The sequence below is a fragment of the Ureibacillus sinduriensis BLB-1 = JCM 15800 genome, assembly GCF_000772955.1.
In the GTDB taxonomy this organism is placed as follows: Bacteria; Bacillota; Bacilli; order Bacillales_A; family Planococcaceae; genus Ureibacillus; species Ureibacillus sinduriensis.
Genome location: NZ_JPVO01000055.1, coordinates 115,344 through 230,686 on the forward strand (window position 1 = coordinate 115,344; position 115,343 = coordinate 230,686).

Genomic DNA, 115,343 nt, shown 5'->3' on the forward strand with positions numbered 1-115,343 from the left:
CACTACCAAGTTAAGCTTTGTTAGGATAATCAACATACCCGTTGTCATCTGTGCCAACAAAATAAAGAATGCGATGATCCACCCTTTATAAATAACACGCTGGTTTTTATAATGCTTGATGGCATGGATCATAATATATGTAACCCAAATAAAAATCAATAGTACTGCAAATCTGTGCCCCATTTGAACCCATTCATACATATTATTTGGTAGGGCAAACGGACTTTCATTATTGCAAAATGGCCAATCGGTGCAAACTAAACTCGACTGTGTATGTCGGACCAAAGCACCTGTATAAACGACTATATATGAATATAAAGAAACGCCTAATGTATGCCATTTTAGTTTTTTGCCTATATAAACTTTATCGGCATCGAATTTTGTATCAACCTCGAAAACAATCATAGCTAATAACAAAACACTCGCAAATGATATGAGCGATATTCCAAAGTGCAGTGCAAGGATAAAATCCCCTTGGCCCCATAGGACCTGTGCAGCACCGATCAATGCTTGAGCAATCAAGAAGAAGATAGCCATACTACCCAAAAACTTTACTTCACGAACGGAACCAAGTTTACGCCAAGTCCAAATAACCAATGCCAGGACAAGTATTGAAACTGAACCCGTTACTAAACGATGCGAGAATTCTATTAAAACTTCTGTTGTTATTTCTTTTGGAATGAGGGACCCATTACAATCCGGCCAGTTTCGACCGCAGCCTAAACCGCTTTCGGTTTTTGTAACAAGGGCTCCTCCAAGAAGAATAAGCAACATACCGATTGTTGTAGCTAAAGCAATCCATTTCAGTAATTTGCTTTGATTCTGTTGCATTTTATGAGCCACCTACTTTTTCTAATCATGAGCTTGTTAGAAAAACATAAACAATCGCCAAATAAGGCTGAAATCCATGTTTTACCTACACCGAAGGTTAATTGTCACTTTATTTGTTGCCGGTGTGAAAAGCATCTATGCCTTTATGATGATAGCGAATAAATAGATAAAAGACAACTTCAAACGGTAGAAGGTTTCAGATAGGGAAAGGGTTTTCACAAATTGTTCATAATTTCGTGCTATTACCTTCACAAATGTTCCCATAAAATGCATTACTATAGAGATGTTCATATTACATTTGGCTAACATAACATGCATTTTGACAAACTTCATTGAAATTTAACGTAATGTCTAGAAATCCAGGACAAATTTCGATATAGTTATTGTTAGCGAAATATGCTTACAAAAATGAAAGAAATAAAATGAGCCATTTTATGCTGCAACGTGTTAGCTGTTGCTGACCTCAATCACTCGCATTCTAAAGATTTTCTGCACTTATTAAAAATAGAACTTTAATTCTTATCCAGATCAATTTATTGGGTTTGAAGAGTTAACAACTCTTAGTAGAACGGTTTGTTATCAAGGTATGAAATGAGAAAGCAAGTGAGGGTTATCTTCATTAAATTATGAGAAGCAAAAGGACGGTTGAATATTACTCTTTCAGATTTTGTGGGTGAAGTTTTGTTATGCAAGGCAATAAAAGTTGCCAATTTGTGTAACCATTTGGGTAGCTGGCGATAATCATTTTTTAGAGGTTGAATGGTGAAAGGCCAGTATCGAAGTATACAAGTTCTTTCTGATTTACTACTGTAGATTAAGGTGAAATACATTTGGTATAAAGCTAACTGGTGGTTGTTTATAGCTCCTAAAATCATTTTGCTAAGAGGCTATAATTGTACCTAGGAATATCAAACAGCATAAATACCAATGCTACCTGTAGAAATGTTAAAACAATCTAACGTGAATATGGTATTATGAAGATTGTTTTAGTGCTATGTAGAGAAATACTTTGTACAGGCCGACTCATTTTTGGCTACACTATTGAAAATGGATCACTGGCACGTATGGTTCTAGTTATGGGCACACAGAGGAAAACAGTTCATTAACCTCAATTTTGAAAATGCTCCTTGGATTGTGCTTATTTACATTTGGAATTCTTCTTAATAGGGATTCACATAGAACTAAAAAACCAATGTCATGGTTACACATGAAATACAACAAAGAAAGAGGGGTTAATTAAGCTATGATGAAAGGGCTTAAAAAATGGCGTCTTTTCTCACTGTTAGCTGTAATGACAGTATTTCTTTCTGCATGTGGTGAAGAGTATATTACAACTCTTAAACCAACAGGTGCAGTGGGGAAAGAACAATTTAATTTACTATTATTCTCAATTGCAATTATGGCATTAGTAACAATAGTAGTATCAGTTCTTTATTTATATGCTTTTATGAAGGCTCGCCGTTCTAAATTGGGTGAGGACTACATGCCGAAACAGGTAGAAGGAAGTCATACATTAGAAGTTATTTGGACAGTTATCCCAATTATCTTACTTTTAATTTTAGCGGTTCCGACTTTAATTTCTACTTACAAATTTGCGGATGTTAAAGCGATGGATGAAGTAGATGAAGAAGGTAACAAAACAGCATTGACAGTCAATGTTACTGCGAAATTATATTGGTGGGAATTCGAATATCCAGAACAAGGTATTGTAACAGCTCAAGAACTTGTTGTTCCTACGGATGAAAAAGTTTACTTTAATTTAAAAGCTGCCGATGTAAAACACTCATTCTGGATTCCGGCTGTCGGCGGTAAAATGGATACAAACGTAGAAAACGTTAACAAATTCTATTTAGAATTTGGAAAAGAGTCAGCAGACCTTAAAGATGGTGTTTTCTATGGTAAATGTGCTGAGCTTTGTGGTCCTTCACATGCTTTAATGGACTTTAAAGTGAAAGTGCTTGACCGTGATGGATTCAACGATTGGGTTGCTGCAATGCAAGCTACAGAAGGACAAACTGCTTCTGCTGAATCAACTGATTTAGGTGAACAAACATTTGCGAACAGCTGCTTAATGTGTCACGCCGTATCTGGTGTTGGTGCATCGGGAGCAATGGGACCAAACTTAACGACATTTGGTGATCGTAATCGTGTTGCAGGTGTGCTTGAACATTCAAAAGAAAGTTTAGAAAACTGGGTTAAAGATCCAGAAAGCATTAAACCAGGAAACTTGATGACTGGTAAATATGGTGAACTTTCCGATGAGGAAATTAGCGCAGTTGCAGATTACATTATGGGATTATCTATCGAAGAATAATACGAACTAGATAGTAACACTTGAAGGAGGTAAAAGTTGTGAGCTCTGCCGCAGTTACAAATAATAAGGGCTTTGGAGCAACATTATGGGACTATTTAACAACTGTCGATCATAAGAAACTTGGCGTTATGTATTTATTTGCCGGGACTTTATTCTTTGCAATCGCAGGTTTTGAAGCGTTATTAATGCGTCTTCAGTTAATGATACCAAATAATGATTTTGTTTCAGCCGGTACATTCAATGAATTATTAACAATGCATGGTACAACGATGCTATTCTTAGCAGCAACACCATTGCTATTTGGCTTTATGAACGCAGTCGTACCGTTACAAATCGGTGCGCGTGACGTTGCTTTCCCATTCCTAAACTCTTTAGGATTCTGGTTGTTCTTCTTGGGGGCAATCTTTTTACACTTATCATTCTTTTTAGGGGGAGCGCCTGATGCTGGTTGGACTAACTATGCTTCTTTAGCGTTATACTCTCCTGGACATGGTATTGACTTTTATGTATTAGGTTTACAGATCTCTGGTGCTGGTACGTTGATTTCTGGTATTAACTTCATCGTTACGATCATTACAATGCGTGCACCAGGTATGACATTTATGCGTATGCCATTGTTTACTTGGACTACTTTAATTACAAGTGCTCTAATTACATTCGCATTCCCTCCGCTAACAGTAGGTTTATTCTTAATGTTGGTTGACCGTATGTTCGATGCTAACTTCTTCGATCATACTATGGGTGGTAACACAATTATTTGGGAGCATTTATTCTGGATTTTTGGTCACCCTGAAGTATATATCCTAGTTTTACCGGCATTCGGTTTATTCTCAGAAATCATTCCGGTATTTGCTCGTAAACGTTTATTCGGATACTCTTCGATGGTATTCGCTACGATTTTAATCGGTTTCCTAGGATTCATGGTTTGGGCCCACCATATGTTCACGACTGGACTTGGTGCAACAGCTAACGCAATCTTTGCGGTTGCTACAATGGCAATCGCCGTTCCAACTGGTATGAAGGTATTTAACTGGATTATGACCATTTGGGGCGGATCGGTAAAAGTAACTGTACCAATGCTTTATGCACTTGGTTTCATTCCATCATTCGTAGCTGGTGGGGTAACAGGAGTTATGCAGGCTGCTGCACCTCTTGACTACCAACTACATGATTCTTACTTTATCGTAGCTCACTTCCACTACGTAATTGTTGGTGGTATCGTTACGGCAATCTTTGGTTCGATGCATTTCTATTGGCCAATTATGTTCAACCGTGCTTTAAGCGAGAAATTGGGAGTATGGACTTTCTGGATCTTCTTTATTGGATTCCATTGTACATTCTTCATCCAACATTTCCTAGGTTTAATGGGTATGCCACGTCGTGTATTCACATACCAAGCGGATCAAGGTTGGGATCTATTTAACTTTATTTCATCAATCGGTGCTATTTTAATGGCGATCGGTGTCGTTTTATTAGTGATCAACATCATTATCACTGCTAAATCTAAACCATTAAATTGCCGCGATTATTGGGGAGATGGACGTTCACTTGAGTGGGCTATCAAAACTCCAGTACCGTTCTATAACTTTAAACAAACACCACTTGTACGTGGATATGACCCGTATTGGTTGGAAAAACATGATGGAAACAAAGAAGGCATGATTTATGCAGAGCCGCTTGGCGACATCCACATGCCGAATAATTCGATTTTACCTTTGGTAATGTCAATCGGTATGTTTGTTGCAGCATTTGGTGCTCTATATCATCCAGACGGAAAAGCTTGGGCAATTCCGGTATTGATTCTAGGTTTAGCAATCACTGTTGGTGCTATGATCGTTCGTTCTGTTAAAGATGATCTTGGTTTCCATGTTCATGTTGAAGAAATCGTAGCAACTGAAGAACATCTTTATGGAAATGGGGGTAACAAATAATGGAAGAAACTAAATTCACCCCTCAAACTTGGCCCGATAAAGCTGAACAAGCAACTTTGGAAGGGAAAAACAAATTCGTAGGAATTTGGATTTTCATTTGTAGTGATATCACACTATTTGCCAGTGTGTTTGCTACTTACCTTTCTTTGAAAGATAAAGGCCCGGCAGGTATGGAGTTCTCTGCAGCTTCATTATTTGAATTACCTTTAGCATTTGTAATGACTATGTTACTTTTAACATCATCATTAACTTCTGTTTATGCAATGTATCACTTGAAAAACCATAATTTCAAAGGCGTACAAATTTGGATGAGCATTACTGTACTATTAGGTCTTGGATTCCTTGCGCTTGAGATTTATGAGTTCTATCACTATGTACACATTGGGTTTGGTTATACACAATCAGCCTTCTCGTCTGCATTCTTTACATTGGTAGGAACACACGGATTGCACGTAGTCATTGGTTTGGTGTGGATTGTATGTTTAATCGTTCGTAATGCAAAACGTGGATTAAACCTATATAATGCGCCGAAATACTATGCAGCATCTATCTTCTGGCACTTTATCGATGTAATTTGGGTATTCATCTTTACTGTAGTTTACTTGATGGGGGTGTTAGGATAATATGGGACACGATACACAGTTTCAAGCAAAATCTAAAAAGCAGTATGAATATGATCGCCATCACAATGCGGTTCATATGCGTAAGCAAGTAGTCAATTTTGCTATTATGATTTTCTTAACATTCTTGGCGTTTGCAGTTGTAGTAGCGGATTTTTCAGCTTATTTCATTAAGCCTGTTATTCTTCTATTAGCTGGTGTTCAAGTTGTATTACAATTATATTCATTCATGCATATGGATGACAAAAAAGCCAGCCACATGGGTGTTATTTCTACATTTGTATGGTTTGGTGCAGTAATCGCATTTACGATGTTTTTAACATTCTTAACAATCATTTGGTGGTAAGAATGTTGGATAAACAAGTCGCTCATCTTTTCGAGCGACTTGTTTTCTTTTTTAGCCAATTATAAACATTGTTTCAATATAATATTTTAGCCATGAAACTGCTTTTAATTGTCATACTTCGTTCATTGATGTTACGATGTAAGCGTTCTATAATAGAACTACCGAAGTTTAAAGGAGCTCAAGATTATGCCATTAAATATATTTGGTTTCCAAGCACTATGGAGTCCTTATTTAATAGGAGTTATTTTGTTTATCACTGTTGTCTATTTTTTAGTGACAGTTGTCTGGAGAAAAGATTTTAAAGTTAGCGAACCTCTGAAAAAAGGCGAAGCGGCTTATTTTATACTAGCAATGATTTTGTTGTATGTGATTAAGGGATCTCCAATCGATTTAATGTCTCATATTATGTTTACATATCATATGGTACAAATGGCGTTTCTTCTATTGCTGGTACCGATGCTTATTATAAAAGGTATACCATGGTGGGTGTGGAAAGTAGTTGTGGAAGCACCAGTTGTTAGGGGCATATTTGCAATCCTTACACAGCCTGTTGTTTCCGCATTTGTATTTGCCATGATGTTTTCGTTGTATCATATGCCGGGTATATTTGATACGATCAAGCTTAATGAAACATTGCATGGAATTTTCTCTTTCTTCCTATTTCTATCGGCCTTTTTCATGAACTGGCCTTTGTTTGGTCATATCCCGGGTCGTAAGCAAATGAAACCTTTGTACAAAATAGCTTATATTATTGCCAATGCGGTATTAATCACGCCAGCTTGTGCTTTAATAATTTTTAACCCTAATCCAATGTATTCAACATATACGGAAGGGGAATCTTGGTTAAAAGCGATGGAACTTTGTGTTCCAGCTGCAACATTATCTGGTTTATCACTTTCAGGTCCGGAACTTTTCAACAATATGAAACCACTTGAAGATCAACAGTTAGGTGGCGTTTTAATGAAAATCATTCAGGAGATTATCTTCGGAATTGTGCTAGCTACTGTGTTCAGAAATTGGTGGATACAAGAAAAGCAAGATGATAAGGCGATTACTGAAAATGCATTGAAAGATTTTCAAGCAAAAAAGCAGAGTCAACAATTTTAGCATAGAGCTAGAGTAAGGCATTTACTGTCTTCACTAAAAAAGTTATATTACTAAATGTCAGGAGAATGTAAAATGAGTGTACCTATTCTACCTACAATTAGTACTTCATTTATTGTTATTAGTGCTGTGTTAGTCGCAATTGGATGGGGTCTAATTTACAAGAAAAAAATCGAAGCACACAAAAAAGTAATGCTAGCTGCAGGGGTATCGGCATTAATTTTCTTTATCATTTATGCTTCAAGAACCATTTTTGTCGGGAATACATCATTTGGTGGTCCGGATGATTTGAAAATTTATTACACGTTATTTTTAATTTTCCATATTACTTTAGCAACAGTTGGAGCAGTATTCGGTATTGTCAGTATTATGACAGGGTTAAAAACGAAACTGAGCATTCACCGTAAAATCGGACCCATAACAAGCATTATCTGGTTTTTCGTAGCAATTACCGGAGTAGCCGTCTACTTGCTTTTATATGTCTTTTACCATGGTGGCCAAACAACTTCACTCATCAAAGCAATATTGGGGTTCTAGTCTATGATCAACAGCCTTTTAGCTTATCTTAAAGGGCTGTTTTTTTCTTTTCCAAAATGCTGCAAGTTTTTGTGGGGACCGAATTTATGTTGATACTGCTAATCTATTTACTAGTTTAATAGAAAAAGGACTGGGAGTATTCATCCAAGTCCTTTTAAAATGAGCTATTAAGCTACAACGCCAAAAGCGGCAAGTTCTTTTTTTACATTTTCTAAAATTTGTTCACATTGTGTTACAAGATGTTTCGGGAATACTTCATCTTCACCGTACTCAACACCATGTGGGTAGTAGTATTTTCCAAGTGCAGGCTTGGCAATTGTCAATACAGCTGAGCGATTACCTACGTCTCCGGAAATTGCTTTGCAGAATACACGTAAATAATAACGACCTTCTTTTAAATCAAAGCGTTTATCGAAAGTCATACGATCAAAATCCCAAGCACCATGACATTCAAGTCCGTTCTTTTCCATAACGCTAACAAGCAATTCCTGTTCAGCAGTTATATTTTCAAGTGTTTTGTTATCGAAATACATTAAAAAATCCTCCTTTAGCTAACTCATACATAAGTATACGCCCATTTTCTATAATAGAGGAAAATTTCTTTAGTTTCAATGGCAACATTGTGTCAACAACTATATTATTGATATAATAGTACCAATAAATATAAAGGATAGAGACCGTAATGAAAACTCTTTTTCGAATATTGATAGTCCTTTCTTTTCTTGCAATTATCTTTTTTTATTCTACAGGCACAAATAATTACGAACCTTTAGAAGGACCGAATTCTACTTCTCAAATTTTTCCCAAAACAATCAATGAACCAGAAACTTCCGAGGAGTTCTTGCCACGTCCAGAAACAGGATTGTCGACAATGATAGGCAAGAGTAGTAATGAACTATTAAAAGTTTATAGCGATCCATCACGCCTCGACAAATCAGCCTATGGTTATGAATGGTGGGTCTACAATCAAAACCCAAGCGAGTTTTTTATGTTTGCCGTAAACAATGGTGTTGTAACGCAAGCATATACGAATGCAGAAATGTCTGATATTAGTCCTTATAAAATGGGGCAATCTCTCGAAGACATTTATGGTATGTCGATTATAGATTCAGAAGTGAGCACAACAATCGAAGATAATGTTTATACGTTTTCGATGAGTGAAGATGATATGAATACGAGGATTTTAACGAAGTTCGATAGTCTTTTCGCACAGCTTTATATCGACAGTGAAACAGGTACGTTAAGCGGCGTTCGATTTATGGACAGCAGAACGTTGGTCATACACCGTCCCTATGAAATGTCTTTTGTCGGCAAGTTGTTGTCACCGCCTAATCCAACTTCCTATCTAATAGAAGAAAGTAATAGGTCGAATGCAACGCAAATTTATGACTTGTTGAATGTATTCCGAGTCAACAATGAACTACCGATCCTGGCCGCTCATGATGCTGCAACAATGGTTGCTATGGAGCATAGTGAAGAAATGTATTCCCAAAGTTATTTGTCCCATGAATCACCAACCAAGGGGTCCTTAAAGGAAAGATTGGAATCTGAAAAAATCGAGTATAAGAACGCAGAGGAAAATATCGCCACCTCCTATATTGACTCGATTGAGGCAGTACATGGATGGCTAAATTCAAATGCACATCGCAAGTATATGCTGGATGAGTCGTATACTCATGTGGGATCTGGATCATTCATGAACTATTATACTCAAATCTTTATTGAAGAAGAGATGGGTCAATTGGAAGAATAAAGTGTTAACGGACCTCCTAGTCGAGTAGATTGGCTATAGAGGTTCTTTTTTTATAATAATTTTTAAGCCACGAAAATTTAGTGTCACTATTGGAACCTAGGCATAAAATAGGGAAAAGGAGTGACAGCTTGCAACTAGCAGAACTTTTAAAAGAATGGCCATGTACAGTAAAAGGTGGTTCTATTCGAGTTGAAGTAACTGGAATTGAGGATTATGCACAAGGTGTCAAAGATGGCGATTTATTCATCGTACGTAAAGGCCGAAAATCCGATGGTTTAAAATATGTGGATATGGCCATAAAAAATGGGGCAATCGGTATCGTCATTGAAGATGAAAAGCAGTTGGATTCTCTAAAATTAACTGTTCCGGTCATCTGGGTTCCCAACGTCTTGAAATTTATGTCATATAGTGCTGCAAAACTAAATCAATTTCCGGCTGATGCAATGCAAGTTATCGCAATTACAGGTACAAATGGAAAAACAACAGTTAGTCATTTTATCGGACAGATACTACACGCACTACATAAAAACGTAATAGTCATTGGAACAAATGGAATCTACATTAACGGTGTTGAAGTAAATATAGATTACGAGCATTTAACTACACTTCAGCCGAAACATCTACACAAGATATTGAAAATAGCGGTTAGCCGTGGTGTGGAATATGTCGTCTTGGAAGCTTCCTCTATGGGGCTTGCAAAACATCGCCTGGACGATTGTTCGATCGATATTGGGGTCTTCTTAAATTTGGCGGAGGATCATATTGAAGATCATGGGTCCTATGATAAATATAAAGCTGCCAAACAACTGCTTGCCACACTTTCAGATCAACTTGTTTTAAATGGGGACGATTCCTTTTGTCGAACAGTAGGTCTCCAAGCAAAAAAGAAAAAGGCTTATTTTGGTCTTGGAAATCGAGTGGATTATCAACTCCAGCTCCTTGCTGAAGGGCTGACGACCTCAACATGTTGCCTGCAAAGCAATAAGGGTCAGAAAGTATTCGCGGTTCCTTTTGTCGGGGAGCACCATTTACAAAACACGATTGCAGCCATTACAGCTGTAAGTGAACTTGGTTTTTCCATAGAGGATATTTGTGAGGCCGTAAATAAGCTTACTTTGCCGGATGGCCGGCTAGAAGTAATTGAAAATAATTTAGACATCGATATTTATATTGATTATGCACATACAGAAGCAGCATTAAGAGCAGTTTTGCAAACTTTGAACAAAACTGTCAAACGAAATTTAGTTGTCATATTCAGCTGCGGCGGTGACCGGGATAAACACAAAAGAATCAAGATGGGTGCTGTTGCCTCAAAATATGCAGACATGATTTATTTGACGACGGATAACCCTCGCAGCGAAGATCCCGAACTCATCAACGCTCAAATTGCTGCGGGATTTTCTCCGAAACAACAGTACGAAATGATATTAGACAGGGGAGAGGCGATTGAAACGGCAATCCGTAAGGCAAAAAAAGGGGATACTATTTTAATTGCTGGAAAAGGTCACGAAACAACACAAACAATAGGTTCGGTGGAAATTAACTTCTCTGATTATGAAAGCGTGAAACTTGCACTCGATAAAGTGTCAAGAGATCTTGTGTAGAACTAAGGGTGTCCCAAAAGTTGTTTATTAAACTTTTGGGATTTTTTGCGGGTGCAAAACGTTTATTTTTCATAGATTCATAATAATGCAAAAACCGAATGCCATTCGTCTTTGTTTTGTCGAAATATGGCCCACCTCTACATTTTTGGGATTTTACAGCAACAAAAATAAATCCCCCACTAAAATTCGTAACTTCTTAATACAAATTTCTTTAGAATTCTGCTATGATTGGTGATAGTAGATTGGAGGAAATAATGATGATAATGACATCAGAATGGGCCTTCATCTTAGATGAAGCAGATGAAATAAGTGCGATGATTCTTTCATCAGAACAAGCTCAAAGGTTGCGCAATGCATATGAGGATGTTTATGGTGATGAAAATCTGGTCCACCAAATTTCTGTATTTAAACGCATGAAAGAACAATATGAGGATGTCCAACGATTTGGCAAATACCATCCTGATTATCATACAATCATGAAGCAAATTCGTCAGCTGAAAAGAAGTCTGGATATAGATGAGCGGGTTGCGAATCTGAAGGTAGCAGAAAATGACTTTCAAGACTTGCTAGATGAACTAAGCTTGATTATTGGAAAGTCTGTATCAGAAGCTGTAAAGGTTCCGGTAAGTAATCCGTTCTTTGCAACAAGCTCTTCTTCTTGTGGAACGGGCTGTGGGACTGGTGGAAGCTGTTCTTGCTCAGCTTAAAAGGACAATCTTTTTGTATAACTAATAAAGGGTGACTCAATTGTGGGTCACCCTTATATTTTATTCAGCTTCGTTTGACTCTTCCGCCATACTTTGTAGAACTGAAACAGCAATATCAGGCCGGTCCGTAATGATTCCCTTTGCACCATTTTTGACAAGGCTTACCATCGTATCCTCATCATCTATCGTCCAGTAGTGGACTGGAATGTTCAGCTTTGCTAAAAAGGCGATGAACCTTGGAGAATCCAATGAAACCATACCGTGTTTCACAGGAATTTGGAATACGTCCACTTTTGGGTGATACAGGTGTCCAAATTGACTTGTGAATGCTGTAAAGGCTTTTCTTACATCATTTTCCCCTGCCCCCAAAGCAACTTGGTTTTGGGCATATAGATTGAAACGATCCACTTGCTCACTATAAAAACTTGTGATGACAATGCGGTTTTGTGCATCGAATTCTTCGATGAGCCTCCATAGTTTGGAAGGCATCAGGCTTCCTTCATACGTGTCAGGATGATCTTTAATATCGATATTAATATACATATTGGGGAAAGCTTCGAACAGTTCGCGCAAACTAACGATTTCTACCATTTCCTCCTTATATGGGAATTCTCCATCCAAATCTTCAAAATGGTATCCGAAATTTAGTTGTTTTAATTCCTGTAAAGTATAATCTTTTACGGATCCCGTACCATCGCTGGTGCGATCCACTGTTTCATCATGGAATACGACAATTTCCTCATCTTTTGTTAAGCGTATATCAATTTCAAAACCATCCACTCCAAGAGAATGCGCTTTTTCAAAAGCAATCATTGTATGCTCTGGGGCTAAGCGGGAGCCTCCTCGATGAGCAAGTACGATTGGTCTGCCGTATTGCAGAACTTCTTTATCTTCTCTTTTTTGAGGTTTAATGATCGCTTTACTGCCTGCCCAAGCTGCCGCACTGGCCGCTGCAATCGCAATCGCTACTTTTGTTTTTTTACCCATGAAAATCCTCCTTCAATCCTGGCTGAGTGTTTAGTATTCAACATTGTTTTTCGTCAGTAATCATCATTTTTGATGTTGAGCAAGTACCTCTTGGAAAATGGTCATTTTAAGTCAACTTTCATTTGGTGAGATATTCTTTTGAAGTTAAGGAGATACTCAAGAAAGTAGTATTTTGTCACCACCGGTATGGTCCTAAGTAAATAAAATGAAAGTAAAAGAATTGTAAATTCTCTCTAGATGATTATAACGGAAATTATACACGGGTGTCACTAAACTCTGTTGCTATCAAAATTGACATTATGGTATTCTTTTATGTAAGAAATGAGGGAAATGAAATGCAAGAACGACAAGGGTTAATTGTATACATTCATCAGCTGAAACATGCAAAAAGTTTAAGGAAATATGGACATGTACATTATATTTCTCGAAAACTGAAATATGTTGTGATTTATTGTAATCGCCAAGAAATTGAAGGCACAAAATATAAAATACAACGCCTCCCTTTTGTGAAAGACGTTGTAGAATCGTATCGCCCATTTTTGAAAACAGAGTTTGAAAATGCCAAACCGGACAAAGCGAAGGAATATGATTATAAAGTTGGTTTATAAATAGTTTTTTTAAAAGAATAGAATCCTTATCTTGCCCGTTTGAAGGTGCTAGCTCCTTGCGCAGTTAGGAATCGCCTGCGAAGACAAAGAGCGTCCTTTTGTTGGATTCTTCCAATAGTTGAGGCGCACACGATGTGCGTCATGTCGGCGATGCAACAGGACGTTGCGATTTCGCCGACGCGGAGCTGATCGAGCACCTTCCGCTTTTCTATTGTTTTGGGGGGATAAAATGATTCATTCGTAAAATGCCGATTAAATGCTGGTAAAACAGTACCGGCTCAGAAAAAACCGAGGAGTGTTTAATCTCCATCGGGATGGCTTTTTTTCCTAGTTCATGCAAAGTATCTTCAAATATTTCAAGTCGTTTAGAAGGTTTATCAGGATTATATGGAATTCCTTCACGACATACATATATCGGCATAAACTTACTATCTCCAACCGGTTTTAAAGCGACGGCGATGGAAGCAACCTGTGAATCACCTTTGTTTGAGATAAAAATAAAAGCATGATGATATCTTTTTTCATTTGTTTTGATGAGTTCACACAGTTCATAAATGTCTCCATACCCTCGTCCGAGTTCAATAAATTGTTGAATCAACTTTCACACATCCTTTCCGATAACAATAGTATCACGACGAAAGGGGGGAAGGCACATGAAATATGCAATTAGTTTTTTGGGAATTTTACTGCTCGTAATTTGCGGGACGCTTTTCCTTCAGTATCAAGTGTTTTCAGATAAACTTGATACCGAAGAAGGTGATTTTACATATACTCAGGAAATTGAAATTACATATCGAAGTGGAAGTTTAGATATCCGTCAGCATATACACAATTTAACAGACCAGTCCATCGATTTATCTTGGCCGAACTTAGCCATCAGTACAGATTGTTTTTTAGAAACCGAGACGAGCTGCGAACGTTTGAGCGAGGACAAAACAAAATTAAAGGCTTCTACGAATAGAAATGTTTCTCTATCGTACATCATTCCATTAGAGGGTGGGCTTCAGTCCAACCGTTTATTAAAGGATATTTTTGTAACGCTTAAAAATGGGGATGCAGGATATTCTACTGTACATATTTCAACAGATAGTGAAGTGAAAGGGCAATGGATAACTGGTTTACCGTTAATAGGAAATCAGTCGTTATCCATGGTCAACTATTCAATGTTTGGTGGGACAGGAGATATTTCGGAAATTTATTGGCAAAGCGGAGTAATGGGTATTCATGAAGTGACAGACCATTTATCAATTTATTCGCATAAGCGTCCGGACGAAAATCTACTAAAAAAATTAAAAAATTTAACAACTTTGAGTGAAGATCATATAGTCGTTGTCCAAGGTAAGAATAATCCTGTTCAACAAGGAAACCGTATTTTCTTTACAGACGAGCTTTCAATTGCTTCGATGAAAGATAAGGTAATTCTTTCGCAAGTTAAAGCATCGTATGGTCTGGAAGGAGCTCCACAGTGGTTAAGTGAAGTGATTGCCTCATTTTTAACCGGTTCTCCAGTTGGCAGCAATAAATCGATTGAAATGGTCAAGACTTTGAATAGCGAACTGTCGGACACTCAGAAACTGAACTGGGTAGAAAAATTGAATGACCTTAAAAGGACCGATGTTACATCGGAAAAATTGGACGATTTATTAACGGAAATTTTTGGTCAACCTACGGAATACTTCGCGATGAATGAAAAGACTGATCGAATTCACCCGTTCTTGTTCAATGACGGCAGGAAAGTGTATGTTGAAAGTGAATTAAGAGAAAATGTGAAGGTGATTTTGGAAGACGGACAAGTTCTCTATCCTCTTGAACCGTTGTTGAAAAGCTTAGGTTATCAAACTAACTTGGGGGAAAATGGATATTACGTCCAGAATGAAACGCAAAAGTTTAGATTCCCTCAAGGCTACGGGTTTTATGTTTACAATAATCAACGATATAATACAATTTCCGAACCACTTACGCTTATAGCCGATACACTTTATATGGAAGAGACATGGTTGCAAAAATTATTTAGTGTAGATATACAAAAGAATGAGGATTCGATAACGATTAAACAGCAATAATAGACAAAAGATTTAATGAGTTTGGAGCTCTAGCTATTATAAAAGGCTTGGTGATAAAAATGCGAGTTGTAGCAGGCGAAAGAAAAGGGATGCCTTTAAAAGCAATTACAGGGACGACTACTAGACCGACTACGGATAAAGTCAAGGAATCTATTTTCAATATGATTGGACCTTTCTTTTCTGGCGGGATTGCACTGGATTTATTTGCAGGCAGTGGGGGACTTGGTATTGAAACGCTAAGCAGAGGTGCCAGCAAGGCAATATTCGTTGAAAAGGATGGGCGAGCTTTTCAAACGTTGCAGGAAAATATAAAAAAATGCCGTTATGAGGCGGTGGCGGAAACATTCAAGACGGATGCTGCTCGGGCGGTTAAAGGGCTTTTAAAAAGAGAGATACAATTGGATTATTTATTTTTGGATCCTCCCTACCATAAAAAGGAATACTATGATTTGCTGAACTCTTTAGTGGATCATGGGAAGCTGTCCGAGGATGCTATTATTGTCTGTGAACATTCTGTAGAAGTAAACTTGCCTTCAAGCTATGGAAAGTACACTCTGGCAAGGCAAGAAACATATGGGGGAACCATTATATCAATTTATCGAAATGAACTTTAGGAATTTTGCTGAAGGGAAATGGGGAGAAGTCGTTGTCTGAAAAAATTGCAGTTGTACCAGGAAGTTTTGATCCTATTACGAATGGACATTTAGATATTATAAAACGGGCCGCAGACGTGTTTGATATTATTTATGTAGCTGTTTTAAATAATTCTTCCAAGAAACCACTATTTACTATAGACGAAAGAATGGGGTTAATCTCGGAAGTGACGAAGGATATTTCGAATATTCGTATTGAAAGCTCTTCAGGATTATTAATAGATTATGCAAGAGCTAAAAATGCCAAGGCGATCGTTCGCGGGCTGCGTGCGATATCAGATTTTGAGTATGAAATGCAAATCACATCAATGAATAAATTTTTGGATGAATCGATTGAAACTTTCTTCATTATGACAAAAAACCAATACTCTTTTTTAAGTTCAAGCATTGTGAAGGAAGTGGCTCAGTACGGCGGTACAGTCACTGGACTTGTACCGGAAATAGTAGAGAAGGCATTGCTGGAAAAGTTTGATAAGTAGCCTAAACATTGCGGTATAAAATTAACGACAGAACCCTAAAATAGGATTCTGTCGTTTTTTATTCCGTAAGCCAAAGGACAGTGATTTGTAGAATGTTTCTCACAGGAAGAGCAGATAGAACAGGGCAGGAATCAATAAAACATAGAGCACCCTCATCAAAATATATGGTTTTAAGGATAGGTGTTCGCCTTTTGCAATAACGGCAACTTGCATATGGATACTCAGTCCCTGGCTTGTTAGAAAGGTAGCCATAAGGACCAGAAGAAGTGTATGTTGATCGGCGAACAGTTCTTGTCCGATTCGCAAACCGTTTGTCATTTCCAGCATTGCTGCAATCAGCAGCATGACATTATTATGTATGTCAGGGACCAAGCTTTTAACAGAATGCATGACAACCGTATAAATTGTTGTGAAAAAGATGATCGTCGCTCCAACAACCAGGACTGTAGGGATACTATCCTTCACACTGCTTGTAAAAGGATTGGTTTGTTTTGTTGCCGGTTCAGGGGTGGCGACAGGTTTTCCCTTGTCCTCTCTGCGAAAATAAAAAAATACCCCACATAAAATGGAAAGTGAAACGATATGATACAAAATCAAAAACTGCCAGCTGAAAGTTGTATCATTTAATAAATCATTGCCGACAAATCCCAATACGAAAAGAGGGCTTGGACTATGACAAATGCTTAAAAGAATATTTGCTTCACGCAGTGATATTTGTTTGCTTTTTTTCAAATAAGTAATCGTCGCAGCCCCTGTCGGAAATCCCCCAAGAGCGCTGATGCCATATGTTTTAAAATAGAGTTTGAACCTGGATGAGGAATTGCTTGTATTTGGCGTTAACCTGATAAACCATTGAGTTAGGATTAAATAGGGCAATAAGTAGGGAAATAGAGCCTCCATAAATAATTCGACACCTAGATCTGTACCTTCGTGTGCAATCCCTGGGAAAAATAGTAATAAACAGATTAATGTGATACAAATAAATAAATAGAGTGCAGGAATAAGCATCATCTCTTTTCAAATTTTTGTTTTCCATTTCCGCAAATGCTAAACTAATATATGCGATGTGTTAAAAATTTAGTCTTAAAAGGTTACTTTAGGAGGTGCTATACATATGAGAAAATCGTTCCTATATATGATCATCCTGTTCGTCATCGTCTTTTTCTTGAGTTTTTACAAATTGGACTACTATATTATGAAGCCCGGTAGTGCTTATAATGTGAGTGAATTTGTTACGGTGGAAGACGGGGATAAAAACCACGAAGGAACCATGAGTCTAATGACGGTGGCAATGGCTCAAGCAACACCTCTTACATATGCTGTTTCGTATTTTAGTGAGTATGAGGAAGTATTTAAGGAAGAAGAGGTTAGACAAGAGGAAGAAGACGAAAAAGAATATAGTGTCCGTCAATTAAAGTTAATGTCGGATTCACAATTCAATGCTTTATATGTCGCCTTCCAAAAAGCAAACCTACCATATACAATTGAGTATCACGGTGTGACTGTTCTAAATGTGCTGGCAGATGGTGCGGCAGATGGAGAGCTGGAACCGGGTGATGAAATAGTTGAAATCGACGGAGTCATGATCGAAAAAGCACAGGAGCTTACGGAAATTTTAAGTGCAAAAAAAGAGAATGAAGCAGTTGAACTAGTTATCGACCGAGATGACAAGCTGTTGGATCGAACAATCAAATTGAAACCGATTCCCGGCAGTGAAAAAGTAGGGATTGGTATCACATACTCTGAAAGTAAATTAATCAAAACTGATCCAAATGTTAAAGTGGACGCGGATAAAATCGGTGGACCTTCGGCTGGCCTAATGTTCACTCTCGAAATTTTAAATCAATTACTCGATGATGATCTAACAAAAGGGTACAGCATAGCTGGTACAGGTGAAATGAATGAAGATGGCACGGTTGGACGAATTGGCGGGATTGAGAAAAAAGTAGTGGCAGCCGATAGGGATGGGGTTGAAATCTTTTTCGCACCGGATGATGAAATTACCCAAGCAATGCTTCAAATCAATCCAAACCTAAAATCAAATTACGATGTTGCTGTCGAGACTGCAGAAAAAATTGATACGGATATGGAGATTGTGCCCGTGAAAACAATCGATGATGCTATTGATTATATAGAAAAGCTTCAACCAAAAAAGGATTAACTGTTTAAGGGGGAGAAAAAGTCACTGTACTTTTTCTCCCCCTGTTTTTTGGCAAGGACTATTGCATTAATGTAACAGAAAAAAATGGCTTACACAGCATAGAGACGAGGCCTATAAACGAATCGGAGGAGTTTGGTAGTCCCCGGCAATCAGCTCTCCGGAAGCCATTTCCACCCCCAAAGCATACATATCGGTTGCGCGGATATCCAATAACAGCATGGGATCGTTTGTGGATGCAACACGGCTTATTAAAGGTAACGGAAACTGTTTTTTATGTTTTGATAAGTACGCCTGCCCATTTTTCGTCATCCCCAATAATCGAATATAAGATAGTTTCGAGGAATTGTGTAGTTGCTCTTTTGTAATACCTGTGAATATATGTGTCAGCATTCGCTGGAGTCTTGTCCATGTATATCGTTTAGACTTGATTAAGGTCATGAATTGGTTAAAAGAATTACTCTTTTTCGCAGCCTTGCTGAGGGCAAATTCTATTCCCTCACTGACATCTGCGAAACGGGTCAATTGCTCCGGTGTATGCCGTAAAATGGCGAAGCGTAAATATGGCCAAAACGTTTCCCACTGTATAAAAGAAATATACTTATTTTGCCATTCTTCTAGTAGCATATATGTTTCATCCGGTACAAATTGTACGATTTCTTCGAGAGATTGCTGCTCAAAGATAGCTTTTCTTATTCCGGTTGCACTGGCGATGGTAGACTCGGTATTTATGTCATCATGAAAGCCGGCCTGAATCCGTGGAATCGTCATAGGCTCAATGTTTAGATTTAAACGTTTGGCAGCTTCTATATAGTGATAACCGAGAATGTTGTTGGGTTTTGATAAATCTATTGTATGCCCTTGTTCCTTTTGGCGGAGTTCCTCGTATGCCTTGAATAGACTTTGGGGATAACTAATGCCAGTTGAAACATACTGTTTAATGAGTGCATTATATTGCTCTTCGTGGCTTTTTAATAATGTAAAAGTGTTCAGAAAGGGGTGAATCGTGCCTTCTTCACTTCCAAAAGCAAAATTCGTACAGCCAATAGCCTCCAATAGTTGAATGGCACCTTCAGCAAAAAAAGTAGCATGCCCGGTACAGAACGCATAAGGAAGTTCAATCACAATATCTACACCGTTTTTCAAAGCCATTTTGGTGCGATGCCATTTATCTATTACTGCGGGTTCACCCCGTTGCAAGAAGTTCCCACTCATAACAGCGATAACCACATCGGCATTTGACCGATCTTTCGATTGACTTACATGATAAAAATGTCCATTATGAAATGGGTTGTACTCAACAACTACTCCTACAGCTTTCATTATATGTTACACTCCTATGTGGGAAGACTTTTAAGAAAAAGATACCAAAGATTAGTAAACAAGAAAGATGAATTGGACTATATTCTGAAATCTTTCTTATCTATCGTTTTTTATGATTTATCTAAATTATATTACTCAATTTGTATAGTGACAAGAAAATATCTTGACATCTAAAAATACACATTATATAATCAACATTGTTGTCTCGAGGTGATTAGTGAATGAAATGGTCAATTCATCAATTATCGAAGTATCGCCAAAATGGGATGCCGATTGATGCAGAAGTACAATTGGATGATGTAATGAAGCGAAACAATGATATTCGTCATATTTCACCCGTTCATGTAAAAGGACACTGTACTTTCGGTGCATCGCAAATGACATGTCAATTTACGATGACAGCGACATTAACTCTTCCATGTTCTAGGACTTGGGAGGATGTTGAATATCCGATAGAAGTTGATACAGTTGAAATATTCAGCTGGGCAGATCCTGAACATCGTGGTAATGACGATGGTGATATACATTATATTGATGGTGAAGTTATCGACTTTAATCCAGTTTTAGAAGAACTTGTGCTACTTGAAGTGCCTATGCAGATTTTTAAAGAAGACACTGAAGGAAAAGTACAGGGAGGCAAAAACTGGAGCTATTCAACAGATGAAGATGAAGCTCGTCAAAAGGAAAATGACGAACCAAAAGTGGATCCAAGACTTGCTGATTTAGCTAAGTATTTTGATCAAACAGATGAATAGATAATCTGTAAGGAGGTGCCAATAATGGCTGTACCATTTAGAAGAACTTCTAAAACTGCAAAAAGAAAGCGTCGTACGCATTTCAAATTATCTGTACCTGGTATGGTAGCATGCCCAAACTGTGGCGAAGCAACTTTAGCTCACCACGTATGTAAAGCTTGTGGACACTACAAAGGTAAAGAAGTAGTTAGTAAATAATTCAGTATTTACTAAATAAGGCTATTAGAGAGGCCATGGCTCTCTAGTAGCCTTTTTTCTTTTTATCCCAGCATGACAAAGGAAATCGGTTCTATTCTTGTAATAAGTTCATTCCTCCCGTACTATTTAATTTGTATGGTCTAGTTAATTCTTAAGTATCCATGAAGCTAAAGGGGGATGTTTTAGTATGGTTTACAAGATAGAAAAAAATGAGGGAGTCATTACTTTCACCATTGATCGAGCAGAAAAAAGGAATGCCATAAATGACGAAGTAATGGAAGGGTTTAAGAAAGTTATTACATATATCAAAGAGCATAATGATGTGCGCTTCCTCGTTATTACAGGGAGCGGGGAGCAAGCTTTTTGCTCGGGTGGAGACTTGTCGGAATTTCATTTCCTTAAAACGGAAGCGGAAGCTTTTGGAATGTTAAGCAAAATGGGGAATATCCTATACGATTTAGCGACTTTGCACGTGCCAACCATTGCGCTAATAAATGGCGCTGCTGTCGGCGGAGGCTGTGAAATAGCAACCGCTTGTGATTTTCGTTTAGTCGCAAGTCACGCAAAATGTGGCTTTATACAAGGCACGTTATCCATTACAAGTGGGTGGGGGGGCGGTACCTATTTGTTTGAAAGAGGCTTGCGGCATGATCAGGCTCTAAAGATGCTCATAGAATCGAAAAAGTATGATGCACAGCTTCTTTATGAAATGGGTTGGGCTATGGGTGTATTCGAAGGTTCGAAAGAACAAGCGCTGGAAGCATTTATAGGTGATATGAGAAATATCCACCCAGATGTCCATCGAGCTTATAAGGAAATAGAACTTCGTAAGTGGAAAGAGAAAAATATGTATGAACGTGTGATGGAAGAAATTCGTTTATGCGCAAAACTATGGGAAAGCGATGCTCACAATGAAGCGGTCGCTCGGTTTTTGAACAAGACAAAATAAAAGGTGCTCATCTCTGGAGGAGGTGAGGTGTTTGCCGACTCTTTTTGCGAAAAACAAGTGGTAGAAAGAAAGTTAATACAATTTATCCTTTTTCCATTGTTTGTTATTCTATTTAATCTATTTACCTGCATATAGTAGTAAAAAATGCGAGGTGATAGAAGTGGATGGAAAAAGACGTAAAGATCAATGGACGGCCGATGACGATGAGAAATTAGCCGAAATCGTTATTCAAGCTGTTCAAAATGGTAAAACACAACTTGAAGCTTTTGCTGAAGCTGCAAGTTTATTGAATCGTACAAAACAAGCGTGCGGCTTCCGTTGGAATAAAACACTCAGGCAGCAGTATGGCCAAATGCTTAATAGTGTACGAAAACGTCCAAAGCAATTAATGCGCAGCCATTTAAAACTAGCACTCAATAGTTTCGATGAACTTACCGAAGCATATAACGAACTAGAAACTAGGTATCGGGAATTGCAGTCAGAACACGAAAAAATTCTTAAATGGCTTCAACAAGGTTCCAGTTTTATAGAACAGCATAAATAAATCTCGACATAGCAGTTTATGTTAGAAAAAGTAACCGTTATAATGGAATAATTTTCCGATTCAGGCGTTTTCATATGAAGTTGTATTTTATAAATGGCATCAATGTATTTAGGGTCGCCTAAATGAGAAAAAAGTTAATGGAAAATCATTAATTTCAACAGATGGGCGGCACAAAAATGCATGATTACTTTGATGTATTCGTGATGCACAGTGTTATTTTTTTATCCGGCTCTATTAATAATTTCGATCTTATCCTAAAAATGTAATGGTCGGGTTCTAAAATATGCCTATATAGGAAATAAATTTCATCAGACATATCGTAAATAATTGGTGTATCCATTATAATGAATATCAACAAGACAAGGTCTGCCAATTGGTAGACCTTTAATTTTCGTTATGCGATTTTTGACAAACTTGTCATTTTAAAAAAGACTTGATAACTTTTATTTTAGAGAACGAACAATGGATAGGAGGGTGAATCATGGAAATAGTTGTAATTGGTGGCGGTTCGGTTGGTATGCTGATAGCTAGCTTTTTAGCGGAGTATAATGATAGAGTTACTCTTATCACACACACGGAAGACCAGGCAAGGACCCTTAAGCAAAATGGACTTGTACGGAAAAATATAGATGGTACGACTACTGTATGCAGGGTTGATGCATACACAGATTTATCTTATCTTTCCAAGGATGCGCTCGTCATTGTTGCAGTCAAATATGGACATCTTGTACAGGTTTATGAAACACTGCAAAATTTGGATCCTGCAATCCCACTTCTCTTCCTGCAAAACGGTTTGGCTCATTTAGAGGAAGCCGACTCTTTACCTCAACTTTCGATTGCCTTTGGTTCATGCCAATTCGGTGCTGAACGGGAAAATGACGTAATGGTCCATCATCGAGGTATAGGCGTTATGAAAATTGCAGTTGAAAAAGGGGATGTACATCCATTTAAGCTCTTATTGGAAAGTCCCAACTCGTTTTTTCAAGTTGAATTTGTCAAAAGTGCAGAAGAAATGCTTTTTGAGAAAGCGATACTAAATTGTTTTATCAATCCATTAACAGCTGTTTTAAATGTTACTAATGGGAAGTTGGTTGAAGATCCAAGCTGCTATAAGCTTCTCCAAAATATATATAAAGAGGTATTGAACGCTTTCCCGGAAGAAATGTCCCGAATTTCATTTTCTGACGTGGTGAACTTGTGTCGGAGAACTGCCTCTAATACATCTTCCATGTTAGGGGATATGTTAAAGTCCAGCCCGACGGAAATTGAAACAATTGTCGGGGCGGTTATAAAAAGAGCTGCAAAAGCTGGGCGGAACTTACCAATTTTGGAAACATTGTATTTATTAGTTTTAGCAAAGGAAGGAAGCGGTGAGAAAATGTGAAAATACTGATTCAATACATAGTGAGTATCCTTATTTTTTTCCCTATTATTATATTCTTTATCACATATTTTATAGCTCGCAAGCAGAAAAAAGGCAAGTCAAAGTCATTCGGGCTTGCAAGTGATGCTACGACAATTATCCTGTTTTTCTCTGTACCCCTTTCCATTTCAAGCTTATGGGACAAGAATTATAATGTACTTGTTTTTGTTATAGCTATTGTTATAGCCATTATTTTTACATACATAGATTGGCGTACGAAAAAAGAGATTGAAGTTTTGCGACTATTAAAGAAGACATGGAGATTATACTTTATTCTGCTGACAATTGCGTTTCTTGTTATTTGGATTGTTGGTTTGGTTCAAAGTATAATTGATTATGCTTTTAGCTGATTTAAGCATTTTCTTTTGAAGTAGAAGTTTGATACTTTACAATAAGGAATGGGATAAAACTAAGATTAGATAGAAATTAGAACAAGGTTGAAAACTGTTCGTAGAGTAGAGGAGATTTTTTATGAGGCTGGAGCATATTGAAATACCAGTTAGCAATAAATTACTCGCTGAATATTGGTCGGGTAGTGAAGAATTACTGTCGTTTTTTGAATATAAGTATAATGATGAAGCGTATAGAACTCGCTATAATTACTTAAAATCGAAGCATTATTATAGTGCGGAATTAAGCGCGATTGTTCGTCAATATATGGAACCCTTTGGTATTTCTAAAAAAGTTGAGGAAAATTTAACTGCTCTGGCGAATGGATCGGTTGCAGTAGTCGGAGGCCAACAGGCAGGGATCTTAACCGGGCCATTATATTCCGTTCACAAGGCCATTTCAGTCATTTTGCTGGCGAAAAAACAGAGCTCGGAGTTGGGAGAAAAAATAGTCCCGATATTCTGGATTGCCGGGGAAGATCATGATTTGGATGAAATCAATCATACTTTCACAATTGTAGAGGGTTCAATAAAAAAACGCGTCTACGGTAAGCGAACTAAATTGAAAACGATGGCTTCGACTACAAATGTTAATAAAGAAGAATTGAAAAGCTTATTAAGTACAATTTTCAAAGATTATGGAGAAACCGAATATACCCATTCGCTTTATGAAAATTGTATATTCCAACTCGAACAAAGCAAGACCTTCACCGACTTTTTCGCACGTTTAATGAACGAATTGTTCAAGACGGAAGGATTGCTGATGATAGATGCGGCGTATGAGCCTTTCAGGAAATATGAATCGGAATATTTTATCAAAATTATCGAGTCGAATGAAAAAATTGCGGAAGCAGTTGTTGAAAGGGAGAAACTTCTTAGTGGCGCCGGGTTTGGCAATCCGATAGAAGCTAGTCCGGAAAGTGCCAATCTTTTTTATGTACAGGAAGGCGAACGCTTCTTGCTCGAAAGAAATGCTGAGTTCTATCAAGATGCCAGTGGTTTCATTAAAATGTCCAAGGAGCAGCTTTTGGAGGTTGCAAAAAATAATCCCGAAATGTTAAGCAATAATGTAGTAACGAGACCACTTATGCAGGAAATGACGATTCCGGTATTGGCTTTTGTCGGTGGTCCCGGAGAGCTAGCTTATTGGGCGACATTAAAGGATGCTTTCAACGTTCTTGATTTACAGATGCCTATTCTGGCGCCAAGACTGAATATTACGCTGGTAGACAGAAAAATTGATCAGCTTCTTTCAACATACCAATTATCGGTTCTGGATATTATTGATGGCAAAGCCAAGGCTTTGAAAGCGGAATATATCGACGGTGTTCAAGATAAGGAAGCCAAAGAGCAACTAGTTGCTTTAAACATGTTGGTGAAAGAGCATTATAGAGAATTAAATGCCCACTTAAAATCGCAGCAAATCGAATTGCAATTGCTTGTGGACAAAAATATAAAATATCATGAAAAACAGTTTGATTATTTGAGCAAAAAGATTGAGCAGCAAGTCTTGATAAAGCATAAGAAAACGATTCGTCATTTTGATTCGATGCAATTTGAGATTTATCCAAATGATAGTCTGCAAGAGAGAGTATATAATCCATTCCAATATTTGAATCAATACGGACCCGAATTAATCAGGGACCTATGTTCACTTCCTTTTGAAATTGCAAATAAGCACTATGTAATTCTTCTGTAATAAATGTAGTAGGAGTTTAATGTTGTTGGGTAATTGTACCTAATATAAAGGCGGAGGCCTGCTATATAGAGCTTTGGGTGCAATAGTAAGAAGTCGTCTCAATAAGAGACGACTTCTTTTTTGTGCCAAATTTCACATGTGTGTTGGTGTAGAAAAGTACTATATGCACAAATTATAAAAAGTAGTTAACAATCTCTTTAAAAATGTGGAGGAAAGTGGGGGAATGTGGTACATTATTTACTAAAGTGGGGTGAGTAGCATGTTCATGGGAGAATATCAACATTCCGTTGATGCAAAAGGACGCCTTATTATTCCTTCCAAATTTCGTGAAGACTTGGGGAATACTTTTGTTATTACACGTGGACTTGATAACTGTCTATTTGGATATCCTATGGATGAATGGCGAAAACTCGAGGAAAAATTAAAGGAATTGCCAATGACGAAAAAGGATGCCCGTGCATTTGCAAGGTTTTTCTTTTCTGGTGCAACAGAAGTTGAAATAGATAAGCAAGGAAGAATTAATATACCATCCACACTGACTACTTACGCTAAGCTTGAAAAAGAATGTGTAGTTGTAGGTGTTTCAAGTAAAATTGAAATTTGGGCTAAAGAATCTTGGGAATCCTATTTCAACGAAGCTGAAAATTCTTTTAATGAGATAGCAGAAAATTTAATTGGCTTTGACTTCTAGAAAAGTTGCCGCCAAGAAGGAGTAATGGTGAATGTTCGATCATACAACCGTATTATTAAAAGAAACTGTTGATGGACTGAACATCAATCCCAAAGGAATATATGTGGATTGTACATTAGGTGGCGCTGGGCATAGTGAATACTTAGTACAGCAATTATCATCAGAAGGTCGACTTATTTGTTTCGACCAAGATACGACAGCGATAGAAAATGCAAAAGTACGATTAGCGGACTATTTAGACCGAGTGACATTTGTACATTCGAATTTCCGGTACGTGAAAGAAGAATTACAAAAGCTTAATATTCAAAAAGTTGATGGCATTCTTTATGACTTGGGTGTCTCTTCTCCACAACTAGATACTCCGGAACGCGGATTTAGTTATCATCACGATGCACCTTTAGATATGCGTATGGACCAAACAGCACCGCTTTCTGCTTTCCATGTAGTGAATGAATGGGCTTACGAAGATTTAGTACGTATTTTCTTCCGATATGGGGAGGAAAAGTTCTCCAAGCAAATTGCTAGAAAAATCGAGGAAACAAGAAAAAACGCACCCATTGAAACAACTGGACAACTGGTGGAACTTATTAAGGAAGGAATCCCTGCACCTGCCCGAAGAAAGGGTGGTCATCCAGCGAAGAGAGTTTTCCAAGCAATTCGAATTGCGGTTAATGATGAGTTGGGAGCAGCGGAAGATTCATTAGTTGATGCATTGAAGTTGTTAAAGGTTGGTGGGAGAATTAGCGTGATTACATTCCACTCTTTAGAAGACCGATTAACCAAATCCATTTTTAAAGAGGCTTCCTCTCTTCCAGATTTACCACCCGGTTTACCGGTAATCCCGGATGAGTTCAAGCCATCATTGAAACTTGTTACTAGAAAGCCAATTGTACCTACAGATGAGGAGCTTGAAAAAAATAATCGTTCACGATCGGCAAAACTGAGAATTGCCGAGAAAATAAGCGAGAAAGGACGAGAATAAATGGCAGTACGTGCTAGGCAAAATTCTTATGTGAGCCAACCGGTAAATCCTGAACAGCAACAAGTACAACAACAGAGAAATAAAAGAAAGAAATCGATAATCACAGCAAAAGAAAAAATGCTCTATATCGCATTCATTGTCCTGGTTTGTGCTTTGGCAGTTACTATACTACATAAGCAGAGTTCAATTCAGCAAACGACCATGGAGATACAAAAAATTGAATCGGAAATCACGGAGCTAGAAAAACAAAATGTGAATTTAAAAGTTCAAGTGAGTGAATTATCAACCTATGAGAGAATTTGGGAGAAAGCAAAAGAACTCGGTTTAACACTTAATGAGAAAAATGTGAAGGTAGTGCCGGGAGAATGAAAAAAAAGAGATTTCGATTCCAATGGGGAGCCTTTCTAATGTTAGTTATTTACGGAGGGCTCTTTTTTGCATTATTTATTCGTATTTTTTATATTCAGTCAACTGGTGAAGTGAAAGGGCAGCAACTAGAAGCAAAAGCAGCTGCACTTTACGGGAAAGAAGCAATCCTGACTGCCGAACGCGGCAAGATTCTTGACCGAAATGGCGGTGTAATTGCAGAAGATACACTAAGCTATCGGCTTGTAGCGGTGGTGAATCCCGAGGCGACTACAGACAAGGACAAACCAAGACATGTAGTCAATCCTGAAAAAACGGCCAAAGTTCTGGCCAAATATATATCGATGGAAGAGTCAGAGATTTATAAAATCCTCACTAGAAAACTCAGTGATGGAAGGACACCTTACCAAGTTGAATTTGGTGTAGCCGGTCGCAGCATCAGTCACGAAGTAATGACGGCCATTAAAAATGAAAAACTGGAAGGAATTACTTTCACAAGCGATTCAACCCGCTATTACCCAAATGGTCCATTTGCCTCCCATTTAATTGGTTTCGCATTAAAGGAAGAGCAAGAGGATAGCACTTTTAAAACTGTAGGGAAAATGGGCTTGGAATATACTTACAACAAAGAGTTGACGGGTAAGGACGGCTCAATCCAATACGAGAGTGACATTTTCGGATATTTGTTGCCAAATAGCGAAAAAATGGTAACACCTGCTGAAAATGGGGATGATATCTATTTAACTATAGATAAGACGATTCAGAACTTCCTGGAAGAGTCAATGACGAACGTATATAAAAAATACAATCCTGAATCGATGGTTGCGGTAGTCGCAGATCCCAAAACTGGTGAAATTTTGGCGATGTCCCAGCGACCGACTTTTGACCCGGATACAAGAGAAGGGCTTGATTCATGGAATAACAATGTCATAGAATCGGTAATTGAACCTGGTTCAACCATGAAAACTTTCACTCTAGCAACAGCGATAGAAACAGATAATTGGGCTCCAAACGCTTATTATCAATCAGGTTCCTACACATTGCTGGGGGATACGATTCGGGACCATAACCAAAGAGGTTGGGGACCGATAACGTATTTGCAAGGATTCCAACGGTCATCGAATACAGCTATGGCGAATCTTCTAGAATATATCGGAAATGATACATTAATAGATTACTTCAAGAAGTTTGGATTTGGAGAAAAGACTGGTATCGATTTACCCGGGGAAGCATCGGGTACATTATTGACGAACTGGCCGATAAACTATGTGACAACTTCATATGGACAAGGATCAACAGCAACACCTATTCAGCTTGTCCAGGCCATGACAGCAATTGCGAATGATGGTGAAATGATGCAGCCATATGTGATTAATAAAATAGTGGATTCCTCAACCGGCAAAGTAATTAAAGAAGAGAAACCGACGGTAAAAGGGAATCCGATATCCAAAGAAACAGCAAAGCAAGTTCGTGAAATTCTAGCTTCTACTGTTACTTCAGAGGTCGGGACGGCCAAAAGTTTCGCTATCGAAGGTTATGATGTGGCCGGGAAAACAGGAACAGCATACATCCCTAGATCAGATGGATCGGGTAGATACCTGACAGGCAATAAAAATAATTATTTATATTCATTTTTAGGTCTGGCTCCGGCAGATGATCCACAATTAATTGTCTATGTTGCGGTAAAACAACCTAAACTAGAAGCGACAGAGCTTGGATCAGCACCTGTATCCGAAGTGTTCACCTCCGTGATGCAAAACAGTTTGAAATATTTAAATATAAACCCTGAAGATGTAGCGGAAGCACAAAAAACGACGTTGAAAGATTATGTTGGTGATAATGCTGATAATGTTCAGGTAGAGTTGATGAACCAAGGTGTTACACCGGTCATTATTGGAGATGGTGGCAAGATCATTGATCAATATCCAGAAAAAGATTTATCTATAACAAAGGGAAGTATAGTCTTTTTGAAAACGGAAGGGTCGATTACTTTACCTTCATTCAGTAACTGGTCGCTCCGAAATCTGTTGGTTTATAAAATGATGTCCGGACTGACAATTGAAATAGTTGGAGAGGGATATGTTGAAAGCCAAAGTGTCTCTGCTAATACAATCGTGGATCAAGGTTCCCCAATCGTTGTGCAGCTAAGGACGCCTGAAGAGATATATTCCTCACCCCCTATAGAAGAAACTTTTATAGATGGAGAAGAATTGCCGCAAGATTAACTTCCTTAAATCATTAATTCTTAGCGTTGGAAGTGGAGTGCACCAAGTTGAATATCATTAAATATCCGAATAGAAATCGCTTTTCATTCATACTTTGTTAAAAACGAGGTGTGAATAGTAGATGAAGTGGATTTCGACCATTTCAAAGAAACGCTTAAAGTTGATTGTTTATGGGTTTATTCTTTTTGGGATAGCGGTTGTTATTAGGTTATTTTATGTACAAGTCATTCAGCACGATGAATTGACGAAACTTGCAAAAGAGAATTGGGATAGGGAGATTCCGTTTGCTTCAGAAAGAGGGGAAATTGTCGACCGTAACGGGGAAACCATCGTAACGAATAAATTGGCTCCGACTCTTTATTTTATGCCTGCACAAAATGATAATATTGAAGAAGCTGCCAAGCAAATTGCTTCGGTGTTAGATCTGGATGCAGACAAGTTGTTCGAAAAAATGAATAAGCGGACTTATTTAGTAAAACTTGCACCAGAGGCCAAAAATATTACGTATGAACAAGCTGTTGAAATTCAGAGTCTCAAGATCGACGGTTTGTATAGTGGCGTAGACTATGTCCGACATTACCCTTATGGAAATTTATTGTCGCGCTTTATCGGTTTTACAGGCTATGATACACAAGGTCTTGCCGGTATTGAGTACCAATATGACAAAGTATTGACTTCCAAGGAGGCTGCAATTCGACTCTTTACTGATGCGCAGGGGAATTCCCTGCCTCATGTGGATGATGAATGGCGTGAAGGAGATCAAGGAGCAACTGTCGAGCTAACGATTGATTTGGAAGTCCAAAAGGTAGTGGAACGAGAGTTATCGCAAGCGATGGAAAAATATGATGCCGATCAGGCATTAGCAATTGCCATGAATGTAAATACTGGTGAAATATTGGGGCTGTCATCGTATCCTACATATGATCCCGCTAATTTTGATGATGTAGATCAATCAATTTATAACCGCAATTTGCCAGTTTGGATGACCTATGAGCCGGGGTCTACATTTAAAATTATTACACTAAGTGCAGCACTTGAGGAAAACGTTGTCGATTTAGAAAAAGATACGTTTTTTGACAAGGGATATACAATTGTGGAAGATACACGGTTGCGTTGTTGGAAGCGTGAAGGTCATGGCCAAGAGACGTTCATGCAAGTTGTAGAAAATTCCTGCAATCCAGGTTTTATCGAGCTAGGTCAGCGAGTGGGCTCTGACAAGCTTCTGCAATATATAAAAGATTTCGGTTTTGGTGAACCTACTGGCTCCAATATTCCAGGGGAAGCATCCGGTATACTTTTTTCCAAAGAAAACTTTGGACCTGTCGAACATGCCACAACCTCCTTTGGCCAAGGGATTGCTGTTACGCCGATTCAACAGGTTCAAGCAGTAGCAGCTGCAGTTAACGGTGGGAAATTATTTACACCGTATGTCGTTTCCAAAGTCGTAGATCCGGAATCTGGCAAGGTCATTTCTGAAACTAAGCCAGAAATGAAACGAACAGTCATAAGTGAAGCGACATCTGCAAAAGTCCGTAACGCATTGGAATCGGTTGTTGCCAATGGATCAGGTAGACAAGCATTTCGTGATGGTCTCCGTATTGGCGGCAAAACAGGAACGGCACAAAAAGCGGTTGATGGCCGATATAAAGATGGAGAATATATCGTTTCCTTTATCGGTTTTGCACCTGCGGATAAACCCGAGGTTGTAGTTTATGTGGCAATCGACAATCCGAAAAGCGCGACAGTTTTTGGTAGTACAATTGCCGCGCCTATCGTCGGACAAATTATTGAAGATATTGCACCTACAGTCGGCATTGAAGTAAATCGTGAAGGACAAATGGAAAAGCAATATCGTTGGGGAGACCCTATAACGGACCGAGTTCCTAATTTGGTTGGTTATTCGGTAGATGAATTAGCAAAATTACAATATCCATTTAAGATGGAGTTGCATGGCGAAGGTACGATTATCAAATCACAATTGCCTGAACCAGATAATATTCTTGAACAAGATGGAACAATACATCTTTACTTAGACGAAAAAAATGAATGATTAACTTCTTAGTTTAAATGCCAAACATGGTTTTAGAGTAGTACTAAAGAAGAATGAACTGAAATTAGAGGAGATCTAACATGACAATCACAACAACAATAACCATTCTAGCAATTTCATTTATCGTTTCTGTGGTTTTAGCACCGATATTCATCCCGTTGCTTCGTCGATTGAAGTTTGGACAGAGTATTCGGGAAGAAGGTCCACAATCACATATGAAAAAAGCTGGAACTCCAACAATGGGGGGCATAATTTTTTTAATCTCGATAATTGCTACAACGGTAATTGTTGGAAATATGTACGACATATTTACGACTCAATCAATCGTCATCATTCTAGTGCTGGCTGGATTCGGCTTGATCGGATTTTTGGATGATGGGATAAAAGTAATTTTTAAACGTAATCTAGGGTTAACATCTTTGCAAAAGTTAATTGGCCAAATCATTATCTCAATCGCTGCATTTCTATTATTGCGGCTTGGTTCATTCGATACATCAATTAATGTGCCGTTTATCGATTGGTCGATTGATTTAGGTATTTTATATGTAGGTTTTTTAATTTTCTGGTTGGTCGGTTTCTCAAATGCGGTAAACTTGACGGACGGATTAGATGGACTGGTTGCTGGGACTGCATCGATTGCCTTTACTGCATTTGGAGTGATTGCACTATATAATGAACAGGCCGATGTTGCACTATTTACATTTGCGGTGACGGGTGCGCTTTTAGGATTTTTAATTTTCAATGCAAATCCTGCAAAAGTATTTATGGGTGATACAGGATCCCTCGCTTTGGGCGGATCCCTCGCCCTTGTCTCCATCCTTGTGAAAGCGGAGTTGCTTTTACTGTTGATTGGGTTGGTTTTTGTTATTGAAACATTATCGGTTATCCTGCAGGTGGCAAGTTTTAAATTACGAGGCAAACGTATTTTTAAAATGAGTCCGATCCATCACCATTTTGAATTGTCCGGCTGGTCAGAGCGCAAAGTTGTCGGCGTCTTTTGGTCAACGGCAGTAGTAGTGGCATTAATCGCAGTAGTATCGGAGGCATTGCTATGATTGAATATACAAAATTGCAACATAAAAAAGTCTTGGTATTGGGATTGGCAAAAAGTGGCGTAGCTGCCGCGGAACTGCTTCATCAATTAGGTGCTTTCGTTACAGTGAATGATTCAAAGCCTTTTGATGAAAATCCACAGGCACAAAGCTTGCTAGAAAAAGGGATTACTGTGATCTGTGGTCGACATCCAGAAGATTTGCTTGATGAAGGATTTGAATTGCTTGTCAAAAATCCTGGCATTCCATATACAAACCCTATCGTGGATGATGCGGTGAAACGGGGGGTGCAGGTGATTACAGAAGTCGAACTTGCTTATTTAGTCAGCGATGCACCGATTATCGGAATTACGGGGACAAATGGGAAAACGACAACGACAACTTTGATTTTCGAAATGTTAAATAGAGGACGGAAAAGTCCATTAATTGCTGGAAATATAGGAACAGTTGCTTGCGGAGTGGCGGCTGGTGCGACAAAAGACAATGTTATCGTGACGGAACTTTCCTCATTCCAGCTAATGGGGACGAAAGAGTTCAAACCGAAAATTGCCATTCTGACGAATTTATACGATGCACATTTAGATTACCATGGTAGTTTTGAGGACTACGCAAATGCTAAATTCAATATTACGAAAAATCAAGATGAATCGGATTGGTTCATATACAATGCCGATCAGGAAATAGTGAATGAATATGCTGCTAAATCGAAGGCAGGTAAAATACCTTTTAGTTCAAATGGACGGTCCGATGTCGGCATCAGTGCTGATGACGAGATGATCTATTGGCAGGGTGAAGCCTTTTTAGAAAGAGTAAATATAGCACTCCCAGGGAAACATAACTTAGAAAATATTTTGGCAGCACTTGCAGCCTGTATTCTATACGGCTGTGAAAAAAAAGCTTTAGAAGAAGTGTTGAAAACTTTCACTGGAGTCCGTCACCGTACACAGTTTGTTCGGGAGTGGAATGGACGGAAAATTTATAACGACTCAAAAGCGACAAACTGTCTGGCAACAAAAGTTGCTTTGGAGGCTTTCACACAGCCAATAATTTTACTGGCTGGGGGGTTGGATCGGAATCACTCCTTTGAGGAGCTTCGTGCATCCATGAAGAATGTGAAAAGTGTTGTAGCATTTGGACAGACAGGTGAAAGATTTATCGAATTTGCAAAATCATGTGGAGTTGAAGAAGCGGTATTGGCAGAAGATGTAGAGGATGCCGTAACGAAAGCAGCTTCAATTTCCGAAGATGGTGATGTTTTATTATTGTCTCCTGCATGTGCCAGCTGGGATCAGTACAAAAGCTTTGAAATTCGCGGGGATTTGTTCATTGAAGCTGTAATGAAGCTGTAATGGAAGTAGGGCGGATTTTTAGTGAAAAGATTAAACTTTTGTGCTTAGAGCAAATTCCTCTAAGCACAGTGCTTTTTGAGTATTTATAAGAAAGGATGCCTTAGCTGAAGTTTACCTATAAGAGGCTCTTCATATTTTCTGCAATCTCGCTGTCATTGTTTGGAATCACTTTCATTTATTCTGCCGGTACATATTGGAGTGCGATTCACTACGAAGGTGAACTGCCTTTCTATATTAAGCAACTTATTTACTTGATTTTAGCTTTAGCTGTATTTCTAACTGTTACCAATATGCCGCTCTTTACTCAGGAAAAGACTTGGATTGTACTCTATGTGTTCTCTCTAGTATTATTGGTTCTAGTATTGATTCCTGGTATCGGCCTTGAACGAAATGGTTCCCAAAGCTGGATTGGTCTTGGTCCACTAACCATTCAACCAGCAGAACTCGTCAAAATAACGACTTTGATGTATTTAAGTTTTTTGCTAAGTAAAGTCAAAAATGATGAGCGTGTTGTCCAGATAAAACACTTTTTAATCATAATCCTTCCGTGTGCATTAATTATGCTGCAGCCAGATTTTGGGTCTGTGTTCATCCTAGTGGTAGCGGCGTTTATTTTACTTTTCATTGCCAAATACCCAATCAAATTATATGTTGGGTTTATAGTTCTGGGGATAGTTGGTTTGGTTGCGTTAATTGCTTCTGCTCCATATCGTCTGAAACGGATTGAAGCTTTTATCAATCCTTGGGCGGATCCATTAGTTAGTGGCTTCCAGGCAGTGCAATCGTTGCTGGCGATAGGTCCGGCAGGGTTATTGGGACATGGATTCCAGGAAAGCCGTCAAAAGTTTCTATACTTGCCAGAGCCTCAAAATGACTTTATCTTCTCCATAATCCTGGAGGAAATTGGATTCTTGGGTGGATGTGTGGTGTTGGCACTTTTTGCTGTTTTTATATATTCAGGCTGTGGACTAGCCATTCAATCACTGAAAAGTTCCGATTTTTATGCCATCTCCGCGTTGGTCGGGATGGTAGGATTCCAAGCAGCATTAAATATTGGAGTTGTTATCGGTCTGATTCCCGTAACTGGAGTAACTTTGCCTTTTATTAGTTACGGTGGTACATCGCTGATGATTATTTGGTTTGTTGTGGCCATTATAATTAGCTTTGCAAATCGAACCGACAATACCTAAGTCCTATATATAAAATGATGGTATGATATCAACCATATGAAAAGAAAGTGGAGGAAAGGAGGAGTAAAAATTATGGATAAAGTAATCGATATCGAAGAACGGATTCCAACTCTCAGAGAAAAAAGAAGAAAAAGAACAAACTTTAAATTTATTTTTTTGATTGTAATATTCTTGGCAACATTATTTTTACTCCTTTACTTTCAATCTCCATATAGCGAAATCAAAAATGTTGAAGTGGTTGGTGCCGAGTTGGTAGACGCGGATTATTATAGAGAACAATCCACTTTACAACCGGGAGATTCGATGTGGGGATTTAAAGTAACTGATGTTTCGGACAAAATAAGCAGGGAACACTGGGTAAAGGATGTTTCGGTAAAAAGAAAATGGTTGACAACCGTGCAAATCGAAGTCGAAGAATGGGAAAAGGTTGCATACATATCACTTGAAAATGAGCTTTATCCTATGTTGGAAAATGGAGATATATTCAAAGAAGCCAGCAGCTTGGCGCCTATTGATGCTCCGTTATTTTTGGAATTTGAGGATGAAAAATTGAGGAAAAGGGTATTGGAGGAACTTGCAAAGTTGGATTCGACGGTCCTATCGTTAATTTCTCAAATAAATTCCACACCCAGCAGTGCAGACCCTTATGCACTTACCCTTTTTATGAATGACGGGTATGAAGTCCGAGCAGAGGTTACTACTTTAGCCGAAAAGTTGAATTATTACCCTTCCATTGTTGCTCAAATCGAGAGCGCCGGTTCTACTGAAAAGGGGATAATTGATATCGAGGTAGGTTCGTATTATAAATCCTATCAAGATGAGTATGTGGAACTTGACTTAAATACGGATGTGTTAGATGGAGCGGTGAGTGAAGAACAGGAAGTGATGGATGATGAAGAAACCACTTCAGACTAAAAAAAACAGCAAATTTACAAGAAAGCAGCTCATCATACTAATTGTATGCATCACAACAGGATTTATTATCGGTTACTCCTATAAATTAACAAAAAATCATGAAAACCGAAATAACTCCTATGTAGAACAAGAAGAATCATACCGTGAAGACTTAATTCACCAGCAGGAAAGAAACAAAGAATTGGCGGAAGAATTGAGGGATCTGCAAGAACGGCTGAGAGATTACGAAAGGTCCTTTGCAAAGGATGAAGATAAATATGAGCATTTACTTGAGGAAGCCGAGAAGTTGCGATTGATGCTCGGTAAAATTCCTTCCCAAGGACCTGGAGTACAAGTCACTCTGAACGACAATGAATATGATCCCAATTCAACAAACCCAAATGAATATATCGTGCATGAAAGCCATGTCTTTTCTGTAATCAATGAGTTGAAGATATCTGGAGCCGAAAGTATCTCGATTAATGGGCAAAGGTTAAAATCGAATTCATATATCAGATGTAATGGCCCGGTAATAACAATTGATGGGAAGCATTATCCTGCTCCGTTTGTCATTGAAGCAGTCGGGGATTCGAAAACACTTATATCTTCTTTAAAAATTGTCGGAGGAGTATTTGACCAATTACTAAGTGATAATATTGTGGTAACGATTGAGGAGAAAAATCTTATACAAATGGATTCAATAAGTGATGAAGCATAACTTTATCCGAGGACAAGCCCAGAGCGTTTAGGAGGGGAACCGATGAAGAAAAGAATAGTTACCCAAATGACGGTTATCTCATTTATTGTAGGTCTTATGATTGCTGTTCAATATAATACAGTTCAAAATCCTACAACAAGGGACACAAGGGATATTTGGGCAATCAGGCAGGAACTATCCGAAGAAAAGGAAAATCACTCAAAGTTGTTATCGGAAATAGCCACTTATAATGAATTTATCGAACAGTATAAGGACGATGATACTCAAAGTCAGGCTGCATTGTTAAATAAAACGGTCGATGATCTTAAACGTGAAATTGGACTATTGCCTGTCAATGGGCCTGGATTGGTGCTTGATATTAGCCCAGCCATGGAATTAGTGCAATTTGGTTATGAGATTGAACCCATTGCACCTGATTTATTAATTCGATTAGTAAATGAAATCTACCGCTATAATGGCCTTTATATCGAAATTGCGGGGCAACGCCTTACACATCGATCGGCTATTCGGGATATCAATGGTGCAACAACGGTCAATGGTGTTGCCATTGATGAGACGGATATTAACATTAAAATTATAACCGAAACCTTCGAAAAAGCTGAAAAGCTATATGGTTACTTATATGCTTCAACTTTTAGGGATGATTTTTACTTGGATAATCTAAACTTGCGTATAAATGGAGCGCAAAAAAATATTAAAATTGCAGAAGTTGACGGACCATTATCAACAGATTACTTAGTTGAAAACAACGAAGGGGACTAACTATGTGGTTACCATTATTAGGACTAATATTAGGCTTAAGTTTAGGAGTATTAACCGATATACAAATCCCTGCTATTTATGAAAATTATTTATCAATAGCAGTATTGGCGGCTTTGGATACTTTATTTGGAGGAATACGTGCAAATCTGCAACAAGTATATGACGATAAAGTATTTGTATCCGGTTTTTTCTTTAATATAGCACTTGCTGCAGGACTGGCATTTTTGGGCGTCCATCTGGGTGTTGACCTCTATTTGGCTGCCATATTTGCCTTTGGTGTCCGATTGTTCCAAAATATTGCAGTCATTCGACGAATTTTGATATCAAAATGGGAAGAGAGACATATAAAAAAGGATGAAAATACAGTATAATAGCTGTAAAATTAAATCTTGTATATGATTTTATTTAGACATTACTTTGGAATTACAATAGAATAAAATATAGCAGGAAACGAAGGAGGTGCGGAATGATGAATCACCAAGATATTTATATATCACTTGATATTGGTTCATCTTCTATTAAAGTTTTGATAGGAGAGATTACAGATAACCAATTGCACGTAATTGGTGTTGGTAATGTAAAATCCAACGGTATACGTAAAGGCGCAATCGTTGATATAGATGCTACTGTACAATCCATTAAAAAAGCAATCGAACAAGCAGAACGCATGACAGGAATCAAAATAAACGAAGTAGTACTTGGTATACCCGCAAATCAAACAACACTTCAACCAGTAAAAGGTGTAGTAGCTGTAAATAGTGAAAACCGTGAAATTACTGATGAAGATTTAGACAGAGTAATTGAATCCGCACAAGTGATGTCAATTCCACCAGAAAGAGAACTTGTTAATATAATCCCACGTCAATTCATAGTTGATAATCTAGATGAAATTAAAGACCCACGCGGTATGATTGGTATTCGTTTAGAAATGGATGCTACAATGATTACAACTTCCAAAACATTAGTCCATAATGTTTTGCGTTGTGTAGAACGTGCTGGATTGCAAATTAGAGAAATCTATTTACAACCGTTGGCAGCTGGATCTTTTGCTTTGACTGAAGACGAAAAAAATCAAGGAACAGCCTTTATCGATCTAGGGGGAGGTTCCACTACTGTAGCAGTATTCGAAGAAGGTTTACTCACACGGACAGGGGTGATCCCTGTTGGTGGCGAACATATAACGAAAGATTTATCGATTGTACTTAAGACACCAACTGAGCAAGCGGAAATTATAAAAAAACAGTTTGGACATGCCTTTTATGATGATGCTTCGGATGATGAAATTTTTGAAGTGCCTGTATCTGGCACCGATGCGATGGATCAGTACAGCCAAAAGTTCATTTCAGAAATTATCGGTGTCCGTCTTGAAGAATTATTCGAACTAGTTTTAGATGAATTGGCCCGTTTAGGAGTTCGTGATTTGCCTGGTGGAGTAGTCCTTACAGGTGGTGTTGCACAACTAGAGGGAATTGCACAGCTTGCTCGCCAAGTTATGCAAACACGTGTAAGAATTTATACTCCAGACTATATTGGGGTTCGTGAATCGGCATATACAACAGCTGTAGGTTTAATACGTTATGCACATTTAGAGGATGAATTCTATGGTAGAAGTCCAGTCCAAGCGCCAGCATATGCTTCAGTCGGTGCTGGAACACCGCCTCCTAAAAAAACATCCAACACTGTGGAAAAAGATAGCAATAATACAAACAAAACAAGCGTAATTAATAAAGCTAAGAAACTTTTCGATAAGTTCTTTGAATAATAATTCAAGATAAGTGTGGCAGGAGGAGAAACTATGTTAGAATTTGATACGAATATAGACCAGCTGGCTAACATCAAGGTAATCGGTGTCGGCGGTGGCGGTAATAATGCAGTAAATAGAATGATAGAGCATGGTGTACAAGGCGTTGACTTTATCGCCGTAAATACCGATGCACAAGCATTAAACCTTTCAAAAGCAGAATATAGATTACAGATCGGCAACAAACTGACTAGAGGTCTTGGTGCAGGGGCAAACCCTGAAGTCGGTAAAAAAGCGGCTGAAGAAAGCCGCGAGCAGATCGAGGAAGTTTTGCGTGGCGCCGACATGGTTTTCGTTACTGCTGGCATGGGTGGGGGCACAGGTACTGGTGCAGCACCGGTAATTGCTTCAATTGCCCGTGATTTAGGAGCTTTGACTGTCGGTGTAGTGACACGACCATTCTCATTTGAAGGCCGTAAACGTCAAACGCAGGCAATCGGTGGTATTGCAGCAATGAAAGAGGCTGTAGATACTTTAATCGTCATTCCAAATGATAAATTATTGCAAATCGTTGATAAGAGCACTCCGATGTTGGAAGCTTTCCGTGAAGCAGATAATGTGCTTCGCCAAGGGGTTCAAGGTATTTCGGACTTGATCGCAACGCCTGGATTAATTAACCTTGACTTTGCAGACGTTAAAACAATCATGTCTGACAAAGGTTCGGCATTAATGGGAATCGGTATTGCCACTGGCGAGAACCGTGCAACGGAAGCAGCGAAAAAGGCGATCTCAAGTCCATTACTTGAAACTTCGATTGATGGGGCAAAAGGCGTTATCATGAACATCACTGGGGGCTCTAATCTAAGCTTATTTGAAGTGCAGGAAGCGGCGGATATTGTCGCATCAGCTTCAGACGAGGAAGTAAACATGATTTTTGGTTCTGTAATCAACGAGAACTTAAATGATGAAATCATTGTTACCGTCATCGCAACAGGTTTCTCTGATGATATTCTTACTCAGCCACAACGACAACAAAGCAGTCGCCCAACAATGCGTGGAGGCCAAGCCCAGGCCCAACCTCAAGCACCTGCGCGTGAACGAGTGCAAGAGCAGCCGGTTCAACAAGAACCACAAAGACAGGTTCAACAACAGCAGGATGATGTACTGGAAATTCCAACATTCCTGCGTAACCGTCGTAATCGATAAGCGGCATCGTAAGATAAGATTCGACAGATGGTTCTAGAGTGTAGACAAAGTCGAGCTTCGACTTTGTCTACACGTTTTTTTTAGGTTATTTCCAATAATGAAAAATTACACAGACTATCTTGAAAACGCTTGGCAGACAAGATAGGCAGTCGAGTGAAGAATTGAATAGAACAAAACGTTCATGAGGGGACGAACGAGACAACCAGCTCAGCTCAGGATGAAAGCGTTTATCAACAGTCTGAAGCCATCTCACTAAGTTGAGATGGTTTTTTTGCATCCTTTGCATCCAGTAAATTCAAGCCTTCATATCAGCAGCGAAATTCATTGACGGTCCTATACAACAAAACTGATCAAATCGTAGCGGCCCACTAGGAGCTTTTGGTTTACATGAGGAGCCATGCTTCGTGCACCTCTTGCACAATTAGCATCGTGTTGGCCCTTTTTTGCTAAAGAAAGAATATTATATTGAATGACTATAAGCGACAACTGACTCGGAACGGTTCACCATATTTTTACCTCGTAATATACTTCCTTTAAAGAATTTCTACATATTGTGTCAAAAAACTTCACTTTTTAATACATATTGTCAAAAAGAAAATTCATATTTGTACGACGGTTTGACATTTTCTGAAAGCCTGCGGTGTTACTCTATTAACAGGAGGACGCTGAAATGATTGGAGAATTACTCGTACTATACAATACGTTATTCAACTATTTTTTATTAAAGTTCACGCAAGAAATAACGGGATTGTATGTAAAAAGGAGTAGGTTGTTACTTAGTGCGTTTTGCAGTGGACTGATTGCAAGCATTTTCTACCAGACATTGATTGGGGCCTTACTAAGTTTTATCGTACTCATTGGACTAGCATTTTCCTTTAGACTCCAGGCGTTGTTAAAGCAAGGCACTGTACTTTTTATAACTACCTTTTTTTTGGGTGGCGTATTAACAAGCTTACTGCCCTTTTTATTAAATCAATCAGAAGTTACTTTTTTTATTTTATGTACAGCCATCGCCTTTTTAGGACTAACAGCGATCCATTCAAAATGGAGAGCGATGACGCTATCCAAAATTCAACATTCATTTGTCGTAGATTGTGACCTCGAATTATTTAAAAAAACATATAGTTTGAAAGGGTTTATCGATACAGGGAATGAATGCACCGAACCTATGAGCGGGAAACCGGTTCATTTTCTATCATATTCGGCAGTATCGACATACTTACCGGAAGATTTCCATAAAGCTTTGCTGGAATGGGATGAGAAAAATCCTTATCAACTAAAGATGTTTCCTGCTTACGTTTATCCAAAGGTGAGGGTGTTGACGCTATCGACAGTGCAGCAAGAACGGTCCACAGTCCTTGCTTTCCGATTTGACAAGCTAAAACTGACCGGTACAACTACGAAAGAAATGTTTGAACAGTATATTGTTTTCACTAAACAAGATGCGAGATACCCACAAGACGCACAAATGATTCTTCACGTTTTAGCACTATAAATTACTATGCTTTCATTTGTCTAATTAGTAGTGCAATGTCTAAATCGCCAAAAAACGCGTAACCAAATTTTGGACAAGGTATATAGGGTACTAAATCTCCTTCCTAAGTGTTTAGTAAAGTGAAGAAGTGTAGGAGAGATAAGACCGCGTGCGCTATTCAGCTACCTATCACTGGCGGAGATATATCCGATAGTGAGGGACCACTTAATCAAATTTACGCATAAAGGGGGAAAATGATTGTTTAATAAAATAATTGACCTATTTAGAAAAATTTGGAGTAAGTTTCGTCTTAAAGGAACGTACTATATAGGAGGGCACGATTCATTGCCAGTACCATTAACTAGAGAAGAAGAGATGACAGTTATTGAAGCCTTTATGAATGGTGATTTAAGAGCGAGAGATACCCTGATCGAGAGAAATCTCCGTCTTGTTGTCTATATTGCAAGACGTTTTGATAACACAGGCACGCCAATAGAAGATTTAATAAGTATTGGTTCCATTGGGTTAATAAAAGCAATTGAAACATTTAATACTGAAAAAAACATAAAATTAGCAACATATGCTTCAAGATGTATTGAAAATGAAATTTTGATGCACTTGCGAAAGACAAGCCGCATGAAGGGAGAGGTTTCACTAGACGAGCCTTTAAATTCAGACCCGGATGGAAATGAATTGCTACTCTCGGATATTCTCGGAACAGAAGAACAAATCATCATGAATGATGTCGAGAAGAAGATTGAACGTCAGCACATGTTCCAAGCAATCAACGGATTGAGTGAACGTGAACGCTATATTATGGAATGCCGGTTTGGCTTAAATGGCAAACAGGAAATGACACAAAAAGAAGTGGCAGATCATTTAGGAATCTCCCAATCCTACATTTCACGTTTAGAAAAGAAAATTATTCTGGATTTACGGGAACATTTAAATCAGCCAATTTCTTAAGATGAAAAATGGAAGATGACCTTTGAGGCGGAGCTAAGCAGCAGCTCCGCTTTTTGTTGTCCAGCTGCGATCGCCAGCTCCTCGAGCAACTTCGGTGCTGCAAAAAGGGCAAAAAAGCGCCCTTTTGTCAGCCCCTCCAGTTGATGTCGGAGCTGGGCGGGCGATTCTTTCGCATTTCGAGTGTCCAGCTGCGATCGCCAGCTCCTCGAGCAACTTCGGTGCTGCAAAAAGGGCAAAAAAGCGCCCTTTTGTCAGCCCCTCCAGTTGTTGTCGGAGCTGGGAAGGCGATCTGCGCTTTTCTGATTGATTGGATGAAATTGGACGATTTTTTTGTGCATATTCTTTTTTATTCCGGACAAACTTAAAAAACAGTTCAGAGATATATGTGAAACTTTCTTCAAGATTAACTTAGGAAAGTTGAAGACCACCTATGTGGTTTTCGCAGACAGTTCACACTAGATGGACTCATTGGCTGTGCACATAGAAATTCAAGCATTTGCTGACTGTTTATTCCTTTGATTTTTACAGCAGTAAATGCGGGGAAAAAAAAGACAGTTCGGAGGAAAAGAAGATGGTTCGTACTAAAGTAGAACTTTGTGGTGTAGATACTGCTTCTTTGCCAGTGCTAAAACATGAAGAGATGAGAGCGCTGTTCGTTCGCTTACAAGCAGGAGAAGAATGGGTAAGAGATGAACTGGTCATTTGTAATTTAAGGCTTGTATTAAGCATCGTCGGAAGGTTTTCCTATCGAGGCGAACAAGCAGATGACCTATTCCAGGTAGGTTGTATAGGTTTATTGAAAGCTATTGATCATTTTGATCTGAAGCATAATGTTCGATTTTCAACATATGCTGTACCAATGATCATTGGTGAAATTAGAAGACACTTGCGTGATCACCATGCATTACGTGTCTCACGATCCCTGCGTGACATTGCTTATAAAGCGATGCAAGCAAAAGAAAAATTTATTTCCGAAAATCTACATGAGCCGACAATCGAACAGTTAGCGGAAGCCATCGAAATGAAGAAAGAAGATGTATTGTATGCTCTGGATGCAATTCAAGACCCCTTATCTTTGCAAGAGCCGATCTATTCAGATGGTGGTGACGCCGTTTATATTATGGATCAATTAAGAGATGATGATGTATCCGAGGAACAATGGGTTGCGTATGTAAGTGTCAAAGAAAGTATGCAAAAGTTGGATGAAAGACAACAAATGATTCTTTCCAAGCGATTCTATTACGGCGAAACACAAACTGAAATTGCAAAATCACTCGGCATTTCTCAAGCGCAAATTTCCCGTTTGGAAAAAAATGCAATCGAGACAATGCAAAAAGACTATAAATTAGGATAATACATGCAGCGCACTTATTTTTAAGTGCGCTTTTATTTGCCATTGAATAGTACTGGAATTTATGCAAGAAGTTTTTCTATTTAGTATAAATTTTGCTCTCCAAAGCATAAGTGTTATTAAGAATAGAATGAGATAATTATGTACGCGGAAGGAGATTATATTTGCGTTTTTCGGATGTGCAGCAGAAGGAAATCATCGAAGCGGGTAATGGCCGGTTTATCGGCTATATCGTGGATGCGGAAGTTGATGAAAAGACAGGAAGTATCGTTGCATTTTTAGTTTCCGAACCGAAAAAGTTCATGTCCTTTATGCAAAGTGAGGAACAAGTAAGAAAAGTACTAATCAGTGATGTGCTTGTTGTTGGAAAAGATGTCATTTTGGTAAGAGAACTTGCTTGATGCAAGTCTCTATGCATTGAAAAATAGCATGTAGATTGATACAATAAAAGAAACTATAGATGCAAAGTTGGGTTTAAATTGGCAAAGATACAAAAAAACTTGCAAATCATAAATGAAAAAATAGAACAGGCACAAAATGGCATTGAAAGAGCGCAAGAAGTGAAAGTCATCGCCGTCACAAAACAAGTATCGACAGAAAGAGCGATGGAAGCAATCGAAGCGGGATTAATTCACCTCGGTGAGAACCGTCCAGAAGGATTATTAGCAAAAAAAAGCGAAATTAATAATTCAGCAGTTTGGCATTACATCGGTTCCCTGCAATCAAGAAAAGTGAAACAAGTCATTAATGAAATAGACTATCTTCATTCCCTGGATCGTTTTAGTTTAGCTGAGGAAATAAATAAACGGGCACAAAAAACGATCAATTGTTTTGTACAGGCAAATGTCTCGGGAGAACAATCGAAACATGGGCTAAGCAAAGATGAAGTCATACCATTTATCAAGAGTCTAGAGCAATTTGAAAATATCCATATAGTTGGTTTAATGACAATGGCTCCAAATACAGAAGATGAAGCAATTATTCGCAATGTATTTCGTGAACTAAAAAATCTACAACAGGAAGTTGTTAATCTCAACTTGCCATCTGCACCTTGCCAAGAACTTTCAATGGGTATGTCAAATGACTACGAAATTGCGGTAGAAGAAGGTGCAACATTTGTAAGAATTGGAACAGCTCTTGTTGGATAGAAAAGAGGGATTACTAAATGAGCATGAAGAACAAAATCAAAAATTTCTTTTACCTAGAGGAAGATGAAGAGGCAGTAGAAGTGCACGCTCCAAGTCCGGCGAACCTTCCAAAAGAGCAACCATTATCCAAATCGCGCATCAAAAAGGAAAGAAAAGTTGTGGAGGTAGAAGCACCATCACAATCACCTCGAAATGTTGTCAGTTTACAAGCTGCGAATTCGTTGAAAAATTCAAAGGTAGTTATTGCCGAGCCACGTGTATATGCAGAAGCTCAGGATATTTCGGAACACTTAAAAAACAAACGCGCCATTATCGTGAATTTACAACGGATTGACCGAGAGGCTGGAATTCGAATAATCGACTTCCTGAGTGGCACAGTTTACGCATTAGGCGGAGATATTCAACGGATAGGTACTGATATATTCTTGTGCACACCAGAAAATGTAGAGGTATCTGGTGAAATCTCAAATTATTTTTCTGAGGAATCCTAACTTCATTCCTTATTTTGGGATGGAGTTACCCTCTGTTTAACACGTACATAAGAAAAAATATCACCCGGTAACTGTTTTCAAAAAAATCTTAATCTAGAGAGGGTTATCAAACTAAATGCTGCAATCTATTATGTCAATAGTATCAATCGCATTTTCGATCTATTCGTTCATGCTAATCGTGTACATTCTCATGTCTTGGGTCCCGGCTGCCCAAGAGTCTTCATTTGGCCGATTATTGGCTAAATTATGCGAACCATATTTAGGCTTTTTCCGAAAGTTTATTCCTCCGATTGGTATGATTGATTTTTCGCCAATCATCGGGATTTTATTATTAAACTTTATCGAACGAGGCGTAAGAATTGTTCTACTGAATCTTTCAACTATGATCGGATAGGACATAACCCCTACGGAATGTGGGGGTTTTTTTATCACGAAAAAAGTGGGAGTTTATCCATACATTAAAAATTTCAAATTTTGGAACACTAATAACGTGTACAAGTAATATAGTAAAGAGTGAGGCTTTCGGAGATGGAGCATTTAATTCAGCATTTTAGAAAAGACGAACAAACGTTTATAGAAAAAGTGATTGGCTGGCAACGGGAAGTAGAGGACCGTTTTGCACCAAAGCTTACGGATTTCCTTGATCCGCGGGAACGATTTATTGTTTCGTCGATTATCGGCCAACAAAGTGACCTGCAAATACTCACCTTTGGAGGTTTCCATGAAGCAGAGCGCGAACGACTTTTTATTTGCCCAAATTACTTTGAACCCTCTTTGGATGATTTCCAGATTTCCTTCTTCTCGATTCATTATCCCGCCAAATTTGTGCAACTGAAACACCCAGATGTTTTAGGGGCATTATTGTCTTTGGGGATGGGGCGCAATAAGTTTGGGGATATTCGTATAGAAGGGGAAACTATCCAGTTCGCGGTTGCAGGGGAAGTGCAAGATTATATAAAAGCCAACTTAACGTCAATTGGGAAATCAAAAGTTAAAATTGAACAGATTGAAGCAGAGGATGAATTAATCACTTTGACAGAAGAATGGTTTGAAAAATCCTACACTGTTTCTTCCATGAGATTGGATGTCATCTTGGCAACAGTTGCGAATATATCAAGACAAAAGTCTCAAAGTCTGATAAAAGCAGGAAAAGTCAAAGTGAATTGGACGGTAAGAGAGGATACTTCATTTGAAGTGCAAGAAGGGGATGTGCTTTCAGCAAGAGGGTATGGCCGAATTAAAGTCATGATGACAGAAGGCCGAACAAAAAAGGATAAAATCCGACTGCAAGTGGGCAGATTAGAGCAAAAACAGTAGATCCTACTGAAAATTTACGAAATTTGATGTCAAGTGGCGTGTCGAGCTGTATAATAGAGAAAGATATTTGAAACGAAAAGGAGTGTTGAACATGCCATTATCACCTCTTGATATACATAATAAAGAATTTACTAGAGGCTTCCGCGGTTATGCAGAAGACGAAGTGAATGAATTTCTGGATCAGATTATTAAGGACTATGAAATTATCCTTCGTGAAAAAAAAGAGCTGGAAGAGAAGATTAAAACGATGACCGAACAGATGAGTCATTATAATACGCTGGAAGAGACATTGCAAAAATCTATCGTCGTTGCCCAAGAAGCTGCTGAAGAGGTGCGTCGCAATTCCCAGCAAGAGTCGAAGCTCATTATTAAGGAAGCAGAGAAAAATGCAGACCGCATCGTCAATGAAGCACTAGGCAAAGCGCGCAAAATTGCAATCGAGATTGATGAGTTGAAAAAACAGTCGAAAGTATTCCGCAACCGCTTTAAAATGTTGGTGGAAGCTCAATTGGATCTTTTGAGTACGGATGACTGGGACCACTTGATGCAATATGATGTCGGTCTAACGGAAATTCAAAAACATGCAAGAAGAGAAACAGATGAAATCGAACTAACGCCTGAAGAGTTAAATAAACTTCTCTAGTTCTGTTTTTACTTGACGTAAATAAGTAGTTTCCATATACTGATATCACAACAATCAAAAATTGGCTTCATAACTGCATTGACGGAGACAGTATTTTTTGAACGTGGCTAAAGCGATTCGGGGATGGTGCAAGCTCGAACAAACATTCAAAAAAGAAAATCACTCCTGAGCAAAATTACTGAACTTAAAAGCATCATTGCTTTTTTAGTAAGTGGTTTCGTATACACTAGCGTTAAAGTGTCTAAGAGGTAATCTAACCGTACGATTAGATTGCAAATTAGGGTGGTACCACGAGTTATAGCAACTCGTCCCTTTATTGGGATGAGTTGCTTTTTTTTGTGAAAATAACTATAAGCCTTCCCGTATATATTCGATCCATATTCATTCAGAAAGTTATACTGTGGATCGCACCATGATTTACATCATCCAGTCATTGAGTGTGTTGAATCGGTAAGCTTGGTCGGGATTTTATTTGGCTTAATGCTTAATGTAGTTATTAGCAAACATACGGGTCGTTTATAATGAAGGAATATAAAATTTAGGAGGACTTAAAATGGTAGAGTACAAAGATACGTTATTAATGCCGAAGACAGATTTTCCAATGCGCGGAAATTTACCGGCGAATGAACCGAAAATGCAAGAAAAATGGAACGAAATGGACATCTACAAAATGGTTTTGGAGCGTACAAAAGATCGTCCGCATTACGTATTGCATGATGGACCTCCATATGCCAATGGAGATATCCATATCGGGCATGCTTTAAACAAAGTATTGAAAGATATGATTACACGCCATCGTTCAATGACCGGTTACCATGTACCTTATGTACCGGGTTGGGATACGCACGGTTTACCGATTGAGCAGGCCCTTACAAACAAGGGTGTAAAACGCAAAGAAATGACAGTTGCCGAGTTCCGTGAGTTATGTGAAAAATATGCATATGAGCAAGTAGAGAACCAAAAATCGCAATTTAGCCGTTTAGGGGTTCGTGGGGATTGGGAGAATCCTTATATTACACTGAAACCGGAATTTGAATCACGCCAAATTGAAGTATTCGGAAAAATGGCTGAAAAAGGCTATATTTACAAAGGTCTAAAACCGGTTTATTGGTCTCCTTCTTCAGAATCAGCATTGGCTGAAGCCGAAATCGAATATCAAGATATTAAATCGCCTTCAATTTATGTAAGTTTTAGTATTAAGGATGCAAAAGGTGTTGTGCCTGAAGACGCAAAATTCATTATCTGGACAACAACTCCATGGACGATTCCGGCAAACTTGGGGATTTCTCTAAATCCTGAAATCACATACGTAGTAGTGGCTGTAAATGAAAATAAATTTATCATTGCAAAAGAATTGTTGGCGAATGTAGCCGAAACACTTGAATGGGAAAATCCACAGGTTATTCAGGAAGTTAAAGGGCAGGAGCTTGAATACATCATCGCAAAACACCCATTATACGATCGTGATTCGTTGATCATGGTAGGAGATCATGTAACAACTGATGCAGGTACAGGGTGTGTTCATACAGCTCCGGGTCACGGGGAAGATGACTTCATTGTTAGTAAAAAGTATGGCCTAGAAGTTTTAAGCCCGATCAATGACCAAGGATGCTATACAAATGAAGCACCTGGATTTGAAGGGTTGTTCTATAACGACGCCAATAAAGTTGTCACAGAAAAGTTGAAAGAAGCCGGTGCACTGGAGAAGCTTTCCTTCTTTACGCACTCATATCCACATGATTGGCGTACGAAAAAACCGGTAATTTACCGTGCGACACCCCAATGGTTCTGTTCAGTGGAAGCATTCCGTGATGAACTGTTGAAAGCGGTTGAAGATACAACTTTCACACCGGCTTGGGGTGAAACGCGACTTTATAATATGATTCGTGACCGTGGGGACTGGTGTATTTCACGTCAACGTGCGTGGGGTGTTCCGATTCCGGTATTCTACACTGAAAATGGTGAAGAAATTATTACACCTGAAACAATTTCCCATGTATCACGATTATTCCGTGAACACGGGTCAAATATTTGGTTCCAATGGGACGCAAAAGACTTGCTTCCAGAAGGATTTACACACCCAGGAAGTCCAAACGGCCGTTTCTCGAAAGAGACTGACATTATGGACGTATGGTTCGATTCTGGCTCATCCCACCAAGGTGTACTTGTTGAGCGTGGAATGAAATATCCTGCTGACTTATATCTGGAAGGTTCTGACCAGCACCGTGGATGGTTCAACTCTTCTTTAATTACATCTGTTGCAATTAATGGCTATGCACCTTACAAAGGACTTCTAACGCACGGATTTGTTCTGGATGGCGATGGACGTAAAATGAGTAAATCATTAGGAAACGTGATCATTCCTGAAAAAGTAATGAATCAATATGGTGCGGATATCCTTCGTTTATGGGTGGCTTCGGTCGACTATACTGGGGATGTACGGATCTCAATGGATATGTTAAAACAAATTTCGGAAGTATACCGTAAAATCCGGAATACACTACGTTTCCTACACGGTAACGTTTCTGATTTCAATCCTAAACAAGACCGTGTAGCGTACGATGATTTGCGTGAAATGGATCAGTACATGTATATGCGTCTTCAAGATGTATTAAAAACGGTGCGTAGTGCGTATGATCGTTATGAGTTTGCATCTGTTTATCATACAATCAATAATTTTGTTGCAGTGGAACTATCTGCATTCTACTTGGATGTAGCAAAAGACGTTGTTTACATTGAAGGAAAAGATAATCATGACCGCCGTGCAATGCAAACCGTGATGTATGATACTCTCCAAACTTTGTTGAAAGTGTTGACGCCAATCTTGCCGCATACGACAGATGAATTATGGTCCTACTTAAACGAAGAGGAAGTATCAGTGCAATTAACAGACTTCCCGGAACTTGACGAGCATAGCAACTTCCCAGAGCTTCGTGCAAAATGGGAAAAAGTTATTGCCGTGCGTGATGACGTTCTAAAAGCTCTTGAAGAAGCACGTAATGCTAAGATAATCGGTAAATCACTAGAAGCAAAACTGACTATCTTTGCAAGTGAGGATGTTGCTGCATTATTAAATGATCCAGCAGTCAACTTTGCACAAAGCTGCATCATTTCCCAACTTGAGGTAGTAACAGGTAAAGAAACTGCCCCTGAAACGGCGCTTGTTTTAGAGAAGACTTCAATTGTTGTTGAAAAAGCGGGCGGAGAAAAATGTGAACGTTGCTGGTCATATTCTGAAACTGTAGGGCAAAACGCGTCACATCCAACTTTATGTAGCCGTTGTGCTGATGTAGTGGAGAAACATTACGTTTAGTGTCTGATTTCCCGGGTTGACAGATATGTGGCGAATTTATGCGCATATTGGACGTCGATTTTTGAAAGCCTAAAAAATGCAAATGTATCACCGCTCTCGTTATCGGGAGCGGTTGTTTTTCGCACTGGCCGAAAAACATGAAAACTGTTGGTCTTTAGTTCCTACTATCGCCTATTCCATGTTAGGATAGTATAGGATAATTCTTATAATCTTTGCCGAATGATTCATTTGAATTGAAAAAAAGGTAAAGATCATGGTCAAATGGGGGAATACTGTGTATAAATACTATGCTATCGCTGCTCTTGTTTTAGTATTAGATCAGTGGACGAAATGGTTAATTGTAAAAAATATGGAGCTTGGAGATCGCATCACGATTTGGGATCCATGGTTTGGTCTTTTATCCCACCGTAACCGGGGTGCTGCATGGGGAATGTTGGAAGGACAAATGTGGATTTTCACGATTGTCACATTGATTGTGATTGCAGGTATTATTTATTACTTCCATAAAGAAGCAAAAGGCAAGCCGGCCTTTGGAATCAGTTTAATGATTTTATTGGGTGGTGCGTTAGGTAATTTTATCGATCGTATTTTCAGAGGAGAAGTTGTTGACTTTGTTGATGTACTAATCCCGATTATTAATTATGACTTCCCAATTTTTAATATTGCTGATGCAGCTTTAACGATTTCAGTTATTATGCTTATTTTAGTGATGCTCAAAGAAGAACGGAATGAAAAGAAAAAGGTGAAATAATGACAGTTGTCACGATTACAATTGAACAAGAAAATGCAGGAGAGCGTATTGACAAAGCGCTTTCAACGATTCAAGAAGAATGGTCGAGATCCCAGATTTCTTCATGGATTACAGACGGGATTGTTAAAGTAAATGGTGAAGATGTTAAAGCGAAATACAAGGTCAAAGCCGGTGATGTCATTGAAGTCGATGTACCGGATCCGGAAAGTTTGGAAGTAATACCGGAGGATTTGGACCTGGAAATTATTTATGAAGACAAAGATGTACTCGTTGTGAACAAACCGAAGGGAATGGTTGTACATCCTGCTCCCGGCCACTTAACAGGTACATTAGTCAATGGCTTGATGCATCATTGTCAAGATTTATCGGGTATCAACGGAATTTTAAGACCAGGTATTGTGCACCGTATTGATAAAGATACATCGGGCTTATTGATGGTTGCCAAAAATGACCAAGCCCACCATTCGCTTGTTGACCAACTTGTGAACAAGACAGTTACCCGCAAGTATACGGCTTTGGTTCACGGTCATATTGCACATGATAAAGGAACGATTGATGCCCCTATAGGACGAGACCCAAAAGATCGTCAAAAACAAGCAGTCGTCGATAATGGCAAACATGCCGTAACCCATTTCAGTGTATTGGAACGACTTGGCGATTTTACCCTTGTAGAATGTCGTCTTGAAACAGGGCGCACGCATCAAATTCGTGTCCATATGAATTATATTGGTTATCCACTTGCAGGTGATCCGAAATATGGACCGAAGAAAACAATTGATTTCGGTGGACAGGTATTGCATGCCGGCGTATTAGGGTTTGTACATCCGGCAACGGAAGAATATTTAGAGTTTGAAGTTCCACTTCCAGCTGACTATGTTGCATTATTGGAAGAATTACGGCAAGGCAATTAATTGCTTCAGAACGAGTTCTTAATGAATGGCGCAAATGCTCTCAATGCAAAAAGGGGGGTGTCTCGATATGGGGCATCTCCTTTTTTCTAATAATTTATAAAATAATATTGACTTAAAACTATATGAAGACTATACTAACAACAGTGAATAGCCCACAGAGATGGGCAACTAATATCAAATCGAATAGTTTCACCTTTAATGGCAGTCCAGAGAGGCTGAGAAGGTACTTGTAGAAATGTTATGGAATGGCTATGCACTTTTTTATTCAATTTTTGTAGGATGGTTTTTTACTACTTAAATTTTAGGAAAAGTTAGCATCACTATATGTATAGTGCAAAAAATGTCCAAACATGCAATTTCAACACGTATAATCCAACCTCTTAAAGCATTGGCTTTGAGAGGTTTTTATTTTGGGAGCTAAACCACTCTTATGACTGCTTGAAACTGGCAAATCCAAATTGGAAAGGAGGAAAAGAAATGGGACAAATTACAGAACTTTTGGATGGACCTTCGATGAATCGGGCTTTAACAAGAATTGCACATGAAATCATCGAAAAAAACAAAGGGATTGACGAATGTATTCTGGTAGGGATTAAAACACGCGGTGCTTTTTTGGCGAGAAGGCTGGCTGAAAAAATCGAGAAAATTGAAGGCAAGCCGATTCGTACAGGAGAATTGGACATTACTTTATATCGAGATGATCTTTCAACAAAAAATGCGAATGGTGAAGCACTTGTACAACAAGTTGATATTGATTATGTCGTTACAAATCAAAAAATTATCTTGGTAGATGATGTTTTATATACAGGTCGTACAGTAAGGGCAGGATTGGATGCAGTAATGGATCTAGGACGGCCTTCACATATACAACTGGCGGTGCTTGTCGATCGCGGTCATCGTGAATTGCCGATTCGTGCGGATTATGTTGGAAAAAACATCCCTACTTCCGGCACTGAAAAAATCGTTGTTCGCTTAACGGAAGTCGACCATGAAGATAACGTGACACTTCACAAACTAGATTAACAGGTAAAAGAGGGAAAAGACATGTCAAAAGCGGTTTTGGACATCAATGAAAAGCCAACAGCTGGCCAACTCGTTACGCTAAGCTTTCAACATATGTTTGCAATGTTCGGTTCAACAATTTTAGTGCCCCAGTTAGTAGGATTAAGTCCGGCAATCGCATTGCTAACGAGTGGAATAGCGACGATCATCTTCTTACTCATCACGCAATTTAAAGTGCCGGCATATTTAGGCTCATCCTTTGCCTTTATTGCACCGATTTTAATTGCTGCCGGCGGTCTGGATGGGAATGGAGCAAGCGTTAACCCTGGGAATGCAATGATAGGAGCCATGGCGGTGGGGCTCGTATATGGAATTGTTTCCTTACTAATATGGAAAACAGGTTATAAATGGTTAATGCGTTTATTGCCACCGATCGTAGTAGCCCCGGTTATTATCGTGATTGGACTCGGATTGGCTGGAACTGCCGTTGATATGGCAATGAACATAAATGGAGAATATAGCTTCAAACATTTTACAGCTGCACTGGTTACTCTGTTTGCGGCAATTATATTCACTGTATTTTTTAAAAATATCCTAAGTACAATGCCGATCCTCCTAGGGTTAATCGTAGGGTATATTTACTCGGCAATCATCGGGATTGTGGATTTCACTCCGGTGTCGGAAGCAAAAATGTTTGCACTGCCGAACTTCTTAATTCCTGGTGTGGATTATGAGTTCAAAGTAACATCAACGATTTTACTGGCAATGGTCCCAATCGTGATTGTCACAATTTCAGAACATATCGGCCATCAATTAGTATTGGGAAAAGTCGTTAACAGAAATTACATAAAAGACCCGGGGTTACATCGATCTTTACTTGGTGATGGAATCGGAACATTCGTCAGTGCCCTGATTGGTGGACCTCCCAAAACTACATATGGCGAGAACATCGGGGTACTTGCCATCACGAGAGTATTTTCAGTGTATGTCATCTTTGGTGCAGCAGTATTGGCCATTTTGTTCTCCTTCCTTGGAAAAGCGATGGCTCTAGTACAAACGATACCAACAGCTGTACTAGGAGGAATCTCGATCTTGTTATTTGGGATAATTGCTTCAAGTGGTCTGCGCATGTTGGTCGAAAACAACATCGATTTTAGTAACAGCCGCAACATGGTGATTGCTTCCGTCATTCTTGTCGTTGGAATAGGTGGGGCTGCACTTCGATTCAATGCAACGTTCTCGATTGAAGGAATGGCACTTGCGGCGATAGTCGGAGTTGTTTTAAACCTAATCTTACCAGGAAGAGATAATAAAGAACCATTATTAGAAGAATAATATTACCTTTTAATGAATTGTCCAGAGAGGCAAAGAAGGGGAATTTGGCAAGTGGGTACATCAGTATTGAGGTACCTTAGCTTGTCATACCTCCTAGCCTCGCGAATCAACTTTGCGAGGCATTTTTTCTGCTAAGAAGGATTTAGTAAACGAGTTTTCTAAAGAAAACCGGGAATTAGGAGGAAAAAACAAGTGAAAAATTTATTATCAATGGAACATTTATCAAATGAAGATATTATGAGGATCATAGAACGTGCTGAACAGTTTGAAGATGGTGAATTGTCCAGATTAACAAAATCCTATCATGTCTCAAATCTTTTCTTTGAGCCAAGTACGAGAACGAAAACAAGCTTCGAGATGGCTGAAAGAAAAGTCGGATGCACGGTAATCCCGTTTGACGCTGATTTTTCAAGTGCCTTAAAGGGTGAAACAATGTATGACACGGTAAAGACGCTTGAAATGATTGGTATGGATGCAGTGGTCATTCGTGCAAAAGAAGATGAATACTATAACGAACTTCTGGAGGGGATCAATGTAGCAGTGATCAATGCTGGAGACGGAGCTGGTCAACATCCTTCGCAAAGTTTGCTTGATTTATATACGATACATAAGGAATTCGGCTCATTTGAAGGGTTGAATATAACAATCGTAGGCGATATCTCTCATAGTCGTGTTGCCAAGTCGAATGCAACCGCACTGAAGCGACTCGGTGTTAACGTCCGTTTCTTATGCCCACCAGAGTGGGCGGGGGATTTCGAGTCATATCACTCCTGGGATGGACTTATAGAAGATAGTGACGTGGTGATGCTCTTGCGAATCCAGCACGAACGCCATGTTGTAAATAAGAGCTTTTCAAAAGAAAGTTATCATGAGCAATACGGTCTGACATTTGAACTGGAAGCGAAAATGAAAAAAAACGCCATTATCATGCATCCTGCGCCGGTCAATAGAGATGTAGAGATTGTATCAGAGCTAGTTGAATGTGAACGCTCAAGGATTTTTGATCAAGTTCGAAATGGTGTTTTTGTCCGAATGGCGATACTAGAGACTCTCCTGGAAGGAAGATAGACATGACAAAATATATTAAAAATGTAAAACGACTAAACGAACAAAGTGAATTAGTGAACACAACAGTGACAATCGTTGAAGGCCGCATCGTGGAGTTGGGCGGGGAACAGCCTGATGGTGCGGAAATAATTGATGGCAACGGAAACTTGCTGGCTCCAGGTTTTGTGGATGTACATGTTCATTTACGTGAGCCTGGCTTTGAACATAAAGAAACGATCGCGACAGGTACGGCATCTGCAGCAAAAGGTGGATTCACAACAATTTGCGCCATGCCGAATACGAAACCGGTGCCTGATTCAATTGAAAATTTGCAATTGATAAATAGCTTAATTGAACAAAGTGCAAAAGTGCGGGTTCTGCCTTATGGATCATTGACGGTAGCACAATCCGGTGATGAACGGACGGACTTAAGCGCCCTTAAAGCTGGTGGTGCAGTTGCATTCTCGGATGATGGTGTGGGTGTGCAGCTTGCTTCTACTATGTACGAACAAATGCAGAGTGCCGCAAAGCTCGATATGGTCGTTGTGGCGCATTGCGAAGATAACTCCTTGATCTACGATGGGGTAATGCACGAAGGAAAACGAAATAAAGAACTGGGACTGCCCGGGATCCCATCGATTTGTGAATCGGTTCAAATTGCCCGGGACGTATTGCTGGCTGAAGCGGCTGGTGCCCGCTATCATGTATGCCACGTATCGACGAAAGAATCCGTAAGAGCTGTAAGAGATGCAAAAGCTGCGGGCATTCGAGTTACAGCGGAAGTTTGTCCACATCATCTTCTATTGGAAGAAATGGATATTCCTAGTGACGATGCCAACTGGAAAATGAACCCACCACTACGGGCTTCCGAGGATAAAGATTCCTTGCACGCCGCACTACTTGATGGAACAATCGACTGTATTGCAACAGACCATGCACCACACACAGTTGAAGAAAAATGCTGTGGAATGGTTGGTGCCCCGTTTGGAATTGTAGGCTTCGAAACAGCATTCCCGCTTTTATATACAAGATTCGTAGAGACCGGGAAATGGACATTAAAGCAATTAATCGATTGGATGACAATTAAACCAGCACAAATCTTTGATCTTCCATATGGAACTTTAGAAGAAGGTGCAACTGCGGATTTGGTATTAATTGATCTAACGAAAGAACAAATGATAAATCCAGAAGAATTTACAACAAAAGGACGTAATACCCCATTTGCCGGATGGAAGGCAAAAGGTTGGCCGGTATTGACTATGGTTGAAGGCGACATCGTTTACGAGGAGGCAAAATAATGAAAAAGCGTTTATTGATTTTGGAAGATGGAACAGTATTTAATGGCTACGCATTCGGTAGCGAAAGAGCTTCGCAAGGTGAAGTAGTATTTACAACAGGGATGACGGGATATCAAGAAACATTATCAGATCCCTCTTTTTATGGACAGATTATTACATTTACTTACCCGTTAATTGGTAACTACGGCATTAATCGTGATGATTTTGAATCCATTACTCCAGCTATTCGTGGGATGGTTTGCCGCGAGCTTGCAAAAGAGCCGTCCAATTTCCGGAGCGATCTTTCATTGAATGATTATTTAGTATCACAAGATATCCCGGGAATCGAAGGGATTGACACACGTAAGCTAACGAGAATTATCCGTTCGAAAGGTGCTGTAAAAGCTATGCTGACGGCATCTGATGCCGAAGTAAACATTGAAGAAGTAGTAGCAAGCTTGCAAGCAACCCCACTTATTAGAAATCATGTAAAAGAAGTCTCTCCAAAAGCTGCTTATCCTAGTCCTGGGCGAGGAAAACGTGTTGTGTTGATGGATTTCGGTATGAAGCATGGGATTTTGCGCGAGTTGAACAAACGCGATTGTGATGTACTTGTAGTACCATACAACACTTCGGCACAACAAATCTTAGCGTGGCATCCGGATGGCATTATGCTTTCAAACGGACCTGGGGACCCAGCGGATGTGACGGAGGGTATTGAAACAATCCGCAATCTAATCGGAAAAGTGCCAATCTTCGGAATTTGTTTGGGGCACCAATTATTTGCTTTGGCCAGCGGGGCGAAAAGCTTCAAACTTCCATTCGGTCACCGTGGTGGTAATCATCCAGTGAAGGATTTGCGTACTGGCCGAACAGAGCTCACTTCTCAAAATCACGGATATGCAGTGGACGAAAGCTCGTTGGAAGGCACTGACCTGGAAGTAACGCATATTGCTTTAAATGACGGTACAATCGAAGGATTACGCCATAAGAAACATCCAGTATTCACGGTGCAATATCACCCAGAAGCTTCTCCTGGGCCGGAAGATTCCAACCACCTATTTGACGAATTTATTGAATTGATGGAATCACATGTAAAGGAAGGGAAACAACATGCCTAAACGTACAGATATTGAAACTATTTTAGTAATTGGATCTGGCCCGATTGTTATTGGCCAGGCAGCAGAATTTGACTATGCAGGTACACAAGCTTGTCTTTCTTTGAAAGAGGAAGGCTACAAAGTAATATTGATCAACTCGAATCCTGCCACAATCATGACAGATACTGAAATTGCAGACAAAGTATATTTAGAACCGATTTCACTGGAATTTGTGTCCCGTATTTTACGTAAAGAACGCCCAGATGCAATCCTACCAACACTTGGCGGCCAAACTGGCTTGAATATGGCCATTGAATTAAATAATTCCGGGATTTTGGATGAGCTGGATATTGAAATTTTAGGTACAAAACTGGATGCCATCCATAAAGCGGAGGATCGTGATTTATTCCGAAATTTAATGTATGAATTGGGTGCCCCTGTACCGGAATCCGACATTATCCATAACTTACAGGAAGCGAAAAACTTTGTTGCAAAAATTGGCTACCCGGTAATCGTGCGACCTGCTTTCACGCTTGGCGGTACAGGCGGCGGGATTTGCTCGAACGACCAAGAGCTGGAAGAAACTGTGACGAGCGGATTGAAATATAGCCCCGTAACACAATGTTTGCTTGAAAAATCGATTGCGGGCTACAAAGAAATCGAGTACGAAGTGATGCGTGATTCAATCGATAATGCGATTGTCGTCTGCAACATGGAGAACTTCGACCCAGTCGGGATTCATACAGGGGATTCCATCGTCGTAGCACCATCCCAAACATTGTCTGATCGCGAATATCAAATGCTCCGCAATATTTCATTGGATATTATCCGTGCGCTAAAAATTGAAGGTGGCTGTAACGTACAACTAGCGTTAGATCCCCATAGCTTCAACTATTATGTAATCGAAGTAAACCCGCGTGTATCAAGGTCATCGGCACTAGCTTCCAAAGCAACTGGCTATCCAATTGCGAAGCTTGCGGCAAAAATTGCAGTTGGCTTAACTTTGGATGAAATTATTAATCCTGTGACAGGTTCAACGTATGCAGACTTCGAGCCGGCTCTGGATTACATTGTTGCAAAAATTCCTCGTTGGCCATTCGATAAATTCGAATCTGCAAAACGTAATTTAGGGACACAAATGAAGGCAACCGGGGAAGTAATGGCATTAGGACGCAATTTCGAAGAAGCCATTTTGAAGGCAGTACGTTCTCTTGAAACGGGGCATATCCATATCGAGCTAAAGCATGCAGAAGAAAATAGCGACAACTGGATTGAAAAACGTATCCGTAAAGCCGGGGATGAGCGATTATTCTTTATTGCGGAAGCATTGCGACGCGGGGTTACAATCGAGAAAATCCATGAGTGGTCTGAAATCGATCTTTGGTTCTTGAATAAACTGCAAAACATCATCAAAATGGAAACAACTTTAGCGGATAATGTAAATAATGCGGAAATTTTGCGACAAGCTAAACGTATAGGCTTTGCTGATAAAAAGATAGCAGAACTTTGGGATACTGACGAAAATGCAATTTATGCCTACCGTAAAGAACATAACATCATGCCGGTTTATAAAATGGTTGATACGTGTGCAGCAGAATTCGAATCAACAACACCTTACTTCTACGGGACATACGAAGATGAAAACGAATCCATTGTAACGGAGAAACCGTCCGTGATTGTATTGGGTTCGGGTCCAATCCGGATCGGTCAGGGAGTCGAATTCGACTATGCGACAGTCCACTCAGTATGGGCGATCCAAGAAGCAGGATATGAAGCCATCATCATCAACTCGAATCCGGAAACCGTATCAACCGACTTCTCGATTTCCGACAAACTCTACTTTGAGCCACTTACAATTGAAGATGTGATGCATATCGTCGATTTAGAGAAACCGATTGGTGTAGTTGTTCAATTCGGAGGCCAAACGGCAATTAATTTAGCCGATAAATTAGCAGCAAATGGCGTCAAGATTCTGGGAACGAGCTTAGATGATATTGACCGAGCGGAAAACCGCGATAAATTCGAGCAAGCTTTGCGTGAATTGGATATTCCGCAGCCTGCAGGTGAAACAGCTGTTTCAACTGTTGAGGCTATCGCCATCGGTAAAAAACTGGGCTTCCCTGTATTAGTTCGTCCTTCCTATGTGCTTGGTGGCCGTGCTATGGAAATCGTTTATAACGAGCAAGAGTTGGAGCATTACATGGAAAATGCGGTGGAAGCTTCTCCAGATCATCCTGTTCTTGTTGATCGATACTTAACGGGCCAAGAAATTGAAGTGGATGCGATTTGTGATGGTGAAAATGTATTGATTCCAGGTATTATGGAGCACGTTGAACGAGCTGGGGTCCACTCTGGCGACTCGATATCGGTCTACCCACCACAAAAACTGACGGAAGAACAAAAAGCAACAATTGTTGACTACACAACCCGTCTAGCCAAGGGCTTAAACATTGTCGGGTTAATGAACATCCAGTACGTCCTTTCTAAAGGGGAGATTTTCGTTATTGAAGTAAACCCCCGTTCAAGTCGTACCGTACCATTCCTGAGTAAAATAACAAACATACCAATGGCCAACATCGCTACAAAAGCAATCCTTGGGCAATCAATCCTGGAACAAGGCTACCCAACAGGATTGGCAAAAGAACAAAAAGGGGTGTTTGTAAAAGTCCCGGTATTCAGCTTTGCAAAACTTCGCCGTGTGGACATTACGTTGGGACCTGAAATGAAATCGACAGGGGAAGTAATGGGGAAAGATGCAACATTTGAAAAAGCACTCTATAAAGGCTTTGTTGCAGCAGGAATGGAAATTAAAACTCACGGAACTGTGCTATTCACAGTATCAGATAAAGATAAAAAAGAAGCGATTGAATTAGCAAAACGTTTCAACACAGTTGGTTACCGCATTATGGCAACTGAAGGTACTGCAAAAACCTTTGCGGCAGCTGGCGTTCATGCCGATGTAGTCGGAAAAATCGGATCGAAAGAAAAAACATTGCTTGAAGTAATTCAAAATGGTCAAGCACAGCTTGTTGTCAATACTTTAACAAAAGGAAAACAGCCTGCTCGTGATGGTTTCCGAATTCGACGCGAATCTGTAGAAAATGGTGTTCCATGCTTAACATCACTTGATACAGCCGAAGCGATGCTGGAAGTAATTGAATCCATGACATTTACAGCAGAAGAAATGCCAAAAGCGGAGGTAGTTCATTAATGATTCAACAAGAACGAATGATTGTCGTTCGTCAAAGTGAAATTGCTCATCATATTTTTGAACTTACATTACAAGGCCAAATTGTTCAGGACATGAATCCTGGACAGTTTGTCCATATTCGTGTGTCAGACAGCTTTGAGCCACTTCTTAGACGACCGATAAGTATTGCGAATATTAATAAAGAAGCGAATGAAGCAACCGTGATCTACCGTGCTGAGGGAAGAGGTACAAGTATACTGTCACAAAAACAAGTGGGGGATGAAGTTGATGTCCTTGGTCCTTTAGGAAATGGCTTTCCGGTAGATGCTGTACGAGAAGGCGGAACAGCCTTATTAGTTGGAGGAGGGATCGGGGTACCGCCGCTCTATGAACTGTCGCATCAGTTGAACGCTCGTGGGATTCGCACCATCCATGTGTTCGGCTTTGCTACAGAACAGGTATGCTTCTATGAAGATCAATTCACTACTCTGGGCGATACTCATTTCGTGACAGTCGATGGTTCTAAAGGGACAAAAGGTTTTGTAACGGATTTGTTGGAGGAGCTAAAACCGGAATTTGATGTGTTTTACGCATGTGGTCCACTACCAATGCTTCGTGCTCTAGAAGGATTTTATCCCGAAAAACAAGGTTACCTTTCCTTTGAGGAACGTATGGGCTGTGGTATTGGTGCTTGCTTTGCTTGCATCTGCCAAACGACCGATCAATCGGACAAGAATTATGTAAAAGTGTGTTCAGATGGACCAGTTTTCCCAAAAGGAGTTGTCGACCTATGAGTAGATTATCTTTACATCTCCCAGGTTTGGATGTAAAAAATCCGATCATGCCGGCTTCAGGCTGCTTTGGTTTTGGCAAGGAATTTAGTAATCTCTATGATCTATCAAAATTGGGAGCGATCATGATCAAAGCGACAACAGTCGAAACGCGTATTGGTAACCCTACGCCCCGTGTTGCGGAAACGGCGGCTGGCATGTTAAATGCGATAGGTTTGCAAAATCCTGGTTTAGAACAGGTGATGAAAAACGAACTACCGTATTTGGAGCGCTTTGATGTACCGATTATTGCAAACGTTGCTGGAACAACTACCGAGGATTATGTAGAAGTCGCCAAAGAAATATCAACGGCTCCCAATGTCAAGGCACTGGAGCTCAATATATCCTGTCCAAATGTGAAGCATGGCGGCATCACTTTCGGTACTGATCCTGTTATCGCAAGGGAATTGGTGGAAGCTGTAAAAAAAGTTTCGGAGGTACCGGTTTATGTGAAGCTTTCCCCGAATGTCACGGACATCGTTGAAATTGCAAAAGCGGTCGAAGCAGGTGGAGCAGACGGTATTACAATGATTAACACATTGGTCGGGATGCGTCTGGATGAACGGACTGGAAAACCTGTAATTGCAAATGGAACCGGCGGATTATCGGGACCTGCCGTAAAACCAGTTGCTATTCGCATGGTCTATGAAGTATACAAGGCGGTCAACATTCCGATTATCGGCATGGGTGGGGTTACAAACGCACAAGACGTAATCGATTTCATGTCTGCCGGCGCATCGGCAGTTGCTGTCGGAACTGCAAACTTTGTGGATCCTTTCGTTTGTCCAAAAATTATCGAAGAATTACCGGGTAAATTGGAAGAGCTTGGCGTGAAACGACTTAAAGAGATCATCGGAAGGAGCCATCTGTAAATGAACACAAAACCAATCGTAGCATTAGATTTTCCTGGTGAAAAAGAAGTATTTCAGTTTTTAAATCATTTTAACGAATCGATTTTTGTAAAGATTGGAATGGAGTTATATTTACAAGAAGGTCCGAGTATTGTGCAGAAGGTAAAAGAACAAGGCCATGATATTTTCCTGGATTTGAAGCTTCACGATATACCGAATACAGTAAAGTCCGCCATGAAAGGACTGGCCCGTCTTGGTGTGGATTTAGTCAATGTGCATGCTGCAGGCGGTATTGAGATGATGCGAGGTGCACTTGAAGGATTGGAAGCAGGGACGCCAGCCGGCAAGAAACGTGCGAAAATAATTGCTGTAACGCAACTAACTTCCACTACTGAAGAACAAATGAATCAACAACAGAAGATTAGCCTCACTTTATTGGATTCCGTTCTTCATTATGCAAGTATTACGAAGGAAGCCGGATTGGATGGGGTTGTTTGTTCCGTGCATGAAGCAGGTCAAATCGCTGAAAGTTGCGGGCAGGAGTTTCTGCGGGTGACACCTGGTATACGTTTACCTGGTGGGGAAGCTCATGACCAAAAACGGATAGCTACACCAGATGGAGCCCGAAAAGGCGGATCATCATTCATCGTAGTGGGTCGGGCGATTACCGGGGCAGATGACCCATTGGCGGCGTATAAAAAAGTTTGCGAATTATGGGAGGAAAAATAAATGGCAGTACAAATAGAAATCGCTCGTGGAATGTTAAAGGTGGGGGCGGTCGAATTAAATCCGACTGATTTATTTACTTGGGCTTCAGGTATCAAGTCCCCAATCTACTGTGATACTAGGTTAACCATCTCTGATGTCATAGTTCGTAAACAAATTGCACAAGGCCTTGCACATAACATCAAAGAATACTTCCCGGAAACAGACGTAGTAGCGGGAACAGCAACAGCAGGCATCCCACATGCTGCATGGGTGTCGGATGTATTGGAATGTCCAATGGTTTACGTTCGATCAAAAGCAAAAGGACATGGCCGTGGCAATCAAATTGAGGGGAAAATCGCACCAGGCCAAAAAGTGGTGGTAGTGGAGGACATCATTTCCACTGGCGGTTCATCTATTACAGCAGTGGAAGCATTACGTGCTGCTGGCTGCGATGTAGTAGGCGTTGTGTGCGTATATACATATAATCTACCACTAGCTGAGCAAGCCTTTGAAGAAGCGGGCGTGAAATATGTTTCATTAACAAACTTTGATTATTTAGTGGAAGCAGCTAGTGAAACAGGGGCAATCAAGGAACAAGATATCCCGTTTTTAAAGGAATGGCACGCAAAGCTTAAGGCGGGAGAGTTATAACCGTTGAAAGAACATTAATTAAAAGAGAGCTATGCCGAGTGCGTGCAATTTTATAGCTGTAAATAAAGTGAAAAAGGGCTTCCCAATGTTTTGGGAGGCCCTTACTTTTTGTGTAAGCATATCTTGGTTAATGTGTTACAACGTAGGTTACTAGACCTTTTGCATTTGCATAGAGGGCTGCTTGTGTACGATCAGAAAGCCCTAATTTTGAGAAAATTTGGCTCACATGTTTTTTTACAGTGTATTCCGTTATATACAGAGCATTTGAAATTTCTTTATTGGACAAACCTTTTCCTAACTCTATTAAAACTTCTATTTCTTTTGGGGTAAGTTGTTCCTCGTATTCATGCAGACTGTTTGAATTCATCACACCATCTAGTATTGTAGGATCATAGTATTTGCGCCCTTTTGCAATGACATTCAGGCCGTATATTAATTCTTCGGCTAATGCTTCTTTTGAAAGGAAACCATCGACATTCATATCCTTGGCTCTCTGAAAATCCTCTTCCGTCATAGAAGAGGCAAGAATTGCAAACTTGCAAGCTACTCCAAGGCGATGTGCTTCTTTAATTATATTCAACCCATGCTCATCTCCGAGCTGTAGATCAATGATTGCTATATCCGGTTGCACTTTATTCAATAAATGAAGTGCTTCTTGACTATTGGTTGCTTCGCCTGTCACTTGAATTGTCCCGACTGTGGAAAATATAAATTGTAAACCTTTTCGAATTAATGCATGATTATCGATAATTACTACCTTCAATTGTTACACCTCTTAGAATAAATATTTACTCAGAATCAGTATTGTTGTATTTATGGAAATGATGAGTTTATAAAACAAACAGCTTAATATAATAAACCTTCAAAAATGGCAAAATTTGAAGTAATGCCTACGCGTCTAATATATTTATAAATTTATCACCTCTCTATGATCGTTGATGTATAATTTTTCCTATTTATCTTATATGATTCTTTTTGATTATTTATTAACAGAAAATTAAAAAATATTTTTATTTTTTACGACCAATCATTACATATATACTAGGTTGTGCAAAAATAGAGAGTGGATTTTTTATTTTTGATTATAAAGTAGTAGTTGAGGTTGTTGGGAAAGTTGCTAAACTATTAGGTACCCATGAAGATAAAACTTGCCTTTTTACAAGACAAGTGGAAAAAGGCAACCTGCAAAGAGTATAAGTCCTTGCAAGTTACCTATTGAATTCAGTCTGCTAATTAGTGCATGCCTAATAGTAAACAATGAAAATTATTCTGTTACAACATCATTGATTGTTGCATTTAACTCGGAGGAAACATCAGAAGCTTTTGGATTGTTATCAATATTTGAATTTACTTCCGATGCAAAAGCTTTAACCTCTTCATTAGCTTTATTAATCTCGGCGTTAGCTTGTTCCACTAAATCATCTAAGCGTTCGATTTCGTCATTTCCTTTGATAATTTCTCCATCTGCTTTAATAATTTCACCATTGGCTTTATTTAATTCATCATAATTGATGTCGGATGCTTCGGTTGCATCTGCTAACTCTCCTTCTAATTGAAGAATATACTCATCATCTAATTCTTTTTGCTTTTCAGCATCCGCAACAACTTTAGTTAACTCATCCACTTCTTTTTCAGCAGCTGCCAAGTCAGTTTGAGCTTGAGTTAATTCGCCTTGAGTTAATGCTAACGTAGCTTGTGTTGCTTCCAATTCTTTTTGTTTGTTTTCTAGATCTGCATGTGCATTTGCTAGTTCAAGTTTAAGTGCTTCGTACTTGTCTTTAAGTTCTGTCATTTGCCCTTTTAGCAATTCTAATTCTTCATTAGTTGCTTTATTAGATGCCAATAAGTCATTGTATTTCTTTTCCAATGCCTTGAAGTTTAGTCCTACTTCTTCTAGAGACTTAGTTAGACCTTTAATCTTTTTATTTTTCTCGGCTATCTCATCATTAAGAGTTGCTACTGTGCCTTCCAGTTCGGAGACTTTAGTTTCCAACCCAGTAATTTTTCCTTTTTGCCCTTGTATGAATGCGTTCGCCTTGCTGATTTTCCCGTTAGCATCAGCTACTAGATCATTCACTTTACCTTTTAAAGCTTCCTCATTCTGTTTGAATTGCAGGATGTTTTCACTTTGTTGAGCGATTTTGGACTTCACGCTGTTTAATGCCTCGCTGCCATCATAGGCTACAACACCAATTGCACTACCAAAAACGATCGTACCTGCCAATACTAATGCTTTTCCTGTAATAATTCCCATTTAATAATTCCTCCTAGTATGTTGTCATGTTTTTCCGGATTAGCCGGTTACAAGACTTATTCTAGGTAATTCTTAACAAAACAACCTCACTCGTTGGTGCCAAAGTTTGAACGCGTACGTATACTATTTTTGTAATACTATTTAGATTTATTTTGGTACTCCAGAATTTAAGCTTATACTTTAGTGCCACTTTTTACGTATATATGTCTTGGAATATTAAACTATAAAAGGGAAGTAAGTAGATGCGAATAAGCTTTAGTTGCAGTATCAACAATACGGAAATTGCCCTTGCATGGTATCAGTTAAAAAGAAGGTAGGCGCTGGGGTGGTTCCAACGTCTACCTTCTTAATTAATCTTCTATTGTTCCTTCTTCCAGTACAGCATCCGGTATTACATTTTCATCAACAGCGTCTGTTTCTTCGATATTTCCATTTTCATTCCCTGGATTTCCATTGCCTTTTCCAGGAGTTTCTTTTCCTCCACTTCCATTTTCATTCCCATTCCCTTTACCTGGTTTTTCATTGGATTTTCCCGTCTTTTTGATTTGAATCGTTTGTGATGCAATATTTCCCGCTAAGTCTTCAGCCTCGATGACAAATTCATTTGTACCGTCAACTAATTGAAGTTCTAATTCAACTTGTTGTTCAAAACCGTTCATTGCATATGGTTCCGATAGTTCATGCATGAATCTTTCATCACCATTCACGGTTAATCTTATTTCATCGAAGTTATCCTTTAAAGTAACTACTAAAGTTACAGTGTTTTCTTTAGTATTTTTAGGGTGCTTGCCAACCTCAATAGTAGGCGCTGTCGTATCAACGAAGATTTTGCGCGTGATTTGCATCTCGTTATCAAACTCATCAATTGCTTTCACGCGTATATCTTGCACGCCGTTTTCCAGATTTAACGTATGAGAAAATTTCATACCATCCATAGCTGCTTCTTCGTCGTTTACTGTGACAGATTTAATATTGGATCCATCTTCTATTGTTCCGAAAACATCCACTTCGTGTGTATTATAGACATCGAAGAATTCAGGTGCCTCTATATAGATTACAGGTGGTGTTGTTTCATGTTCGCTTTCAGCTTGCAAGTCATATGCTGCCGTATTTAGTGCCGCATCAACTACATGGACAGTAATCTTGTCTTTATTTGTTATTTCAGCATCAATAGTAAATGTAGTAGTGGAAGTTGGCAGCACTCCAGAAATTGCTTTATCATTTACTAGCACTTGCCAGTAATCCACTCCTGTTCCCGTTTGTGCATCATTGAAATTTGCTGCTGTTACAGTTTTTGTTTCGTTATCAAAGGCAATTTCTGCTGTTGGAGCCGCAGTGTCAATTTTCACTGGGAAGTCAATGGATTGCCATTGGGCATCCTGATAATCAATGACACCGCTTAGGCGAAGGATATAGTCCCCATCAGCTGCCAGGGCATTATTAATTTTTCCATCCCAACCATAGTCTAAATTGTACGTATATGGAGGTGTTGTATCTGAAGAAGTATAATGCTTCGTTAAATTGTTCGCAGTACGAATTGTACGTAAAACATTGCCCTCTGTATCGACAACTTGCACTTTAAATTGCTTTGCGTTACGGAAGAGGGAGAACACAGGAATTGCTAAATCGCGTACTCCATCGTCGTTTGGCGAGAAACCGAAACTGTTAGGATCAAACCCATCTGTTCCACCAGTAATAAATAATCCTTGTTCATCTGCTAAAGCCGTATAACCCCAGTAACTTAAACTGTCCCAGGCAAAATAATCGAAAATAGGGGCATCATCCCAGTTCCCGTTAAAGCCGAAGAAAGGTACAGATAACGGAACATTACCGGTCATTTCCTCATTTGGGTCAACTAGAGTGACAAAGCCGTCTACAAAGAATCCATTAGTATAAATCGAACGAATATCAGCTGGAATACCTGATACATCCGCCGAAATTGTGATTGTTGCTGTACCGTTGGCAGGAACAGTAACATTTTCAGGCGCCATTATATCAACTTCTTCTTCTGTAAGTACGTATGAACCGATTTCGTTCGGTGCAGTTACATACAAACCATCACCAACATCCGTAGGGTAGTCAATTTGAAGCTGTGTATTTACATCGTAAGTCACTTCTTCGTTTGAATAGTTTTTAGCTTGTAGCGTAAAGGTGAACTGGTCATTAAAAATTTCATTCAATGCAACTTTACCTTCTTTTGAATTGCTATTTGTTACAACTACATTTGTGGAAAGAGCATTTGCGAGCTGCATTAAACCGGCACCTTGTCTGCGGGGTGAAACATATTCACCATCTGCAAGTTCCACTGGAATGGCAGTATTCATTAATAGGTTTTTTGCAAGCTGAATTCTGTCAAAACCGGCTAGTTTAAATTCTGTGTCAACTCGCTCCAAAACCAAAGCACTCCCACCTGCAACATGAGGAGCCGCCATCGATGTGCCACTCATTAAACCATATTGATCGTTATTTAATGTAGAGAAAATATTGCCACCAGGTGCTGTAATTTCAGGCTTGAAATCCAGGTTTGGAGTCGGGCCCCAAGATGTAAAGCTACTCATTTGACCGGCACTTGGATTTTGTATTTCTACAAAATTCCCTTCAAATGAAACTGTGACTGCTTGGCCGTTGTCTAGCGCAGTTTTCAATGCTAACCCATCCGACTGTAAGGCAGACATGAATGGTATTGTAATTGCCGGATCGGAGGCCATATTGATTGTGCCGGATGCATTGTTATATACAATTGCAGCAACTGCCCCAGCATTTTGTGCATTTAATCCTTTTTCAACGAAAGAAATACCTCCGCGAGAAATTAGAGCGATTTTCCCTTTAAAATCTTTCCCCTGAAAATCTTCCGGTGTTCCTAATCCTGCATCGATCACCTCAACCTGTCCAGATAATACTGATTGAGGATCTGCACCATTCGCTAAAAGATAGAGTGCGCCTCCAGCTTTTTTTCCATCAAATTGATAATCGAAACTGTAGGCTGTAATCATGCTATTTTCAATTGATGCTACACTAATTGAATCATTGGAAATACCTGGGGAACCTGTTACACCATAATCTTGGTTTTCTGCATATGGATAAAAACTTCCCGAACCATACATATCAGAGTTACCTGAGGAGATAGCAACCATGATGCCATTTTCCGTTGCTCTCGTAACAGCCTGTTGTTCTGGACTATTCCCATCAACATAGCCGGCTGGCGAACCTAAAGACATATTTATCACATCGGCGTCCAGTTTGATCGCGTCATCAATCGCTTTAATGTAAATATCCCCGTAAGTAGAGGGGAATAGTGGATCATTGCCGAATACTTTAAGAGCTAATAGCTGTGATTCAGGAGCTACACCTTTAATGCCATTGTTTTCTTCATTGCCGTTTGCCCCAACTGTTCCACCAACGTGCATACCATGCATTGAAGCATCTGGACCTAAATCTAGAATAGTATTATTGCCATCCATATAGTTATAACCGAAAGGAACTTTTTCGGTATAGAACTGGCCATTCTCAATTGCCCCACTTGCTAACAATGAAGCAACTTCACTTTGTGTCAACTCGGCTGTGCTATTATCCGATAGAATCATATCTTTATGGCTAGGGTCAATCCCAGTATCGATAATGCCGACAACCATTCCTTCCCCTTTAAAGCCATAATCCTTCCATGCTTGCTGAGCTTGTACTAATTCTTTTGAATACACCATATCCGGAGTGAATTCTGGTCTTTCATATTCCATTGCTTCATAGACGGCTTTTACTCCGGAAGTCGATGCTATCTCTTCAATATATTTCGCCTCAACCTCCGCTGAGAATCCATTAAAGACGACAGTGAAGTTTTTTAAGTATTTCATTGAAGGGGATTTCGATTTTAGTTGAGATTTAACGTTTTTTTGTTCATTTTCAACGGTTGCTTCTATGGACTTTTTTTCTGTTGCTTTTAGTTGCTTATATAGAAGACCTTTGTTTGTGGCTTTTTGAATTGCTGGTTCTCCCTCAAGCTCGACAACCACCCGGACTTTTTCTTCGGGATTTTGTCGATTTAGTAAGGATTCCGAGATGTTAACATCTGGCTTTTGCTTTTGAATAGTACGTAAACTTTGCAAATCTTTGCTTGCACTAGCAATACTCACATTAAGTAGTGCTGAACTTAGTGACAAAATGAAAATAATAGTCACAAGTAAGATTTTCTTTAGCTTCATAATTTTCCCCCTTGCTCCATGTAAAAGTAGTTTAGAATTAACATCAATTAAATCTAAAAACAATTTAAGATTTAAGAGAGTTGAATCTAATCTATTAGTTTGTTATATAGATTGAATATTCCTTCAATTCGGAATTATTTGATTCGAAAGAAAGGTAGTTTCAAATATTTCTTGTATCGAAATACTTAAACAGAATTGAAGCAAATAAAAAATGGAGAGAAAGGTGTCGAAAAATCATGGCAATTCAAATGAAGTTTGGAAGAAGGTTGGTTCTAATGGGGGACATCTTCTCAGGAGAATAAAACTATTATATTGGAAAAAAAGACTCAAGAAGAGGAGTCCTTCTTAAGTCATTGGTGTTCTATTGAGATTATTTTTTTAATTTCATGACAAGCTCCTCATCCGGAGTAACATAAAGTGTTTTTTGTTCAAAATAAATGACAAAACCGGGCTTTGCGCCATTTGGCTTCTTCACTTGTCGGATTTCGGTATAGTCGACCGGCACCGAGGAAGACTCCCTTGCCTTACTAAAATAAGCACTTAAAGTGGCTGCCTCGAGTAAAGTGGTTTCATCGGGTTCGTTGGAGTGAATTACTACATGAGAACCGGGGATGTCTTTTGTATGCAACCAAGTATCGGTTTTTTTCGCCAGTTTGAAAGTTAAATAATCATTTTGCTTATTATTTTTACCGACAGAAATAGCGACTCCTGTAGAGGAAATAAAAGACTCTGGGGATGGCTTTGCCGGCTTTTTCTTCTTTTTGCCCGCACGTAGGCGAAGATATCCTTGTTCGGCTAATTCTTCACGAATTTCTTCGATATCCGCAGGGGACGCTTGGTTGACTTGTGCCATCAACATTTCGAAGTATTGAATTTCACCTTCCGTTTTTTCAAGTTGGTCTTTCACCATAATGAGGGCATTTTTGGCTTTGTTATATTTACTATAATAGCTTTGTGCGTTTTCAACGGGCGTTTTTCTTTCGCTTATAGGAATTGTTATTTGTTCGCCAGTTTCGCTATAGTAATTTGTAACAGTAACTTCTTTCATCCCTTTTTCGAACATGTATAGACTGGCCATCAATAATTCACCATAGAGCTGGAATTTATCAAGTTTGGAAGCTTGCTCTAAATCCTTGTTCAGCTTTTTGATTTTAAGCTTCAGTTTATTGAGCTCATTTTGCAGCCAACGCTCCAAATCCCCTGCTTGCTGCTTTACTCGATCTCGTTCCGCCCGGGCAAAGAATGTACGGTCCAGAAGTATACTCAATGTTTCATAGTTTGTTTCTGCTCCCTCTAAATGGTGCAATTTCGTCGGGGAAAAATATACTTTGCGATCCACTTCGATGTATGTTGGACTCGCACTTTCCACAATTTCATCGAGGAAAGAACGGAAGATGTTGACCTTCTCTTCTCCTTGCAGACGATACAAGAGTTCATTGGCATGTGTTGGCGAGAAGCCTTTAAAATGTTCGACAATTTCCTTGGTTGTCTTTTCACCATGGAAAAACGTCTTTATTTCTTCATCACTGATAGTCAAAGGATTCACTTTGTTTTGCTCCGGAGGAGTGATGTAGTTTTGCCCTGGTAAAACTGTACGATAGCTGTTCATTGACGGGGGCAAATGTTTCAAGCTATCGAGGATTTTATTGTTCTCCTTATCAATCAATATAATATTGCTGTGCCGTCCCATTATTTCAATGGTTAATTTACGGAAAATCTGGTCCCCGATTTCGTTTTTACTTTCTATATTTAATGTCATCACGCGTTCGAATGGGTCTGTTTCAATAGAATGAATAAATCCGCCTTCAATATGTTTGCGAAGGAGCATACAAAACATTGGCGGTTCCGAAGGATTGTCAATTGAATGCTGGGTCAAATGTACTCGAGCGTATGATGGGTGGATGGAGCTTAATAGTTTGAAATTCCCGCCATTTGCACGTATATGCAGGACGATTTCAAGGGCATTCGGTTGGTGAACTTTCGTAATGCGACCTGTTTCTAACTTTTTTAATTCATTCGCCATTGCAAATGTAAATAATCCATCAAAAGCCATGATTGTGTTCCTCTTTTCTAGAAATCAATTTAAAAATGGTAAATAATACTTTTATCTTATTATGGATGGGTAAAATCTATTTCACATTATACTATAGTTCAAGCATGTTTCCCCCAATATTTACTTTTTCTATAGCTCAAAGATTAAAAATTTCCTCTTGTGTGTTATACTTGGAATAGTATGCAAAGAAAGGTGTGATGACCTTGGTGCGTAGTATGACCGGTTTTGGCAGAGGTGTCACAGCTACGAATAACTATCAACTGACTGTTGAAATCCGTTCAGTGAATCATCGTTTTTTAGAAATATATACGAAATTTCCCAAAGAGTGGTTTGAGGCTGAAATCGCCACAAAAAAATTGTTATCGCAATATGTCAAACGTGGGAAAGTGGATGTTGTGATCAACTTAAAAACAATCGGGAACGAATCTTTGACAATCCAAATGAATTGGCCATTAATTGAAGCTTATAAAAGTGCAAAGGAGCAACTTTTGGAAGTTGTACCATTGGATGAAAAATGGTCGATGCAGGAAATTCTTTCGCTTGATAACGTTATAACTTATGAAAAACAGGAGTTATCACCTGATGAGTTGATGGAAGCGATAGAACTTGCTGTCAGAGAAGCGGCGGAAAAGTTAGTTGAAATGCGAATTCAAGAGGGGCGGCAATTAAAACAGGCCCTATTAAGCTATAATAACCAGCTGAAAGAACTGATCCAATTTATCCGCGGACTGTCCGGTGAAGCGGTGAATAAGTTCCGGGACAGGTTAACGGAACGCCTTAAAGAAGTTGGGAATTTAGAAGTGCTGGATGACCGTATGTTAGCGGAATTGGCTATTTTTGCCGAAAAAATTGATATTACAGAGGAACTCGATCGTCTAGATAGCCACTTTAAGCAATTCGAAAGTACAATCGAAGAAACAGATTCAATCGGACGAAAATTGGATTTCTTAATGCAGGAGATGCATCGTGAAATTAATACGATTGGTTCTAAAAATCAAAACTCCGATATCTCAGCGGCAGTCGTCCAATCTAAAACAATATTGGAAAAAATGCGTGAACAAGTACAAAATATTGAATAAAATATGTATCCCACACTTAAACGGCTAGTAAAACTTGATGTTGGGATTATGGAGAATGCAAATTTGTTTTTTGCTCTGCCAAGCCCATTTTGTAAAACTTACAATAAGTCGGAAGAAAAAGTCCCCATTTATCCAAGTTTTATTTTATACTGTAGTAATCATTAAAAAAATTGTTGTAAAAGCAGTAAGTAAGGGAGAAGTAGAGAACAATGAGAAAAGAACGAGGCTTATTAATTGTTCTATCAGGCCCATCAGGTGTTGGTAAAGGAACAGTGCGTAAAGAACTTTTTTCAAAGGCCGGCACAAATTATGAATACTCCATTTCCATGACGACCCGTGCACCACGGGAAGGTGAAGTCGATGGAGTGGATTATTTCTTTAAATCGCGCAATGAATTTGAGGCGTTGATTGAGGAAGGCGGCCTTTTAGAGCATGCTGAGTTTGTTGGGAACTATTACGGAACGCCGCTTGCCTATGTTAACGAGACATTGGATGCAGGGCGGGATGTGTTTTTAGAAATAGAAGTACAGGGAGCTGCGCAAATTCGAGAAAAAGCGCCAGAAGCTCTTTTCATCTTCCTTGCGCCCCCAAGCATTTCAGAATTGCAAAATCGTCTGATTGGACGCGGTACCGAAACCGAAGAAATCATCAAAATGAGGATCGACACGGCACGCGACGAGCTTGAAATGATGAGTTTATATGATTATGTCGTCGAGAATGACGAAATTCAAAATGCATGCGATAAAATAAATGCCATCATTGTAGCGGAGCATTGCCGCCGCGAGCGAATTGAAAAAACCTATTTGTCTATGTTGAGAGGAGAATAAAACATTATGTTATACCCATCTATTGACGCTTTAAAAAATAAAATCGATTCAAAATATTCTTTAGTGAGCCTTGCTTCCAAACGTGCTCGCCAAATGCAGGAAGAAGGCGACGAGCAATTAGGGGCTTACGTTTCTTATAAACCGGTAGGTAAAGCGTTGGAAGAAGTAGCAGCAGGTGTTCTAAGAAAAGAAAAACAAGACGAATCAACAGTTTACGAAGACGAAGTGTAGGATTTTATCTTGATTGTAGATATGTTGTGATTAGGCGGCTCCCGAAGAATATTTCTTTGGGAGCTTGTCATTTGAAAGGAGATTAGTTATGCAAAAAAATATTTTGCTTTGTGTATCGGGCGGGATTGCGGTTTATAAAGCGGTAGCTCTTGTTAGTAATTTAACGAAAGCGAACTTCAATGTAAAAGTGATGATGACAGAATCTGCAAGACAGTTTGTAACACCCCTCAGTTTTCAGGTAATGTCCAAGAATGATGTATACTTCGATACGTTTGACGAGAAAGACTCAAGTAAAATTGCCCATATCGACTTGGCCGATTGGGCGGATTTGATTCTTGTTGCCCCAGCTACAGCTAATGTGATTGGGAAACTCGCCAATGGGATCGCCGATGATATGATAACTACTACTTTACTTGCTGCCACATGTCCTGTTTGGCTAGCTCCTGCCATGAATGTACATATGTATGATCATCCTGCCGTGAAGCGGAATATTGCTCAGCTTGCAGCGGATGGATGTTCTTTCATCGAGCCATCGGAAGGGTTTTTAGCTTGCGGCTATGTCGGAAAAGGCCGATTGGAAGAACCGGAAAAAATTACAGGGATCGTGGTCGATTTTTTTCATAAAGAAGCGAAAACTAAATGATTACGGTCGCGCAAGTGATTGTTGACGTTGCTGCATATCCTGTCGATCGCCCTTTCGATTATTCAGTTCCCGCAGAAATGACGCAAATCATCGAAATAGGGAGTCGGGTAAAAGTACCCTTTGGACCACGGAATGTACTCGGATTTGTAGTGGCTATTAAAAATGAGACCGATGTCCCACTAGAGAAAATTAAACCTGTTTCGCAACTTTTGGATTTTGAACCAGTTTTGACTGCAGAAATGCTGGAGCTTGCAAAATGGTTAAAGAATGAGACTATCTGCTATGAAATTGATGCACTTCAAGTCATGCTTCCTTCAGCTTTAAGGGCGAAATACGAAAAAATCGTAAACTTACAAACAGACATCGAAGTTTTACCTAGAGCATTGCAAGAGGTATTCAGAACGGCGCCTCATGTGAACTTGAATGTATTTGAAAAAAACAACTTGCTGACAGAATTGAAGCAAGCTTTGAATAATAAACAAGTTTCGATTGAAAATATAGTAAAACAAAAAGGGAAAGTAAAGGAAGTCCGGAAGGTTCAGATTACACAAGATGTGCAAAAGTTAATGGAAATCCATCAACAAATTTCTAATCGTGCCAAGAAGCAAAAACAGCTTGTGGAGTGGATGCAGAATCATGCTGGTGAAGTAATAACTCCGGAAGTAATCTACAAGGAAGCGGGTACTTCTTCCCAAGTTTTAAAGAGCGTAGTTGAATTAGGCGCGGCAGCCTTTGTTCAAGAAGAAGTGTTCCGGGATCCCTTTGCAAAAGAAGTGCAAAAAACGAAATTTCTAAGCTTAACAGATGAACAATCGTCTGCATTGAATCAAATTATGGCAGCGATTGATGATAAACAGCCAGAAACCTTTTTATTGCACGGTGTAACTGGCAGTGGGAAAACGGAAGTTTATTTACAAACCATTGCGAAGGTTTTAAGCAAAGGTAAAGAGGCAATTGTCCTAGTTCCAGAAATCTCGCTGACACCGCAAATGACGGAGCGTTTCCGATCACGCTTCGGAGAAATGGTAGCAGTCATGCACAGTGGCTTATCTGTTGGTGAAAAGTATGATGAGTGGAGAAAAATACACCAAGGAAAAGTGAAGGTAGTGGTGGGTGCTCGCTCGGCGGTTTTTGCCCCTTTTGAGAATGTCGGCATTATTATCTTGGATGAAGAACATGAATCGACTTATAAACAAGAGGATTCCCCAAGATACCATGCCCGGGATGTTGCCCTATGGCGCGCGGGGTATCATCAATGTCCAGTCATATTGGGAAGTGCCACACCTTCATTGGAATCTTTTGCTCGAGCAAAGAAAAATGTTTATAAACTGCTTACGTTGAAAGATCGTGCGCTTAAACAATCGCTGCCTAAAGTTGAAATAGTCGATATGCGTGATGAACTGAAAAAGGGGAACCGCTCCATGTTTTCCCAAAGCTTGGTTGAATCCATCCATACACGTTTAGAAAAAAATGAGCAAATCGTGTTATTTTTGAACCGTCGCGGCTATTCATCCTTTGTAATGTGCAGAGATTGCGGAACGGTTTTACAATGCGAGAATTGTGATATCTCGTTAACCTATCACCGGAAAAATGAGAAATGCAAATGTCACTACTGTGGTTATGAAATACATGTACCGAAGACTTGTCCGCAATGTCAAAGTGATCATATTCGTTTCTTTGGCACAGGTACACAAAAAGTGGAAGAGGAGTTGGCAAAACTTTTCCCAGGTGCAAGAGTATTACGGATGGATGTCGATACGACGCGAACTAAAGGCTCGCACGAACAACTATTGCAGGCATTTGGTGATGGTGAAGCAGATATTTTACTGGGCACGCAAATGATCGCAAAAGGACTTGATTATCCCAATATTACTTTAGTGGGGGTTTTAAGTGCGGATACTTCGCTTCATCTGCCCGATTTTCGAGCGGCGGAAAAAACGTTCCAGCTATTGACGCAGGTGAGCGGCCGAGCAGGGCGGCATGAAAAACCGGGGGAAGTAGTCGTTCAAACTTATACACCGGAACATTATGCAATTGAATTATCGCAAGCGCAGGATTATGAACCATTTTATGAACGGGAAATGCATATGCGTCATCACGCTGGTTATCCCCCTTATTATTATTTGGCTCTAATTCAAGTATCGCACGAGGATGTTTTGATGGCGGCTGATTATGCTGGAAAAGCGGTGGAATGGTTGCGCTCGCAGCTGTCTTTCAAAGTGTCGATCATCGGACCGACCGCTTCGGGCATTAGCCGTCTCCAAAATAGATATCGCTATCAATGTTTGTTAAAATACAAAGTAGAACCAGATTTAATACCGACTTTATTGCAACTGATTAAAATCTATCGTTCAAATTGGATTAAAAAAGGTATTAACTTAACTATAGATTTGGATCCAAATATGATTTAAACAAATAGGCAGAGTGAATCTGTTGTATTTATTTAAAAATGAATAAGCTTAGAGAAGTGTAGAAAGAGGTAAACTAATTATGGCAATAAGAGAAGTAGTGAAGCATCCAGCTAAGGTGCTTACAGAAAAATGCAGTGAAGTAACTGAGATTAATGAGGATATCATTACACTTCTTGATGATTTATATGACACGATGATCGAGCATGATGGCGTTGGAATTGCAGCACCTCAAATTAATGTTCCATACCGTGTAGCAATTGTTGAACTTGGTGAAGAACGTGCTATTTTGGAAATGATCAATCCGACTGTACTGGAAACTTCCGGTGCAGAAGTTGATATAGAGGGGTGCTTGAGCTTCCCAAATTTATTTGGTGAAGTCGAGCGCCCTACATACGTAAAAATCGAGGCGTGTGATCGCGAAGGAAGGGTTTATGAATTGGAAGCGGGTGGATTTGACGCCCGTGCGATTCTCCATGAAATCGATCATTTAGATGGTATTTTATTTGACTCTAAGCTAATTCGGGTTGTCACGGAAGAAGAGTTAGCTCAAATGTATAGCGAGGAGGAATAGGGATGACGTCGGTTGTTTTTATGGGGACACCAGATTTTTCTGTACCAATTTTAAGAATGATTCACGAGGAAGGTTATGAAATACTGGCAGTAGTTACTCAACCTGATCGCCCAGTCGGTCGGAAAAAAGTGTTGACGCCACCTCCTGTAAAAGCAGAAGCTTTGCATTTGGGGCTGCCGGTCATTCAGCCAGAGAAATTACGCAACTCGGAAGAACTACAAGAAATATTGGCGTTGAATCCGGACATTGTGATCACGGCGGCATTTGGGCAAATTTTACCGAAGGCATTGCTCGAAGCTCCCCGCTATGGGTGCATTAATGTACATGCATCCCTGTTACCGAAGTACCGCGGTGGAGCACCTATCCACCAAGCGATTATAGACGGGGAAGAAAAAACCGGTGTAACAATCATGTACATGGCAGAAAAATTGGATGCCGGCGACATTATTACACAACGCGAGATTGCAATTGAAGGTGAAGATAATACAGGAACGATGTTCGAGAAATTAAGTGCAGTGGGCAGGGAATTATTAAAAGATACATTGCCGTTGATTATAGAAGGAAAAAATGATCGTATTCCCCAGGACGAAGAGCGAGTTACATTTGCCCATAATATTTCCAGGGAACAAGAGCGCATAAATTGGTCAAATAGCGCGAGGAAAGTGTTCAATCATGTTCGTGGCCTCACACCGTGGCCAACAGCCTACACAACTTTCCAGGGCGAAAATGTAAAACTTTGGTCTGTTGTAGAGGGCGAAACTTCAACAAATGAAACCCCGGGACAAGTCGTCAAAATTAATCAAGACAGTTTTGAAATAGCAACCGGCGATGGAAAGACCATTGTTGTTTTGGAATTACAGCCTGCTGGGAAAAAACGGATGACTGCCCAAGATTACTTGCGTGGAACAGGGTCGAAACTAGCGATAGGGGATCAATTTGAATGACGAAAAAGAAAGATCAAATTTGGGACGGCAATGTCCGTGATGCGGCATTGACTATCCTGTTGGCTGTAGATAAACATCAAGCATACAGTAACCTTTTACTTAACCAGACCATCAATAAATATAAAATCGATGCAAAAGATCGTGCGCTGCTCACCGAATTGACATATGGCACATTGCAGCATAAATATACACTCGATTACTACTTAGAGCCTTTTATCAGAGGAAAGATGGACCTTTGGGTAAAGTGGCTTCTTCGACTTTCACTATACCAGATTGAGTATCTGGACCGGGTTCCGGACCATGCAGCGGTAAATGAAGCGGTTGAAATTGCAAAACGCAGAGGACATAAAGGGATAGCCGCTGTTGTAAATGGTGTGTTGCGTTCCATTCTGCGTCAAGGTGTTCGCCCCATTGATGAAATTAAAGAACCAAAGAAACGATTGGCAATCGAAACGAGTCATCCGGAATGGTTGGTGGAACGTTTTGTTGAGGCTTACGGAATTCAAAAGACAACGAAAATGTTGCATGAAAACAATGTACCACCACTGCTTTCTGTTCGTGTAAATACAACGAAAGCCACTGTTGAAGAAGTGTTGGAAATGTTGGCCGAAGAAGGTGTAGAAGCGGAGCGGAGTAAGGTGATGCCTGAATGTCTTCACTTAATGAGTGGGCAGCCTTCAAGAACAAAAGCATTTAAAGAGGGTTTCATCACAATACAGGATGAAAGCTCCATGATGCCTGCCAATGCACTGAACCCCCAACCGGGATGGCGTGTGCTGGATATGTGTGCGGCCCCGGGAGGAAAAACAACACATATGGCCGAAAAAATGAACAATAATGGCTCTATCCTAGCTACAGATATACATCCGCATAAATTGGACTTAATTGATGAGACGAGTGCCCGCCTTGGTTTGGGAATTATTCAAACCGCCCCTGTTGATGGGCGCAAAGCGGCGCAATTCCTAGAAGCGGAATCATTTGATGCAGTCCTGGTAGATGCACCTTGTTCCGGTTTGGGCGTTATGAGACGAAAACCAGATATTAAATATACAAAACGTGAAGAAGACTTATCAAGACTACATGAGATTCAGCTCGAACTTCTGGACAATGCAGTGAAAGTTCTTAAAAAGGGGGGACGTCTCGTTTATAGTACATGTACGGTAAACAAAAAAGAAAATGAAGAAACCGTCAAAGCATTTTTGGCGTCCCACCCAGAAATGGAAGCCACTCCATTAGAAAATTTACCGAAAGAACTTCTAGAAAAGAGCCAGGGAGGTATGCTACAAGTATTCCCGCAAGATATTGGGAGTGATGGATTTTTTGTAGCAGCCTTTCGAAAAAGCGAACAACAATAGAAACAAAAAGGAGAATCCGAAATTCTAATGGATCAAAATAAAACTAATGACCGTATACAAGACTTGGTGGAGGAAGCTGAACAAAAACCAGTGCACCGCGAGAAAAAAGAAAAACTTCAGCTAAAGGAATCAATCTATTCATTGCGTCCGGACCAATTGGAAGAGTGGTTAACGGCAAACGGCGAAAAGGCATTCCGTGCTGGGCAAATATACGAATGGTTATATGAGAAACGCGTTAAAACATTTGAAGAAATGTCAAACTTGTCGAAAGCGCTTCGTGAAAAATTGGCGGAGAGTTTCTTGTTGACAACACTTTCGACGATTATTAAGCAGGAATCAAAAGATGGTACCATCAAGTTTTTATTCCAGCTTCAGGATGGCTATTCTATTGAAACGGTTTTAATGCGTCATGATTATGGAAATTCTGTCTGTGTAACCACACAGGTAGGATGTCGTATCGGCTGCACGTTCTGTGCATCAACACTTGGCGGATTAAAACGTCATTTATTGGCAGGCGAAATCGTTGAGCAAGTTGTAAAAGTCCAGCAAGAACTTGATGAAGTAGGTGAGCGTGTATCGCATATCGTAATTATGGGAATCGGTGAACCGTTCGATAATTATAATGCGATGATGAACTTCCTAAAAGTCATTAACCATGATAAAGGCTTAAATATCGGTGCACGCCATATCACGGTTTCCACATCCGGTATTGTGCCGAAAATTTACGAGTTTGCAGACGAGGAATTACAAATCAACTTTGCAGTTTCTCTCCATGCACCAAACCAGGAAGCACGCCAAAAATTGATGCCGATTGCACGCGCCTATAAACTGGACGAATTACTGGAAGCGGTTCGATACTATACAAAGAAAACTGGCCGTCGTGTTAGCTTCGAGTATGGTTTAATGTCTGGGGAAAATGATTCGGTTGAAGTTGCGGAAGAATTGGCGGATTTAATCAAAGGCATCAAATGTCACGTGAATTTAATTCCAATTAACTATGTACCGGAGCGTGATTATATCCGTACGTCAAGAAACAGCATTTTCGCCTTTGAGAAAACTTTAAAGAAACGTGGTATCAATGTAACGATCAGACGTGAGCAAGGAGCTGATATAGCAGCAGCTTGCGGCCAGTTGCGTGCACAGGAACGCGAGGAAGAAACAAAGTAGGCAGGTGACTTTTGTGAAGTTTACAACCGAAAGTGATATAGGACGTAAACGTATGGTTAATGAAGATCGGGTTGCTTTTTTAGAGCATCCCGATCGCTTTAAGCTCGCCATTCTAGCGGATGGTATGGGTGGTCATAATGCGGGAGATGTAGCTAGTGAAATGGCGATTGAAGAGATGAAATCCAATTTCCTCAACATGGACATCAAAAACCTGGAGACAAAAGAGACCCAAAGGCAATGGATGCTGGAAGCAATTCAGTCCGTGAATGAAAAGATCTATAACCATTCCTTATCACATGAAAGCTGTAAAGGAATGGGGACCACTTTAATTGCCATGCTGATTGATGACAGTGACTGCTTAATAGGCCATGTGGGAGATAGTAGGGTTTATTATTTCACTTCCGATACCGTCACCTTAATAACAAGGGATCATTCGTATGTCAATTTTCTTGTCGAATATGGAGAAATAAGCGAAGAGGAAGCGGCACACCATCCTCAAAAAAACTTTATTGTGAAATCCCTTGGCACAGAAAGCACCATTGAACCCGATTTTTATGAGCTTGTACTAGAACCGGAAACGAATGTATTGATCTGCTCGGATGGATTAAGCAATAAATTGTCCACTGATGAGATGGCAGCAATTTTAACCTTGCCGTTATCAATTGACGAGAAAGGCAAGAAATTAGTTCAGCTAGCAAATGATTCAGGTGGAGAAGATAATATTTCAGTGATACTATTGTCTAACGATGAGGAGGTGTAGAGATGCTTGAAGGAAAACGTATAAATGACCGTTATAAGATTTTGGACCTTATTGGTGGAGGTGGAATGTCTAATGTGTATTTGGCGCATGACATGATTCTTAATCGTGACGTGGCGGTGAAAATACTGCGCTATGATGCGGCTAACGAAGAGGAATTCCATCGCCGTTTCCAAAGGGAAGCATTATCAGCTACAAGCCTTACACATCCCAATATTGTTAGTATCTATGATGTCGGTGAAGATCAGGATATGCATTACATCGTGATGGAATATATTAAAGGCAAAACACTGAAACAATACATAAATGAGTTTTCGCCTATCTCTCCTGCTAGAAGCGTACAGATCATGAAGCAATTAACATCCGCAATTGCCCATGCACATGAAAACCAAATTATTCACCGTGATATTAAACCACAAAATATTCTGGTTGATCACGAAGGCAATGTAAAGGTGACCGATTTCGGTATTGCAACTTCATTAACCGCAACGAGCTATACAAAGACAAATTCGGTTATCGGAACGGTTCACTACCTCTCTCCGGAACAAGCACGTGGGGGAACTGCTACAAGCCAGTCCGATATATACGCACTTGGAATCGTTTTATACGAATTATTAACAGGCGAATTGCCATTTTCCGGAGAATCCGCCGTCTCCATCGCTTTAAAGCACTTGCAGGCGGAAACGCCATCAGTTAGGGCACTGGACGCTTCCATTCCGCAAAGTTTGGAAAATGTCGTACTTAAGGCAACTGCCAAAAGTCCCCTACATCGATATTCTTCAGCAGAAGAGATGGAGGATGATCTTCAAACTGTTTTATCGCCTAAGCGCACAAATGAAACGAAGTTCGTTCCACCTATTGACGATGATGAAACAAAAGCAATCCCAATTATAAAAGAGCCGCTCCCTATCGGCGAGATAGCAAATACAAAAATCTTGAATCAAGAGACGGGTAAAATCGAAAAAGTTGAGCTTGCAAAAAATAAAAAGCAGCCGAAAGAAAAGAAGAAAAAAAGCCGTGGGAAAATTTGGGGAATCATAGTGGCTTCGATCCTAATCGTCATTTTAGCAGCGATATTGCTGTTTAACTTGTTGACTCCAAAGCGTGCGGAGATTCCGGATGTTGCAAATATGGAACTGGATGAGGCAACTGAAATGCTTGTAGGGGCCGGATTTGTTATAGGCGAAACGAAGGAAAAACATTCAGATTCAGTGGAAGAAGGACTGGTTATAGGGACGAACCCGAAAAGTGGTTTGACGCGTGTAAAAGGTACCGAGATAGATTTGATTATGAGTCTTGGAAACGAAAAAGTGGAAATGGATGATTATGTCGATAAACAAATCGAGCAGGTCTTGTCCATTCTTGAAAATAGTGAATTTCTTGACATAAAGGTAAATAGTGAGGATTCGGAACAACCGGAAGGCACGATTATTGATCAGGAACCTAAAGCTGGCGAAGAAGTTATCCCAGGGGAAACGACGATTACCTTTACGGTCAGTAAAGGTAAAAGTTATGATACGGTCGAAGATCTTTCCGGTTATAACAAAGTGGGCTTAAAAGGCTATGAGCAAAGATCGGGTTTTAAGATAGAAATTGCGGAAGAATATTCAGATCGGGTTCCTGCCGGTGAAGTCATGGACCAAACACCAAAAGCTAATGAAAGTCTGGAATTAGGTGGGAAAATCCATGTTGTCGTTTCTTTAGGACCGAAAGAAAAGGAATCTAAACTGTACGTAAAAAATATTGTCATCCCCTATGAACCAATTCAATTAGGTGATGAACAACAGGTTCGGATCTTCATTCAGGATAAAACTCGTACTATGGTGGCTCCATTTGAGGAATTCACGATCACTGAGGATACTCCTTATGAAATCGAAATGGAGATTACCGAAGACCAACCTGCAGCGTATCGAATAGAGCGTGATGCAATGAGAATTTTTGAAGATACGATTCCATATAACAGTGTTGAGGAGTGAAACAATGGCTGAAGGCCAAATCCGTAAGGCGTTAAGTGGTTATTATTATGTTTACTATGATGGAAAATTAATACAATGTCGCGGCCGCGGTGTGTTCCGGAATAGAGGGGAATCACCGCTGGTTGGAGATCATGTTGATTTTACTAAAGAAGGCGATTCTGATGGAACGATCATGAAAATCCATGAAAGATCAAATGAGCTTGTTCGCCCGCCTATTGCAAATATAGATCAGGCACTACTAGTGTTTTCAGTTAAGGAACCCAACTTTAATACGATTTTATTAGATCGTTTTTTAGTCGTCCTGGAATCCTTTAATGTAGAACCAATTATTTGTTTAACAAAAATGGATCTCTTGACACCGGAGGAACATAGCAGCTTACAGAGCTATATTGATGAATATAAAGCAATTGGTTACGAGATCATTGAAACGTACAAAGATGATGCCTCTCTTTTAAATCGACTACAGCCTATACTGAAAGGGAAAACGTCTGTTTTAGCAGGACAGTCGGGTGTAGGTAAGTCGACCTTATTAAATACTCTGCTGCCTGAATTAGAGTTGGAAACAGGTGTCATTTCACAAAGTTTAGGGCGGGGGAAGCATACGACGCGCCATGTGGAGCTGATCGAGGTTTGTGATGGTCTACTGGCTGATACACCAGGATTTAGCTCATTTGATTTTGACACAATTGAAAAAGAAGAATTAACTGCATGTTTCCCTGAGTTCAGCAAACTGAGTGAAGGTTGCAAATTCAGAGGGTGCCTACATATAAAAGAGCCAAAATGTGCAGTTAAAGACGGTCTCCAATCAGGAGAAGTGAACTCATATCGATACGAGCATTATCAACAATTCCTGCAAGAAATTATTGACCGAAAGCCGAGGTATTAGTGATGATTAAAATTGCACCATCCATTTTGTCTGCAGACTTTGCAAAATTAGGACAAGAAGTGAAAGAAGTAGAAGCGGCTGGGGCCGAGCTGATCCATATCGATGTCATGGACGGACAATTTGTTCCAAATATTACGATGGGGCCAATTGTTGTCGAAGCATTACGTCCGATTACGCAATTGCCGCTTGATGTTCATTTAATGATTGAAAACCCGGATAATTATATTGAACAATTTGCAAAAGCGGGTGCTGATTACATTTCTGTACATGTCGAGGCATGCAGGCACTTGCATCGGACAATTCAACTTATCCGATCTTTGGGCGTTAAACCCGGTGTTGTACTCAATCCCCACACACCGATTGAGTCCATTCAACATATATTAGAAGACATAGATTTTGTTTTATTTATGACTGTGAACCCAGGCTTTGGAGGGCAAAAGTTCATCTCTTCTGTTGTTCCTAAAATTGAAGCTCTCTCAAAAATCATAAAAGAGCGCGGTTTATCGATTGAAATTGAAGTTGATGGCGGTATTACTTCTGAAACTATTGGTGCTTGCACAAAAGCGGGTGCAACGATGATTGTTGCTGGATCTGCAATTTACAATAAAGAGAATCGTCGAGAAGCCATCCAAGAGATTAAAACAGCTGGAGAGGCTGCAATCCGATAATGACAAGTGTAGTGGTATGTTCGGGTGGGCCAAGAAATGAACTTTGCTCATTTGAAGAATTAAAGTCTAAAAATGCACTCTTTATAGGTGCCGACAGAGGAGCTCTTTACTTAATAGAAGAAGAGATTGTACCCGCTGAAATTATCGGCGATTTTGATTCTCTGACTGAGGATGAGTGGCAGCGAGCATCTAATATCGCGCTGAATGTTGTGAAGGTTCATGCCGAAAAAGATGAAACGGATACGGATCTGGCACTCTTGAAGGCGGTATCTTACTGTCCGTCGGAAATCATTTTGACAGGGGTGACAGGGGGAAGGCTGGATCACTTTGAAGCAGCTCTTCGTTCCGTGTACCGTATACAAGTGAAGCATCCGCATATTCATATAAAAATTATAAACTCGCATAATGAAATTTGCATACTATTGCCTGGGGAACATACTATAATACGAGATGAAAAGTATCGATATATTTCATTTTTTGCTTATCAAAACGAAGTGGAAAATGTGACAATCCGAGGTGTCAAATACGAGACTACAAACGATTGCATTGAAATTGGCACTTCTCGCTTCACTAGTAATGAATTGATTTCTAGCCTCGGGTATATCTCCTTTTCATCAGGCATATGTTTAATGATAAGAAGCAGTGACTAAAAAGGAGGGCCAGCATTTGAGAGTTTATACATTTCAATTGCCGAAATTTGTTAGTAGTCTTACACGTAGTTGCATTAATTTATTTACAGGCGGCGAAAAGAAGAAGAAAAAGGATTAGTGTGAACTTATTTTTCCTGCAACTAGTTGCAAGTCGAGCCCCCAACCAACCTGTCGGGATTCGCAAAACCACAAAATCGGGTGGGGGTCGACAAGATATGAAACTGGTATTGATACGGCCAATAAGATTATTGGTTACATAAGTGTCCTAATAAGTAGCCAAGTATTGATGTTGGTCATGACGCGGGATGTTCAACCTTCTCTCGGTTTGTGATGAATTTAGCCTATGTTGCAAAACCAATCGCGGGGTTAAAGCAAACTACAATGTAGCTTTTTATGTCTAATGTACTTATTTTTTCATCTATGTGTTTGCATGTCCCCCAAAATGATTGGCGATATTTCATGCTCCTAATAACTTGAAGTCATTATATCAAAAAAAGAACTGCCCTCACTTGGGAGCAGTTCTTTTTTATCGGAATAATCATAAATAAAAAAACATCAATTTTTACGGGATGTAAAAATCGATGTTTTACAGGTTAGAATACGATTAAACGCGTTCAACTTTACCAGATTTAAGCGCACGAGCAGAAACCCATACACGTTTTGGTTTACCGTTCACTAAAATACGAACTTTTTGTAAGTTTGCACCCCAAGTACGTTTGTTAGCGTTCATTGCGTGTGAACGATTGTTGCCTGAACGAGTTTTTCGACCAGTTACTACACATTGTTTAGGCATGTATATTCCCTCCTTACAGATGAATCTGAAAGATTGTTTTTCAGTTCTTTATTTCACATACTTTAATAATTTAACATAGACAGGATAGCTATGCAACAGTTTTCACATAACCTTTCAAGAAAAAATCCTTTACAGCTTGAAAACAAGTGTTAAAAATGGAAATGCTATTTAAAAAATACTATTATAAAGAGAAAAGCAATGGTGAACGCACAACAAATAAAGGAATATAGAAAATAGTCTACCACTGCATAATAAGGCGAGTATACGTTACCTAATCAGCTTAGACCCAACTAAAGTTTGGTTGCCAAATTTTCAGCAACCATCAGTCAATGTTACTAAATCCTTTGAGGCGATTGTTAACTGCGAGGCGAGCAGGCACCTGGATCTGGACAAATTTCAGTATAGATTTTTATCTTCAAAGGATTAGGTATATAAAACTGCGAAACCATCATTAAGCATGAAAACTCGACAATATGTAGACGAATGCCAAGGTTTTCTTTTATAATCAATTTTTGTGTAGTACAATAGAATTTAGTGAAAATGAGCCAAGGGGGCAAAGTCATGTCAGTAGAAATTAATAATGATTTCGGCCATATTGATATTTCAAATGATGTAATAGCGCAAATTGCCGGTGGAGCAGCAATCGAATGCTATGGTATTGTCGGAATGGCATCCAAACATCAAATTCGTGATGGATTAACTGATATTTTACGAAAAGAAAACTTTGCAAAAGGTGTAATAATTCGTCAAGAAGGACAAGACCTTCACATTGATATGTATATTATCGTCAGCTATGGGACTAAAATTTCAGAAGTGGCTTACCAAGTTCAATCAAAAGTAAAATACACAGTAAATAAAACATTAGGTATGAGCGTTAAATCTGTAAACATATTTGTTCAAGGCGTTCGTGTTATGAATGTGTAAGAGGAGGATTTTAATCGGATGAAGTCACTAGACGGAATCAAATTTGCAGAAATGGTGCAAATGGGTGCACATAATTTATCTCAAAATGCAAATTTTGTTGACTCTCTAAACGTATTCCCGGTTCCAGATGGAGATACAGGGACTAATATGAACCTGTCCATGACATCAGGTGCAAAAGAAACAGAAAGCAATGTCGGGATGCATATCGGCAAAACAGCACAGAGCTTATCAAAAGGGTTATTAATGGGTGCCCGTGGGAACTCGGGTGTAATCCTATCGCAATTATTCCGTGGTTTTGGAAAAGCGATTGAAAAAGACAGCGAAATCGATGCGATTCAATTTGCCAATGCTTTTCAAGCAGGTGTAGATACAGCGTATAAAGCAGTAATGAAGCCGGTTGAAGGAACAATCCTGACAGTAGCTCGTGAAGCTGCAGCAAAAGCTGTGGAAGTTGCACAAGAGGAAGATAGTATCATTGCCGTAATGGAAGCGGTAGTAAGTGAAGGGAAAAACTCATTGGACCGTACACCCGACCTTTTGCCTGTGTTAAAAGAGGTGGGGGTTGTCGATAGTGGCGGCCAAGGATTGTTGTTTGTTTACGAAGGTTTCCTTGCATCTTTAAAAGGTGAAGCGCTTCCAGCTAAAAATGATGCGTCATTAGATGATTTGATCAATGCAGAGCATCACCGTGCACAAGACTTCATGAGCACTGAAGATATTGTATTTGGTTATTGCACGGAAATCATGGTTCGACTTGAGCAAGACAAAGAAACATTTGATGAAGCGAAATTCCGTGAAGAATTAAATGTAATGGGTGATTCATTGCTTGTAGTTTCCGATGAAGAAATTGCAAAAGTACATATTCACTCTGAAACACCGGGAGCGGTACTTGCTGCGGGTCAAAAATACGGAAGCTTGATTAAGATTAAAGTTGATAATATGCGTGAACAGCATTCTTCAATTGTAAATGATTCAGGAACACCTGCAACTGCACCGAAGAAATCGGAAAAACACCCTTATGCGGTCGTTACAATCGCTATGGGTGAAGGAATTTCCGAGTTATTGCGCAGTATCGGTGCGTCTTATGTCATCGAAGGTGGGCAAACGATGAACCCTTCTACTGAGGACATCGTGAAAGCGGTTCGAGATGTAAACGCAGAACGCGTGCTGATCCTACCGAACAATAAAAATATTGTCATGGCAGCTGAGCAAGCCGTTGAATTATTGGATATTGAAGCTGCGGTTGTACCAACTAAAACCATTCCCCAAGGTATGGCAGCTATTTTGGCATTCAACCCAGAAAGCTCTGTTTCAGAGAATAAAGAAGGTATGACGGAAGCATTTTCCCATGTTAAAACGGGACAAGTGACTTTTGCTGTACGTGATACAACAATTGATGGTGTAGAAATTCATAAAGACGACTACATGGCTTTGGCTGAAGGAAAAATCATTTTATCAACTCCGAAAATGTTGGAGGCAGCAGAAAAAGTAGTCACTGCTTTAGTTGATGAAAATTCCGAAATCATCACCATTCTTTACGGTGAAGATGCAACAGAGGAACAAGCTAATGAGTTATCTACCTTTATCGAAGAAAGATACCCTGATGCAGAGGTAGAAATTGTAGAAGGAAAACAATCGTTATATCCATTTATTTTATCAGTTGAGTAATCTAAGATGTGAAAAGTTCCCTGGTATCCATCGGGCATATTCCGTTCGCTAAATAAAAAGCTGACCGAGAAGTTTGTTAAATGAACAAGCTTCACGGTTGGCTTTTTTCTTGTTTTTGAGTAGTCGATGCTAGTCGAGAACAGTATGCAGCAGAAGGGGAATTTTTAGCGTCCAGTAGCAAGCCACTATAAGACAAATCAAAGCAATCCCGGAAGAAAACTGTCCAAAAGCAAGCCTATATAAGACAAATCAAATCAATCCCGGAAGGAAACTGTCCAATAACAAGCCGCTATAAGACAAATCAAAGCAACTTCCGAAGAAAATTGTCCAATAACAAGCCGCTATAAGACAAATCAAAGCAACTTCCGAAGAAAATTGTCCAATAACAAGCCACTATAAGACAAATCAAAGCAACCCCGGAAGGAAACTGTCCAAAAGCAAGCCACTATAAGGCAAATCGAAGCAATCCCGGAAGAAAACTGTCCAAAAGCAAGCCTATATAAGACAAATCAAATCAATCCCGGAAGGAAACTGTCCAATAACAAGCCTCTATAAGATAAATCAAAGCAACGCCGGAAGAAAATTGTCCAATAACAAGCCGCTATAAGACAAATCAAAGCAACTTCCGTAAGAAAATTGTCCAATAACAAGCCGCTATAAGACAAATCAAAGCAACCCCGGAAGGAAACTGTCCAATAACAAGCCGCTATAAGACAAATCGAAGCAATCCCGGAAGGAAACTGTCCAATAACAAGCCACTATAAGACAAATCGAAGCAACCTCGAAGGAAATTGTCCAAAAGCAAGCATCTATAATAAGACAAACGAAGCAACCCCGGAAGAAAACTGTCCAATAACAAGCCGCTATAAGACAAATCAAAGCAATCCCGGAAGAAAACTGTCCAAAAGCAAGCATCTAAAGGACAACCATAGCAATCTACAGCCGAAATTGTTCTATAGAACCGACACCACTAAGGAATTCAACTTATCCCATTGCCGATCGAGCATTTTTCCTAACGAATAATCTGTTTTCAGAAAAAAGAAGTATTCAAAAAAATATATATTTTGTGTCTCTATGATTCTTCATGATAAACTAGGCTTAAAATAATAGATTTTTTACGAATAACAAATCATTTTGGATATTAATATAATTGAGAGTAAAGGGGAGAGTAGGTTGAAGTTTACTTCAGTTTTTGACATCATTGGTCCGGTTATGATTGGACCTTCGTCTTCTCATACAGCCGGTGCGGCACGTATCGGAAGAGTGGCGAGAGATTTATTCGGACGACAACCCAAATGGGCAAAAATCCACCTTTATGGTTCTTTTGCAGAAACGTTCAAAGGGCATGGAACAGATGTAGCGATCGTTGGGGGACTTTTAGATTTTGAAACATTTGATGAACGCATCAAAACAGCTTTTGAGCATGCGAAGAATGCAGGACTGGAATTTGACATTATTCCAGAGACAGCTAATAAAGAACATCCAAATACAGCCCGTATAGTTATGGGTGATGAAGTAAGTGAAATGTCCGTGGAAGGGATTTCCATCGGCGGTGGTAAAATCGAGATCAGTGAAGTAAACGGCTTTAAGCTGCGACTAACTGGCGGTATGCCTGCAATATTGGTCGTACATGATGATCGGGCAGGTTGCATTGCGAATGTGGCAAATTGTTTAGCCATGCACCATGTCAATATCGGGCACATGGAAGTCTCACGGATTGAACGAGGGCAAACGGCATTGATGGTAATAGAAGTCGATCAAAATATCGATGAACGTATTTTGCAACAGATATCATTAATTCCGAATATTACTAAGGTATCAAAAATTAACAACTAGGGAGTGAGCTTTATGGACGTATTATTTCATAATGTAAGAGAATTAGTTGAACGTGCTGAAAAAGAAAATAAGCTTATTTCTGAAATCATGATTGAACAAGAAATGAATATGACCGGCCGCTCAAGAGAAGAAATATTTGCACAGATGGATAGAAATTTAGTTGTCATGGAGCAAGCACTTGAACGGGGATTGAATGGTGTTCAATCCGTTTCCGGGTTAACGGGCGGGGATGCAGTTCTGCTGCAGAACTATATTGCATCCGGCAAAAGTCTATCGGGAGATTTATTACTGGATGCTGTTAGCAAAGCAGTGGCAACCAATGAAGTAAATGCAGCAATGGGGACGATTTGCGCAACACCAACAGCCGGCTCCGCAGGGGTAGTGCCTGGAACATTGTTTGCTGTGAAAAATAAATTAAACCCGACCCGCGAGCAGATGATTCGTTTCTTATTCACTTCGGGTGCATTTGGATTTGTCGTTGCAAATAATGCTTTTATTTCGGGTGCAGCTGGTGGCTGCCAAGCAGAAGTTGGTTCAGCTGCAGGTATGGCGGCGGCTGCAATTGTAGAGATGGCTGGCGGTACTCCGGCGCAAAGTTCGGAAGCGTTTGCAATAACATTAAAAAATATGCTAGGTCTTGTATGTGACCCGGTTGCCGGTCTTGTGGAAGTTCCATGTGTAAAACGAAATGCGATGGGCGCAGCTAATGCAATGGTAGCTGCAGATATGGCTCTTGCTGGTATTACCAGCCGAATTCCTTGTGATGAAGTAATTGGGGCAATGTTTAGAATTGGCCAGACTATGCATCCGAGCTTAAAAGAAACAGCTCGTGGAGGTCTAGCTGCAACACCGACAGGTAAAGCACTTGCTGCCAAAATATTTGGAAGTGCAGTAGAAGTTGACTAATGTTCTGGAACCAATTACAACACTAAAAGGAATAGGGAAAGAAACGGCCGAACACTTAAGTGAAATGGGTATTTACACCATCCAAGACCTGATCTGGACGTTCCCTTATCGTCATGAAGATTCTCGTTTGAAAGATCTAGCAGAGACACCACATAATGAAAAAGTGACAATTGAAGCGAGGGTGGAAAGTGTACCCTCAGTGCTTTATCTAGGGAAAAATAAATCCAGGATTCAAGTAACGGTATTGGCGGGAAGGCATCTTGTAAAAGTGGTGTTCTTTAATCAAAATTATTTAAGAACAAAGCTAGTACCCGGGCAGGTCGTAACAGTATCAGGAAAATGGGACCGTGGTCGGCAGGTCATTAATGGCACATCGATAAAGTTCGGTCCAAAAACGGATAACGCAGATTTTGAGCCAGTTTACAGTTTGAAAAGCTCCATTCATCAAAATAAATTTCGAAAATATATGCGTCAGGCATTGGATTTACTTGAGGGGGAGATGGATGAAACACTCCCTGGCCGGTTGATTGAACAGTATCAATTACCCAGCTTGCTGGAGGCCTTGGAAGGGGTTCATTTCCCAAAAGATGCGGATCATGCGAAGCAAGCTAGAAGGCGTTTTGTTTACGAGGAGTTATTGCAATTCCAATTAAGGATTCAATCCCTTCGGAAAATTAGAAAAGAGAATGAACAAGGTCTCGCCATTCATTATGATGTGAACAAGGTGCGCGAGTTTATTAGACAAATCTCGTTTGAATTGACGAATGCCCAAAAGCGCGTCGTTAATGAAATCAGTAAAGATTTAAAAGAGCCGCACCGCATGAACCGGCTTCTGCAGGGGGATGTTGGATCGGGCAAGACGATTGTCGCTGCTATCGGACTTTACTCCGCTGTTACAGCAGGCTTTCAGGGTGCGTTGATGGCGCCGACGGAAATTCTGGCCGAACAGCATGCGGAATCGCTGAAAGGTTGGTTTGATCCAATTGGTGTGAAAGTGGCGATACTTTCCGGTTCAACGAAAACAAAAGAGAGACGATTGATATTGGAGCAACTGCGAGACGGCGAGATTGATATTTTGATTGGTACGCATGCCCTGATACAACCGGACGTCCTTTTTAACAACCTAGGATTTGTGATTACAGATGAACAGCACCGATTCGGGGTTGAACAGCGCAGGGTATTGCGGGATAAGGGGGTGAACCCCGACGTCCTGTTCATGACGGCTACGCCGATACCAAGGACGCTGGCAATTACCGCCTTCGGTGAGATGGACGTCTCCATAATTGATGAATTGCCTGCAGGGCGTAAGCAAATTGAAACACATTGGCTGAAGAAAGATCAATTGAATTCAGGTTTGACGAAAATGGAATCGGAGTTGCGAAATGGTAGACAAGCTTACGTTATTTGTCCACTAATTGAGGAATCCGATAAACTGGATGTTCAGAATGCCGTGGAAGTTTATGAGCAACTTTCAACCATCTTCAATGGCCGTTATAAAATCGGGTTAATGCATGGAAGGCTTCATCCTGACGAAAAAGATTCGGTCATGAGGGAGTTTTCAGAAGGAGAAGTTGATGTATTAGTTTCTACAACCGTTGTAGAAGTTGGGGTAAATGTACCGAACGCCACCTTCATGATGATTTATGATGCCGACCGATTCGGACTTGCCCAGCTCCATCAATTGCGAGGTCGTGTAGGGCGTGGGGAACACCAGTCATACTGCGTGCTTCTGGCTGACCCGAAGTCGGAGGAAGGGAAAGAACGCATGATGTCCATGACGCAAACGAATGATGGATTCAAGCTTGCGGAAAAGGATTTGGAACTTCGCGGACCTGGTGATTTCTTCGGAAAAAAACAAAGTGGTTTACCGGAATTTAAGATGGCGGATTTAGTACACGATTACCGTACATTGGAAGTAGCTAGACAAGATGCTGCAAAACTCATTTACGACGACCAATTCTGGCAATCGGATGAGTATCGTTATTTAAGGAAAATGCTGGAAGAATCCGGTGCTCTAAATGGTGAAAGAATGGATTGAGTATGTCGAATCATAATAAATGGTAAGGCCAGGGAACGATTTCCGCTAAATTTGGCGGAAATCGCTTTTTTTTGTTTAAAATCGAACTGACAAGGTTATATGCGTTGTTGGCTAAATTCTTGTTGAAATGGAACAAGTATACTGCACTAATTCATGTGGATAAGAGGCTTGTTCTCCATTCTCTTGAATTATTTGTGCTTGCGTTCCTTTTTATAGAAATGTATACTGGTATTAGTACCAAGTGCTAATAATTCTGGAAGTAGGTGACGAGGGAGTTGAAACGTACTAAAAAAGAACGGCAAAGACTGCTTACTGAAACAATTCAAGATAATCCATTCGTCACTGATGAACAATTAGCCGCACAGTTTGGAGTCAGCGTTCAAACCATTCGTCTAGATCGAATGGAACTTTCCATTCCCGAATTACGTGAACGTATTAAGGACGTTGCCTCACAAAATTACGAGAATGAAGTTAAAGCTCTACCAATTGATGAAATAATTGGTGAAATCATAGATATTGAATTAGATCAACGAGCGCTTTCCATATTTGATGTAAAGGAAGAACATGTATTTCAGCGCAATGGCATTGCGAGGGGGCATCATCTGTTCGCCCAAGCGAACTCATTGGCAGTTGCTGTAATAAATGATGAGTTGGCACTTACCGTCAAATCGAATGTTGTGTTTGTTAAACCTGTAAAAGCAGGCGATCGAGTGATCACGAAAGCAACAGTTCGAGGGAAGAATAGCGAGAAAAATCGTACATATATAGAAGTAGTATCAACTGTAAATAATGAGACAGTATTTAAAGGTGAATTTGAAATGTATCGCACGAAAGGTTCAGGTGACAATCATGAAGCTAGCAATTGATGGAATGGGTGGGGACAACGCACCAAAAGCAATCGTTGAAGGTGTGCTGCTTGCATTGGAAGACTTCCCGAATATAGAAATTCAGCTATATGGAAAACAACAAGAATTACAGCCGTTTTTAAAAGAACATGCCCGCCTTGAAGTGATTCATTGTGAAGAAATCGTCGAACCAGAAGACGATCCAGCACGTGCTGTTCGCCGTAAAAAAGATTCATCGATGACGAAAATACTCGAAGCAGTGACAGAAGGTAATGCGGATGCTTGTTTATCCGCGGGCAATACCGGCGCCTTGATGGCTGGTGGGTTATTCAAAGTAGGCCGTATCGAAGGGGTTGCTCGCCCGGCGTTGGCGACGACGCTACCAACGATTGACGGCAAAGGCTTTTTAATGCTTGATTTAGGTGCCAATGCAGATGCAAAACCAGAAAATCTTCTGCAATATGCCATAATGGGCTATATTTATGCAAAAAAAGTAAGAGGGATCGACAATCCTCGAGTAGGATTATTAAATATCGGTACAGAAGATAAAAAAGGCAATGATTTAACAAAGCAAGCCTTTCTTTTGTTGAAAGAATCGAATATTAATTTTATTGGGAATGTTGAAGCACGTGATTTACTGGATAATGTCGCGGATGTGGTTGTAACGGATGGATTCACCGGAAATATGGTCCTAAAATCAATCGAAGGTACGGCAGGCAGCATGATGTCGATGCTGAAAGAAGCTTTTATGGCATCAGCTAAAACAAAAATTGGTGCCGTACTGATGAAAAATGAATTAAAAAAACTCAAAGGTAAATTGGATTATTCCGAGCACGGCGGTGCTGCACTGTTCGGCCTTAAAGCACCGGTAATCAAGGCGCATGGTTCTTCAAATGCAAGAGCAATTTATAGTGCGATCCGTCAAGCATCCATTATGGTTGAACATAATGTAACAGATATCATTACTCAAACCATTGCGGAAAATCAAGAACAATAAATCCAGGGATGTAGTAAGGAAAGGGGATTGGATATGACAAAAATAGCTTTTATTTTTCCTGGTCAAGGCTCCCAGCAAGTAGGTATGGGACAGGAGTTCACTCAAAATAGCGAAGAAAGTAAGGCCTTCTACGATAAAGCGGATGAAGTTTTACAATTTTCTTTATCAAACCTCATGTTAAATGGTCCGTCGGAGGAATTGACGCTGACTTACAATGCACAGCCTGCATTGTTAACAACAGGGGTCATGATTGCACATAAGTTGATGGAAGCGGGGATCAAACCAGATTATACAGCGGGGCACTCACTGGGTGAGTATAGCGCGTTTGTCACTTCAGGTGCGCTTTCTTTTGAGGATGCAGTTCTGACTGTTCATAAACGTGGGCTATTCATGAATGAAGCTGTTCCTGCAGGTGAAGGGGCAATGGCTGCAATCTTGGGACTGGATGCAGCAAGCCTTAAAGCGGTTTGCGATCAAGTCACTTCTGAAGGGAATATAGTCCAGTTGGCGAATTTAAACTGCCCTGGCCAGATTGTCATCTCTGGAACAAAAGCGGGCGTGGAAATGGCATCTGCAGCAGCAAAAGAAGCAGGTGCAAAAAGGGCGATTCCTCTAGTCGTAAGCGGGCCTTTCCATTCGGAATTAATGCGCGAGGCTGCAGAAAAGCTGCAGGAAGTAATTGATGGGATTGAAATTAAAACTCCTCATACACCAATTATTAGCAATGTAGGTGCACTCTTATTAGAAGAGCCAAATGCAATACGAACTGAAATGATAGAACAAGTATACAGCCCTGTTTTATGGGAAGATGATGTTCGCAAATTGCTGGAACTGGGTGTGACTACATTCATTGAATGTGGGCCGGGGAAAGTGCTTTCCGGGTTGGTGAAAAAGGTGGATCGTTCCATCAAAACATATTGTGTTTATGATGAGGCATCGTTGCAGGAAGTCATCGAATCGATTGGAGTGAATCAGGTTGGGTAAATTAAACGGGAAAACAGCCGTAGTAACAGGAGCATCTCGTGGAATCGGACGAGCAATCGCGCTGCAGCTTGCTGCTGAGGGTGCCAATGTGGTCGTGAATTTCAGTGGCAGTGAGCAGAAAGCGAGCGAAGTGGTTCAAGAAATACAGAACATCGGATCGCAGGCGATTGCTGTTCAAGCCAACATATCAGATAGCGAATCGGTCCAACAATTAATGAATGCCGCTATTGAACAGTTTGGGGCTATCGATGTCTTAGTTAATAATGCAGGTATTACCCGCGATAATCTTTTAATGCGCATGAAGGAAGATGAATGGGACGAGGTAATCAATACCAACTTAAAAGGTGTATTTTTATGTACGAAAGCAGTCACGCGACAAATGATGAAACAGCGTGCTGGACGTATTATCAACATCTCTTCCATCGTCGGAGTGATGGGCAATGCTGGCCAGGCCAACTATGTCGCAGCTAAAGCCGGTGTTATCGGTTTAACGAAAACAACTGCCCGTGAATTGGCGTCCCGTAATATTTTGGTGAATGCCATCGCTCCAGGCTTCATTTCAACCGAAATGACGGATACGCTGCCGGAAGATGTAAGAAGCTCGATGTTAACTCAAATCCCGTTAGCGAAACTTGGGAATCCCGAAGATGTTGCCAAAGCAGTAGTATTTCTGGCTTCGGATGATGCAAGCTATATGACGGGCCAAACGCTCCATATCGACGGCGGAATGTATATGTAATTTGATTTGCAATGAATCTATCAGTAAACTATATTTGTAATGAGTATTCATTGAATAGTAACTTTAGCTTGCTTTATTTGGGCAAATTTTAGTTTTCTTAAAATGATTTGAGGGGAGGTGAACGATTTGGCTACAGTATTAGAACGTGTTACAAAAGTAGTCGTTGACCGTTTAGGTGTTGACGAAAGCGAAGTGAAAGTAGAAGCTTCATTCCGTGAGGATTTAGGTGCGGACTCATTAGACGTTGTAGAATTAGTAATGGAACTTGAAGATGAGTTTGATATGGAAATTTCAGATGAAGATGCTGAAAAAATCGCAACTGTTGGCGACGCTATCAGTTACATTGAAGGTAAAGTAAGCTAAAATGACTTCGCTTCACAGAAGGAAGTTACCCGTGGTGCATGTCACGGATTTTATAGGAGGCTTATCGAGGCAATCTCGATAAAAATTCCGAGCAAACGCAAAAAAATGCATTTGATATAAAGAGGCACAGTTTTGTCATTTCTACGAAAAGCGAAACTTTGTGCCTCTTTTTATATTAGTTTGGCGTATAATTAAAGAAATGTTGAATTTATCATGCTTAACAAGGTAAACTATACGTTAGAATCTATTAGGAAGGCCGATTGTTCATGACAATTAGAAAAAAAGGTATTAATCAAAAAGTTGGTGTATTGCCTGAAAAAGTAAGACATCAATTTGAATTTTTGCAAGAAGAACTAAATATTTTCTTTAGAAATAAAAGTTTGCTTTACCAAGCTTTTACCCATTCATCTTATGTGAATGAGCATCGTCGAAAATTATTTACCGACAATGAGAGACTAGAGTTTTTGGGAGACGCAGTACTTGAACTTTCCGTATCTAAATACCTTTTTGAAAGATATCCCCATATGAGTGAAGGGGAACTTACAAAACTTCGTGCATCCATTGTCTGTGAGCCATCACTCGTTATATTTGCCAATGAACTTAATTTTGGCAAATATGTCCTTTTAGGAAAAGGTGAGGAGCTTACAGGTGGTCGGGAACGCCCGGCACTTTTAGCGGATGTTTTTGAATCATTCATTGGGGCACTTTATTTAGATCAAGGTTTGGACAGTGTTGTTGAATTTTTGGAACGTATTGTTTTCCCGAAAGTAGAAGTCGGTGCTTTTTCGCATGTGATGGATTTCAAGAGTCAATTGCAAGAAATGGTACAACAATCAAATAATGGAACATTGAATTATGAAATTGTTGATGAAAAAGGACCTGCACATAACCGTACTTTTGTTTCCCGCGTCTTGTTGAATGACAAGGAATTGGGGATCGGTCGAGGGAAATCGAAGAAAGAGGCTGAACAACAAGCTGCGCAAAATGCGATGGTGACATTGAATCAGTCTAGCATTAAGGAGGAATAGTATGTTCCTTAAACGACTTGAAGTAATTGGCTTTAAATCGTTTGCTGATCGTATCGGTATTGATTTCGTTCCTGGTGTAACGGCAGTAGTAGGACCAAATGGCAGTGGCAAGAGTAATGTGACGGATGCGATACGATGGGTATTAGGGGAACAATCTGCAAAATCACTGCGTGGTTCGAAAATGGAAGATGTTATTTTTGCCGGAAGCGACTCAAGAAAACCGCTTAATTTCGCCGAGGTAACACTTGTTCTGGACAATGAAGATGAACAAGTTGCAATGCCTTTTACTGAAATTAGCGTAACAAGACGTGTGTATCGTTCAGGTGATAGCGAATATTTGCTAAATAACCAGCAATGTCGCCTGAAGGATATTACGGACTTGTTCATGGATTCCGGGTTAGGAAAAGAAGCATTCTCTATTATTTCACAAGGGCGCGTCGATGAGATTTTAAATAGCCGACCAGATGACCGAAGAACGATTTTTGAAGAAGCAGCCGGTGTTTTAAAGTATAAAATCCGCAAGAAAAAAGCTGAACATAAATTAGTTGAAACCGATGAAAATCTTCATCGGGTTTTAGACATATTGCATGAATTGGATGGCCGTCTGGAACCTCTGCAAATTCAAGCATCCAGCGCCAAAGATTACGTGCGCATGACAGAGGAATTAAGGGAATCCGACATTGCCCTCACAGTAAACGACTTGCTCGTTCATGCCCTTGATTTACAACAAATTCATGCGGAATATGAGCAATTAAAATCAACTGAACAGAAGCATGCGGCAAAAATTTCAAACGATGAATCACAGCTAGATTCGATTCGTTTGAAACTCAAGGAAATCGATGATGTGCTTGATGTTGCGGGTGAGCAGCTAGTCGAGGCAAGCTCGGAGGTTGAACGATGGGAAGGCCGTAAAGCGCTTCTAAAAGAGAAACGTACGAACGCCCAAAAGCAATTAAATCAATTGCAGCAATCATTGCAGCTGGCAAAAGAAGAAGAGCAAATGCTATCTACGAGCGAGGAAGAGAAAAAATCGCAATTTGCCATCAAACAAAAAGAAGTTCAAAAGCTAAAGGCTGAAATTAAGCAATTAGAATTAACATTAAATTCATCTGCTTCAGAAATTGAAAAAGAAATCGACCATTCAAAAGATCTATATATTGACCTGTTAAATGAAGAAGCGACGATAAAAAATGAGCTCAAGCATATCGAACAGCAACTGACGCAGCAATTAGAGTCGGCAGAGCGCATAAATGACCGCTCAACTGAAATGGCCAAGAAATTGGAAGAAATCACTGAAGTTAAGTCGGAAATCGAATCTGCTCTTGAAATAATCGAATCACAGCTAAAAGATAAGCTGGAACAACATGAGATTGTTCAATTGCAGCTGAATAAATCGGCCACATCGTTTGAAGAAAAACAACAGATGTTATACCAAGCCTATCAGCATCAGCAACAACTAAAAGCCCGCAAAGAAACATTGGCGGAGCTTGAGGCAGACTTTTCAGGTTTCTTCCAAGGTGTAAAAGAAATACTTTTGGCCCGTGAACGTGGAGAGCTTACGGGGATTGAAGGTGCTGTCGCAGAGTTAGTGCAAGTTGAAGGGAAGTATTCCAAAGCGATAGAAACGGCTTTGGGCGCTGCCACACAACATATTGTAACGAATACTGAACAAGACGCCCAAAAAGCGATTGGCTGGCTGAAAGCAAAACGAGCGGGACGAGCTACGTTTTTACCCAAAACAGTGATGAAGTCACGTAAGTTGACATCTTCTCAATTCGCCCCGGCAATCGATCATCCTGCTTTTGTCAGTCTTGCTGTTGATCTAGTCGATTTCCATGAATCCAATCGTACAATTGCAGAAAACTTACTTGGAAATGTACTCGTTGCTCTAAATCTGGAAGGTGCGAGTCAAATTGCAAGAATGTGCGGCTTCAGGTATCGTGTTGTAACAGTCGATGGTGATATCGTCAATGCTGGAGGATCTTTGACAGGCGGTGCATCTAAACAGCAATCTTCACTGTTCTCCCGCAAAGCAGAGCTTGACCAATTATCAAGTAATCTAGAAAAAATGGAACAATCGATAATGCAGGCTGAGAATCTGGTTGCACATGAGAAAAATGAAGTTGCTAATTTGCGTGAAAGACTAGAAGCTTTGAAGATGGAAGGCGAAACCCTTCGTAAGGAAGAGATGTCGCTACAGGCACGGTTGCTTGAAATTGGAATGGAAGAACGAAACTTGACTGCTACGGTAAATGTTGCTTCAAGCGAGCAATCTTCCATGACGACAAAAAAAGCAACGCTGATCGATCAAAAAGAACAGGCGACAAGACGGTTAAAACAATTGGGGCATGAGCTAGATGAAATAAATCAAAAAGTAGCTCATCTCAGCGAATTAAAAACGAAAAGTGAAAGCGAGAAGGATTCTTTAAGGGAGTTATCCGCCCAGAAACGATCTGAGCTTGCGGTAGTTCAAGAGCAGCTGAGTCAACTCCAGATTGCGACAGCCGAGCTTGCTTTGCAACGTTCAAAAGCCGTGCAGCAAGTTGCGTCACTAACACAAGAAATCAAATGGATTCAAGATGAAGGTCAAAATGTCCCATCAGATGGAGATATTGAGAAAACTGTTCAAAATTGGACGTTGAAAAAAGAAACTTTATCTGCAAATATTCAACAAAATCGTAATTTGCGTTTTGAGCATCAACAAACTTTAGCGCAATTGGAAGAACAACTAAAAGAGCTGCAACGAATTCATAAAGGTTTCTTAGAAAGCCTACGGACTGTTGAAGTAAGGGCAAGTCGCATTGAATTTGAGATAAATCGTCTACATACCCTCTTGGAGGAACAGTACGAACTGGATTTCGAAGAGGCGCGTGAGCAAGCCGTTGAAATCGAAGACGTTGACCAATTACGACGTAAAGTGAAGTTGCTCAAACAATCCATCGAAGAACTGGGTCCGGTGAATCTGACGGCAATCGAAGAATATGATCGGGTGTTGGAGCGCCATACTTTCTTAACGGAACAAAGAAATGATTTATTGGAAGCGCAAGAAACCTTGCATGGAGCAATCCGTGAAATGGATGAGGAAATGTCTGTTCGTTTTAGGGAATCCTTCAGCATGATTCAAGCTCAATTCAGGCATGTTTTCCGTGAATTATTTGGTGGTGGACAAGCGGATCTAGTATTGCTCGATCCTAGCAATTTGCTTGATACAGGAATCGAAATAATCGCCCAACCACCTGGCAAAAAACTTCAAAACTTAAGTTTATTATCCGGTGGAGAAAGAGCATTGACAGCCATTGCTTTATTGTTTGCAATCTTAAATACCCGTCCGGTGCCGTTTGTTATTCTGGATGAAGTAGAAGCAGCATTGGATGAAGCAAATGTCCAACGCTATAGCGATTACTTGCAAAAATTAAGCAGCGAAACCCAATTCATTGTGATTACACACCGTAAAGGCACAATGGAGGGAGCAGACGTATTATATGGAATTACGATGCAAGAATCCGGGGTATCGAAACTGGTATCGGTAAAACTTGAGGAAGAAGCAGCGCTTGTCCCATAAAAAAATTTAATAAGTATGATGAAGGCTTATCGCTGCTAAGCAGAGCGATAAGCCCCATTTTCTAATAGCACAAAGGAGCGAAAAATTTATGAGCTTTTTTAAACGACTAAAAGAAAAGTTAATTGGCAGTGCGGAAGAAGAAAAAGTCCAACAAGAACAAGCTGAACATTTAGAGGACGAATCAGAGCAGGACATTAGCGATGAATTAGAGTCTGCAAAAGAAGAACCTGCTGTCATTACAAATGAAGTAATTGAACAAGTAATAGATGAAATTGAAGAAGCGATGGAGGAACCGGTGGAAGAACTGGTGGCCGTGGAAGAAACTTTGCCGGAAGCTACTGAAGAAGTGGAGGAGAAAAAGCCATCTGCATGGTCCATTACCCAAAAGTTCAAAAATGGCTTGGCGAAAACACGTGATTCTTTCACATCTAAAGTAAATGATTTAGTGGCCCGTTATCGAAAAGTGGACGAAGACTTCTTTGAAGAGTTAGAGGAGGTTTTACTTCAGGCGGACGTTGGTTTCGAAACGGTAATGGAGTTAATGGATAAATTACGCTTTGAAGTGCAACGCAAAAACATCAAAGATACAGAAGGAATCCAAGCAATCATTTCCGAAAAGCTTGTGGAAATCTATGAAGCAGGCGAAGAGAATATGACCGAATTAAATTTCCAACCAGATGGCGAGCTGACAGTTATTTTGTTTGTTGGCGTAAATGGCGTCGGGAAAACAACGACAATCGGTAAACTTGCACATCGTTTATCCAAAGAAGGAAAGTCTGTTTTGCTTGCAGCTGGTGATACATTCCGCGCAGGGGCGATAGACCAATTGCAAGTATGGGGAGATCGTGTTGGTTGTGAAGTTGTAAAGCAATCGGAAGGTTCAGATCCAGCAGCAGTGATTTATGATGCAATTGCTGCTGCAAAAAAACGTGGAGCCGATGTATTAATTTGTGATACGGCCGGACGCCTGCAAAATAAGGTCAACTTAATGAAGGAGCTTGAGAAAGTGCACCGCGTCATTTCACGGGAAATACCGAATGCTCCACATGAGGTGCTATTAGCGCTTGATGCAACAACCGGGCAAAATGCTCTCATTCAAGCTCAAACATTTAAAGAAGCTACCAATGTGACGGGTATTGTATTGACGAAACTGGACGGGACGGCCAAAGGTGGTATCGTATTGGCAATTCGCAACAAACTCCATATCCCGGTAAAATTCGTTGGACTTGGTGAGAAGATGGATGATCTTCAACCATTCGACGCAGAACGTTACGTATACGGCCTGTTTGCAGAAGGTCTTGAGAAAGAGTTGCAGAAAGCAGAAGATTAAAAACTGAAAACTATTTCAGTATCCGGATTAAGTTTTTCAACACGGGTGCTGAGGTAGTTTTTTGTTTTCTGGGAGAAATAAATATTATTTTTTAGAGCAAAGCGCTGTTTAAAAATAAATAGGGGTGCAAGATGAAGGCACGATGGAAAGTTCGAGGAGAAGTATGACGGCAAGACGTATGAAGAAATGCCGTTCAAGAAATTCAAGTGAAATGTCCTTTAGAGAAGAAGCACCAAAAGATGGACGTCCATCAAATGGACTTAACTACCTGAGTGTTTAGATGCGCTTTTTTAGAAAGAAGGGATAAAAATGCAACATCCAAAACTTTGGACCAAAGATTTTTTAATGGTATGTGGAATCAATTTTTTCACACACCTTGTGTTTTATAGTTTATTAGCGACAGTTACCCAGTACGTGATGGGGCATTTCGGAAGAAGTCAAAGCGAAGCTGGGTTGGCTGTCGGGATATACGTGATGATGGCCCTTGTGGCACGGCTTTTTGCGGGGAAAATAGTCGATATTGTAGGGCGCAAGAAAATTCTCGTCATATCGGCCGCACTTTTCTTCTTGGCGGTTTTGGCCCACCAGTTGGCTACTACCTTCACTTTATTTTTAATTATCCGAGCGATTCATGGGTTTGCATTTGGATTCCTCACAACTGCTGCCAATGCAATAATGGCGGATGTTGTGCCTGATGAACGTCGGGGGGAAGGCACGGGTTATTATGCCACTTCGATGAACATCGCCATGGCTGCAGGGCCGTTTATAGGACTATTTATGTTGCGTACGGCAACGTTTGAATTGTTTATATGGATTTTGGTTTTCGCAGCGTTTTGCAATTTGCTTGGGCTATTTTTGAAAGCCCCCAATCCACATGGTTTGCAAGCATATGAAACGGGAAAACTTTCCTTTTCATTCAGCGATATGTTTGAAAAAAGGGCATTACCGATTGCAATCTGTATGTTCGTGTTGGCACTTGGATACTCGAGCTTATTATCCTTTTTGGCATCTTTTTCTGAAGAAATCGGCCATGGGGATGCAGCGACATACTTTTTTGTTATATATTCTACCGCTTTAGTAATCACCCGTCCTGTTACAGGGCGGCTATTTGACCGTTTTGGGGAAAATAAACTAATCTATCCAATGCTGGTTTTATTAGTGGTTGGCTACCTTCTATTAAGTCAAGCCGGCAGTGGCTGGATGATCTTAATGGCGGGTGCTCTCATCGGCATCGGATATGGTACAGTGCAATCAAATTACTTAGCTATTGCCATTAAAGAAGCGTTAAAAGATAGGAAAGCTACAGCAACATCCACCTTTTTTATTCTAATGGATTTGGCAATCGGTATTGGACCATATTTGTATGGTGTTCTCTTAGGTTATATGAGCTACCGGGCGATGTATGGATGGACGGTAGTATGGTTTATAGCGGCCATCGGGGTTTACTATTTCTTGCATGGAAAAAAAACAAATCTTAAAGTCGATAACGAGAAAATGGCTAAATTTTAAGTTTCAATATAGAAGCCGGTTAAAGATATATTGGGCAATTTGTGGACAAGGAAATTCCCTTGACACACCATTTGAAAACGTATATGATACAGTAGACAAAATATGATTGGAGAGATATCTTATGCTACTTGAAAAAACAACACGCATGAACTTTCTCTTCGACTTTTATCAAGCATTATTGACTGATAAACAAAGAAGTTATATGGAACTTTATTACTTAGATGATCATTCTCTTGGAGAAATTGCAGAAAGTTATAAAGTTTCACGGCAGGCTGTATATGACAATATACGTCGTACGGAGGCAATGCTTGAAGAATATGAAGATAAATTACGCTTATTTGAAAAATTTGGCGAGCGCCAAGAAGTTATCGAAAAATTAACTGAAGCCATCAAGGATGACACTTCCACAATGGAAGATCGCCTAGCATTAGTTAATCAACTAAAAGAAACGGATTAGGAGGCTAAACATGGCATTTGAAGGGTTAGCAGAACGACTCCAAGGAACAATCCAAAAGATAAAAGGTAAAGGGTTGGTTACCGAACAAGACGTTAAAGCGATGATGCGGGAAGTTCGTCTTGCATTAATCGAAGCTGACGTTAATTTAAAGGTTGTTAAAGAGTTTGTCAAAAAAGTTAGCGAACGAGCTGTCGGCACAGAAGTGATGAAAAGCTTAACTCCTGGTCAACAAGTAATCAAAATCGTTCAAGATGAGTTAACATCACTTATGGGTGGCGAACAAAGCCCCATTAAATTCAATACGAAACCGCCAACTGTCATAATGATGGTCGGATTGCAGGGTGCCGGTAAAACAACAACTACGGGTAAATTGGCGAATGTACTGCGTAAAAAGTATAATCGTAAGCCATTGCTTGTTGCTGCTGATATTTATCGTCCAGCTGCTATTCAGCAGCTTGAAACATTGGGGAAGCAGCTATCGATTCCGGTCTTTTCGATGGGAACGGAAGTATCACCGGTAGAGATTGCCCGCCAAGCCATAGAGCAAGCAAAAGAAGAGCATCATGATGTGGTCATCATTGATACAGCAGGTCGATTGCATATTGATGAAGAATTAATGGATGAGCTTAAAAATATTAAGGCATTAAAGGAACCCGATGAAGTATTTTTGGTAGTGGATGCGATGACGGGTCAAGATGCCGTAAACGTAGCCCAAAGTTTCAACGAAACAATCGGTATTACGGGCGTTGTTTTGACGAAGCTAGACGGGGATACACGTGGTGGAGCTGCATTATCAATCCGCGCTGTGACAGAAAAACCGATTAAATTCGTCGGTATGGGCGAAAAAATGGATGCTCTAGAGACGTTCCACCCAGAACGTATGGCCTCCCGTATTTTAGGTATGGGTGACGTACTATCGTTAATCGAAAAAGCACAAGCAAATGTCGATATGGAGAAAGCGAAAGAACTTGAAGAAAAATTCATGTCCCAAAGCTTTACTCTTGATGATTTTGTGGAACAGCTTCAAGCGGTGAAAAAAATGGGCCCTCTTGAGGATATGCTCAAAATGCTGCCGGGAGCCAATAAAATTAAAGGCCTCGATAATGTGAAGGTGGATGAGAAGCATATGGGTCGAGTGGAAGCAATTATTTATTCCATGACTCCTGCTGAAAAAACACATCCAGAAATCATGAATGGAAGCCGCAAAAAACGTATTGCTAAAGGGTCAGGTACATCGGTACAGGAAGTAAACCGATTGCTTAAGCAATTTGAGGATATGAAAAAAATGATGAAGCAAATGACAGGGATGACGCAAGGAAAAGGTAAGAAAAAAATGAAATTACCTGGCTTGGATTCATTGTTTAAATAAAAAAAGTTTGCTAAAATATTAGGTGTTAAGAAAAAACACTTTACAAACCAAAATAAACTTGATAATATACTATCTTGTGTGAAACTTATTCGGAGGTGCAATAAATAATGGCAGTTAAAATTCGTTTAAAACGTATGGGAGCTAACAAATCTCCTTTCTATCGTATCGTAGTTGCTGATTCTCGTTCTCCACGTGATGGACGTCAAATCGAAACAGTTGGTACTTATAACCCACTAACTTCACCAGCTACAGTGAACATCGATGAAGAGAAAGCTCTTAAATGGTTAGCTGATGGTGCAAAACCATCTGATACTGTACGTAACCTGTTCTCAGAACAAGGTATCATGGAAAAATTCCACAACCAAAAATTCAGTAAATAATTTCTAGAGGTGACACGCGATGCAGAAGCTGATTGAAACAATCGTAAAACCATTGGTCGATTTTCCAGAAGAAGTTCGTGTCGAAACGGACGAGAATTCAAATCGAATTGTTTATAAACTTTTTGTTCATCCAGAAGATCGAGGGAAAGTAATAGGCAAACAAGGTCGTGTTGCAAAGGCAATCCGTACAATTGTTTATTCAGCTGCTGGCAGTCATCACAAGAAAAAGACTTACGTCGACATATTGGACTGAAAAACTTAAGAACGATCGTCCAGCTCTTAAAAGAACTGGAAGAATCGACAAAAGGGCGCTATTGTGCCTGCAGGCGATTCCAGCTGCACGAGGAGCTATCGTTCGAACTTTCATAAAAGGAGGGGGCTTAATTGCTATCCCTTCTTTTTTATTGATTTTTTTAGTATGATAATGTCGATATAAGATATTGTATATAAAACTTAAGGTGGGCTTAAATATGGAATGGTTTAATGTAGGAAGAATTGTTAATACACATGGAATACGTGGAGAGGTACGCGTCCTTTCCTCAACAGATTTTGAAGAGTTGCGATTCGCCGTCGGAAGTAAATTGGCGGTTTTCAAAAAGGATGAGAAGAAACCGATATGGGTAACAGTGGAAAGCATGCGTAGGCATAAGAATTTCATCTTATTAACCTTTGAGGGATACAATAACATCAATTTTGTCGAACCTTTTAAAGAAGGTCTTTTGAAAGTTTCTAAAGATCAACTAGACGAAGACGTATTAGAAGAAAACGAATATTATCACTATGAAATAATTGGTTGTGACGTCTTTTCAGAAGAACGGGAACAAATCGGAACTGTTACCGATATTCTGGAAACAGGTGCGAATGATGTATGGGAAGTCAAAGCGACGAATGGCAAAAAACATTACATCCCTTATATTGAAGATGTGGTAAAAGAGATTGATGTTGATGAAAAGAAAATTATTATACATGTCATGGAAGGGTTATTGTAATGAATATTCATGTACTAAGTTTATTTCCGGATATGTTTACGGGCGTTTTCGGATCCTCTATTTTGAAGAAGGCGCAAGAAAAAGAAGCCGTTTCGATAACAGTTTCTGATATCCGGGACTTCAGCAATAATAAGCATAAACAAGTAGATGATTATCCTTATGGCGGCGGTGCAGGGATGGTTTTAAAGCCGGAGCCGATGTTCCAGGCTGTCGAATCGATTACGGAGGGACGAAATCCTCGGATTATACTTATGTGTCCCCAGGGCGAGCGTTTTACCCAGAAAAAAGCAGAAGAACTAGCAAAGGAAGAGGAGCTTGTCTTCTTATGTGGACATTATGAGGGGTATGACGAACGAATTCGCACAAATCTTGTAACAGATGAGATTTCGATTGGGGACTTTGTTTTGACAGGTGGAGAATTACCTGCCATGACTGTAATTGATTCGATCGTCCGTTTACTTCCAGGTGTGTTGGGGCAAGAAGACTCCCATATTCAAGACTCATTTTCAACAGGACTGTTAGAGCATCCGCATTATACCCGTCCTGCTGATTTTCGAGGGATGAAAGTTCCGGATATATTATTATCCGGGAATCATGCGAACATCGATAAATGGCGTGAACAGGAGTCCCTTAGAAGAACGTATGAACGACGCCCCGATCTTTTGGAACAAATGGAGTTAACCCCGGAACAAAAAACATTTATCGATCGTTTGAAGTCAGAGTAATTTGAAATATTCGGTACATGTGTTATAAATCCATCAATTTATTTGAATGACTATTTAATGCTGAAATAAATTGAACTTGATTCTATATAATACTTGCAAACAATAAAAAGAATATGGTATTATTCAATCTGTGCTTCTATATGAAGTACTGAATTACGGTGTTCCGCTGAGGCCCATATGAGGACTGTAAGAGCATCTGTCCAAGGAGAGAAAACTATGTCAAACATTATTACAGAAATTACTAAAGAACAGCTTCGTTCTGATCTTCCAACTTTCCGTCCAGGTGACACTGTTCGCGTACACGTGAAAGTAGTTGAGGGTACTCGTGAACGTATCCAAGTATTCGAAGGTGTTGTCATTAAACGTCGTGGTGGCGGAATTAGCGAAACTTTCACAGTTCGTAAAATTTCTTACGGTGTTGGTGTTGAACGTACATTCCCTGTACACACTCCAAAAATCGCTAAATTAGAAGTTATCCGTCGTGGTAAAGTACGTCGTGCTAAACTTTACTACCTACGTAACCTACGTGGTAAAGCAGCTCGTATTAAAGAAATCCGATAATAACTTTTTGAGAGGGGGCTTATTGCAAGCTCCCTTTCTTTTTGGTAAAAAGGGATGGGAACATTTACTTTTAATCTATGCCAGAAAGCAAATCGCCAAGTCGAGTCAAAAGATCTTGGGTTCTCAAACTTGTGTACATAAATCATATGCAATAAAATGAAGTTAGATAGGGAGGAATCTTCCGTGGAGAAAACAAGAAAAGAAAAAAATGAACTTTGGGAATGGATAAAAGCGTTGGTTATTGCATTTGTTATTGCAGTACTAATCCGCTATATCCTATTTACACCGATCGTGGTGGATGGCGATTCGATGATGCCAACATTAAAGGATGGCGACCGGATGATAGTTAATAAAATTGGCTACACAATCGGTGAACCTGATCGTTTTGATATCGTAGTTTTCCATGCTCCAGAAGGAAAAGATTACATTAAACGTGTAATAGGCCTTCCAGGGGATACAATTGAATATAAAGACGATCAACTTTATATAAACGGAAAAGCCTATGATGAGCCGTATCTGGATGAGTATAAATCACAATTAACAGAGGGAACACTAACACAAGACTTTACGCTCCAGGAAATCGACCCTACACTCGAAGTGATTCCGGAAGGATATGTTTTTGTGATGGGAGATAATCGACGTTATAGCAAGGATAGCCGTCACATCGGAATCGTTAGCCAGGATGAGTTAATAGGAAATACGAGCATTATCTTCTGGCCAATTGGCGACATAAAAATTGTAAAATAATACTTAAGGAGTGGAGGAGGTTCTTAGTAATCTCCTTTTCTTTTTGGTGGCCGAAAAGGAAATTCCAGCAGCTACATAAAACAATTACAAAGACGGGCATGACTTCCTATTTTGCGGATGTATCAACGTCCACATTAAAGATGCAAATAGATTTCCATATATAGATGAGCACAAGAAGGAGGAAAAACAACATGACAATACAATGGTTTCCAGGACATATGGCAAAGGCGCGAAGAGAAGTACAGGAAAAACTAAAACTAGTCGATATCATATTTGAATTAATCGATGCACGTTTGCCACTCTCTTCCAGAAATCCTATGATTGATCAGGTCATTAATCAAAAGCCGCGTCTATTGATTTTGAATAAAGCTGATATGGCGGATGAAAACGAAACGAGAAAATGGGTACAGTATTTTGCTGACCAAGGTCATACGGCAGTAGCAATCAATTCCTTGGAGGGAAAAGGGCTGCAAAAAGTGACGAAAGCGGCACAAGAAATCTTGGCTGAAAAATGGGAACGTATGAGGGCGAAGGGGATGAAACCACGTGCCATACGTGCCATGATTGTAGGGATTCCCAATGTAGGGAAATCGACGCTTATCAATCGGTTAGCAAAGAAAAATATCGCAAAAACTGGAAATATGCCCGGCGTAACCAAATCACAGCAGTGGATTAAAGTAGGGAAAGAAATAGAGCTTTTGGATACACCAGGGATTTTATGGCCAAAATTCGAAGATCAGGAAGTCGGTCTGAAATTAGCTTTGACGGGTGCCATCAAGGATACGATTATAAATATGGAAGATCTTGCGGTGTACGGACTGCAATTCCTTTCCATCCATTACCCAAACCGAATGGAAGAACGTTACGGATTAACGGCAATCCATGATCAATTAGTTGATACTTTTGACCACATTGGAAAACGAAGAAAAGTATTTGGGCAAGGCGGCGAAATCGACTACGATCAAGTAGCCGAAATCATTGTGCGCGATATCCGGAACCAGCATTTTGGTAAAATTACGTTTGATATCGTCGACGAACAACTGGAAAAAGAGTCTTTAGCTGCCCAAGAATAGGGGATAAAGGCAATAAATATGCCAAAGTAAATCGTGGAATGGGTTGACCCCCTTATCGGGACACAAAAAAGGTGGAGAAAAAACGAGCTGTTTTTTTCTCCGCCTTTTTAATTTACTTAAGCTGGCATGTCTGTTGGAGTAGGTGCTGCATACCCTTCACTGTATTTAAAATCAATGGCTTCTCGAATTTCTTTTAAGGTCTTCCCCTGTTGAGCCATTTGAACCGATTCCACCGCGATTTCCAAGCAAACCAAGCAGCGTGTGCCATGATCGTCCCACAGAATGGAGCCATCCTCCCGAGTTTCTGCAATGAAACAATTTAAATTACTCCGATGTCCTACTGATTCCCCGCACCCACAGTAGCAAGGAATCCACTCGAGTATGTCGGTAGCTTTTCCGGCAACTTGATAAACAAGGCGAATATCCTCATTCTGACTGTCCAAAAAACTAGGAAGTTGTTCTGCAGAATCAGTTAATTCCTGAATATCACCAGAACTATGATTATGTTCAGCGTGATCATTCCCTGTCACGCTTTCTGAATCCTCAGTATCCGCATCGTTAGAATGTTCTTCCTCTGTATGTTTATCTTTTGCGTTATTCCCGCAAGCAGACAATATTAGGATGATGCTCGCAAAAAGAGGGAAAAGTTTTTTCATATCGTCTCCTCCATTCAATTCACTCCCATTATAGACTGAAGTTTACCTAATGAACAAGGAACTGTGTTAACTTGTTAGTAGAGAAAAACCATGGTGCGAATATTTTATTTAGATATCATGACAAATTGACGATATAAAAAGAGAGAGAATATAGGGAAGTGTCATATAGATGGTAAAAACAATCAAAGAAATAACAATAGCCTTAAAGGAAGCACAACAGTATGAAGAATGGATGGAAGAAATCCAGATGGATGAACGTGCAGGTGTTCAAAAGGTATGGAAACAATGGACCAATCGATTGGAAAAAGAAAAGAATAAACGACTAGAGCATGAGAGCAAAGTGCAATTTGATGCAAGCTTCTTATCCTCTGCCGAAGAATTGCTGGCAGGAATCGATGAAGCAGGAAGAGGTCCGCTAGCAGGTCCTGTCGTCACAGCGGCGGTCATATTACCACGGAATTGTGAAAAATTCATAGGCATTAACGATTCAAAACAGCTGTCGAAAAAGGCTAGGGAGGAATTTGCAAGCATTATCAAAGAACATGCATTAGCTTATTCCATTCATTTTCAAAGTGCAGAGTCGATTGATGCACTCAACATTTACGAAGCAACTAGGCAGTCCATGAAAAAAAGTGTTGA

108 protein-coding genes, 1 pseudogene and 1 other annotated feature (2 of these 110 cut by a window edge) are annotated in these 115,343 nt (G+C 39.9%); of the genes and pseudogenes, 97 read left to right on the plus strand and 12 right to left on the minus strand.

What is annotated here, in order from left to right; translation table 11 throughout:
- Window positions 1–831 carry the 5' portion of a COX15/CtaA family protein gene (locus CD33_RS16520; RefSeq protein ID WP_036202657.1) on the minus strand. It extends 99 nt beyond the left edge of the window, so 831 of the gene's 930 nt are visible here — the first part of the coding sequence; it begins with the start codon at window positions 829–831; its stop codon lies beyond the left edge, outside the window.
- Window positions 832–2,074: 1,243 nt separating this feature from the next.
- On the opposite strand from CD33_RS16520, the gene coxB reads away from it, so the two are divergent.
- From coxB to CD33_RS16550, 6 genes are all read left to right on the plus strand, one after another.
- Window positions 2,075–3,145: a cytochrome c oxidase subunit II gene (gene coxB, locus CD33_RS16525; protein WP_036202660.1), complete on the plus strand. Its 1,071-nt coding sequence runs from the start codon at window positions 2,075–2,077 to the stop codon at window positions 3,143–3,145.
- A 38-nt stretch (window positions 3,146–3,183) separates the two neighbouring features.
- Window positions 3,184–5,076, plus strand: coding sequence for a cytochrome c oxidase subunit I (locus CD33_RS16530; RefSeq protein WP_036202663.1), 1,893 nt, complete (start codon window positions 3,184–3,186; stop codon window positions 5,074–5,076).
- Window positions 5,076–5,699, plus strand: a complete 624-nt coding sequence (locus CD33_RS16535; RefSeq protein WP_036202665.1) for a cytochrome (ubi)quinol oxidase subunit III — start codon at window positions 5,076–5,078, stop codon at window positions 5,697–5,699. The genes CD33_RS16530 and CD33_RS16535 overlap by 1 nt, the downstream gene beginning before the upstream one ends.
- Before the next feature lies 1 nt (window position 5,700).
- Window positions 5,701–6,042, plus strand: a complete 342-nt coding sequence (locus CD33_RS16540; RefSeq protein ID WP_036202668.1) for a cytochrome C oxidase subunit IV family protein — start codon at window positions 5,701–5,703, stop codon at window positions 6,040–6,042.
- 186 nt (window positions 6,043–6,228) lie between these two features.
- Window positions 6,229–7,149, plus strand: a complete 921-nt coding sequence (ctaG, locus tag CD33_RS16545) for a cytochrome c oxidase assembly factor CtaG (RefSeq protein ID WP_036202670.1) — start codon at window positions 6,229–6,231, stop codon at window positions 7,147–7,149.
- Window positions 7,150–7,221: 72 nt separating this feature from the next.
- Window positions 7,222–7,683, plus strand: a complete 462-nt coding sequence (locus CD33_RS16550; protein WP_036202673.1) for a DUF420 domain-containing protein — start codon at window positions 7,222–7,224, stop codon at window positions 7,681–7,683.
- Window positions 7,684–7,850: 167 nt separating this feature from the next.
- Here CD33_RS16550 and CD33_RS16555 read toward each other — a convergent pair whose 3' ends face one another.
- The gene (locus CD33_RS16555) at window positions 7,851–8,216 is read right to left on the minus strand and encodes a YugN family protein (RefSeq protein ID WP_036202676.1); all 366 of its coding nucleotides are present in this window, start codon (window positions 8,214–8,216) and stop codon (window positions 7,851–7,853) included.
- A gap of 149 nt (window positions 8,217–8,365) precedes the next feature.
- On the opposite strand from CD33_RS16555, the gene CD33_RS16560 reads away from it, so the two are divergent.
- The 3 genes from CD33_RS16560 (at window position 8,366) to CD33_RS16570 (ending at window position 11,747) form a co-directional block, all read left to right on the plus strand.
- Entirely contained in the window at window positions 8,366–9,436 is a 1,071-nt protein-coding gene (locus tag CD33_RS16560; protein ID WP_036202678.1) for a CAP domain-containing protein, read from the plus strand.
- 128 nt (window positions 9,437–9,564) lie between these two features.
- Window positions 9,565–11,040 (plus strand): UDP-N-acetylmuramoyl-L-alanyl-D-glutamate--2,6-diaminopimelate ligase, encoded by a 1,476-nt coding sequence (locus CD33_RS16565; protein WP_036202681.1) that lies wholly within the window; start codon window positions 9,565–9,567, stop codon window positions 11,038–11,040.
- Window positions 11,041–11,297: 257 nt separating this feature from the next.
- Window positions 11,298–11,747 (plus strand): YlbF/YmcA family competence regulator, encoded by a 450-nt coding sequence (locus CD33_RS16570; RefSeq protein ID WP_036202684.1) that lies wholly within the window; start codon window positions 11,298–11,300, stop codon window positions 11,745–11,747.
- 60 nt (window positions 11,748–11,807) lie between these two features.
- On the opposite strand, the gene CD33_RS16575 is transcribed toward CD33_RS16570, so the two are convergent.
- Window positions 11,808–12,734: a glycerophosphodiester phosphodiesterase family protein gene (locus CD33_RS16575; protein ID WP_036202687.1), complete on the minus strand. Its 927-nt coding sequence runs from the start codon at window positions 12,732–12,734 to the stop codon at window positions 11,808–11,810.
- Between the two features lie 335 nt (window positions 12,735–13,069).
- Between CD33_RS16575 and CD33_RS16580 the strand changes: the two genes are divergently transcribed.
- Entirely contained in the window at window positions 13,070–13,342 is a 273-nt protein-coding gene (locus CD33_RS16580) for a YlbG family protein (RefSeq protein WP_036202690.1), read from the plus strand.
- Between the two features lie 208 nt (window positions 13,343–13,550).
- Here the strand turns inward: CD33_RS16580 and CD33_RS16585 are convergent, their stop codons facing one another.
- Complete coding sequence (locus tag CD33_RS16585) at window positions 13,551–13,940, minus strand: DUF7147 family protein (protein WP_036202693.1); 390 nt, start codon at window positions 13,938–13,940, stop codon at window positions 13,551–13,553.
- 55 nt (window positions 13,941–13,995) lie between these two features.
- On the opposite strand from CD33_RS16585, the gene CD33_RS16590 reads away from it, so the two are divergent.
- Genes CD33_RS16590 through coaD form a run of 3 tightly spaced genes read left to right on the plus strand, consistent with a single transcriptional unit; the run spans window position 13,996 to window position 16,537 of the window.
- Window positions 13,996–15,405: a hypothetical protein gene (locus tag CD33_RS16590; protein ID WP_036202698.1), complete on the plus strand. Its 1,410-nt coding sequence runs from the start codon at window positions 13,996–13,998 to the stop codon at window positions 15,403–15,405.
- 59 nt (window positions 15,406–15,464) lie between these two features.
- Window positions 15,465–16,019 carry a 16S rRNA (guanine(966)-N(2))-methyltransferase RsmD gene (rsmD, locus tag CD33_RS16595; protein WP_036202702.1) on the plus strand — a complete coding sequence of 185 codons (555 nt, stop codon included), beginning with the start codon at window positions 15,465–15,467 and terminating at the stop codon, window positions 16,017–16,019.
- Window positions 16,020–16,051: 32 nt separating this feature from the next.
- Entirely contained in the window at window positions 16,052–16,537 is a 486-nt protein-coding gene (gene coaD, locus CD33_RS16600; protein WP_036202705.1) for a pantetheine-phosphate adenylyltransferase, read from the plus strand.
- Between the two features lie 99 nt (window positions 16,538–16,636).
- Here coaD and CD33_RS16605 read toward each other — a convergent pair whose 3' ends face one another.
- Entirely contained in the window at window positions 16,637–17,437 is an 801-nt protein-coding gene (locus tag CD33_RS16605) for a hypothetical protein (RefSeq protein WP_258517059.1), read from the minus strand.
- A 214-nt stretch (window positions 17,438–17,651) separates the two neighbouring features.
- Here CD33_RS16605 and CD33_RS16610 point away from each other — a divergent pair, with 214 nt between their 5' ends.
- The gene (locus CD33_RS16610; RefSeq protein ID WP_036202708.1) at window positions 17,652–18,698 is read left to right on the plus strand and encodes a SepM family pheromone-processing serine protease; all 1,047 of its coding nucleotides are present in this window, start codon (window positions 17,652–17,654) and stop codon (window positions 18,696–18,698) included.
- A 111-nt stretch (window positions 18,699–18,809) separates the two neighbouring features.
- Here CD33_RS16610 and CD33_RS16615 read toward each other — a convergent pair whose 3' ends face one another.
- Complete coding sequence (locus CD33_RS16615; protein ID WP_036202711.1) at window positions 18,810–20,018, minus strand: nucleotidyltransferase; 1,209 nt, start codon at window positions 20,016–20,018, stop codon at window positions 18,810–18,812.
- Window positions 20,019–20,239: 221 nt separating this feature from the next.
- Between CD33_RS16615 and CD33_RS16620 the strand changes: the two genes are divergently transcribed.
- From CD33_RS16620 to pyrE, 43 genes are all read left to right on the plus strand, one after another.
- On the plus strand, window positions 20,240–20,773 hold the full coding sequence (locus tag CD33_RS16620; protein WP_036202714.1) for a YceD family protein: 534 nt from the start codon (window positions 20,240–20,242) through the stop codon (window positions 20,771–20,773).
- Between the two features lie 24 nt (window positions 20,774–20,797).
- Window positions 20,798–20,971 (plus strand): 50S ribosomal protein L32, encoded by a 174-nt coding sequence (rpmF, locus tag CD33_RS16625; RefSeq protein WP_036202717.1) that lies wholly within the window; start codon window positions 20,798–20,800, stop codon window positions 20,969–20,971.
- 187 nt (window positions 20,972–21,158) lie between these two features.
- Complete coding sequence (locus CD33_RS16630) at window positions 21,159–21,920, plus strand: enoyl-CoA hydratase/isomerase family protein (RefSeq protein ID WP_036202720.1); 762 nt, start codon at window positions 21,159–21,161, stop codon at window positions 21,918–21,920.
- A 160-nt stretch (window positions 21,921–22,080) separates the two neighbouring features.
- Window positions 22,081–22,464: a transcriptional regulator gene (locus tag CD33_RS16635; RefSeq protein WP_036202723.1), complete on the plus strand. Its 384-nt coding sequence runs from the start codon at window positions 22,081–22,083 to the stop codon at window positions 22,462–22,464.
- 481 nt (window positions 22,465–22,945) lie between these two features.
- Entirely contained in the window at window positions 22,946–23,848 is a 903-nt protein-coding gene (locus CD33_RS16640) for a ketopantoate reductase family protein (protein WP_036202726.1), read from the plus strand.
- A gap of 20 nt (window positions 23,849–23,868) precedes the next feature.
- Entirely contained in the window at window positions 23,869–24,237 is a 369-nt protein-coding gene (locus tag CD33_RS16645; RefSeq protein WP_258517063.1) for a DUF3397 family protein, read from the plus strand.
- A gap of 121 nt (window positions 24,238–24,358) precedes the next feature.
- Window positions 24,359–25,975 carry a bacillithiol biosynthesis cysteine-adding enzyme BshC gene (gene bshC, locus CD33_RS16650; RefSeq protein WP_036202732.1) on the plus strand — a complete coding sequence of 539 codons (1,617 nt, stop codon included), beginning with the start codon at window positions 24,359–24,361 and terminating at the stop codon, window positions 25,973–25,975.
- Between the two features lie 259 nt (window positions 25,976–26,234).
- Entirely contained in the window at window positions 26,235–26,666 is a 432-nt protein-coding gene (gene mraZ / locus CD33_RS16655) for a division/cell wall cluster transcriptional repressor MraZ (RefSeq protein WP_036202735.1), read from the plus strand.
- A 31-nt stretch (window positions 26,667–26,697) separates the two neighbouring features.
- Window positions 26,698–27,648, plus strand: a complete 951-nt coding sequence (rsmH, locus tag CD33_RS16660; protein WP_036202738.1) for a 16S rRNA (cytosine(1402)-N(4))-methyltransferase RsmH — start codon at window positions 26,698–26,700, stop codon at window positions 27,646–27,648.
- Window positions 27,649–28,017: a cell division protein FtsL gene (gene ftsL, locus CD33_RS16665; RefSeq protein ID WP_036202741.1), complete on the plus strand. Its 369-nt coding sequence runs from the start codon at window positions 27,649–27,651 to the stop codon at window positions 28,015–28,017.
- Entirely contained in the window at window positions 28,014–30,239 is a 2,226-nt protein-coding gene (locus tag CD33_RS16670; protein WP_176400037.1) for a penicillin-binding protein, read from the plus strand. The genes ftsL and CD33_RS16670 overlap by 4 nt, the downstream gene beginning before the upstream one ends.
- 121 nt (window positions 30,240–30,360) lie before the next feature.
- The gene (locus CD33_RS16675; protein ID WP_036202747.1) at window positions 30,361–32,289 is read left to right on the plus strand and encodes a stage V sporulation protein D; all 1,929 of its coding nucleotides are present in this window, start codon (window positions 30,361–30,363) and stop codon (window positions 32,287–32,289) included.
- Between the two features lie 80 nt (window positions 32,290–32,369).
- Window positions 32,370–33,344, plus strand: coding sequence for a phospho-N-acetylmuramoyl-pentapeptide-transferase (gene mraY / locus CD33_RS16680; RefSeq protein ID WP_036202749.1), 975 nt, complete (start codon window positions 32,370–32,372; stop codon window positions 33,342–33,344).
- On the plus strand, window positions 33,341–34,690 hold the full coding sequence (gene murD, locus CD33_RS16685) for a UDP-N-acetylmuramoyl-L-alanine--D-glutamate ligase (protein WP_036202751.1): 1,350 nt from the start codon (window positions 33,341–33,343) through the stop codon (window positions 34,688–34,690). Before mraY ends, murD begins: the two co-directional genes overlap by 4 nt.
- A gap of 104 nt (window positions 34,691–34,794) precedes the next feature.
- Complete coding sequence (locus CD33_RS16690) at window positions 34,795–35,880, plus strand: FtsW/RodA/SpoVE family cell cycle protein (RefSeq protein ID WP_088291722.1); 1,086 nt, start codon at window positions 34,795–34,797, stop codon at window positions 35,878–35,880.
- A 72-nt stretch (window positions 35,881–35,952) separates the two neighbouring features.
- Window positions 35,953–36,795: a cell division protein FtsQ/DivIB gene (locus CD33_RS16695; protein WP_036202754.1), complete on the plus strand. Its 843-nt coding sequence runs from the start codon at window positions 35,953–35,955 to the stop codon at window positions 36,793–36,795.
- On the plus strand, window positions 36,773–37,492 hold the full coding sequence (locus tag CD33_RS16700; RefSeq protein ID WP_036204077.1) for a DUF881 domain-containing protein: 720 nt from the start codon (window positions 36,773–36,775) through the stop codon (window positions 37,490–37,492). Before CD33_RS16695 ends, CD33_RS16700 begins: the two co-directional genes overlap by 23 nt.
- Window positions 37,493–37,534: 42 nt before the next feature.
- Window positions 37,535–38,254 (plus strand): DUF881 domain-containing protein, encoded by a 720-nt coding sequence (locus CD33_RS16705; RefSeq protein WP_036202756.1) that lies wholly within the window; start codon window positions 37,535–37,537, stop codon window positions 38,252–38,254.
- A gap of 2 nt (window positions 38,255–38,256) precedes the next feature.
- On the plus strand, window positions 38,257–38,625 hold the full coding sequence (locus tag CD33_RS16710; protein ID WP_036202759.1) for a small basic family protein: 369 nt from the start codon (window positions 38,257–38,259) through the stop codon (window positions 38,623–38,625).
- A gap of 98 nt (window positions 38,626–38,723) precedes the next feature.
- Window positions 38,724–40,016, plus strand: coding sequence for a cell division protein FtsA (gene ftsA / locus CD33_RS16715; RefSeq protein ID WP_036204080.1), 1,293 nt, complete (start codon window positions 38,724–38,726; stop codon window positions 40,014–40,016).
- A gap of 33 nt (window positions 40,017–40,049) precedes the next feature.
- The gene (ftsZ, locus tag CD33_RS16720) at window positions 40,050–41,201 is read left to right on the plus strand and encodes a cell division protein FtsZ (RefSeq protein ID WP_036202762.1); all 1,152 of its coding nucleotides are present in this window, start codon (window positions 40,050–40,052) and stop codon (window positions 41,199–41,201) included.
- Between the two features lie 670 nt (window positions 41,202–41,871).
- On the plus strand, window positions 41,872–42,696 hold the full coding sequence (locus CD33_RS16725; RefSeq protein WP_036202766.1) for a sigma-E processing peptidase SpoIIGA: 825 nt from the start codon (window positions 41,872–41,874) through the stop codon (window positions 42,694–42,696).
- 237 nt (window positions 42,697–42,933) lie between these two features.
- On the plus strand, window positions 42,934–43,641 hold the full coding sequence (sigE, locus tag CD33_RS16730; RefSeq protein WP_036202769.1) for an RNA polymerase sporulation sigma factor SigE: 708 nt from the start codon (window positions 42,934–42,936) through the stop codon (window positions 43,639–43,641).
- Window positions 43,642–44,212: 571 nt separating this feature from the next.
- Window positions 44,213–44,995 carry an RNA polymerase sporulation sigma factor SigG gene (sigG, locus tag CD33_RS16740; RefSeq protein WP_036202775.1) on the plus strand — a complete coding sequence of 261 codons (783 nt, stop codon included), beginning with the start codon at window positions 44,213–44,215 and terminating at the stop codon, window positions 44,993–44,995.
- A gap of 161 nt (window positions 44,996–45,156) precedes the next feature.
- Window positions 45,157–45,393, plus strand: a complete 237-nt coding sequence (locus tag CD33_RS16745) for a PRC-barrel domain-containing protein (RefSeq protein WP_036202776.1) — start codon at window positions 45,157–45,159, stop codon at window positions 45,391–45,393.
- A gap of 78 nt (window positions 45,394–45,471) precedes the next feature.
- Window positions 45,472–46,140, plus strand: a complete 669-nt coding sequence (locus CD33_RS16750) for a YggS family pyridoxal phosphate-dependent enzyme (RefSeq protein WP_036202779.1) — start codon at window positions 45,472–45,474, stop codon at window positions 46,138–46,140.
- Window positions 46,141–46,157: 17 nt separating this feature from the next.
- Entirely contained in the window at window positions 46,158–46,631 is a 474-nt protein-coding gene (locus CD33_RS16755; protein WP_036202780.1) for a cell division protein SepF, read from the plus strand.
- 115 nt (window positions 46,632–46,746) lie between these two features.
- Window positions 46,747–47,025: a YggT family protein gene (locus tag CD33_RS16760; protein ID WP_036202782.1), complete on the plus strand. Its 279-nt coding sequence runs from the start codon at window positions 46,747–46,749 to the stop codon at window positions 47,023–47,025.
- A 134-nt stretch (window positions 47,026–47,159) separates the two neighbouring features.
- Window positions 47,160–47,948, plus strand: coding sequence for a YlmH family RNA-binding protein (locus CD33_RS16765; RefSeq protein WP_036202785.1), 789 nt, complete (start codon window positions 47,160–47,162; stop codon window positions 47,946–47,948).
- 91 nt (window positions 47,949–48,039) lie between these two features.
- Complete coding sequence (locus CD33_RS16770; protein ID WP_036202786.1) at window positions 48,040–48,591, plus strand: DivIVA domain-containing protein; 552 nt, start codon at window positions 48,040–48,042, stop codon at window positions 48,589–48,591.
- A gap of 69 nt (window positions 48,592–48,660) precedes the next feature.
- Window positions 48,661–48,907: a binding site (T-box leader), on the plus strand.
- Window positions 48,908–49,144: 237 nt separating this feature from the next.
- The gene (gene ileS / locus CD33_RS16775; protein ID WP_036202789.1) at window positions 49,145–51,904 is read left to right on the plus strand and encodes an isoleucine--tRNA ligase; all 2,760 of its coding nucleotides are present in this window, start codon (window positions 49,145–49,147) and stop codon (window positions 51,902–51,904) included.
- A gap of 274 nt (window positions 51,905–52,178) precedes the next feature.
- Window positions 52,179–52,655, plus strand: a complete 477-nt coding sequence (lspA, locus tag CD33_RS16780; protein WP_036202792.1) for a signal peptidase II — start codon at window positions 52,179–52,181, stop codon at window positions 52,653–52,655.
- Window positions 52,655–53,566, plus strand: a complete 912-nt coding sequence (locus CD33_RS16785) for an RluA family pseudouridine synthase (protein ID WP_036202796.1) — start codon at window positions 52,655–52,657, stop codon at window positions 53,564–53,566. The genes lspA and CD33_RS16785 overlap by 1 nt, the downstream gene beginning before the upstream one ends.
- A 477-nt stretch (window positions 53,567–54,043) precedes the next feature.
- Entirely contained in the window at window positions 54,044–54,589 is a 546-nt protein-coding gene (gene pyrR / locus CD33_RS16790) for a bifunctional pyr operon transcriptional regulator/uracil phosphoribosyltransferase PyrR (protein ID WP_036202800.1), read from the plus strand.
- Window positions 54,590–54,610: 21 nt separating this feature from the next.
- Window positions 54,611–55,903, plus strand: coding sequence for a solute carrier family 23 protein (locus CD33_RS16795; RefSeq protein WP_036202803.1), 1,293 nt, complete (start codon window positions 54,611–54,613; stop codon window positions 55,901–55,903).
- A gap of 192 nt (window positions 55,904–56,095) precedes the next feature.
- Window positions 56,096–56,971, plus strand: a complete 876-nt coding sequence (locus CD33_RS16800) for an aspartate carbamoyltransferase catalytic subunit (protein WP_140422924.1) — start codon at window positions 56,096–56,098, stop codon at window positions 56,969–56,971.
- A gap of 2 nt (window positions 56,972–56,973) precedes the next feature.
- The gene (pyrC, locus tag CD33_RS16805) at window positions 56,974–58,248 is read left to right on the plus strand and encodes a dihydroorotase (protein ID WP_036202805.1); all 1,275 of its coding nucleotides are present in this window, start codon (window positions 56,974–56,976) and stop codon (window positions 58,246–58,248) included.
- Complete coding sequence (locus CD33_RS16810; protein ID WP_036202808.1) at window positions 58,248–59,348, plus strand: carbamoyl phosphate synthase small subunit; 1,101 nt, start codon at window positions 58,248–58,250, stop codon at window positions 59,346–59,348. The genes pyrC and CD33_RS16810 overlap by 1 nt, the downstream gene beginning before the upstream one ends.
- Entirely contained in the window at window positions 59,341–62,538 is a 3,198-nt protein-coding gene (gene carB / locus CD33_RS16815; protein ID WP_036202811.1) for a carbamoyl-phosphate synthase large subunit, read from the plus strand. The genes CD33_RS16810 and carB overlap by 8 nt, the downstream gene beginning before the upstream one ends.
- Window positions 62,538–63,311 carry a dihydroorotate dehydrogenase electron transfer subunit gene (locus CD33_RS16820; RefSeq protein ID WP_036202814.1) on the plus strand — a complete coding sequence of 258 codons (774 nt, stop codon included), beginning with the start codon at window positions 62,538–62,540 and terminating at the stop codon, window positions 63,309–63,311. Before carB ends, CD33_RS16820 begins: the two co-directional genes overlap by 1 nt.
- Window positions 63,308–64,219, plus strand: coding sequence for a dihydroorotate dehydrogenase (locus tag CD33_RS16825; protein WP_036202817.1), 912 nt, complete (start codon window positions 63,308–63,310; stop codon window positions 64,217–64,219). Before CD33_RS16820 ends, CD33_RS16825 begins: the two co-directional genes overlap by 4 nt.
- Window positions 64,220–64,927, plus strand: coding sequence for an orotidine-5'-phosphate decarboxylase (gene pyrF / locus CD33_RS16830; RefSeq protein WP_036202820.1), 708 nt, complete (start codon window positions 64,220–64,222; stop codon window positions 64,925–64,927). It begins immediately after the preceding gene.
- Window positions 64,928–65,557 (plus strand): orotate phosphoribosyltransferase, encoded by a 630-nt coding sequence (gene pyrE, locus CD33_RS16835; RefSeq protein WP_036202823.1) that lies wholly within the window; start codon window positions 64,928–64,930, stop codon window positions 65,555–65,557.
- A gap of 127 nt (window positions 65,558–65,684) precedes the next feature.
- Here pyrE and CD33_RS16840 read toward each other — a convergent pair whose 3' ends face one another.
- The 4 genes from CD33_RS16840 to CD33_RS16855 all read right to left on the minus strand — a co-directional run bounded on the left by CD33_RS16840 (window position 65,685) and on the right by CD33_RS16855 (window position 74,060).
- Window positions 65,685–66,320: a response regulator transcription factor gene (locus CD33_RS16840; protein ID WP_036202827.1), complete on the minus strand. Its 636-nt coding sequence runs from the start codon at window positions 66,318–66,320 to the stop codon at window positions 65,685–65,687.
- Between the two features lie 501 nt (window positions 66,321–66,821).
- Window positions 66,822–67,811 (minus strand): coiled-coil domain-containing protein, encoded by a 990-nt coding sequence (locus CD33_RS16845; RefSeq protein WP_036202830.1) that lies wholly within the window; start codon window positions 67,809–67,811, stop codon window positions 66,822–66,824.
- A 350-nt stretch (window positions 67,812–68,161) separates the two neighbouring features.
- Entirely contained in the window at window positions 68,162–72,007 is a 3,846-nt protein-coding gene (locus CD33_RS16850) for a S8 family serine peptidase (protein ID WP_084591399.1), read from the minus strand.
- A 370-nt stretch (window positions 72,008–72,377) separates the two neighbouring features.
- Window positions 72,378–74,060: an Rqc2 family fibronectin-binding protein gene (locus CD33_RS16855; RefSeq protein WP_036202833.1), complete on the minus strand. Its 1,683-nt coding sequence runs from the start codon at window positions 74,058–74,060 to the stop codon at window positions 72,378–72,380.
- 197 nt (window positions 74,061–74,257) lie between these two features.
- Between CD33_RS16855 and CD33_RS16860 the strand changes: the two genes are divergently transcribed.
- From CD33_RS16860 to spoVM, 15 genes and pseudogenes are all read left to right on the plus strand, one after another.
- Window positions 74,258–75,139: a YicC/YloC family endoribonuclease gene (locus CD33_RS16860; protein WP_309299212.1), complete on the plus strand. Its 882-nt coding sequence runs from the start codon at window positions 74,258–74,260 to the stop codon at window positions 75,137–75,139.
- A 209-nt stretch (window positions 75,140–75,348) separates the two neighbouring features.
- Window positions 75,349–75,966, plus strand: coding sequence for a guanylate kinase (gene gmk / locus CD33_RS16865; protein WP_036202839.1), 618 nt, complete (start codon window positions 75,349–75,351; stop codon window positions 75,964–75,966).
- 6 nt (window positions 75,967–75,972) lie between these two features.
- Complete coding sequence (gene rpoZ, locus CD33_RS16870; protein WP_036202842.1) at window positions 75,973–76,197, plus strand: DNA-directed RNA polymerase subunit omega; 225 nt, start codon at window positions 75,973–75,975, stop codon at window positions 76,195–76,197.
- Window positions 76,198–76,285: 88 nt separating this feature from the next.
- Window positions 76,286–76,831 (plus strand): annotated as a pseudogene (coaBC, locus tag CD33_RS16875) (bifunctional phosphopantothenoylcysteine decarboxylase/phosphopantothenate--cysteine ligase CoaBC); the annotation flags it as partial.
- Window positions 76,832–76,836: 5 nt separating this feature from the next.
- The gene (gene priA, locus CD33_RS16880; protein WP_036202844.1) at window positions 76,837–79,251 is read left to right on the plus strand and encodes a primosomal protein N'; all 2,415 of its coding nucleotides are present in this window, start codon (window positions 76,837–76,839) and stop codon (window positions 79,249–79,251) included.
- 79 nt (window positions 79,252–79,330) lie between these two features.
- A complete protein-coding gene (gene def, locus CD33_RS16885; RefSeq protein ID WP_036202846.1) occupies window positions 79,331–79,822 on the plus strand; it encodes a peptide deformylase in 492 nt (163 codons plus the stop codon).
- 2 nt (window positions 79,823–79,824) lie between these two features.
- Window positions 79,825–80,766, plus strand: coding sequence for a methionyl-tRNA formyltransferase (gene fmt / locus CD33_RS16890; protein WP_036202849.1), 942 nt, complete (start codon window positions 79,825–79,827; stop codon window positions 80,764–80,766).
- On the plus strand, window positions 80,763–82,121 hold the full coding sequence (gene rsmB / locus CD33_RS16895) for a 16S rRNA (cytosine(967)-C(5))-methyltransferase RsmB (RefSeq protein ID WP_036202851.1): 1,359 nt from the start codon (window positions 80,763–80,765) through the stop codon (window positions 82,119–82,121). Before fmt ends, rsmB begins: the two co-directional genes overlap by 4 nt.
- 27 nt (window positions 82,122–82,148) lie before the next feature.
- Complete coding sequence (gene rlmN / locus CD33_RS16900; protein WP_084591400.1) at window positions 82,149–83,288, plus strand: dual-specificity RNA methyltransferase RlmN; 1,140 nt, start codon at window positions 82,149–82,151, stop codon at window positions 83,286–83,288.
- Between the two features lie 13 nt (window positions 83,289–83,301).
- Entirely contained in the window at window positions 83,302–84,048 is a 747-nt protein-coding gene (locus tag CD33_RS16905) for a Stp1/IreP family PP2C-type Ser/Thr phosphatase (RefSeq protein WP_036202854.1), read from the plus strand.
- A gap of 2 nt (window positions 84,049–84,050) precedes the next feature.
- Window positions 84,051–86,021 carry a Stk1 family PASTA domain-containing Ser/Thr kinase gene (pknB, locus tag CD33_RS16910; RefSeq protein WP_036202857.1) on the plus strand — a complete coding sequence of 657 codons (1,971 nt, stop codon included), beginning with the start codon at window positions 84,051–84,053 and terminating at the stop codon, window positions 86,019–86,021.
- Between the two features lie 4 nt (window positions 86,022–86,025).
- On the plus strand, window positions 86,026–86,907 hold the full coding sequence (gene rsgA / locus CD33_RS16915) for a ribosome small subunit-dependent GTPase A (RefSeq protein WP_036202860.1): 882 nt from the start codon (window positions 86,026–86,028) through the stop codon (window positions 86,905–86,907).
- A 2-nt stretch (window positions 86,908–86,909) separates the two neighbouring features.
- Window positions 86,910–87,575 carry a ribulose-phosphate 3-epimerase gene (gene rpe, locus CD33_RS16920; RefSeq protein WP_036202862.1) on the plus strand — a complete coding sequence of 222 codons (666 nt, stop codon included), beginning with the start codon at window positions 86,910–86,912 and terminating at the stop codon, window positions 87,573–87,575.
- A complete protein-coding gene (locus CD33_RS16925) occupies window positions 87,575–88,225 on the plus strand; it encodes a thiamine diphosphokinase (protein ID WP_036202865.1) in 651 nt (216 codons plus the stop codon). Before rpe ends, CD33_RS16925 begins: the two co-directional genes overlap by 1 nt.
- A gap of 16 nt (window positions 88,226–88,241) precedes the next feature.
- Window positions 88,242–88,343 (plus strand): stage V sporulation protein SpoVM, encoded by a 102-nt coding sequence (gene spoVM, locus CD33_RS20300; RefSeq protein ID WP_088291723.1) that lies wholly within the window; start codon window positions 88,242–88,244, stop codon window positions 88,341–88,343.
- 486 nt (window positions 88,344–88,829) lie between these two features.
- Here spoVM and rpmB read toward each other — a convergent pair whose 3' ends face one another.
- Window positions 88,830–89,018, minus strand: coding sequence for a 50S ribosomal protein L28 (rpmB, locus tag CD33_RS16930; protein ID WP_036202868.1), 189 nt, complete (start codon window positions 89,016–89,018; stop codon window positions 88,830–88,832).
- 561 nt (window positions 89,019–89,579) lie between these two features.
- On the opposite strand from rpmB, the gene CD33_RS16935 reads away from it, so the two are divergent.
- From CD33_RS16935 to ylqF, 24 genes are all read left to right on the plus strand, one after another.
- Window positions 89,580–89,942 carry an Asp23/Gls24 family envelope stress response protein gene (locus CD33_RS16935; RefSeq protein ID WP_036202871.1) on the plus strand — a complete coding sequence of 121 codons (363 nt, stop codon included), beginning with the start codon at window positions 89,580–89,582 and terminating at the stop codon, window positions 89,940–89,942.
- Window positions 89,943–89,960: 18 nt separating this feature from the next.
- Entirely contained in the window at window positions 89,961–91,610 is a 1,650-nt protein-coding gene (gene fakA, locus CD33_RS16940; protein WP_036202873.1) for a DAK2 domain-containing protein, read from the plus strand.
- Between the two features lie 1,173 nt (window positions 91,611–92,783).
- On the plus strand, window positions 92,784–93,446 hold the full coding sequence (gene sdaAB / locus CD33_RS16945) for an L-serine ammonia-lyase, iron-sulfur-dependent subunit beta (RefSeq protein WP_036202875.1): 663 nt from the start codon (window positions 92,784–92,786) through the stop codon (window positions 93,444–93,446).
- Window positions 93,447–93,458: 12 nt separating this feature from the next.
- Entirely contained in the window at window positions 93,459–94,352 is an 894-nt protein-coding gene (gene sdaAA / locus CD33_RS16950; protein ID WP_036202877.1) for an L-serine ammonia-lyase, iron-sulfur-dependent, subunit alpha, read from the plus strand.
- Window positions 94,345–96,390 (plus strand): ATP-dependent DNA helicase RecG, encoded by a 2,046-nt coding sequence (gene recG, locus CD33_RS16955; protein ID WP_036202879.1) that lies wholly within the window; start codon window positions 94,345–94,347, stop codon window positions 96,388–96,390. Before sdaAA ends, recG begins: the two co-directional genes overlap by 8 nt.
- 275 nt (window positions 96,391–96,665) lie before the next feature.
- A complete protein-coding gene (fapR, locus tag CD33_RS16960) occupies window positions 96,666–97,256 on the plus strand; it encodes a transcription factor FapR (RefSeq protein ID WP_036202882.1) in 591 nt (196 codons plus the stop codon).
- Window positions 97,240–98,232 (plus strand): phosphate acyltransferase PlsX, encoded by a 993-nt coding sequence (gene plsX, locus CD33_RS16965; protein ID WP_036202886.1) that lies wholly within the window; start codon window positions 97,240–97,242, stop codon window positions 98,230–98,232. Before fapR ends, plsX begins: the two co-directional genes overlap by 17 nt.
- A gap of 33 nt (window positions 98,233–98,265) precedes the next feature.
- Complete coding sequence (gene fabD, locus CD33_RS16970) at window positions 98,266–99,216, plus strand: ACP S-malonyltransferase (RefSeq protein WP_036202889.1); 951 nt, start codon at window positions 98,266–98,268, stop codon at window positions 99,214–99,216.
- Complete coding sequence (gene fabG / locus CD33_RS16975) at window positions 99,209–99,955, plus strand: 3-oxoacyl-[acyl-carrier-protein] reductase (protein ID WP_036202891.1); 747 nt, start codon at window positions 99,209–99,211, stop codon at window positions 99,953–99,955. The genes fabD and fabG overlap by 8 nt, the downstream gene beginning before the upstream one ends.
- Before the next feature lie 126 nt (window positions 99,956–100,081).
- Window positions 100,082–100,318: an acyl carrier protein gene (gene acpP / locus CD33_RS16980; protein WP_036202894.1), complete on the plus strand. Its 237-nt coding sequence runs from the start codon at window positions 100,082–100,084 to the stop codon at window positions 100,316–100,318.
- A gap of 266 nt (window positions 100,319–100,584) precedes the next feature.
- The gene (gene rnc, locus CD33_RS16985) at window positions 100,585–101,346 is read left to right on the plus strand and encodes a ribonuclease III (protein ID WP_036202897.1); all 762 of its coding nucleotides are present in this window, start codon (window positions 100,585–100,587) and stop codon (window positions 101,344–101,346) included.
- A gap of 1 nt (window position 101,347) precedes the next feature.
- The gene (gene smc, locus CD33_RS16990) at window positions 101,348–104,908 is read left to right on the plus strand and encodes a chromosome segregation protein SMC (RefSeq protein WP_036202901.1); all 3,561 of its coding nucleotides are present in this window, start codon (window positions 101,348–101,350) and stop codon (window positions 104,906–104,908) included.
- An 88-nt stretch (window positions 104,909–104,996) separates the two neighbouring features.
- Window positions 104,997–106,238: a signal recognition particle-docking protein FtsY gene (gene ftsY, locus CD33_RS16995; RefSeq protein WP_036202904.1), complete on the plus strand. Its 1,242-nt coding sequence runs from the start codon at window positions 104,997–104,999 to the stop codon at window positions 106,236–106,238.
- Window positions 106,239–106,380: 142 nt separating this feature from the next.
- Entirely contained in the window at window positions 106,381–106,518 is a 138-nt protein-coding gene (locus CD33_RS20605) for a hypothetical protein (protein ID WP_156967326.1), read from the plus strand.
- A gap of 29 nt (window positions 106,519–106,547) precedes the next feature.
- Complete coding sequence (locus CD33_RS17000) at window positions 106,548–107,747, plus strand: MFS transporter (RefSeq protein WP_036202907.1); 1,200 nt, start codon at window positions 106,548–106,550, stop codon at window positions 107,745–107,747.
- Window positions 107,748–107,868: 121 nt separating this feature from the next.
- The gene (locus CD33_RS17005; RefSeq protein ID WP_036202910.1) at window positions 107,869–108,204 is read left to right on the plus strand and encodes a putative DNA-binding protein; all 336 of its coding nucleotides are present in this window, start codon (window positions 107,869–107,871) and stop codon (window positions 108,202–108,204) included.
- A gap of 10 nt (window positions 108,205–108,214) precedes the next feature.
- Window positions 108,215–109,573, plus strand: a complete 1,359-nt coding sequence (ffh, locus tag CD33_RS17010) for a signal recognition particle protein (protein ID WP_036202913.1) — start codon at window positions 108,215–108,217, stop codon at window positions 109,571–109,573.
- A 107-nt stretch (window positions 109,574–109,680) separates the two neighbouring features.
- The gene (gene rpsP / locus CD33_RS17015; RefSeq protein WP_036202915.1) at window positions 109,681–109,953 is read left to right on the plus strand and encodes a 30S ribosomal protein S16; all 273 of its coding nucleotides are present in this window, start codon (window positions 109,681–109,683) and stop codon (window positions 109,951–109,953) included.
- A 19-nt stretch (window positions 109,954–109,972) separates the two neighbouring features.
- A complete protein-coding gene (locus CD33_RS17020) occupies window positions 109,973–110,206 on the plus strand; it encodes a KH domain-containing protein (RefSeq protein WP_036202918.1) in 234 nt (77 codons plus the stop codon).
- Window positions 110,207–110,423: 217 nt separating this feature from the next.
- Window positions 110,424–110,942 carry a ribosome maturation factor RimM gene (rimM, locus tag CD33_RS17025; protein ID WP_036202921.1) on the plus strand — a complete coding sequence of 173 codons (519 nt, stop codon included), beginning with the start codon at window positions 110,424–110,426 and terminating at the stop codon, window positions 110,940–110,942.
- Complete coding sequence (gene trmD / locus CD33_RS17030) at window positions 110,942–111,667, plus strand: tRNA (guanosine(37)-N1)-methyltransferase TrmD (protein ID WP_036202924.1); 726 nt, start codon at window positions 110,942–110,944, stop codon at window positions 111,665–111,667. The genes rimM and trmD overlap by 1 nt, the downstream gene beginning before the upstream one ends.
- Before the next feature lie 216 nt (window positions 111,668–111,883).
- Window positions 111,884–112,228, plus strand: coding sequence for a 50S ribosomal protein L19 (gene rplS, locus CD33_RS17035; protein WP_036202927.1), 345 nt, complete (start codon window positions 111,884–111,886; stop codon window positions 112,226–112,228).
- Window positions 112,229–112,411: 183 nt separating this feature from the next.
- Window positions 112,412–112,975 carry a signal peptidase I gene (lepB, locus tag CD33_RS17040; protein ID WP_036202930.1) on the plus strand — a complete coding sequence of 188 codons (564 nt, stop codon included), beginning with the start codon at window positions 112,412–112,414 and terminating at the stop codon, window positions 112,973–112,975.
- 191 nt (window positions 112,976–113,166) lie between these two features.
- Window positions 113,167–114,048, plus strand: coding sequence for a ribosome biogenesis GTPase YlqF (gene ylqF / locus CD33_RS17045; protein WP_036202931.1), 882 nt, complete (start codon window positions 113,167–113,169; stop codon window positions 114,046–114,048).
- Window positions 114,049–114,164: 116 nt separating this feature from the next.
- Here ylqF and CD33_RS17050 read toward each other — a convergent pair whose 3' ends face one another.
- Window positions 114,165–114,704, minus strand: coding sequence for a PCYCGC motif-containing (lipo)protein (locus tag CD33_RS17050; RefSeq protein WP_036202933.1), 540 nt, complete (start codon window positions 114,702–114,704; stop codon window positions 114,165–114,167).
- Between the two features lie 169 nt (window positions 114,705–114,873).
- On the opposite strand from CD33_RS17050, the gene rnhB reads away from it, so the two are divergent.
- Window positions 114,874–115,343, plus strand: the 5' portion of a protein-coding gene (gene rnhB / locus CD33_RS17055; protein WP_036202935.1) for a ribonuclease HII. The gene runs 319 nt beyond the window's last position; the window shows 470 of its 789 coding nt (coding positions 1–470); it begins with the start codon at window positions 114,874–114,876; its stop codon lies off the right edge, out of view.

What these genes read in the sequence shown, in the direction of transcription:
- coxB (WP_036202660.1), top strand. Translation starts at nt 2,075, where the DNA reads ATGATGAAAGGGCTTAAAAAATGGCGTCTTTTCTCACTGTTAGCTGTA.
- CD33_RS16535 (WP_036202665.1), top strand. Translation starts at nt 5,076, where the DNA reads ATGGAAGAAACTAAATTCACCCCTCAAACTTGGCCCGATAAAGCTGAA.
- CD33_RS16540 (WP_036202668.1), top strand. Translation starts at nt 5,701, where the DNA reads ATGGGACACGATACACAGTTTCAAGCAAAATCTAAAAAGCAGTATGAA.
- ctaG (WP_036202670.1), top strand. Translation starts at nt 6,229, where the DNA reads ATGCCATTAAATATATTTGGTTTCCAAGCACTATGGAGTCCTTATTTA.
- CD33_RS16550 (WP_036202673.1), top strand. Translation starts at nt 7,222, where the DNA reads ATGAGTGTACCTATTCTACCTACAATTAGTACTTCATTTATTGTTATT.
- CD33_RS16555 (WP_036202676.1), bottom strand. Translation starts at nt 8,216, where the DNA reads ATGTATTTCGATAACAAAACACTTGAAAATATAACTGCTGAACAGGAA.
- CD33_RS16560 (WP_036202678.1), top strand. Translation starts at nt 8,366, where the DNA reads ATGAAAACTCTTTTTCGAATATTGATAGTCCTTTCTTTTCTTGCAATT.
- CD33_RS16570 (WP_036202684.1), top strand. Translation starts at nt 11,298, where the DNA reads ATGATAATGACATCAGAATGGGCCTTCATCTTAGATGAAGCAGATGAA.
- CD33_RS16575 (WP_036202687.1), bottom strand. Translation starts at nt 12,734, where the DNA reads ATGGGTAAAAAAACAAAAGTAGCGATTGCGATTGCAGCGGCCAGTGCG.
- CD33_RS16580 (WP_036202690.1), top strand. Translation starts at nt 13,070, where the DNA reads ATGCAAGAACGACAAGGGTTAATTGTATACATTCATCAGCTGAAACAT.
- CD33_RS16590 (WP_036202698.1), top strand. Translation starts at nt 13,996, where the DNA reads ATGAAATATGCAATTAGTTTTTTGGGAATTTTACTGCTCGTAATTTGC.
- rsmD (WP_036202702.1), top strand. Translation starts at nt 15,465, where the DNA reads ATGCGAGTTGTAGCAGGCGAAAGAAAAGGGATGCCTTTAAAAGCAATT.
- CD33_RS16605 (WP_258517059.1), bottom strand. Translation starts at nt 17,437, where the DNA reads ATGGAGGCTCTATTTCCCTACTTATTGCCCTATTTAATCCTAACTCAA.
- CD33_RS16610 (WP_036202708.1), top strand. Translation starts at nt 17,652, where the DNA reads ATGAGAAAATCGTTCCTATATATGATCATCCTGTTCGTCATCGTCTTT.
- CD33_RS16615 (WP_036202711.1), bottom strand. Translation starts at nt 20,018, where the DNA reads ATGAAAGCTGTAGGAGTAGTTGTTGAGTACAACCCATTTCATAATGGA.
- CD33_RS16620 (WP_036202714.1), top strand. Translation starts at nt 20,240, where the DNA reads ATGAAATGGTCAATTCATCAATTATCGAAGTATCGCCAAAATGGGATG.
- rpmF (WP_036202717.1), top strand. Translation starts at nt 20,798, where the DNA reads ATGGCTGTACCATTTAGAAGAACTTCTAAAACTGCAAAAAGAAAGCGT.
- CD33_RS16630 (WP_036202720.1), top strand. Translation starts at nt 21,159, where the DNA reads ATGGTTTACAAGATAGAAAAAAATGAGGGAGTCATTACTTTCACCATT.
- CD33_RS16640 (WP_036202726.1), top strand. Translation starts at nt 22,946, where the DNA reads ATGGAAATAGTTGTAATTGGTGGCGGTTCGGTTGGTATGCTGATAGCT.
- bshC (WP_036202732.1), top strand. Translation starts at nt 24,359, where the DNA reads ATGAGGCTGGAGCATATTGAAATACCAGTTAGCAATAAATTACTCGCT.
- mraZ (WP_036202735.1), top strand. Translation starts at nt 26,235, where the DNA reads ATGTTCATGGGAGAATATCAACATTCCGTTGATGCAAAAGGACGCCTT.
- rsmH (WP_036202738.1), top strand. Translation starts at nt 26,698, where the DNA reads ATGTTCGATCATACAACCGTATTATTAAAAGAAACTGTTGATGGACTG.
- ftsL (WP_036202741.1), top strand. Translation starts at nt 27,649, where the DNA reads ATGGCAGTACGTGCTAGGCAAAATTCTTATGTGAGCCAACCGGTAAAT.
- CD33_RS16670 (WP_176400037.1), top strand. Translation starts at nt 28,014, where the DNA reads ATGAAAAAAAAGAGATTTCGATTCCAATGGGGAGCCTTTCTAATGTTA.
- CD33_RS16675 (WP_036202747.1), top strand. Translation starts at nt 30,361, where the DNA reads ATGAAGTGGATTTCGACCATTTCAAAGAAACGCTTAAAGTTGATTGTT.
- mraY (WP_036202749.1), top strand. Translation starts at nt 32,370, where the DNA reads ATGACAATCACAACAACAATAACCATTCTAGCAATTTCATTTATCGTT.
- murD (WP_036202751.1), top strand. Translation starts at nt 33,341, where the DNA reads ATGATTGAATATACAAAATTGCAACATAAAAAAGTCTTGGTATTGGGA.
- CD33_RS16695 (WP_036202754.1), top strand. Translation starts at nt 35,953, where the DNA reads ATGGATAAAGTAATCGATATCGAAGAACGGATTCCAACTCTCAGAGAA.
- CD33_RS16700 (WP_036204077.1), top strand. Translation starts at nt 36,773, where the DNA reads ATGAAGAAACCACTTCAGACTAAAAAAAACAGCAAATTTACAAGAAAG.
- CD33_RS16705 (WP_036202756.1), top strand. Translation starts at nt 37,535, where the DNA reads ATGAAGAAAAGAATAGTTACCCAAATGACGGTTATCTCATTTATTGTA.
- CD33_RS16710 (WP_036202759.1), top strand. Translation starts at nt 38,257, where the DNA reads ATGTGGTTACCATTATTAGGACTAATATTAGGCTTAAGTTTAGGAGTA.
- ftsA (WP_036204080.1), top strand. Translation starts at nt 38,724, where the DNA reads ATGAATCACCAAGATATTTATATATCACTTGATATTGGTTCATCTTCT.
- ftsZ (WP_036202762.1), top strand. Translation starts at nt 40,050, where the DNA reads ATGTTAGAATTTGATACGAATATAGACCAGCTGGCTAACATCAAGGTA.
- CD33_RS16725 (WP_036202766.1), top strand. Translation starts at nt 41,872, where the DNA reads ATGATTGGAGAATTACTCGTACTATACAATACGTTATTCAACTATTTT.
- sigG (WP_036202775.1), top strand. Translation starts at nt 44,213, where the DNA reads ATGGTTCGTACTAAAGTAGAACTTTGTGGTGTAGATACTGCTTCTTTG.
- CD33_RS16755 (WP_036202780.1), top strand. Translation starts at nt 46,158, where the DNA reads ATGAGCATGAAGAACAAAATCAAAAATTTCTTTTACCTAGAGGAAGAT.
- CD33_RS16760 (WP_036202782.1), top strand. Translation starts at nt 46,747, where the DNA reads ATGCTGCAATCTATTATGTCAATAGTATCAATCGCATTTTCGATCTAT.
- CD33_RS16765 (WP_036202785.1), top strand. Translation starts at nt 47,160, where the DNA reads ATGGAGCATTTAATTCAGCATTTTAGAAAAGACGAACAAACGTTTATA.
- CD33_RS16770 (WP_036202786.1), top strand. Translation starts at nt 48,040, where the DNA reads ATGCCATTATCACCTCTTGATATACATAATAAAGAATTTACTAGAGGC.
- ileS (WP_036202789.1), top strand. Translation starts at nt 49,145, where the DNA reads ATGGTAGAGTACAAAGATACGTTATTAATGCCGAAGACAGATTTTCCA.
- CD33_RS16785 (WP_036202796.1), top strand. Translation starts at nt 52,655, where the DNA reads ATGACAGTTGTCACGATTACAATTGAACAAGAAAATGCAGGAGAGCGT.
- pyrR (WP_036202800.1), top strand. Translation starts at nt 54,044, where the DNA reads ATGGGACAAATTACAGAACTTTTGGATGGACCTTCGATGAATCGGGCT.
- CD33_RS16795 (WP_036202803.1), top strand. Translation starts at nt 54,611, where the DNA reads ATGTCAAAAGCGGTTTTGGACATCAATGAAAAGCCAACAGCTGGCCAA.
- pyrC (WP_036202805.1), top strand. Translation starts at nt 56,974, where the DNA reads ATGACAAAATATATTAAAAATGTAAAACGACTAAACGAACAAAGTGAA.
- CD33_RS16810 (WP_036202808.1), top strand. Translation starts at nt 58,248, where the DNA reads ATGAAAAAGCGTTTATTGATTTTGGAAGATGGAACAGTATTTAATGGC.
- carB (WP_036202811.1), top strand. Translation starts at nt 59,341, where the DNA reads ATGCCTAAACGTACAGATATTGAAACTATTTTAGTAATTGGATCTGGC.
- CD33_RS16820 (WP_036202814.1), top strand. Translation starts at nt 62,538, where the DNA reads ATGATTCAACAAGAACGAATGATTGTCGTTCGTCAAAGTGAAATTGCT.
- CD33_RS16825 (WP_036202817.1), top strand. Translation starts at nt 63,308, where the DNA reads ATGAGTAGATTATCTTTACATCTCCCAGGTTTGGATGTAAAAAATCCG.
- pyrF (WP_036202820.1), top strand. Translation starts at nt 64,220, where the DNA reads ATGAACACAAAACCAATCGTAGCATTAGATTTTCCTGGTGAAAAAGAA.
- pyrE (WP_036202823.1), top strand. Translation starts at nt 64,928, where the DNA reads ATGGCAGTACAAATAGAAATCGCTCGTGGAATGTTAAAGGTGGGGGCG.
- CD33_RS16845 (WP_036202830.1), bottom strand. Translation starts at nt 67,811, where the DNA reads ATGGGAATTATTACAGGAAAAGCATTAGTATTGGCAGGTACGATCGTT.
- CD33_RS16850 (WP_084591399.1), bottom strand. Translation starts at nt 72,007, where the DNA reads ATGAAGCTAAAGAAAATCTTACTTGTGACTATTATTTTCATTTTGTCA.
- CD33_RS16855 (WP_036202833.1), bottom strand. Translation starts at nt 74,060, where the DNA reads ATGGCTTTTGATGGATTATTTACATTTGCAATGGCGAATGAATTAAAA.
- CD33_RS16860 (WP_309299212.1), top strand. Translation starts at nt 74,258, where the DNA reads ATGACCTTGGTGCGTAGTATGACCGGTTTTGGCAGAGGTGTCACAGCT.
- gmk (WP_036202839.1), top strand. Translation starts at nt 75,349, where the DNA reads ATGAGAAAAGAACGAGGCTTATTAATTGTTCTATCAGGCCCATCAGGT.
- rpoZ (WP_036202842.1), top strand. Translation starts at nt 75,973, where the DNA reads ATGTTATACCCATCTATTGACGCTTTAAAAAATAAAATCGATTCAAAA.
- priA (WP_036202844.1), top strand. Translation starts at nt 76,837, where the DNA reads ATGATTACGGTCGCGCAAGTGATTGTTGACGTTGCTGCATATCCTGTC.
- def (WP_036202846.1), top strand. Translation starts at nt 79,331, where the DNA reads ATGGCAATAAGAGAAGTAGTGAAGCATCCAGCTAAGGTGCTTACAGAA.
- fmt (WP_036202849.1), top strand. Translation starts at nt 79,825, where the DNA reads ATGACGTCGGTTGTTTTTATGGGGACACCAGATTTTTCTGTACCAATT.
- rsmB (WP_036202851.1), top strand. Translation starts at nt 80,763, where the DNA reads ATGACGAAAAAGAAAGATCAAATTTGGGACGGCAATGTCCGTGATGCG.
- rlmN (WP_084591400.1), top strand. Translation starts at nt 82,149, where the DNA reads ATGGATCAAAATAAAACTAATGACCGTATACAAGACTTGGTGGAGGAA.
- pknB (WP_036202857.1), top strand. Translation starts at nt 84,051, where the DNA reads ATGCTTGAAGGAAAACGTATAAATGACCGTTATAAGATTTTGGACCTT.
- rsgA (WP_036202860.1), top strand. Translation starts at nt 86,026, where the DNA reads ATGGCTGAAGGCCAAATCCGTAAGGCGTTAAGTGGTTATTATTATGTT.
- rpe (WP_036202862.1), top strand. Translation starts at nt 86,910, where the DNA reads ATGATTAAAATTGCACCATCCATTTTGTCTGCAGACTTTGCAAAATTA.
- CD33_RS16925 (WP_036202865.1), top strand. Translation starts at nt 87,575, where the DNA reads ATGACAAGTGTAGTGGTATGTTCGGGTGGGCCAAGAAATGAACTTTGC.
- rpmB (WP_036202868.1), bottom strand. Translation starts at nt 89,018, where the DNA reads ATGCCTAAACAATGTGTAGTAACTGGTCGAAAAACTCGTTCAGGCAAC.
- CD33_RS16935 (WP_036202871.1), top strand. Translation starts at nt 89,580, where the DNA reads ATGTCAGTAGAAATTAATAATGATTTCGGCCATATTGATATTTCAAAT.
- fakA (WP_036202873.1), top strand. Translation starts at nt 89,961, where the DNA reads ATGAAGTCACTAGACGGAATCAAATTTGCAGAAATGGTGCAAATGGGT.
- sdaAA (WP_036202877.1), top strand. Translation starts at nt 93,459, where the DNA reads ATGGACGTATTATTTCATAATGTAAGAGAATTAGTTGAACGTGCTGAA.
- plsX (WP_036202886.1), top strand. Translation starts at nt 97,240, where the DNA reads ATGAAGCTAGCAATTGATGGAATGGGTGGGGACAACGCACCAAAAGCA.
- fabD (WP_036202889.1), top strand. Translation starts at nt 98,266, where the DNA reads ATGACAAAAATAGCTTTTATTTTTCCTGGTCAAGGCTCCCAGCAAGTA.
- rnc (WP_036202897.1), top strand. Translation starts at nt 100,585, where the DNA reads ATGACAATTAGAAAAAAAGGTATTAATCAAAAAGTTGGTGTATTGCCT.
- smc (WP_036202901.1), top strand. Translation starts at nt 101,348, where the DNA reads ATGTTCCTTAAACGACTTGAAGTAATTGGCTTTAAATCGTTTGCTGAT.
- ftsY (WP_036202904.1), top strand. Translation starts at nt 104,997, where the DNA reads ATGAGCTTTTTTAAACGACTAAAAGAAAAGTTAATTGGCAGTGCGGAA.
- CD33_RS20605 (WP_156967326.1), top strand. Translation starts at nt 106,381, where the DNA reads ATGGAAAGTTCGAGGAGAAGTATGACGGCAAGACGTATGAAGAAATGC.
- CD33_RS17000 (WP_036202907.1), top strand. Translation starts at nt 106,548, where the DNA reads ATGCAACATCCAAAACTTTGGACCAAAGATTTTTTAATGGTATGTGGA.
- CD33_RS17005 (WP_036202910.1), top strand. Translation starts at nt 107,869, where the DNA reads ATGCTACTTGAAAAAACAACACGCATGAACTTTCTCTTCGACTTTTAT.
- ffh (WP_036202913.1), top strand. Translation starts at nt 108,215, where the DNA reads ATGGCATTTGAAGGGTTAGCAGAACGACTCCAAGGAACAATCCAAAAG.
- rpsP (WP_036202915.1), top strand. Translation starts at nt 109,681, where the DNA reads ATGGCAGTTAAAATTCGTTTAAAACGTATGGGAGCTAACAAATCTCCT.
- CD33_RS17020 (WP_036202918.1), top strand. Translation starts at nt 109,973, where the DNA reads ATGCAGAAGCTGATTGAAACAATCGTAAAACCATTGGTCGATTTTCCA.
- rimM (WP_036202921.1), top strand. Translation starts at nt 110,424, where the DNA reads ATGGAATGGTTTAATGTAGGAAGAATTGTTAATACACATGGAATACGT.
- trmD (WP_036202924.1), top strand. Translation starts at nt 110,942, where the DNA reads ATGAATATTCATGTACTAAGTTTATTTCCGGATATGTTTACGGGCGTT.
- rplS (WP_036202927.1), top strand. Translation starts at nt 111,884, where the DNA reads ATGTCAAACATTATTACAGAAATTACTAAAGAACAGCTTCGTTCTGAT.
- ylqF (WP_036202931.1), top strand. Translation starts at nt 113,167, where the DNA reads ATGACAATACAATGGTTTCCAGGACATATGGCAAAGGCGCGAAGAGAA.
- CD33_RS17050 (WP_036202933.1), bottom strand. Translation starts at nt 114,704, where the DNA reads ATGAAAAAACTTTTCCCTCTTTTTGCGAGCATCATCCTAATATTGTCT.